Annotated in this window: 105 protein-coding genes, 3 tRNA genes, 1 other RNA gene and 1 other annotated feature (1 of these 110 only partly in view); of the genes, 50 read left to right on the top strand and 59 right to left on the bottom strand. The window is 56.6% G+C overall.

The annotated features are described in order from the left end of the window. Window positions 1-252: the 3' portion of an outer membrane lipoprotein SlyB gene (slyB, locus tag N5J69_RS00545; protein ID WP_279767343.1), read on the top strand. Its footprint begins 216 nt before the window's first position; 252 of the gene's 468 nt are visible here — the last part of the coding sequence; the start codon falls outside the window, past its left edge; it ends in the stop codon at window positions 250-252. 40 nt (window positions 253-292) lie between these two features. Here slyB and slyA read toward each other — a convergent pair whose 3' ends face one another. Continuing rightward, entirely contained in the window at window positions 293-730 is a 438-nt protein-coding gene (slyA, locus tag N5J69_RS00540) for a transcriptional regulator SlyA (protein WP_279767340.1), read from the bottom strand. 150 nt (window positions 731-880) lie between these two features. Here slyA and N5J69_RS00535 point away from each other — a divergent pair, with 150 nt between their 5' ends. The 3 genes from N5J69_RS00535 to N5J69_RS00525 are packed head-to-tail and all read left to right on the top strand — an operon-like array spanning window position 881 to window position 3977. Continuing rightward, window positions 881-1117, top strand: coding sequence for a DUF1656 domain-containing protein (locus N5J69_RS00535; protein WP_279767338.1), 237 nt, complete (start codon window positions 881-883; stop codon window positions 1115-1117). 5 nt (window positions 1118-1122) lie between these two features. Beyond that, entirely contained in the window at window positions 1123-1980 is an 858-nt protein-coding gene (locus N5J69_RS00530; protein WP_279767337.1) for an HlyD family secretion protein, read from the top strand. Beyond that, window positions 1977-3977 carry an FUSC family protein gene (locus N5J69_RS00525; RefSeq protein ID WP_279767334.1) on the top strand — a complete coding sequence of 667 codons (2001 nt, stop codon included), beginning with the start codon at window positions 1977-1979 and terminating at the stop codon, window positions 3975-3977. The genes N5J69_RS00530 and N5J69_RS00525 overlap by 4 nt, the downstream gene beginning before the upstream one ends. On the opposite strand, the gene N5J69_RS00520 is transcribed toward N5J69_RS00525, so the two are convergent. The 4 genes from N5J69_RS00520 to N5J69_RS00505 all read right to left on the bottom strand — a co-directional run bounded on the left by N5J69_RS00520 (window position 3978) and on the right by N5J69_RS00505 (window position 6383). Next, on the bottom strand, window positions 3978-4445 hold the full coding sequence (locus N5J69_RS00520; RefSeq protein WP_279767332.1) for a hypothetical protein: 468 nt from the start codon (window positions 4443-4445) through the stop codon (window positions 3978-3980). Between the two features lie 130 nt (window positions 4446-4575). Further along, the gene (sodC, locus tag N5J69_RS00515; RefSeq protein WP_279767330.1) at window positions 4576-5094 is read right to left on the bottom strand and encodes a superoxide dismutase [Cu-Zn] SodC; all 519 of its coding nucleotides are present in this window, start codon (window positions 5092-5094) and stop codon (window positions 4576-4578) included. A gap of 84 nt (window positions 5095-5178) precedes the next feature. Beyond that, the gene (locus tag N5J69_RS00510; RefSeq protein WP_279767328.1) at window positions 5179-6075 is read right to left on the bottom strand and encodes an aldo/keto reductase family oxidoreductase; all 897 of its coding nucleotides are present in this window, start codon (window positions 6073-6075) and stop codon (window positions 5179-5181) included. 68 nt (window positions 6076-6143) lie between these two features. Next, the gene (locus tag N5J69_RS00505; protein ID WP_279767326.1) at window positions 6144-6383 is read right to left on the bottom strand and encodes a DUF1289 domain-containing protein; all 240 of its coding nucleotides are present in this window, start codon (window positions 6381-6383) and stop codon (window positions 6144-6146) included. 174 nt (window positions 6384-6557) lie between these two features. On the opposite strand from N5J69_RS00505, the gene N5J69_RS00500 reads away from it, so the two are divergent. The 4 genes from N5J69_RS00500 to rnt all read left to right on the top strand — a co-directional run bounded on the left by N5J69_RS00500 (window position 6558) and on the right by rnt (window position 9614). Beyond that, window positions 6558-7154, top strand: a complete 597-nt coding sequence (locus N5J69_RS00500; RefSeq protein ID WP_279767325.1) for a TetR/AcrR family transcriptional regulator — start codon at window positions 6558-6560, stop codon at window positions 7152-7154. A gap of 50 nt (window positions 7155-7204) precedes the next feature. Continuing rightward, window positions 7205-8302 (top strand): alkene reductase, encoded by a 1098-nt coding sequence (locus N5J69_RS00495; RefSeq protein WP_279767323.1) that lies wholly within the window; start codon window positions 7205-7207, stop codon window positions 8300-8302. A gap of 115 nt (window positions 8303-8417) precedes the next feature. Continuing rightward, window positions 8418-8825, top strand: coding sequence for a lactoylglutathione lyase (gene gloA / locus N5J69_RS00490; RefSeq protein WP_010245580.1), 408 nt, complete (start codon window positions 8418-8420; stop codon window positions 8823-8825). A gap of 120 nt (window positions 8826-8945) precedes the next feature. Then, complete coding sequence (rnt, locus tag N5J69_RS00485) at window positions 8946-9614, top strand: ribonuclease T (protein ID WP_279767322.1); 669 nt, start codon at window positions 8946-8948, stop codon at window positions 9612-9614. Between the two features lie 43 nt (window positions 9615-9657). On the opposite strand, the gene N5J69_RS00480 is transcribed toward rnt, so the two are convergent. After that, window positions 9658-9993, bottom strand: a complete 336-nt coding sequence (locus N5J69_RS00480) for a Grx4 family monothiol glutaredoxin (protein WP_179291196.1) — start codon at window positions 9991-9993, stop codon at window positions 9658-9660. A gap of 364 nt (window positions 9994-10357) precedes the next feature. Here N5J69_RS00480 and N5J69_RS00475 point away from each other — a divergent pair, with 364 nt between their 5' ends. Further along, window positions 10358-11149: a C40 family peptidase gene (locus N5J69_RS00475; RefSeq protein WP_279768081.1), complete on the top strand. Its 792-nt coding sequence runs from the start codon at window positions 10358-10360 to the stop codon at window positions 11147-11149. Between the two features lie 47 nt (window positions 11150-11196). Here the strand turns inward: N5J69_RS00475 and N5J69_RS00470 are convergent, their stop codons facing one another. Continuing rightward, window positions 11197-11286, bottom strand: a complete 90-nt coding sequence (locus N5J69_RS00470) for a YnhF family membrane protein (protein ID WP_095707274.1) — start codon at window positions 11284-11286, stop codon at window positions 11197-11199. 281 nt (window positions 11287-11567) lie between these two features. Here N5J69_RS00470 and purR point away from each other — a divergent pair, with 281 nt between their 5' ends. Continuing rightward, the gene (gene purR, locus N5J69_RS00465) at window positions 11568-12593 is read left to right on the top strand and encodes an HTH-type transcriptional repressor PurR (RefSeq protein ID WP_279767321.1); all 1026 of its coding nucleotides are present in this window, start codon (window positions 11568-11570) and stop codon (window positions 12591-12593) included. Here purR and punR read toward each other — a convergent pair. Next, window positions 12590-13495: a DNA-binding transcriptional activator PunR gene (gene punR, locus N5J69_RS00460; RefSeq protein ID WP_279767320.1), complete on the bottom strand. Its 906-nt coding sequence runs from the start codon at window positions 13493-13495 to the stop codon at window positions 12590-12592. The genes purR and punR overlap by 4 nt on opposite strands. Window positions 13496-13602: 107 nt before the next feature. Here punR and punC point away from each other — a divergent pair, with 107 nt between their 5' ends. Together punC and cfa are read left to right on the top strand one after the other, a co-directional pair. Then, window positions 13603-14805: a purine nucleoside transporter PunC gene (gene punC / locus N5J69_RS00455; RefSeq protein ID WP_279767316.1), complete on the top strand. Its 1203-nt coding sequence runs from the start codon at window positions 13603-13605 to the stop codon at window positions 14803-14805. A gap of 308 nt (window positions 14806-15113) precedes the next feature. Continuing rightward, window positions 15114-16262, top strand: coding sequence for a cyclopropane fatty acyl phospholipid synthase (gene cfa, locus N5J69_RS00450; RefSeq protein ID WP_279767314.1), 1149 nt, complete (start codon window positions 15114-15116; stop codon window positions 16260-16262). 309 nt (window positions 16263-16571) lie between these two features. On the opposite strand, the gene N5J69_RS00445 is transcribed toward cfa, so the two are convergent. Beyond that, the gene (locus N5J69_RS00445; protein WP_279767312.1) at window positions 16572-17231 is read right to left on the bottom strand and encodes a riboflavin synthase subunit alpha; all 660 of its coding nucleotides are present in this window, start codon (window positions 17229-17231) and stop codon (window positions 16572-16574) included. Window positions 17232-17433: 202 nt separating this feature from the next. Between N5J69_RS00445 and N5J69_RS00440 the strand changes: the two genes are divergently transcribed. The 6 genes from N5J69_RS00440 (at window position 17434) to N5J69_RS00415 (ending at window position 21502) form a co-directional block, all read left to right on the top strand. Further along, entirely contained in the window at window positions 17434-18807 is a 1374-nt protein-coding gene (locus N5J69_RS00440; protein WP_279767310.1) for an MATE family efflux transporter, read from the top strand. A 152-nt stretch (window positions 18808-18959) separates the two neighbouring features. Beyond that, window positions 18960-19036: transfer RNA gene (locus tag N5J69_RS00435), tRNA-Val, on the top strand. A 3-nt stretch (window positions 19037-19039) separates the two neighbouring features. Next, window positions 19040-19116: transfer RNA gene (locus tag N5J69_RS00430), tRNA-Val, on the top strand. An 11-nt stretch (window positions 19117-19127) separates the two neighbouring features. Further along, a tRNA-Val gene (locus tag N5J69_RS00425) sits at window positions 19128-19204 on the top strand. Window positions 19205-19548: 344 nt separating this feature from the next. Further along, complete coding sequence (pykF, locus tag N5J69_RS00420) at window positions 19549-20961, top strand: pyruvate kinase PykF (RefSeq protein WP_279767308.1); 1413 nt, start codon at window positions 19549-19551, stop codon at window positions 20959-20961. Between the two features lie 304 nt (window positions 20962-21265). Next, window positions 21266-21502, top strand: coding sequence for a major outer membrane lipoprotein (locus tag N5J69_RS00415; protein ID WP_003853216.1), 237 nt, complete (start codon window positions 21266-21268; stop codon window positions 21500-21502). Between the two features lie 80 nt (window positions 21503-21582). On the opposite strand, the gene N5J69_RS00410 is transcribed toward N5J69_RS00415, so the two are convergent. The 7 genes from N5J69_RS00410 to sufA are packed head-to-tail and all read right to left on the bottom strand — an operon-like array spanning window position 21583 to window position 28245. Next, window positions 21583-22608 carry a L,D-transpeptidase family protein gene (locus N5J69_RS00410; RefSeq protein WP_279767306.1) on the bottom strand — a complete coding sequence of 342 codons (1026 nt, stop codon included), beginning with the start codon at window positions 22606-22608 and terminating at the stop codon, window positions 21583-21585. A gap of 56 nt (window positions 22609-22664) precedes the next feature. Next, window positions 22665-23081, bottom strand: coding sequence for a cysteine desulfuration protein SufE (sufE, locus tag N5J69_RS00405; RefSeq protein WP_279767304.1), 417 nt, complete (start codon window positions 23079-23081; stop codon window positions 22665-22667). A gap of 21 nt (window positions 23082-23102) precedes the next feature. Further along, a complete protein-coding gene (sufS, locus tag N5J69_RS00400; RefSeq protein WP_279768079.1) occupies window positions 23103-24326 on the bottom strand; it encodes a cysteine desulfurase SufS in 1224 nt (407 codons plus the stop codon). Further along, window positions 24326-25606: a Fe-S cluster assembly protein SufD gene (gene sufD, locus N5J69_RS00395; RefSeq protein ID WP_279767302.1), complete on the bottom strand. Its 1281-nt coding sequence runs from the start codon at window positions 25604-25606 to the stop codon at window positions 24326-24328. Before sufD ends, sufS begins: the two co-directional genes overlap by 1 nt. After that, complete coding sequence (sufC, locus tag N5J69_RS00390; protein WP_013357697.1) at window positions 25581-26327, bottom strand: Fe-S cluster assembly ATPase SufC; 747 nt, start codon at window positions 26325-26327, stop codon at window positions 25581-25583. The genes sufD and sufC overlap by 26 nt, the downstream gene beginning before the upstream one ends. Window positions 26328-26369: 42 nt before the next feature. Further along, on the bottom strand, window positions 26370-27863 hold the full coding sequence (gene sufB / locus N5J69_RS00385) for a Fe-S cluster assembly protein SufB (RefSeq protein WP_279767301.1): 1494 nt from the start codon (window positions 27861-27863) through the stop codon (window positions 26370-26372). A gap of 7 nt (window positions 27864-27870) precedes the next feature. Next, the gene (gene sufA / locus N5J69_RS00380; RefSeq protein WP_003853229.1) at window positions 27871-28245 is read right to left on the bottom strand and encodes a Fe-S cluster assembly scaffold SufA; all 375 of its coding nucleotides are present in this window, start codon (window positions 28243-28245) and stop codon (window positions 27871-27873) included. A gap of 388 nt (window positions 28246-28633) precedes the next feature. On the opposite strand from sufA, the gene N5J69_RS00375 reads away from it, so the two are divergent. Next, on the top strand, window positions 28634-29038 hold the full coding sequence (locus N5J69_RS00375; RefSeq protein ID WP_279768078.1) for a hypothetical protein: 405 nt from the start codon (window positions 28634-28636) through the stop codon (window positions 29036-29038). Between the two features lie 33 nt (window positions 29039-29071). Here N5J69_RS00375 and N5J69_RS00370 read toward each other — a convergent pair whose 3' ends face one another. Then, window positions 29072-32125 carry an FAD-binding and (Fe-S)-binding domain-containing protein gene (locus N5J69_RS00370; RefSeq protein ID WP_279767300.1) on the bottom strand — a complete coding sequence of 1018 codons (3054 nt, stop codon included), beginning with the start codon at window positions 32123-32125 and terminating at the stop codon, window positions 29072-29074. A 208-nt stretch (window positions 32126-32333) separates the two neighbouring features. On the opposite strand from N5J69_RS00370, the gene ydiK reads away from it, so the two are divergent. After that, entirely contained in the window at window positions 32334-33449 is a 1116-nt protein-coding gene (gene ydiK / locus N5J69_RS00365) for an AI-2E family transporter YdiK (protein WP_279768076.1), read from the top strand. 290 nt (window positions 33450-33739) lie between these two features. Further along, window positions 33740-33847: antisense sRNA RprA (gene rprA / locus N5J69_RS00360), an RNA gene on the top strand. A gap of 69 nt (window positions 33848-33916) precedes the next feature. Here the strand turns inward: rprA and ppsA are convergent. Further along, a complete protein-coding gene (gene ppsA / locus N5J69_RS00355) occupies window positions 33917-36298 on the bottom strand; it encodes a phosphoenolpyruvate synthase (RefSeq protein ID WP_279767299.1) in 2382 nt (793 codons plus the stop codon). Window positions 36299-36736: 438 nt separating this feature from the next. Here ppsA and N5J69_RS00350 point away from each other — a divergent pair, with 438 nt between their 5' ends. Both N5J69_RS00350 and N5J69_RS00345 read left to right on the top strand, forming a co-directional pair. After that, complete coding sequence (locus N5J69_RS00350; RefSeq protein ID WP_013357691.1) at window positions 36737-37564, top strand: pyruvate, water dikinase regulatory protein; 828 nt, start codon at window positions 36737-36739, stop codon at window positions 37562-37564. A 151-nt stretch (window positions 37565-37715) separates the two neighbouring features. Beyond that, entirely contained in the window at window positions 37716-38762 is a 1047-nt protein-coding gene (locus tag N5J69_RS00345) for a 3-deoxy-7-phosphoheptulonate synthase (protein WP_279767297.1), read from the top strand. Window positions 38763-38769: 7 nt separating this feature from the next. Here the strand turns inward: N5J69_RS00345 and N5J69_RS00340 are convergent, their stop codons facing one another. The 15 genes from N5J69_RS00340 to N5J69_RS00270 all read right to left on the bottom strand — a co-directional run bounded on the left by N5J69_RS00340 (window position 38770) and on the right by N5J69_RS00270 (window position 52577). Further along, window positions 38770-40221 (bottom strand): protein adenylyltransferase SelO, encoded by a 1452-nt coding sequence (locus N5J69_RS00340; RefSeq protein WP_279767295.1) that lies wholly within the window; start codon window positions 40219-40221, stop codon window positions 38770-38772. Window positions 40222-40300: 79 nt separating this feature from the next. Continuing rightward, window positions 40301-41047: an EAL domain-containing protein gene (locus tag N5J69_RS00335; protein ID WP_279767294.1), complete on the bottom strand. Its 747-nt coding sequence runs from the start codon at window positions 41045-41047 to the stop codon at window positions 40301-40303. 294 nt (window positions 41048-41341) lie between these two features. Beyond that, window positions 41342-41800 carry an NlpC/P60 family protein gene (locus tag N5J69_RS00330; protein ID WP_013357687.1) on the bottom strand — a complete coding sequence of 153 codons (459 nt, stop codon included), beginning with the start codon at window positions 41798-41800 and terminating at the stop codon, window positions 41342-41344. Window positions 41801-41868: 68 nt separating this feature from the next. Beyond that, entirely contained in the window at window positions 41869-42618 is a 750-nt protein-coding gene (btuD, locus tag N5J69_RS00325) for a vitamin B12 ABC transporter ATP-binding protein BtuD (RefSeq protein WP_279767291.1), read from the bottom strand. Next, complete coding sequence (locus N5J69_RS00320; RefSeq protein ID WP_279767289.1) at window positions 42619-43164, bottom strand: glutathione peroxidase; 546 nt, start codon at window positions 43162-43164, stop codon at window positions 42619-42621. A gap of 53 nt (window positions 43165-43217) precedes the next feature. Further along, window positions 43218-44201 (bottom strand): vitamin B12 ABC transporter permease BtuC, encoded by a 984-nt coding sequence (gene btuC / locus N5J69_RS00315; RefSeq protein WP_279767287.1) that lies wholly within the window; start codon window positions 44199-44201, stop codon window positions 43218-43220. 179 nt (window positions 44202-44380) lie between these two features. Further along, the gene (gene ihfA / locus N5J69_RS00310; RefSeq protein WP_279767285.1) at window positions 44381-44683 is read right to left on the bottom strand and encodes an integration host factor subunit alpha; all 303 of its coding nucleotides are present in this window, start codon (window positions 44681-44683) and stop codon (window positions 44381-44383) included. 4 nt (window positions 44684-44687) lie between these two features. Beyond that, the gene (gene pheT / locus N5J69_RS00305) at window positions 44688-47075 is read right to left on the bottom strand and encodes a phenylalanine--tRNA ligase subunit beta (RefSeq protein WP_279767284.1); all 2388 of its coding nucleotides are present in this window, start codon (window positions 47073-47075) and stop codon (window positions 44688-44690) included. Window positions 47076-47089: 14 nt separating this feature from the next. Beyond that, the gene (pheS, locus tag N5J69_RS00300) at window positions 47090-48073 is read right to left on the bottom strand and encodes a phenylalanine--tRNA ligase subunit alpha (protein ID WP_279767283.1); all 984 of its coding nucleotides are present in this window, start codon (window positions 48071-48073) and stop codon (window positions 47090-47092) included. A 71-nt stretch (window positions 48074-48144) separates the two neighbouring features. Next, window positions 48145-48270 (bottom strand) — a sequence feature (Phe leader region). Then, on the bottom strand, window positions 48221-48265 hold the full coding sequence (gene pheM / locus N5J69_RS00295) for a pheST operon leader peptide PheM (protein ID WP_106120997.1): 45 nt from the start codon (window positions 48263-48265) through the stop codon (window positions 48221-48223). Its footprint overlaps the feature before it by 45 nt. 118 nt (window positions 48271-48388) lie before the next feature. Continuing rightward, window positions 48389-48745 (bottom strand): 50S ribosomal protein L20, encoded by a 357-nt coding sequence (rplT, locus tag N5J69_RS00290; RefSeq protein ID WP_006118956.1) that lies wholly within the window; start codon window positions 48743-48745, stop codon window positions 48389-48391. A gap of 44 nt (window positions 48746-48789) precedes the next feature. Next, window positions 48790-48987 (bottom strand): 50S ribosomal protein L35, encoded by a 198-nt coding sequence (rpmI, locus tag N5J69_RS00285; protein ID WP_006118955.1) that lies wholly within the window; start codon window positions 48985-48987, stop codon window positions 48790-48792. A gap of 99 nt (window positions 48988-49086) precedes the next feature. After that, window positions 49087-49638 (bottom strand): translation initiation factor IF-3, encoded by a 552-nt coding sequence (gene infC, locus N5J69_RS00280; RefSeq protein WP_150038015.1) that lies wholly within the window; start codon window positions 49636-49638, stop codon window positions 49087-49089. Window positions 49639-49641: 3 nt separating this feature from the next. Beyond that, window positions 49642-51570, bottom strand: a complete 1929-nt coding sequence (gene thrS, locus N5J69_RS00275; protein ID WP_279767281.1) for a threonine--tRNA ligase — start codon at window positions 51568-51570, stop codon at window positions 49642-49644. 245 nt (window positions 51571-51815) lie between these two features. Next, entirely contained in the window at window positions 51816-52577 is a 762-nt protein-coding gene (locus N5J69_RS00270) for a DUF481 domain-containing protein (protein WP_279767279.1), read from the bottom strand. A 350-nt stretch (window positions 52578-52927) separates the two neighbouring features. Between N5J69_RS00270 and ghoS the strand changes: the two genes are divergently transcribed. Both ghoS and N5J69_RS00260 read left to right on the top strand, forming a co-directional pair. Then, window positions 52928-53248: a type V toxin-antitoxin system endoribonuclease antitoxin GhoS gene (gene ghoS / locus N5J69_RS00265; protein ID WP_279767278.1), complete on the top strand. Its 321-nt coding sequence runs from the start codon at window positions 52928-52930 to the stop codon at window positions 53246-53248. A gap of 78 nt (window positions 53249-53326) precedes the next feature. After that, window positions 53327-54220, top strand: coding sequence for a fructosamine kinase family protein (locus tag N5J69_RS00260; protein WP_279767277.1), 894 nt, complete (start codon window positions 53327-53329; stop codon window positions 54218-54220). Window positions 54221-54232: 12 nt separating this feature from the next. On the opposite strand, the gene N5J69_RS00255 is transcribed toward N5J69_RS00260, so the two are convergent. Beyond that, window positions 54233-54769, bottom strand: a complete 537-nt coding sequence (locus N5J69_RS00255; protein ID WP_279767276.1) for a YniB family protein — start codon at window positions 54767-54769, stop codon at window positions 54233-54235. A 149-nt stretch (window positions 54770-54918) separates the two neighbouring features. On the opposite strand from N5J69_RS00255, the gene hxpB reads away from it, so the two are divergent. The 6 genes from hxpB (at window position 54919) to N5J69_RS00225 (ending at window position 60231) form a co-directional block, all read left to right on the top strand. Beyond that, the gene (gene hxpB / locus N5J69_RS00250; RefSeq protein WP_279767275.1) at window positions 54919-55587 is read left to right on the top strand and encodes a hexitol phosphatase HxpB; all 669 of its coding nucleotides are present in this window, start codon (window positions 54919-54921) and stop codon (window positions 55585-55587) included. Between the two features lie 174 nt (window positions 55588-55761). Next, the gene (gene kduI / locus N5J69_RS00245) at window positions 55762-56598 is read left to right on the top strand and encodes a 5-dehydro-4-deoxy-D-glucuronate isomerase (RefSeq protein WP_279767274.1); all 837 of its coding nucleotides are present in this window, start codon (window positions 55762-55764) and stop codon (window positions 56596-56598) included. 17 nt (window positions 56599-56615) lie between these two features. Further along, window positions 56616-57377, top strand: coding sequence for a 2-dehydro-3-deoxy-D-gluconate 5-dehydrogenase KduD (gene kduD / locus N5J69_RS00240; RefSeq protein WP_279767273.1), 762 nt, complete (start codon window positions 56616-56618; stop codon window positions 57375-57377). A gap of 139 nt (window positions 57378-57516) precedes the next feature. Beyond that, on the top strand, window positions 57517-58107 hold the full coding sequence (locus tag N5J69_RS00235; RefSeq protein WP_279767272.1) for a metal-dependent hydrolase: 591 nt from the start codon (window positions 57517-57519) through the stop codon (window positions 58105-58107). Window positions 58108-58258: 151 nt separating this feature from the next. Beyond that, the gene (locus N5J69_RS00230; protein ID WP_279767271.1) at window positions 58259-59650 is read left to right on the top strand and encodes an L-cystine transporter; all 1392 of its coding nucleotides are present in this window, start codon (window positions 58259-58261) and stop codon (window positions 59648-59650) included. Between the two features lie 188 nt (window positions 59651-59838). Further along, window positions 59839-60231 (top strand): DUF6515 family protein, encoded by a 393-nt coding sequence (locus tag N5J69_RS00225; RefSeq protein WP_279767270.1) that lies wholly within the window; start codon window positions 59839-59841, stop codon window positions 60229-60231. Window positions 60232-60297: 66 nt separating this feature from the next. Here N5J69_RS00225 and osmE read toward each other — a convergent pair whose 3' ends face one another. Next, on the bottom strand, window positions 60298-60633 hold the full coding sequence (gene osmE, locus N5J69_RS00220) for an osmotically-inducible lipoprotein OsmE (RefSeq protein ID WP_010245718.1): 336 nt from the start codon (window positions 60631-60633) through the stop codon (window positions 60298-60300). A gap of 303 nt (window positions 60634-60936) precedes the next feature. Here osmE and N5J69_RS00215 point away from each other — a divergent pair, with 303 nt between their 5' ends. The 4 genes from N5J69_RS00215 (at window position 60937) to cho (ending at window position 64961) form a co-directional block, all read left to right on the top strand. Continuing rightward, window positions 60937-62139 (top strand): multidrug effflux MFS transporter, encoded by a 1203-nt coding sequence (locus N5J69_RS00215; protein ID WP_279767269.1) that lies wholly within the window; start codon window positions 60937-60939, stop codon window positions 62137-62139. 118 nt (window positions 62140-62257) lie between these two features. Beyond that, complete coding sequence (gene nadE / locus N5J69_RS00210) at window positions 62258-63082, top strand: ammonia-dependent NAD(+) synthetase (protein ID WP_279767268.1); 825 nt, start codon at window positions 62258-62260, stop codon at window positions 63080-63082. 60 nt (window positions 63083-63142) lie between these two features. Then, window positions 63143-64033 (top strand): aromatic amino acid DMT transporter YddG, encoded by an 891-nt coding sequence (gene yddG, locus N5J69_RS00205; protein ID WP_279767267.1) that lies wholly within the window; start codon window positions 63143-63145, stop codon window positions 64031-64033. A gap of 67 nt (window positions 64034-64100) precedes the next feature. Next, window positions 64101-64961, top strand: a complete 861-nt coding sequence (cho, locus tag N5J69_RS00200) for an excinuclease Cho (RefSeq protein WP_279767266.1) — start codon at window positions 64101-64103, stop codon at window positions 64959-64961. 72 nt (window positions 64962-65033) lie between these two features. On the opposite strand, the gene spy is transcribed toward cho, so the two are convergent. The 6 genes from spy to N5J69_RS00170 form a co-directional block, all read right to left on the bottom strand. Next, on the bottom strand, window positions 65034-65528 hold the full coding sequence (gene spy / locus N5J69_RS00195) for an ATP-independent periplasmic protein-refolding chaperone Spy (protein WP_279767265.1): 495 nt from the start codon (window positions 65526-65528) through the stop codon (window positions 65034-65036). A gap of 308 nt (window positions 65529-65836) precedes the next feature. Beyond that, window positions 65837-66832, bottom strand: coding sequence for a succinylglutamate desuccinylase (astE, locus tag N5J69_RS00190; protein WP_279767264.1), 996 nt, complete (start codon window positions 66830-66832; stop codon window positions 65837-65839). Between the two features lie 50 nt (window positions 66833-66882). After that, entirely contained in the window at window positions 66883-68211 is a 1329-nt protein-coding gene (gene astB, locus N5J69_RS00185; protein ID WP_279767263.1) for an N-succinylarginine dihydrolase, read from the bottom strand. Next, complete coding sequence (astD, locus tag N5J69_RS00180) at window positions 68208-69677, bottom strand: succinylglutamate-semialdehyde dehydrogenase (protein ID WP_279767262.1); 1470 nt, start codon at window positions 69675-69677, stop codon at window positions 68208-68210. The genes astB and astD overlap by 4 nt, the downstream gene beginning before the upstream one ends. Then, window positions 69674-70705, bottom strand: coding sequence for an arginine N-succinyltransferase (gene astA, locus N5J69_RS00175; RefSeq protein WP_279767261.1), 1032 nt, complete (start codon window positions 70703-70705; stop codon window positions 69674-69676). The genes astD and astA overlap by 4 nt, the downstream gene beginning before the upstream one ends. Continuing rightward, window positions 70702-71922 carry an aspartate aminotransferase family protein gene (locus N5J69_RS00170; RefSeq protein ID WP_279767259.1) on the bottom strand — a complete coding sequence of 407 codons (1221 nt, stop codon included), beginning with the start codon at window positions 71920-71922 and terminating at the stop codon, window positions 70702-70704. The genes astA and N5J69_RS00170 overlap by 4 nt, the downstream gene beginning before the upstream one ends. A gap of 927 nt (window positions 71923-72849) precedes the next feature. On the opposite strand from N5J69_RS00170, the gene N5J69_RS00165 reads away from it, so the two are divergent. Next, entirely contained in the window at window positions 72850-73923 is a 1074-nt protein-coding gene (locus tag N5J69_RS00165; protein ID WP_279767258.1) for a porin, read from the top strand. A gap of 76 nt (window positions 73924-73999) precedes the next feature. Here the strand turns inward: N5J69_RS00165 and N5J69_RS00160 are convergent, their stop codons facing one another. Continuing rightward, window positions 74000-75556 carry a bifunctional diguanylate cyclase/phosphodiesterase gene (locus N5J69_RS00160; RefSeq protein WP_279767257.1) on the bottom strand — a complete coding sequence of 519 codons (1557 nt, stop codon included), beginning with the start codon at window positions 75554-75556 and terminating at the stop codon, window positions 74000-74002. A 605-nt stretch (window positions 75557-76161) separates the two neighbouring features. Here N5J69_RS00160 and N5J69_RS00155 point away from each other — a divergent pair. The 4 genes from N5J69_RS00155 to N5J69_RS00140 all read left to right on the top strand — a co-directional run bounded on the left by N5J69_RS00155 (window position 76162) and on the right by N5J69_RS00140 (window position 79130). Further along, window positions 76162-77706, top strand: a complete 1545-nt coding sequence (locus N5J69_RS00155) for a methyl-accepting chemotaxis protein (RefSeq protein WP_279767256.1) — start codon at window positions 76162-76164, stop codon at window positions 77704-77706. Next, on the top strand, window positions 77703-78014 hold the full coding sequence (locus N5J69_RS00150; RefSeq protein ID WP_279767255.1) for a hypothetical protein: 312 nt from the start codon (window positions 77703-77705) through the stop codon (window positions 78012-78014). Before N5J69_RS00155 ends, N5J69_RS00150 begins: the two co-directional genes overlap by 4 nt. Window positions 78015-78341: 327 nt before the next feature. After that, a complete protein-coding gene (locus N5J69_RS00145) occupies window positions 78342-78836 on the top strand; it encodes a MarR family transcriptional regulator (RefSeq protein ID WP_279767253.1) in 495 nt (164 codons plus the stop codon). Window positions 78837-78929: 93 nt separating this feature from the next. After that, complete coding sequence (locus tag N5J69_RS00140) at window positions 78930-79130, top strand: hypothetical protein (protein WP_279767251.1); 201 nt, start codon at window positions 78930-78932, stop codon at window positions 79128-79130. A gap of 163 nt (window positions 79131-79293) precedes the next feature. Here N5J69_RS00140 and N5J69_RS00135 read toward each other — a convergent pair whose 3' ends face one another. The 8 genes from N5J69_RS00135 to N5J69_RS00100 all read right to left on the bottom strand — a co-directional run bounded on the left by N5J69_RS00135 (window position 79294) and on the right by N5J69_RS00100 (window position 88515). Then, window positions 79294-80616 (bottom strand): PAS domain-containing methyl-accepting chemotaxis protein, encoded by a 1323-nt coding sequence (locus N5J69_RS00135; protein ID WP_279767250.1) that lies wholly within the window; start codon window positions 80614-80616, stop codon window positions 79294-79296. A 201-nt stretch (window positions 80617-80817) separates the two neighbouring features. Then, complete coding sequence (locus N5J69_RS00130) at window positions 80818-82251, bottom strand: YchO/YchP family invasin (RefSeq protein ID WP_279767248.1); 1434 nt, start codon at window positions 82249-82251, stop codon at window positions 80818-80820. A 175-nt stretch (window positions 82252-82426) separates the two neighbouring features. Beyond that, window positions 82427-83224: a glucose 1-dehydrogenase gene (locus tag N5J69_RS00125; protein WP_279767246.1), complete on the bottom strand. Its 798-nt coding sequence runs from the start codon at window positions 83222-83224 to the stop codon at window positions 82427-82429. 11 nt (window positions 83225-83235) lie between these two features. Further along, window positions 83236-84303 (bottom strand): ABC transporter permease, encoded by a 1068-nt coding sequence (locus N5J69_RS00120; RefSeq protein ID WP_279767244.1) that lies wholly within the window; start codon window positions 84301-84303, stop codon window positions 83236-83238. A gap of 223 nt (window positions 84304-84526) precedes the next feature. Next, window positions 84527-86059: a sugar ABC transporter ATP-binding protein gene (locus N5J69_RS00115; RefSeq protein ID WP_279767242.1), complete on the bottom strand. Its 1533-nt coding sequence runs from the start codon at window positions 86057-86059 to the stop codon at window positions 84527-84529. A 10-nt stretch (window positions 86060-86069) separates the two neighbouring features. Next, window positions 86070-86681, bottom strand: a complete 612-nt coding sequence (locus tag N5J69_RS00110; RefSeq protein ID WP_279767241.1) for a DUF2291 domain-containing protein — start codon at window positions 86679-86681, stop codon at window positions 86070-86072. A 45-nt stretch (window positions 86682-86726) separates the two neighbouring features. After that, window positions 86727-87662, bottom strand: coding sequence for a D-ribose ABC transporter substrate-binding protein (locus tag N5J69_RS00105; protein WP_279767240.1), 936 nt, complete (start codon window positions 87660-87662; stop codon window positions 86727-86729). A 55-nt stretch (window positions 87663-87717) separates the two neighbouring features. Beyond that, on the bottom strand, window positions 87718-88515 hold the full coding sequence (locus N5J69_RS00100; protein WP_279767238.1) for a GolD/DthD family dehydrogenase: 798 nt from the start codon (window positions 88513-88515) through the stop codon (window positions 87718-87720). 352 nt (window positions 88516-88867) lie between these two features. Between N5J69_RS00100 and N5J69_RS00095 the strand changes: the two genes are divergently transcribed. Continuing rightward, on the top strand, window positions 88868-89680 hold the full coding sequence (locus N5J69_RS00095; protein ID WP_279767236.1) for a DeoR/GlpR family DNA-binding transcription regulator: 813 nt from the start codon (window positions 88868-88870) through the stop codon (window positions 89678-89680). A 547-nt stretch (window positions 89681-90227) separates the two neighbouring features. Here the strand turns inward: N5J69_RS00095 and cobA are convergent. The 7 genes from cobA to N5J69_RS00060 all read right to left on the bottom strand — a co-directional run bounded on the left by cobA (window position 90228) and on the right by N5J69_RS00060 (window position 102180). After that, window positions 90228-91079: a uroporphyrinogen-III C-methyltransferase gene (cobA, locus tag N5J69_RS00090; RefSeq protein WP_279767234.1), complete on the bottom strand. Its 852-nt coding sequence runs from the start codon at window positions 91077-91079 to the stop codon at window positions 90228-90230. Next, window positions 91079-93697: a nitrate reductase gene (locus N5J69_RS00085; protein ID WP_279767233.1), complete on the bottom strand. Its 2619-nt coding sequence runs from the start codon at window positions 93695-93697 to the stop codon at window positions 91079-91081. The genes cobA and N5J69_RS00085 overlap by 1 nt, the downstream gene beginning before the upstream one ends. Beyond that, window positions 93694-97758, bottom strand: coding sequence for a nitrite reductase large subunit NirB (gene nirB / locus N5J69_RS00080; protein WP_279767232.1), 4065 nt, complete (start codon window positions 97756-97758; stop codon window positions 93694-93696). The genes N5J69_RS00085 and nirB overlap by 4 nt, the downstream gene beginning before the upstream one ends. A gap of 10 nt (window positions 97759-97768) precedes the next feature. Continuing rightward, window positions 97769-98557: an ABC transporter ATP-binding protein gene (locus N5J69_RS00075; RefSeq protein ID WP_013357640.1), complete on the bottom strand. Its 789-nt coding sequence runs from the start codon at window positions 98555-98557 to the stop codon at window positions 97769-97771. Window positions 98558-98568: 11 nt separating this feature from the next. Beyond that, entirely contained in the window at window positions 98569-99441 is an 873-nt protein-coding gene (ntrB, locus tag N5J69_RS00070) for a nitrate ABC transporter permease (protein WP_279767230.1), read from the bottom strand. An 11-nt stretch (window positions 99442-99452) separates the two neighbouring features. Beyond that, on the bottom strand, window positions 99453-100703 hold the full coding sequence (locus N5J69_RS00065) for a CmpA/NrtA family ABC transporter substrate-binding protein (protein WP_279767228.1): 1251 nt from the start codon (window positions 100701-100703) through the stop codon (window positions 99453-99455). Window positions 100704-100965: 262 nt separating this feature from the next. After that, window positions 100966-102180 carry a nitrate regulatory protein gene (locus tag N5J69_RS00060; protein WP_279767226.1) on the bottom strand — a complete coding sequence of 405 codons (1215 nt, stop codon included), beginning with the start codon at window positions 102178-102180 and terminating at the stop codon, window positions 100966-100968. A 487-nt stretch (window positions 102181-102667) separates the two neighbouring features. Here N5J69_RS00060 and N5J69_RS00055 point away from each other — a divergent pair, with 487 nt between their 5' ends. The 8 genes from N5J69_RS00055 (at window position 102668) to N5J69_RS00020 (ending at window position 111674) form a co-directional block, all read left to right on the top strand. Then, on the top strand, window positions 102668-103159 hold the full coding sequence (locus tag N5J69_RS00055) for an SH3 domain-containing protein (RefSeq protein ID WP_279767224.1): 492 nt from the start codon (window positions 102668-102670) through the stop codon (window positions 103157-103159). A gap of 85 nt (window positions 103160-103244) precedes the next feature. Next, the gene (gene icmH / locus N5J69_RS00050) at window positions 103245-104462 is read left to right on the top strand and encodes a type IVB secretion system protein IcmH/DotU (RefSeq protein WP_279767223.1); all 1218 of its coding nucleotides are present in this window, start codon (window positions 103245-103247) and stop codon (window positions 104460-104462) included. Then, window positions 104462-106576, top strand: coding sequence for a type VI secretion system membrane subunit TssM (gene tssM, locus N5J69_RS00045; protein ID WP_279767222.1), 2115 nt, complete (start codon window positions 104462-104464; stop codon window positions 106574-106576). The genes icmH and tssM overlap by 1 nt, the downstream gene beginning before the upstream one ends. Before the next feature lie 13 nt (window positions 106577-106589). Further along, a complete protein-coding gene (gene tagF, locus N5J69_RS00040; RefSeq protein WP_279767221.1) occupies window positions 106590-107288 on the top strand; it encodes a type VI secretion system-associated protein TagF in 699 nt (232 codons plus the stop codon). Between the two features lie 36 nt (window positions 107289-107324). After that, window positions 107325-108461, top strand: coding sequence for a type VI secretion system-associated FHA domain protein TagH (gene tagH / locus N5J69_RS00035; protein ID WP_279767219.1), 1137 nt, complete (start codon window positions 107325-107327; stop codon window positions 108459-108461). Further along, a complete protein-coding gene (locus N5J69_RS00030) occupies window positions 108458-109234 on the top strand; it encodes a PP2C family serine/threonine-protein phosphatase (protein ID WP_279767218.1) in 777 nt (258 codons plus the stop codon). Before tagH ends, N5J69_RS00030 begins: the two co-directional genes overlap by 4 nt. Before the next feature lie 14 nt (window positions 109235-109248). Next, the gene (locus tag N5J69_RS00025; protein ID WP_279767216.1) at window positions 109249-110202 is read left to right on the top strand and encodes a hypothetical protein; all 954 of its coding nucleotides are present in this window, start codon (window positions 109249-109251) and stop codon (window positions 110200-110202) included. 44 nt (window positions 110203-110246) lie between these two features. Next, window positions 110247-111674: a serine/threonine-protein kinase gene (locus N5J69_RS00020; RefSeq protein ID WP_279767213.1), complete on the top strand. Its 1428-nt coding sequence runs from the start codon at window positions 110247-110249 to the stop codon at window positions 111672-111674. Window positions 111675-111768: 94 nt separating this feature from the next. On the opposite strand, the gene N5J69_RS00015 is transcribed toward N5J69_RS00020, so the two are convergent. Together N5J69_RS00015 and chaB are read right to left on the bottom strand one after the other, a co-directional pair. Beyond that, window positions 111769-112443 (bottom strand): gamma-glutamylcyclotransferase, encoded by a 675-nt coding sequence (locus N5J69_RS00015; protein ID WP_167493432.1) that lies wholly within the window; start codon window positions 112441-112443, stop codon window positions 111769-111771. Window positions 112444-112669: 226 nt separating this feature from the next. Further along, on the bottom strand, window positions 112670-112900 hold the full coding sequence (chaB, locus tag N5J69_RS00010; RefSeq protein WP_279767212.1) for a putative cation transport regulator ChaB: 231 nt from the start codon (window positions 112898-112900) through the stop codon (window positions 112670-112672). 373 nt (window positions 112901-113273) lie between these two features. On the opposite strand from chaB, the gene chaA reads away from it, so the two are divergent. Continuing rightward, the gene (gene chaA, locus N5J69_RS00005; RefSeq protein WP_279767210.1) at window positions 113274-114365 is read left to right on the top strand and encodes a sodium-potassium/proton antiporter ChaA; all 1092 of its coding nucleotides are present in this window, start codon (window positions 113274-113276) and stop codon (window positions 114363-114365) included. The last annotated feature ends 16 nt before the right edge of the window (window positions 114366-114381 follow it).

Raw genomic sequence — 114381 nt, 5'->3', positions numbered from 1 at the left:
TTCCTGGGTAACACCATCGGTGGCGGCACCGGACGTAGCCTGGCGACAGCCGGTGGTGCGGTTCTGGGTGGCGTAGCCGGTCAGGGTGTTCAGGGCGCAATCAATAAAACCGATGGCGTTGAGCTGGAAATCCGTAAGGATGATGGCAACACCATCATGGTGGTTCAGAAACAGGCCGCCTCGCGTTACTCCGTGGGTCAGCGTGTTGTGATGGCGTCCAACGGCAGCCAGGTAACGGTTTCACCTCGCTAATAGCGCTAAACAAAAAACCGACGCCTGGGCGTCGGTTTTTTTATTTCTCTTTGTGCTGAAGGTCGAGAATGTTTTTCTCCAGCCGGGCGATGAGGGTCACCATCTGACTGATCTCTTCCCGACTGATGCCGGACAGAATGTCATCCCGCGTCTCATCGATCACACTTTCAACCTGTTCAATAATCGGCTCCGCCTGCTGCGTCAGCTTAATGCGTTTGGCGCGTCGATCGTTGGCACAGGTCGAGCGGGTAATTAACCCTTTCTCTTCCAGCTGGTCCAGCGTGCGCACCAGCGAGGGCTGTTCAATACCAATCGCCTTGGCTAACTGAATCTGTGACTGTTCGGGCGGCAGTTGATGAATATTGTGCAACGTCACCCAGTGAGTCTGAGTCAGCTCAAGCGGCTTCAGCCGCTGATCAATCAACGCGCGCCAGATGCGCACCAGGCGAGATAAATCCGTTCCGAGGGGCGTATCCATTTCATCTCCTTATAATTAGCTTGCTAGCTATCAAGCCAGATTTTACACTATTCTGCGAGTTTACAGGACAAATTACAAATCCCGGACCAGGCTACAATCACGCGGCAGCGCGTTCAGTCTGCCGTTTGGGTTAACGAAGGATGTTATCACGTGCTCACTCCTGCTTTATCCGGTGCGAAACCGCTGACCGATCTGGTCGTGGGCGCCTCGCTGTTTTTCCCGCCGATCTTTAAAGCGGTGATGCTCGGCTTCTTTTTCTGGCTGCTGATTCACCCGCTGGTGCGCGGCTGGATCTACTCCGGCGACGTCTGGCATCCCACCCTGTTTGACCTCTCCCTGTTTGTGCTGTGCGTTACCGCCGCACTCTGGCTCATCGGTCACGGATAATCGATATGAAATTTAACGCGGTAAAATACTTCTCAACGCTGATTGTGTTTGCGCTGGCGCTGCTGGCCGGTGGCTGGCTGTGGAACTATTACATGCAGTCGCCCTGGACCCGTGACGGGAAATTACGGGCAGAGCTGGTGGATATCACGCCTCAGGTGTCAGGCCGGATTACGCAACTGAAGGTCAAAGACAATCAGTTCGTGCAGCAGGGCCAGCTGCTGTTAACGCTGGATCCCGTGCCGTGGCAGATCGCGCTCGACAATGCCACCGCCCAGCTCAGCAAAGCGCAGGCGGATCTGGCGAAAGCGCAGCATGAATACAACCGGCGCAGCAACCTGCCGCGTAACATCATCTCTGCGGAGGATCTTGATGCGGCACGCTTAAGCGCTGAGGCTGCCGCCGCCAGTGCTAAAGCCGCGCAGGCGGAGCTGGAACGCGCACGCTGGAATCTCCAGCAGACGACGCTGACCGCACCCGCAGATGGCTGGATCACGAATCTGACGCTCCGTCCCGGCAACTACGCCACGGCAGGAACGCCCCTGTTTGCACTGGTCGACAGCCACTCTTACTACGTCATGGGGTATTTCGAAGAGACCAAGCTGCGCCATATTCACGCAGGCGCGACGGCACAGGTAGTGCTCTACAGCAATGGCATGCAGCTGCAGGGCCATGTGGATAGCATTGGCCGCGCCATCTATGACCAGAGCATTGAGACCGACAGCGGCCTGGTGCCCGATATCAAACCCAACGTACCCTGGGTGCGGCTGGCGCAGCGGGTGCCGGTGCGCATTCGTCTCGACCCGCTCCCGGCCGATGCCAGTCTGGTGGCCGGTACCAGCTGCACCATCACCATCCAGCCATGAATGTTCAGTGGCTGGCCTGGGATCAACTGCCCTGGATTAAGGCGAACGCCGGTCAGTGGCGCTATGCGTTGCGCAACGCTATCGCGATGTGTCTGGCGCTGAGCATCGCCTATGGTCTGGATCTCGATGAGCCTTACTGGGCGATGACCTCCGCGGCGGTGATCAGCTTTCCCACCGTCGGCGGCGCAATCAGTAAAAGTCTGGGGCGCATTGTCGGCAGCCTGCTCGGGGCCAGCGCCGCGCTGCTAATTGCCGGACATACGCTGAATGAGCCCTGGCTGTTCACCTTTGCGATTGCCGGGTGGCTGGCGCTCTGCACCGGCATTGCGAACCACTATCAGAATAACGTTGCCTATGCGTTTTCGCTGGCGGGCTACACGGCCGCCATCATCGCCTTCAGCAGCGTCAATATCACCGATATTACCTCGCTGTGGACCATCGCTCAGGCTCGCGTCTGCGAGGTCATCTCCGGCATTCTCTGTGCGGGGTTGATGATGATGGTGCTGCCGAGCACTTCCGATGGTGAGACGCTGATTACCTCGCTGAAACAGATGCATAGCCGACTGCTCGAACATGCGGTGTTACTGCTTCAGCCCTCTGCCAGCGATACGATTCGTACCGCGCATGAAAATGTCATCAGCCAGATCCTGACCATGAATCTGCTGCGTATCCAGGCATTCTGGAGCCACTACCGCTTTCGCCGACAGAACAACGTCCTGAACTATGTGCTGCACCAGCAGCTGCGACTTACCAGCGTGCTTTCCAGCCTGCGTCGCATGCTGCTGAACTGGCCTGACGCGCCGGAGACGCTGTTTGAGGCGCTGCAGCAACTGCTGGCGGAGCTGGCGAAACCGGCGTGTGATAAATATCGTCTGGCGCAAATCCTGCGCAGCGTGACACCCGCCGCGAATGGCGACTACCGGCAGCGCGCCTTTTGTCACCGGCTGCGCTACTTCTGCTGGATGTACCTTAACGTACTGCGCTGGATCCGCCTGCTGGATCGCGCCGATGCCGATACCCGCTTTCAGCCGCCGCCGGTTCCGGCGCTGGCGCGCGACAGCGACAGTGCTGAAGCGGGCTGGAGCGCGCTGCGTACCTTCTGCGTTATCGTGCTGGGCTGCGCCTTCTGGATCAACACGCAATGGTCTTCAGGGGCTTCGGCGCTCACGTTAACCGCCATTGCCTGTGTGCTTTATGCCTCTGCGCCCTCACCCGGAGGCAGCGTCACCCTGCTGCTGAAAACGTTGCTGTGGCTGTTTGCGTTTAGCTTTGTGATGAAGTTTGGCCTGATGGTGCAGATCGATCAGCTGTGGCCGTTTTTACTGTTTCTGTTTCCGCTGCTGGTCACGCTGCAACTCTTCAAGCTGCAGCAGAAACAGCGTGCCGGGATGTGGGGACAGTTCATCGTCTTTATGGGCTCGTTTATTGCGGTGACGAATCCGCCCGCCTGGGATTATCAGGATTTTTTCAACGATAACATCGCCAAAGTCTACGGGGTGCTGCTCGCCTGGCTGGCGTTCCAGATTTTACGGCCCAGCTCCGATGCGCGACGCAGCCGACGGCATATCCGGGCGCTACGGCTGGCGTTTCTGGATCAGCTGCGGCAACGGCCCCGGCTCAGCGAGAGCCGCTTTGAATCGCAGATTTACCATCGCATCAGTCAGCTCAGTCACAGCCGGGATGAGCAGGCACGCGTCTGGCTCCTGCGCTGGGGCGTGGTGCTGCTCAACTGCTCGCATATCGTCTGGCAGTTGCGTGAATGGCGCGCTGATTCGGCAGCGCTGATGACATTCCGAGATAACAGCCTGCAAAATCTTCAGCAGATTATCAGTAGCCGCGGTGTACGGCACAGTTCGCTGGATCAGATGCTGACGGAACTGGAAGCGACCATTGCCGCATTACTGGCGCGGGAAAACAACGAGGCCAGCGAACTGGCGGGGATTATCTGGCGATTACGCTGTTCGCTGGCACAACTGAAACAGGCCGTGCCTGAATGATTACTGGCAATATTGCTGCTGCTGGCGGTTAAAATCATCCTGCAACTGTTGCAGCGTTTTATGGCCTTCAAAGCGGGTTTTGTCCATTTCGGTCATCGGTTCAATCACCAGCGCTTTCTCATCGGGTGAGAACATAAAGCGACGCGTCAGTTCGGTGCCGGTAAAACTCTGACCGTGAATGCCACCGCATACCATGGTCATGGTGCGGCGATAGACAGTGGTGTCCGTGAAATTGGTTTCAGTCGCGCTGCGAAAGACCTGATCGCACCCCTGCGCTTCCAGCCTGCGCACCATGTTGCGGCTGAGCCATTCACGGCCTTTGGCGATCTTTTCACAGGTAATACGCATTTTGCTGGTATCAATGGTACGCTGAAGCTCCCGTCCCGTTTCAGTAACCAGTTGCGTATCATTGGGTTTATCGCATCCCACCAGCAGCAGACACAGCAGTAATGCGCCCTTGAATTTCATTTTCCTGCTCCTTTCCCCATCACGCTTTCTTACCTGAATCAATATCATAGGGGGGAAATGACGGGGATGGTATAACAATTCATAAACAGGCAGGATAAAAACGGGCGGCCATCGCCTGCCGCCCGGATATTCAGATGACGCCGCAGGCAAAACGCGCCCCGCCGCCGCCCAGCGGTTCAGGATGATCGGCATGATTGTCCCCGCCAGCATGGACCATCAGCGCTTTGCCTTTGATCTCCTGTAACGATTTCAGACGCGGTGCCAGCACGGGATAAGTTGCGTTGCCTTTCTCATCAACATAGACCGCGGGAAGGTCACCCTGGTGCCCCTCAGCGTACGGTCCCAGATGCTTGCCGGTGTTAGCGGGATCAAGGTGACCTCCAGCCGCTCCAGCGGCGACCACTTTGCCCCCGGACTCGCCCGGCTCACAGCTGCCTTTGGCATGAACATGGAAACCGTGAATGCCCGGCTTCAGTCCCTGCAGATCCGGTGTAAACTGCAGACCATACTGTGTTTCGTCAATCCTGACGGTACCCAGAGATTTTCCTATCCCCTCAGCGGTAACCTGATGGATCGTAACCTGCTCGCTGGCAGCCTGTGCTGCGCCGCAGGCGATCAGCGCGAATAGCGCAACTGCTTTCATTTTCATGGTGACTCCATTTATCTCCCAGGGGTTGAGATAAGTCTGGTCGCTGTTGCGCTTTTTTGCCGAAGATTGACGCAGTTTTACGCTTCAGGGAACATCAAAGCCCAGCGCCGCTTTACGGATACGGAACCACTGTTGACGCGAAAGGGATAGGTTCAGCGCCCCGGCGGCTTCGCTGACCCGCGCTGCTTTACCGGAACCAATAATCGGCAGCGGACGTGACGGCAGCATCAGTATCCAGGCATAGACGACCTGTTCCACACTGGTAGCACCGGTCTCCTGCCGCACCTGCTCAAGTTCATTACGCAGTGGCTGGAAGTGAGGATCGTTAAACAGACGCCCGCCGCCGAGACAGGACCAGGCCATTGGACGAATGCGCAGTTGCTGACACTGATCCAGCGAGCCATCCAGCAGCACGCTTTGCTGCACCGGTGAGATTTCCAGCTGATTGGTCACCAGTGAAAACGGCAGGCGGGATTGCAGCAGTGAAAACTGTGAGGGCGTGAAGTTGGAGACGCCAAAATGCAGCACTTTGCCGCTTTGATGGAGTGCCATAAAGGCCTCTGCCACCTCGTCAGCCGCCATCAGCGGATCGGGACGATGAATCAGCAGCAGGTCGAGACGATCGGTGTGGAAATGGCGCAGCGAATTTTCAGCACTCTGCAGGATATGCGTTTTGTCGGTAATGTAGTGGCCAATCTGATGCTCAGGCCGGGCGCGGGTGGCGATGCCGCACTTGGTCACAATCTGTAGCTGGTCGCGCAGTCCGGGAACAAGCTTCAGCGCCTCACCAAAGGCCGCCTCGCACTGGTAGTCACCATAAATGTCCGCATGATCGACGGTTGTAATGCCGAGCCCCAGATGGTGCTCGATAAACGCAACGCGCTCCTGCGGTGACATCCCCCACTCCATCAGACGCCAGTACCCCATAACCAGCGGTGAAAAATCGGGGCCCTGTAAAGCGATGGCCTGCGGTTCTGACATGATGTTCTCCCTGTTGCGCATTGGCTGAAATTAGCGTGTCAGAGAGTATAACGGAAAGCGCGAAGTCGTCAGAATAACTCCGGCTGTTGTGGTTCGTGCGGCTCCTCGCCTTTCTGCTGCCGGTGCAGGCGCTGACGGCGCTGCTGACAAAGACGGATGACCTCACGCTTTTGCGCATCGCTGAAGCGCAGCCAGTTGAACCGCTCATCGCGGCTGCGTAAACATCCCAGGCAGTAGCCACGCGCATCAGTCTGGCAGATGCCGCGACAGGGGCTGGGAACCGGGAAAAACTCAAGCTGCTCGGCCACCACGACTCCGGATTCACAGAATAAACAGTCCAGTAAAAAGCGTAGCCTGGATGCGCAGGAAATAAGCGCAGACCGGTCAGAATTCGCCTTTTCTTTCACTGGCGGGTGAACACTCTGTGCCAAATGCACAGGACGGCGTTGCATTAGACCAACTGGTCTACTACTCTCTTTGCCATGAATAAAACGCTACAACGCAATGAAACCCGCGAACACCTGCTCCAGACAGGTGAGCAACTCTGTCTGCAACGCGGCTTTACCGGAATGGGTCTCAGTGAACTGCTGACACAGGCGGCGGTGCCGAAAGGCTCCTTCTACTACTATTTCCGTTCTAAAGAGGCGTTTGGTGTGGCGTTACTGGAACGCTACTTTGCGCGTTACCTGCAGGATGTGGAGCGACAGTTAAACCAGACCTGCGGCACACCGCGTGAGCGTCTGCTTAACCATTTTCGATCTGCCACAGAGCTGTTCGTGCAGCAGGGGCATATCGTGGGTTGTCTGGGGGTGAAGGTTTCTGCTGAGGTCTGCGATCTTTCAGAGCCGATGCGTGATGCGCTGCAGCAGGGTGCCGCAAAGATTACTGCACTCTACGCCCGGACGCTGGTTGCCGCTGAGCAACAGGAGTCGCTGAGCCTGCCGCAGCCACCTGCGCAGATGGCGGAGTTGCTGTCGCTGCTGTGGCTCGGTGCCAGCCTGCAGAGCAAAATTTCCCGCGAGGCGCAGCCACTGCGTCTGGCACTGAGTACCATCGAACAGTGGCTTGAACGTCACTGATTTTTAAAAAACGTGTTTGTAGACGACTGGTCTACTAATCAGGAGCTATTATGGCGAGTACCCAGCTGTTTCGTCCGCTGAAAGTCGGCGCAATTACCGTCCCAAACCGCGTATTTATGGCACCGCTGACCCGTCTGCGCAGCATTGAGCCGGGCGACATCCCTACCCCGATGATGGCCGAATATTACCGCCAGCGCGCCAGCGCCGGTTTAATCATCACCGAAGCCACCCAGATCTCTTTCCAGGCAAAAGGCTATGCCGGTGCGCCAGGCCTGCATACTCAACCGCAGATTGCCGCGTGGAAAGCGATTAACGAAGGTGTACATCAGGCGGGCGGTCATACCGCAGTCCAGTTATGGCATACCGGTCGTATCTCACATAACAGCGTGCAGCCGGAAGGCAAAGCACCGGTTGCGCCGTCAGCCATTCCTGCAGGGACCCGTACTTCACTGCGTGCCGAAGATGGCAGCGTTTACCGCGAAGATACCTCTGTTCCGCGTGAACTGACGGTGCCAGAAATTCAGCAGATCGTGGCCGATTTTGGTCAGGCTGCGGCAAACGCACGTGAAGCGGACTTCGATCTGCTTGAGCTGCACTCGGCGCACGCCTACCTGATTCACCAGTTCCTGGCTCCGGGTTCAAACCAGCGTACCGATGAATATGGCGGCAGCATCGAAAAACGCGGTCGCTTTGCGCTGGAAGTGGTGGATGCGGTGATCGCCAACTGGTCAGCCGATCGCATTGGTATCCGCGTCTCGCCTATCGGCAGTTTCCAGAATCTGGACAACGGCCCGGACGAAGAAGAAGCGGCGCTGTGGTACATCGGCGAGCTGGCAAAACGCAACATCGCCTATCTGCATCTTTCCGAGCCAGACTGGGCCGGTGGTAAGCCTTACACTGACGCCTTCCGTCAGAAAGTACGCGATCTCTTCCCGGGTGCCATCATTGGTGCCGGTGCGTACACCGTTGAGAAAGCCGATGACCTGATTTCCCGCGGTCTGATTGATGCGGTTGCGTTTGGTCGCGATTACATTGCTAACCCGGATCTGGTTGAGCGTCTGCAGCAGGATGCCCCACTGAATCCACAGCGTCCGGAAAGCTTCTACGGCGGCGGCGCGGAAGGTTATATCGACTACCCGACGCTGTAACCGGTTTGGGCTGCCGTCCGGGACGATGACGGCAGCCATTATTCAATGGCGATTTTCATCGCTATACTTAGCGCCTGGGTCATCCGGCGATGGCGTTTTTTTAAAAGAGGATGTTATGCGTTTATTACATACCATGCTGCGCGTTGGCGATCTGCAACGTTCAATCGATTTCTACACCCGTGTGCTCGGCATGCGTGTGCTGCGTCAGAGCGAAAACACCGAATACAAATATACCCTGGCGTTTGTGGGTTACACCGACGAGAGCGAAGGTGCGGTGATTGAGCTGACCTATAACTGGGGCGTTGATAAGTATGACCTCGGTGATGCCTATGGTCATATCGCGCTTGGCGTCGATGACGCAGCCGCGGCCTGCGAACGTATCCGCAAAGATGGCGGCAACGTAACGCGTGAAGCTGGCCCGGTTAAAGGCGGCTCCACCATTATTGCCTTTGTTGAAGATCCCGATGGCTACAAAATTGAGCTGATCGAAAACAAAGATGCCGGTAACGGCCTGGGCAACTAAACCTGCCTCTCAGCCTGCCCGTTCGGGCAGGCTGAATCCCCTTCCCTGCGCTTCATCTGCTGCATCCGGCCCTGTTTTTTGCCATAATGCGCGCTGCCCTTTTTCTGCAACGAGATCCTGATGTCTGAATCGAATTCCCCTAATGCGCTCAATCAACGTTTCCGTGGCTTCTATCCGGTGGTGATCGACGTTGAAACCGCTGGTTTCAACGCGCAAACCGATGCGTTACTGGAGATCGCCGCTATCACGCTGAAAATGGATGAAGAGGGATGGATTCAGATTGACCAGACGCTGCATTTCAACGTCGAACCGTTTGTCGGGTCGCTGCTGCATCCGGAAGCGCTGGCCTTTACCGGTATCGATCCCGGTAATCCACTCCGTGGCGCGGTAAGTGAATATGAGGCGCTGCATGCCATTTTTAAAATGGTGCGTAAGGGCATTAAAGACAGCGGCTGCAATCGTGCCATTATGGTGGCGCACAATGCCACGTTTGATCTGAACTTTATGTCTGCGGCAGCAGAACGCGCCAGTCTGAAGCGCAATCCGTTTCACCCGTTTGCCACGTTTGATACCGCGGCCCTGAGCGGACTGGTGCTGGGTCAGACTGTGCTGGCGAAAGCCTGTATTGCGGCGGGAATGACGTTTGACAGCACCCAGGCGCACTCGGCGCTCTACGATACTCAGCAGACGGCGACGCTATTCTGCGAGCTGGTGAACCGCTGGAAACGGTTAGGTGGCTGGCCTCTGCCCTTCGCGGAAGGTGACACAGAAACCCGCGCATCCGTTTAACCGATGCTGCAATGAAAAAGGCCGACATGATGTCGGCCTTATTTTATTCTGCTTCTTTGAATTTTTCCGCAGTCTCTTTGATCAGCGACTGCAGCTCACCACGCTGCAACATCTCAACGATGATGTCGCATCCACCGACCAGTTCACCATCGACCCACAGCTGTGGGAAGGTTGGCCAGTTAGCGTATTTCGGCAGCTCAGCACGAATGTCCGGGTTCTGCAGAATATCCACGTAAGCAAAACGCTCACCGCAGGCTGACAGCGCCTGCACCGCCTGTGCAGAGAAACCGCAGCTTGGCAGTTTCGGGGAACCTTTCATGTACAGCAGGATCGGGTTTTCTGCGATCTGGCGCTGAATTTTTTCTACAGTACTCATAATTGCCTTCCTTAATTCGTTACTTCGTGTTTGTTTATTGTAGCGACTTCGCAGCGTGACTGAAAATGAGATTTTGCCCGCTGCCCGATTAAATGACCATCATTGTTAAGTCACATTCGCAGGACGTTAAACGTCAGGTATGAACAGCGGGTAACAGTTTAATAATTCGTAATAATTCCGCTGCTATAACATGCTGAAAATGCTCATTTTCAATGCAATGGCATGGGTTGCAAAGATTAATATTAAAAGGCATTACAGTTTTTAAGCGAACTGGACTAGAATGACCTGGGCACTGATCCTGGATCAGATTAATCTCAACTTTGTCGCGGTGCGTAGTGGCCCTGACAACTTAACAACTCAATGGACTATGCGTTTAATCATTACGCTTTTTATGCTGGCCTTTGCGCAACTGTTTTTCAATATCGCCGCTGCGTCGCCTCACGCGCCGGTGAACGTCAGTACGCATAAAGCAGAGAAAAAGAGTGCGCGTGACGATGAGCGTCGCAAGCGTCGCCCGGTAAAAACGGCGGCCAAAAAAACACGTCTTAGCCCGGTTCAAAAACTAAAAGCAAAAAAACAGAAAAAAGTCGAACTCACCGCGAAACAGACGCCTGCTAAGAAGACCTCACTCAAGACCGCCCGCAACAGCAAAGAGAAGAAACGCTATGGCCATCAGCGCCTGCTGAAAACGGCTGAGGTCGCCGCCAGCGAGCCTGGCACGATTAAAATGAGCAAGTCCCACCGTCAGCGCTATCAGAAAGCGCGTGAGACCGCGATGACCAAGCTGATGGGTCAGTTGGGTAAACCCTATCAGTGGGGCGGCACTTCCCCGCATACCGGTTTCGATTGCAGCGGTCTGGTCTGGTATGCCTATAAAGATCTGGTGAAATTTAAGATCCCGCGCACTGCTAACGAGATGTATCACCTGCGTGACGCCGCGCCAATCAAACGCGAGTCGCTGGAGAAAGGCGATCTGGTCTTCTTCCGCATCAATGGCCGCGGCACAGCGGACCACGTTGGCGTTTACCTGGGCGATGGCAAATTTATTCAGTCGCCACGTACCGGCAAAGATATCCAGATCAGTGCATTAGGCGAGGACTACTGGCAGCGCCATTATATTGGTGCCCGTCGGGTAATGACGCCGAAAACCATACGCTGAGCCGCAGAACAGCCAGAAGAGAGCCGGGATATTCCCGGCTTTTTTTATTAGTGCAGAATGGCAGTAAAACTAAACGCCACAATCATCAGCAGACAGCCGACAGTGGTCATCAAAGCCAGTTTAAGATCGGTACTCATTGCTTGCTCCTTAGTCACACAATTAGTAGGGATACTGCATTTTCCCACAGGGGCGGGTAAAAATCTCGTTTTATCCGTTCAGCCTTGTTAGAATCCCGCCTTTGTTGCGCAACGCGCGCAACCCTGATTCCGTTTGCGCATCTTTTCAGGCGTTTTTTCTCCGCCAGCAGCCCGTTTACCGGCCAGAAAAGCCGCATTTTTGCGGAAAAAACCCTGAGCAGACGCAAACGTTTAACACTACGCTTATCATAGAGTTAGGTAAGCACTGGAGTCCGATTTTCATGGCAACAATTAAAGATGTGGCGAAACGCGCAGGCGTCTCAACGACCACCGTTTCGCACGTCATCAATAAAACCCGCTTTGTCGCTGAAGAGACACGCGATGCGGTCTGGCAGGCTATCAAGGAGCTACACTACTCGCCGAGTGCTGTGGCGCGCAGCCTGAAAGTAAACCACACCAGGACGCTGGGCCTGCTTGCGACCTCCAGCGAAGCACCCTATTTCGCTGAAATTATTGAGGCGGTTGAAAATCACTGTTTCGATAAAGGCTATACGCTGATTCTGGGTAACGCGCATAACGATCTGCAAAAACAGCGCGCCTATCTCAGCATGATGGCGCAGAAGCGCGTAGATGGCCTGCTGGTGATGTGCTCTGAATATCCGGACGATCTGCTGCAGATGCTGGAAGAGAACCGAAACATCCCGATGGTGGTGATGGACTGGGGCGAGTCACGCGCCGACTTTACCGACACAGTGCTGGATAATGCCTTCCAGGGCGGTTATCTGGCGGGACGCTATCTGATTGAACGCGGACACCGCGATATTGGTGCCATTCCGGGCCAGATGGAGCGCAACACCGGCGGCGGACGCCATGCCGGATTCCTGAAGGCACTGGAAGAAGCGGGTATCCAGCCGCGCAGCGAGTGGATCGTGCAGGGTGACTTTGAGCCGGAGTCGGGCTATCAGGCGATGCAGCAGATTCTGTCGCAGAAGCAGCGCCCGACGGCCGTGTTCTGCGGCGGCGACATCATGGCGATGGGCGCTATTTGCGCCGCCGACGAGATGGGTCTGCGCGTGCCTCAGGATATTTCGGTGATCGGCTATGACAATGTGCGCAACGCCCGCTATTTCGCCCCTGCCCTGACCACGGTGCATCAGCCTAAAGCCCAGCTGGGTGAGAAAGCGCTGGATATGCTGCTCGACCGCATCACCAGCAAGCGCGAAGTATCACAAACGATTGAAGTACATCCCACGCTGATTGAGCGCCGTTCAGTGGCGGATGGTCCGTTCCGCGACTACCGCCGCTAATCCTCGCTTAACCACTCCTGATTAAGCGTTTGCGCATCACCCAGATAGCTGAGCAACCAGCCTGTCGCCGGTGATGCGCGATCTTCGGCCCAGCTGACGCAACAGGGGCTGTCCGGAAATGCCACCGGCAGCGTCAGTTCAACCAGTTCGCCGCTGTCGAGCCGTGGCCTGGCCAGATGGCCCGGCACCATCGCTACGCACAATCCCGCCTGCACGCACTCCAGCCCGGTTTGCCACTCCGGCACCACCAGCCTGCGCTGGTTATCCAGCGTCCATGTCATACGACGTGGCAGTGCGCGTGACGTATCTTCCAGCACCAGTGATGGCCAGCTGCGTAACGTGTCGTCATCAATCTGGCTTGCCTGTGTCAGTGGATGATCGGGTGCGACCACGCAGCGCCAGTTCAATGTGCCCATATCCCGGAAAGCAAAGCGTCCGCCCACCGGTATCGCCTGCGTGGCACCTATCGCCACGTCCACCCGGCCATCGGCCAGCGCATCCCAGACGCCGTTAAAAACTTCATAGCTGATGATCAACTCCATATCGGGGAAGTGGCGATAGAAATCTTTAACCAGCTGTCGGGTGCGCTGAGGCTTTGCAATACAGTCAACGGCAATGCTGAGCTGCCCGCGCCAGCCGTTCGCCAGCTGCTGACACTGTCGCCGCGTGGCAAGCATTTTTTTGATGACGCTACGCCCTTCCCGGACAAAATGTTCGCCCGCCGGGGTCAGCACCACGTCGCGATGCTGACGCTGAAACAATGGCACTGCCAGCCAGTTCTCCAGCTGGCGCACCGTATAGCTGATGGCAGAAGGCACCCGATGTAACTCCTGCGCGGCCGCGCTGAAGCTGCCCCCACGGGCGACCGCGTCAACCACTTCTAATGCATATTCTGACCACATAATCTGCCTTCAAAAATTTTAACAGCACCAGGCAAATATTACCGTTTCACAGCAGCAAACGCACCTTTTACACTCTGCCGCGTTTATCCTGCCAAAATGAGAATGAGATGTTGTCGAACAAAGGATTTATGCCCTATCTTGCCCTGCTGAGCATGCTTGGCTTTTTAGCCACGGATATGTACCTGCCCGCCTTTGGTGCGATGCAGCAAACCTTTAATACCTCGCCCGGCCTGATCAGCGCCAGTATGAGTCTCTTTCTGGGAGGCTTTGCCGTGGGTCAGCTTTTTTGGGGACCGCTTTCCGATCGCATCGGCCGTAAACCCGTGTTGCTGGCCGGGCTGGCTATGTTTGGTATCGGCTGTGCGGGCATGCTGTGGGTAAATAATATCGGTCTGATGCTGGCGCTGCGCTTTGTTCAGGCAATTGGCGTGTGTGCTGCGGCCGTGAGCTGGCAGGCGCTGGTGGTGGATCGCTATCCTGCCGCACGTGCCAATAAAGTTTTTGCCACGATTATGCCACTGGTTGCGCTCTCCCCGGCGCTGGCCCCGTTACTGGGTGCCTGGCTCATCGGCCACTTCCACTGGCGTTCGATTTTCCTGGTGCTGACCCTGATTGCGGTGGCGCTGATCCTGGTCACTCTGCGTCTGCCTACCGTGCGTAAAGTGGCGCAACAAAAAGGCGCACAGCCGGGTTTCTTCACGCTGCTTAAATCCCGCGTCTACAGCGGCAACGTGCTGATCTACTCCGCCTGTTCCGCCAGCTTCTTTTCCTGGCTGACCGGATCGCCGTTTATTCTGGCGGATCTGGGGCTCTCTCCCGCCGATATCGGCCTGAGCTATGTGCCACAAACCCTCGCCTTTTTAACGGGCGGATTCGGCTGTCGTGCGTTGCTCAACCGCTTTAACGGTGCTCAACTGCTTCCCTGGCTGCTGGGTCTCTACAGCCTGAGCATTCTGGCGCTGTTTGCGGTTGCACTGACAGGCAGCAGCACGCTGGTCAGTCTGATGGTGCCATTCTGTGGTATGGCGCTGGCTAACGGTGCGATTTATCCGATTGTGGTTGCCAGTGCGCTGATGCCCTTCCCGGACGCTACCGGTAAAGCGGCCGCATTGCAGAACACGCTGCAGCTGGGACTCTGCTTCGCCGCGAGCCTGGCGGTGTCAGCCGGATTGACTCAGGCACTCTTTACCACCACGCTGATGATGACGCTGACAATTGTGCTGGCGCTGGTCGGCTATGCCATGCAGCGTGCCGCAAACGCACAAACTGTTGTTGCCTCTGCTCAACCTGCCTGCCAGGATAATCAATGACACCCTGACTTTTTCGTTAGCATCCTAACAATAAGTCATTGAATATTGACCTGGGTGAGCATATACTCATCCGGGTCAACAAATCTGCAATAAATCAACAATATAATAACGAAACAATCTGATTGGCACCCTGTTGCCGGGACGGTTTTTGTGCGCGTTATTCTTACCTGACCGTTCTTCAGCAGGCTGTTCCAGTCCTCTGTATCTCACAAATAATCGGTGTGCGGAGTCATCCGTGACGTTTCTCAATGCCTGACAAATTGGCTACTCTTTGTTCAGGTTCTGATTGGACAGGTGGTGGAAAAGCTATGAGTTCATCTTATGCAGAAGCAGTGAGTCCTGAAGAGAACCATTGGTATCGCATCGTTCATGAACTGCTGGAAAAGGCGGATATCGAAATCAATGGTTCACGTCCCTGGGATATTCATGTTACTCATCCCGGTTTTTTTAAGCGTGTGCTGCAGGAGGGTTCGCTTGGGCTGGGTGAGAGCTACATGGATGGATGGTGGGAGTGTGACAGGCTGGATATATTCTTCCACCAGGTACTTAAACATAAACTCGACCAGCAGCTTCCTCATCATTTCAAAGATACGCTGCGCATTGCTGCCGCCCGCTTAACCAATCTGCAATCAAAAAAACGGGCCTGGATTGTCGGTAAAGAGCATTACGACCTGGGTAACGATCTTTTTTCACTGATGCTTGATCCCTACATGCAATATTCCTGTGGTTACTGGAAAGAGGCCACAACACTGGCGACGGCGCAGGAAGCCAAGCTGGATATGATCTGCCGTAAATTAGCGCTGGAACCCGGAATGTCGCTGCTGGATATCGGCTGTGGCTGGGGCGGGCTCGCGGAATTTGCCGCACGTCATTACGGTGTCAGGGTGCATGGCGTCACGATTTCTGCCGAACAGCAGAAGCTGGCACAGCAACGTTGTAACGGATTAGACGTCACGATTCTGTTACAGGATTATCGCGATCTGAATGAGCAGTTTGATCGCATTGTTTCGGTGGGGATGTTTGAACATGTGGGGCCGAAAAATTACGCCACCTATTTTGATGTGGTCGATCGTAATTTAAAGCCTGACGGTATTTTTCTGCTCCACACTATCGGCGCAATCAGGACCGATATGAGTGTCGATCCCTGGATTGATAAATATATCTTCCCGAATGGCTGCCTGCCTTCAGTGCGACATGTAGCCGATGCCAGCGAGCCCCATTTCATTCTGGAAGACTGGCATAACTTCGGGGCCGATTACGACAAAACACTGATGGCCTGGCATGACCGTTTTGTGCAGGCCTGGCCGGATCTGGCCGATAAATATGGAGAACGCTTTAAGCGGATGTTCTCTTATTATCTGAATGCCTGTGCCGGTGCTTTCCGGGCGCGTGATATTCAGCTGTGGCAGATTGTGTTCAGTCGCGGCGTGGAGGGGGGATTGCGGGTGGCGCGGTAGGCGGTAGTTGTCCTGCAGACGCCAAATTTGAGTCTGACAGCAACGAATAAGCGCGAGCAGGAACGGGGTCAGATGAGCAAAGCGTCTCGCGCCTGTGACAAAAACGCCGGGCGCGTTTTTGAACAGCGCAACGCGTTGGCCCGGCAACGGGCGCACCTCAGGGATGAGGTGCGTAATCGCGCGGGACGTGCGTGCTATGGATAACGGCTTTGCGTCTTTCCGATCTGGCGTTGTTCGCTGTGCCGTCCCGGTAACAGCAAAACAATTCAGACCCTGTCACAACGCGTAAAGGCGCTTACACGCCTCTTATCAACTCCCGGAGGCGGGCTGGCCGGTCAGCATACTCATCGCAGCCGCAGCATCGCGCTGAGCCAGAACCCGCTCGACGGTTTCCACTATCGCCTGCGTATGAGGGTCGATCTCAATATTGACCCGGTCACCAAACGACTTCGCCCCCAGCGTGGTGCGTTCCAGCGTTTCCGGGATCAGATAGACACAGAATTTACTCTTCGTCACATCGCCTACCGTCAGGCTGATGCCGTCGATGCCGACAAAACCCTTATGCAAAATATATTTCATCTGCATGGGGTCCTGGATTTTAAACCAGACTTCACGATTATGTTCTGACTGGATAATCCTGCAGATCTCAGCGGTGGTCATAATATGACCCGACATCAGATGACCGCCTATTTCATCGCTGAATTTCGCTGCCCGCTCAATATTGACCACGTCGCCCTGACGCAAATCACCAAGATTAGTGACGCGCAGTGTCTCTTTAATTAAATCAAAACTGACGCAGTCACCTTCGATGGCCGTCACTGTCAGGCAGCACCCGTTATGGGCGACAGATGCGCCCAGCGCCAGACCCGGTAAGAGTTCTGCTGGCAGCCGGACAGTATGGGTACGAAACAGTTCTTTCTCTTCAATGGACACGATTTCTGCGGTGCCCTGCACAATACCGGTAAACATAGTCTTTGCCTCTGCGAAGTTTCCGCTAGTTTATCACAGCTCAGGTCGGCTGTTGGATTTCACCCCGCGTCACCTGTTTAATGGGGTTCAAAACGCATTGTGTGACAAAGATTGGCGAATTCTTTTACCCCGGTTACACTAGTCCGCGCAATTCTCCGGGGTTTTCTTCCCTTTTAATTCATTCAATAAGTCAGGTGTTAACGTGCAGAAGTATTCAACAGAAGCGCGTCAATTGCTGGCCCTTGCGATTCCGGTCATCCTTGCTCAGGTGGCTCAAACCGCAATGGGATTTGTGGATACCATTATGGCCGGCGCAGTCAGCGCCACGGATATGGCCGCCGTTGCTGTCGGCACTTCTGTCTGGCTTCCGGCCATCCTGTTTGGTCATGGTCTTCTGCTTGCATTGACGCCCACCGTTGCGCAACTCAACGGCTCAGGCCGCCGCGAACGCATCGGCGAACAGATCCGCCAGGGCTACTGGCTGGCCTTTATCGTCTCACTGCTGGTGATGGTGCTGCTGTGGCACGCCGGTTATCTTATCCGGGCGATGCATGACATCGATCCCGCGCTGGCGCTCAAAGCCGAGGGCTATCTGCATGCGCTGCTGTTCGGTGCGCCGGGCTATCTCTTCTTTCAGGTGCTGCGTAATCAGTGCGAGGGGCTTTCGAAAACCAAACCCGGCATGGTACTGGGCTTTCTGGGCCTGATGTTCAACATCCCGCTGAACTATATCTTTATCTATGGTCATTTCGGCATGCCCGCGCTGGGCGGTGTCGGTTGCGGCGTGGCGACGGCCTCAGTCTACTGGGTGATGTTTATCTGCCTGCGCTTCTGGGTACGCCGGATGGGCAGCATGCGCGATATCCGTATGGAGAGCCGCTGGTCGCCGCCTTCGCGCCCGATTCTGAGCCGCCTCATGACGCTGGGGCTACCGGTAGCACTGGCACTCTTCTTTGAGGTCACGCTGTTCGCCGTTGTGGCTCTGCTGGTTTCGCCACTCGGCATCGTGAACGTAGCCGGTCACCAGATCGCGCTGAATTTCAGTTCACTGATGTTCGTGATACCGCTGTCACTGGGGGTCGCCACCACCATCCGCGTCGGTTATCGTCTCGGTCAGGGCTCTGCCGAGCAGGCAAAAGTCGCGGCCTGGACTGCTCAGGGTGTCGGCATCAGTATGGCAGCGCTGACCGCGATTTTTACCGTGATGTTTCGTCATCAGATTGCCCTGCTCTATAACGACAATCCCGACGTGGTCACGCTGGCGGCGCAACTGATGCTGCTGGCAGCAATTTATCAGTTCTCGGATTCGATACAGGTGATTGGCAGTGGGATCCTGCGCGGGTACAAAGACACACGGTCAATTTTCTTTATCACTTTTATCGCCTACTGGCTGCTGGGACTGCCCGCCGGGTATCTGCTGGCGCTGACCGACTGGCTGGTGCCACGCATGGGTCCAGCGGGTTTCTGGTGCGGCTTTATTATCGGTCTGACCTCTGCGGCCGTCATGATGATCTGGCGCATCAGACGCTTACAGCGATTACCGGCGGAAATTATTCTGGCGCGTGCGGCGCGATAGCCGTAAAAGCGGGCTGATCAAGGCCCGTTATGACGAAAAAAACGACGGTTAGCACAGTTGCTGCTCAGTCACGGCGAAAAAACTATTTTCCCCTTGCCAGGCTTCTGCGCTGCCGTTAATATTCGTCCCCGCTGTCGCCCTGACAGCATGTTGCGCTCTTAGCTCAGTTGGTTAGAGCACCACCTTGACATGGTGGGGGTCGATGGTTCGAGTCCATTAGAGCGCACCAAGTGCGTCCGTAGCTCAGTTGGTTAGAGCACCACCTTGACATGGTGGGGGTCGGTGGTTCGAGTCCACTCGGACGCACCAATATTCAGTATGCGCTCTTAGCTCAGTTGGTTAGAGCACCACCTTGACATGGTGGGGGTCGATGGTTCGAGTCCATTAGAGCGCACCACTTTCAGAATTTCTTCAGCTTGCGCAACTCTCCCTTTTATTGATCTGCATCGCTTTCCCCTCTGCTTTTTGATTGGTTTTCGCATACTTAGCGTCTATACTGTCCCGCGTTGCTTTCTTGAAAGGTTTCAGCGATCACGTGCTTACTGCGATAACTCAAATGATTTGCGCAACAACAGCGTGGTGGTTACCAACCGTAACCGCACAACTTCCCTGCACGCCTGGCCTTCGTCACCTATTCTTACTCAGTACTGCCCATTTCAGTCTCAATCAGAATTCTCATTTCGATGCGCTGCCATCGGATTTCGCCCTTATTCATCCATCACAACTTACAGAAAATCCGTCATGAAAAAGACTAAAATCGTTTGTACCATCGGCCCGAAAACCGAATCCGAAGAGATGCTGACCCAACTGCTTGAAGCGGGCATGAATGTTATGCGTCTCAACTTCTCTCACGGCGACTATGCGGAGCATGGTCAACGCATTACCAATATGCGTGCCGTCATGCAAAAAACCGGTCGTCAGGCTGCTATCCTGCTGGATACCAAAGGCCCTGAAATCCGCACCATGAAGCTGGAAGGCGGCAACGATGCGGCACTGAAAGCAGGTCAGACCTTCACCTTCACCACAGATCAGAGTGTGATCGGCAACAGCGATCGCGTAGCGGTAACCTACCCGGGTTTAACGGCGGATCTGAAAATTGGTAACACCGTGCTGGTCGATGATGGCCTGATTGGTATGGAAGTGACCGAAGTCACCGAAAATACCGTGGTGTGTAAAGTCCTGAACAATGGCGATCTGGGTGAGAACAAAGGCGTTAACCTGCCGGGCGTCTCTATCCAGCTGCCTGCACTGGCTGAAAAAGATAAGCGCGACCTGATTTTTGGTTGTGAGCAGGGTGTAGACTTTGTCGCCGCCTCTTTCATCCGCAAACGTTCAGACGTGCTGGAAATCCGTGAGCACCTGAAACAGCACGGCGGTGAGCATATTCAGATCATCTCCAAAATCGAAAACCAGGAAGGCCTGAATAACTTCGACGAAATCCTCGAAGCCTCAGATGGCATCATGGTTGCGCGTGGTGACCTGGGTGTTGAGATCCCGGTTGAAGAAGTTATCTTCGCGCAGAAGATGATGATCAAAAAATGTAATAAAGCACGCAAAGTCGTCATCACCGCGACGCAGATGCTGGATTCGATGATCAAGAACCCGCGCCCTACCCGTGCAGAAGCCGGTGACGTGGCAAACGCCATCCTCGACGGTACCGATGCAGTCATGCTGTCAGGTGAGAGCGCTAAAGGTCGTTATCCGCTGGAATCGGTCACCATCATGGCGACCATCTGTGAGCGTACCGACCGCGTCATGAAATCACGTATCGACAGCCAGAACGATACCCGCAAGCTGCGTATCACTGAAGCGGTCTGCCGTGGTGCGGTAGAGACCGCTGAGAAGCTGGAAGCGCCGCTGATCGTGGTCGCGACCGAAGGCGGTAAGTCTGCGAAAGCCGTGCGTAAATATTTCCCGAACGCCACGATTCTGGCACTGACCACCAATCAGACCACTGCACGTCAGCTGATCCTGAGCAAAGGGATTGAAACACGTCTGGTGACTGAGATCGCCTCAACGGATGATTTCTATCGTCTGGGTAAAGAAGCGGCGCTGGAAAGTGGTTACGGCCAGAAAGGTGATGTTGTGGTGCTGGTATCCGGTGCATTAGTACCAAGCGGAACTACCAACACCGCCTCTGTACACGTACTGTAAAACGTTCGTCTGCCATTATTTTAAAAGCGCCTTAATGAGGCGCTTTTTTTATTTCCACTTAAACCAAATCCCGGAAAATTCCAATAGAAAATAACTATTCAAATAATCTTAATATTAAGGTTAACCCGATTAAATCTCTCTGTTTTCGCTAAATTTTTTTATCATATTCTGGGATTCGCTGCTTCTTTGAGCGAACGATCAAGTTTAAGCATCTTCTTATCAAAAATTTATTCTCAACTTAAAAAGCTTTGTGTAATACTTGTAACGCTACATGGAGATTAACTCAATCTAGAGGGTATAAATAATGAATCGTACTAAACTGGTACTGGGCGCGGTAGTTCTGGCTTCAACTATGCTGGCTGGTTGCTCAAGCAACGCTAAAATCGACCAGCTGTCTTCAGACGTTCAGACTCTGAACGCTAAAGTTGACCAGCTGAGCAACGACGTGAACGCAGTGCGTTCAGACGTTCAGGCTGCTAAAGATGACGCAGCTCGCGCTAACCAGCGTCTGGACAACCAGGCTCACTCTTACCGTAAGTAAGAGTTCTGGTTTAAAAATGGCGCCTTCAAGGCGCCATTTTTTTTGCTCTGAATTCAGTGCCCTTTCAGGCACTCACCAGGTCAGGGTTGCGCAGTTTTCCCTTCGGCAGACATAACCGGGCTATCCCCCTCCGCAGACGCGCTCTCCAGCCCCTCAGGCGGCACGGTATCACTCTGCACTGGCTCGCCATTACTGACCAGCACAGGCATACCTGAGCGGCGTGTTAAGCTGGCTTTAATCAACGCACTGTCACTCTTCTTACTTTTCATGAACGTCTTCAGATCACCCCCAATCGCTATCGGCATGGTCTGCGGATCGTCTTTGTCATTGCGCGATAGCGGCTGATGCACTTCTACGTAGCGTTTTCCATCCGGCTCCACAGCATACTTCACCGGCTGATTGATAATCTGAACCCGCGTGCCTTTCGGCACTGAATTAAACAGCGCTTCGATATCTTCGGAACGCAGGCGAATGCAGCCTGAGCTGACGCGCATGCCGATGCCGAATTTCGCATTGGTGCCGTGGATCAGATACTGGCCGGTGCCACGCGCCAGGCGCATGGCAAACTGCCCCATCGGGTTATCCGGCCCGGCAGGAACCACGCCGGGCAGCGTGATGCCCTCTTTGGCGTAGCGCTTGCGGATATTCGGCGTGGGGGTCCAGGTCGGGTTCGGGATTTTCTGGCTGATCTGCGTCACCATGACCGGCGTTGCCGCGCCCAGCTGACCAATGCCGATGGGATAGACGATAACCTTATCTTCCCCTTTGGGATAGTAGTAGAGACGCAGTTCGGCCAGATTCACCACAATGCCTTCACGCGGCGTATCAGGCAGGATCATCTGCAACGGCACTGTCAGCGACGTACCCGCTTTGGGCAGCCAGGGGTCGGTGCCGGGATTCGCCTCCAGCATACCCAGCAGCCCGACCTTGTAGCGGGCCGCAATGGCTTCCAGTGGTTGTTTATCATCAGGAACCTGCGTCAGAACGTTTTCGCCAATCAGGCGACTGTCAGGCGGTGGCAGCGGATATTCGGTGGCGAATGCGGGTGCAGAGAGCCCAAAACAGGTCAGCAGCAATGCACCGGCTAAATGTAAAGCAGGTTTCATGCAATTTTCTCGTCAGATAAAAAAACAGACGCCGGATGGCGTCTGTCGAGTGTAACTTAGCTGAGGTTCTGAGCGGTATGGCGAATAGACCGAATCATCGCCTCCAGCCCCTGCGACCGGGTGGGCGTCAGGTGCTGCACCAGGGCCAGTTCGCCAAACCAGTGGCGCACATCCAGCGCCAGAATGTCGGCGGGTGGCAGGTTCTGATAGAGACTAAATACAATAGCAATCAGACCTTTAACGATAGCGGCATCGCTGTCACCTTCAAACGCGATGGAACCATCGGCCTGTGGGGTCATTCTGATCCACACCTGACTCTGGCAACCCGAAATCACGTTTTCCGGCTGGTGTAAGGTTTCAGACGATTCCGGAAGTTTCGTGCCCAGCTCAATGATGTAGAGGTACTTCTCTTCCCAGTTGGCGCAACGATTGAAGTTGCGAACCAGTTTCTCTTTTTCAGGCAAATTCGCCATCAGTGACTCCGTTAAAACTGTTCAGCCGCCCAGCAGACGATGAATGCGCGTCAGACCGGCAGCCAGACGATCCACTTCCTCTTCACTGTTATAAAACGTGAAGGAGGCACGGCACATCGCTGGCACATTGTAATGCTGCATCAGCGGCATCGCACAGTGATGTCCGGTACGGATGGCAATACCGTATTGATCCAGGAAGCTGCCAACATCAAAGGCATGATGTTTGCCCAGGTTGAAGGCGATAACACCCGCACGTGACTGTGGACCGTAGATCTGAATATCCGGTACGGTGCCCAGCTTATCGAGCGCGTAGTTCATCAGTGCCGTCTCGCGCTGATGAATGGTATCCAGTCCCAGCGCCTGCACATAGGCCATCGCCGCACCAAAGCCGATAATGCCGCCGGTATTCGGCGTACCCGCTTCAAAACGCCACGGCGCGCTGTTCCAGGTCGTACCGGCAGGCAGCATGACGCGGTCAATCATCGAACCGCCGCCTTCCCACGGTGGCATCTCATCCAGCAGCACTTTGCGGCCATAGAGAATACCAACGCCATTCGGGCCATAAAGCTTATGGCTTGAGAAGACGTAGAAGTCGCAGCCGATATCCTGCACATCGACCCTGTCATGCATGACGGCCTGCGCCCCATCCACCAGCGTAATCACGCCAGCGGCTTTTGCCTGAGCAACGATGGCTTTAACCGGGTTAACGGTGCCGAGCACGTTTGAAACGTGCGTCACGGCCAGCAGCCGCGTGCGGCTGTCGATGAGCCCCGCCAGTTGCTCCAGCGCCAGTTCACCGTTGTCATTCAGGGGCAGGACCCGCACTTCTGCGCCGGTACGCTGCGCCAGCATCTGCCACGGCACGATATTGGCGTGATGTTCCATCTCCGTGATGATCAGGTTGTCGCCAGCCTGGAGGTTACTGCTGCCCCAGGTGTTAGCCACCAGATTGATGCCTTCGGTGGTGCCTTTGACGAAGACGATCTCTTCCTGGGACTGCGCATTGATAAAACGGGCAGCCTGATCGCGCACGTTCTCCATGTCGCTGGTCGCCTGCTGGCTTAACGTATGGATACCACGATGCACGGCTGCATAGCCGTGCTGATAGAAATGACTCTCGGCATTGATGACCGAGAGTGGACGCTGTGCGCTGGCCGCACTGTCAAGATAGGCCAGCGGATGACCGTTGACCTCACGCTTCAGGATAGGAAAATCAGCCCTGATGCGTTCGAGATCGAAGTTCATCATACGTCGCCTCCGGGAAAGCGTTGTGCAATGCGCTGCAGCACGGCCTGACGCATCACTTCATTTTCAAGTGTTTCAGTGAGTTCGGCTGCAAATGCATGGATAATCATGGTCTGCGCGGCATCCTGCTCAATACCGCGCGAACGCAGATAGAACATCTGCTCGTCGTCGATACGACCGATGGTGGCACCGTGGCTGCACTTAACATCATCCGCATAGATTTCCAGCTGCGGTTTGGTGTCAACCTCAGAGAGCTTGCCCAGCAACAGGTTGTTGTTGGTCATCTGCCCGTCGGTCTTCAGCGCATGCTGTGCCACTTTGATGTGACCGTTAAACACCGCCCGGCCTTTATCGCGCACGATGGTTTTATGCATCTGGCGGCTGACACAATGGCCTTTGTTGTGCTCCAGGTAAGTACGGGTATCCGCCACGTCCTGTTTCACCGGCAGCACCAGGCTGTTGATCGCCAGCGTGGTGTTTTCGCCGTTCAGCTGAGTACTGGTGTTGTGACGCGACAGCCCGGCACCCAGTAGGAAGCTGGTGCTGCTGACCTGGCCGTCGTTACCAATCACCAGATCGTTGTGCGCAAAGTGATAGCTGGCGCTGCTTTCAAAGGCCAGCTTAGTGTAAGTCAGCTTTGCATTGTCGCCTACCGCAAAGGTAAAGCGCGTGCCGGTGAAATGGGCGCGCTCATCCAGCGAAACGTAATGCTCGATGACTTCGGCTTCGGCACTTTCTTCCAGCTGCAGGTGATGGCGATAGTGAACCGTGTTCATGCCAGTCTGCTGACCACTGGTGATATGCAGCAGGTAGATCGGACGCGCAGCGGCTTTACCGCGAGCCAGACGCAGGGTCGTCACCTCTTCTGCCAGACTTTCTGTCAGATGCAGGAAGACTTCAGGCTGAACCGCAGCGGGCAGCGGACGGCGCTCGGCGGCCACGCTGTGCTGGATCTCAAACAGCTCCGGATCGCGGCTGCTGAAGGCGGGCTGGAACTGACCGTCGACATAAACCAGACGGATTGCATCCAGCGGCAGCGCCAGTGCATCAACCTGTTCAGCGCTCAGGGTCTGAGGCGCGTCAGGCAGCACAAACTGCTGGGACAGCAGCGTGTCCAGCGGCGTGTACTTCCAGTTTTCATGTTTGCGGGTTGGCAGGCCAACGCGCATCAGTTGCTGCCAGTGCTGCTGTGCCTGCAGAGAACGCACGTCGCCACGCGATTCAAACAGGTGATGCCACTGTTGCAGCGCAGAATCACTCTTCGTCGGTAAGCCAGCCATAACCTTGCTCCTCCAGCTGTTTCACCAGCGAGAAGTCGCCAGATTTCACAATTTTGCCCTGATACAGAACATGAACGAAGTCTGGCTTGATGTAATCCAGAATACGCTGGTAGTGGGTCACGATGATAAAGGCACGTTTCTCGTCGCGCAGGCTGTTAACGCCGTTAGCAACGATTTTCAGCGCATCGATATCCAGACCAGAGTCGGTCTCATCCAGGATGCAGAGTTCCGGCTCCAGCGCCGCCATCTGCAGAATGTCGTTACGCTTCTTCTCGCCACCGGAGAAGCCCACGTTGACGGAACGGGTCAGCAGATCTTCCGGCATCTTCAGCAGATGAATTTTCTCTTCGATGAAGTCCTGGAAATCAAAGCGATCCAGCTCGTCCTGCTGACGATATTTGCGAACAGCGTTAACCGAAGTTTGCAGGAAGAACTGGTTACTGACGCCCGGAATTTCTACCGGATACTGGAAGGCCATAAAGATGCCTTCACCGGCACGCTCTTCAGGCGCCAGCTCAAGCAGGTCTTTACCTTTGAAGCTGACCGAACCGCCGGTGACTTCATAATCTTCACGGCCTGCCAGCGTCGCTGACAGGGTGCTTTTACCTGAACCGTTCGGCCCCATGATGGCATGCACTTCGCCCGGTTTAATTTCGAGATTCAGGCCACGCAGAATGGCTTTATCTTCAACACTGACCTGCAAATCTTTAATGCTTAACATACTTATTCCTTCACATTGCTTCCGGCAACGCGTGTGACGGCATCAGCCCACACTGTGCTCAAGGCTGATGGCTAACAATTTCTGGGCTTCCACGGCAAATTCCAGTGGCAGCTCCGAGAAGACGTCTTTACAGAAGCCGTTTACGATCATCGAGATAGCGTCTTCTTCACTGATACCGCGTTGCAGACAGTAGAACATCTGGTCTTCGCCGATACGTGAGGTCGTGGCTTCATGCTCAAGCTGGGCGGTATTGTTGCGGGTTTCCACATACGGGAAGGTATGTGCGCCGCAATCGGGGCCGATCAGCATCGAGTCACACTGCGTAAAGTTACGGGCATTGGTGGCGGTTGGCATGATCTTCACCAGTCCGCGATAGGTGTTCTGACTTTTACCGGCCGAGATCCCTTTGGAGATAATGGTCGATTTGGTGTTTTTACCAATGTGGATCATCTTGGTGCCGGTGTCGGCCTGCTGACGACCGCTGGTCAGTGCCACCGAGTAGAACTCACCCACTGAATAGTCACCGCGCAGAATGCAGCTTGGGTATTTCCAGGTGATTGCTGAGCCGGTTTCAGACTGTGTCCAGGACATCTTGCTGTGGTCGCCTTCACACAGTGCGCGCTTGGTCACGAAGTTGAGGATACCGCCCTCGCCTTCACCGCCCGGGAACCAGTTCTGAACGGTCGAATATTTCACTTCAGCATTTTTGTGGATGATCACTTCCACCACGGCGGCATGCAGCTGATAGCTGTCACGCACAGGTGCTGAACAACCTTCGATATAACTGACGTAGCTGTCTTCATCCGCAATCAGGATGGTGCGCTCAAACTGACCGGTTTTCGCCGCGTTAATGCGGAAGTAGGTGGACAGCTCCATCGGGCAGCGTACCCCTTTCGGGATATAAACGAAGGTACCATCCGAGGCGACCGCCGAGTTCAGCGCGGCAAAGAAGTTATCGTTAGCCGGGACAACCGTGCCGAGATACTGCTTCACCAGCTCCGGGTGTTCCTGAATGGCTTCGCCAAATGAACAGAAGATAATGCCCTGCTCCGCCAGCTTGCCACGATAGGTGGTCGCGACCGAAACGGAGTCAAAAATGGCGTCAACCGCCACTTCGCGTCCTTCACGAACCGGCACACCCAGCTGATTAAAGGCGTTCTCCACTTCCTGCGTCAGATAGTCACTGGCTGGCGCGCTGCCTGAAGCCTGAGTCACACCCGGCTCTGAAGCACAGGTGTCATCGCAATTGCCGCAGGAAGGCGCGGAGTAGTAGCTGTAATCCTGATAGTCGAGTTTTTCGTAGTGCGCTTTCAGCCAGTGTGGCTCTTCCATTTCAAGCCAGGCACGAAACGCTTTAAGACGAAACTCCAGCATCCACTCTGGTTCGTTACGCTTAGCCGAGATCGCCCGCACGACATCTTCATTGATGCCGTTGGCAAATTCTTCGGTCTGCAGTTGGGTAAAGAAGCCCTCTTTGTAGTTGAGCTTGCCTTCCCAGATTTGTACATCGTCAGATGCTTCGCTGTGTCGTGACATATTTCACTTACTCGACGCCAAAGCTCTCACCGCACCCGCAGGCGTGCTGAGCTTTAGGGTTATTGAATTTAAAAATCTGATTCAGGCCTTCACGAACGTAATCCAGTTCAGTGCCATCAACGAATGGCATCGCCTGTAGTGGCACAAACAGCGTTGCGCCGTGGAATGAGAACTGCAAATCGTCTTCGACGGGTTCTTTGACCAGATCCATGACGTAACCGAAACCGGCGCAGCCGGATTGTTTTACGCCCAGACGCAGCCCCTTGACTTCAGGGTCCTGAGCCGCCAGATTGAGAATTTGTTGCGCTGCGGTTTCAGTCAGCGTCAGCCCTTTCCAGACAAAATCGTCGGGTGAGAAAGAGTCTGTATTAACGGATGCCATGTTGATACCTCTTGAGTCCGGACCTTTTCAGGCTATCCCCCTATGGTAGTGATCTGACCAATCACTTCAACCTCTTGTTTTGCAGGGATAATCATCTTGTGCTGTTTTATTCGCTTAATTAGTAAGCATAGCTGGTTCAGTTCATCCTGTATGAAGAGAAGCAGCCTCAATAAGCCAGTGATAACCTATTAATAAATCACTCTTTTTGAAATAACCATTTTTGATAAAAATGCTTATTGATAGGTTACGCCTTTCTGTGATGTAAACGGATTGTTATTTCCGATTATACCGACAGGCAGGATAAATCGATAAATTTTTCTGCCCTGCAATTGCAATCCCGGCATGGATGATTATGATAATTATTATCATTAACATTCAAGGCAACGCCATCATGCTTTCCGTCTCCGCCTGGCTGCAGCATAAAATTGACGAATACCAGTTTTCGGTCCGTGATATCACCGTCGACTTTTATATGGCGCAGGCTAAGCTCGACCGTGCCGACTGCACGATTCATCAGCTACGCCAGTTTAACGATGCCTGTCAGGATATGGCAGAAGTCTGCCAGTTGAACGGTGACGATCAGAGTTACCTTCATGCGATGGGTAAACTGCATCACCGGCTGGTGCAGGAGATGGGAAACAACGATCGCGATCGGCTGTTTCGACTTCAGGCCTATCAACTGGCGCGATTGTCCCTGACCCGCCTCTGCCATCAATTAGCCCTGGTCGGCGAGTGGAACAAAGCCACCGTGCTGCAGAGTGATTTTGTGCGTCACGCAGGCTGGATATTCTAATCCAGCCACGACGTGACGTCGCGCACAATTTTTTTACATGAGTGTTAACAATGCCTGAAGCGGATGGCGCATTCCGTTGCCTTCTACGCGCTTGACCTGGCTGCGGCACGAATAGCCGGTGGCCAGACAGCGCTGGCGGGGCAATCGCTGAAGCTGCGGATGCCAGGAGAGCGCGTAAATCCCCAGCGAGTTTTCAAGATTCTTACTTTCGTGGCCGTAGGTGCCCGCCATGCCGCAGCAGCCCACATTAATATTCTCCAGCTTTGCGCCAAAACGGGCGAAAATCCCCTGCCACTGATTCGGCGCAGAAGGCAGCGCGGTCACTTCGGTGCAGTGCGCAAACAGATACCAGGATTCCCCGCCGGTGGCCTGCTCCTCACGTTCAGCCAGGGCTCGCGCTAACCATTCATGCACCAGCAATACGGTAAAGTCGCCGCGTGATTCACCCAGCGTCTGACGATATTCATCACGATAGCAAAGCACGGTAGCCGGATCGACGCCGACCATGGGCAGCTCCAGTTTTGCGACCCGATTGAGGAAATCCGCAGTGCGGGCTGCCGTACGTGCGAAACGTTGCAGGAAGCCTTTCACGTGCTGCGCCTTACCGTTGGGCGAGAACGGCAGCAGCACCGGACGGTAACCCAGCTTCTCAATCAGCCTGACAAAATCATTAACCAGCTGTGCCTCATAGAAGCTGGTAAAAGGATCCTGCACCACCAGCACACAGTTTGCGCGTTCAGCCGCTGACAGCCCTTCAAGCTGCTCCAGCGTCATGTTCATGGCGGGATGACCACTGAGCTGCTGTTTCAGGTTGGGGGACGAAAGCAGCGGCAGATCGACCATGCCGATATGCGTTTTGCTTAACTCTTTTACCCACGGCTGGCGCAGGAAGAAGTTAAACACCTTAGGTGCCTTCGCCATCAGAGGCGCATAGCCCTCAACCGCTGCCACCAGGTGATCGCTGACCGGACGCAGATAACGGGTGTGATAAAGCTGTAAGAAGCGCGAGCGGAAAGCGGGAACGTCAATTTTGATCGGACACTGAGTCGAGCAGGCTTTACAGGCCAGGCAGCCTGACATTGCCTCTTTCACCTCGTGCGAAAAGTCATACTCCCCTTTGCTGGCGTGCCAGCTGTTGCGGGTTCGGGCGATAAGCCCGCGCAGGGACAGGCCGTTTTCCGGCAGCTGCTTTTCGAGTACCAGCGGATCGACGCCCTGCCCGGCCAGCAGCCGCAGCCACTCCCGCGTCAGCGTTGCCCGCCCTTTGGGCGAGTGAATGCGGTTACGGGTGATCTTCATTGAGGGGCACATCGGGCTGCGGACATCAAAGTTGAAACATAAGCCGTTGCCGTTACACTCCATCGCGCCACGCCACTCATCCCGGACCGTTAACGGAATCTGCCTGTCGTAAGTGCCGCGCTTCACCGCATCGACCTGCATCATGTCATCGTTGCTGTTAAAGGGCGTACAGATCTTGCCCGGATTCAGGCGATTGAGCGGATCAAAGGCCGCTTTAATGCGGCGCAACTCGTTAAATAACGTCTCGCCAAAGAATGCCGGACTGTACTGGGCGCGGAACCCTTTGCCATGTTCACCCCACAGCAGGCCACCGTAGCGCGCGGTCAGCGCCACCACTTCGTCGGAGATCTGTTTCATCATCATCTCCTGCTGCGGATCGCACATGTCCAGCGCCGGACGCACGTGCAGTACGCCAGCATCGACGTGACCAAACATCCCATAGCTCAGACCGTGGCTGTCGAGCAGTGCGCGAAACTCGACAATGTAGTCCGCCAGTTTTTCCGGCGGAACGGCGGTATCTTCCACAAACGGGATCGGTTTAGCCCGGCCTTTCGCATTACCCAGCAGACCCACCGCTTTTTTACGCATGTTATAGATGCGCTCAATGCCCGCCAGGTCGTTACAGAACTGATAGCCAATCACGCCCCCCTGCTGCTGCACCATCAGCGCATCAAGCCGGGCACACAGTTTTTCGATCTGCTGATCGATGAGTGCGGCGTTGTCTCCGGCGAATTCAACAATATTCAGACCCAGCATCTCTTTGTCGGGGACATCCGCGATCAATTCGCGTACCGAGTGCCAGACGATATCCTCCCGCGCCAGGTTCAGTACCTTAGAATCGACGGTCTCTACCGACAACGCCTGCGCCTCTACCATAAAGGGGGCATTGCGCAGTGCCGAGTCAAAGGAGTCATATTTGATGTTTACCAGCCGCCGCACTTTAGGCAGCGGCGTGATATCGAGACGCGCCTCGGTGATAAAGGCCAGCGTTCCCTCGGCACCACACAGCAGGCGCGTCAGGTCGAAAGTTTGCATATCGTCGCTGAAAACATGGCGCAGGTCATATCCGGTCAGGAACCGATTCAGCTTTGGAAACTTTTCCAGAATAAGCGCCCGATGCTCGCGGCAGCGCGTCAGCACCTGCTGGTAAATGCGGCCTTCGGGTGTTGTCGTCTGCGCCAGGGTTTCAGCCAGCGCGGTGGCCATCGGCCGCGTATCAAGAATTTCGCCGCCCAGCAGCACGGCGCGCAGGCCCAGGACATGATCCGACGTTTTGCCGTAGACCAGGGAGCCCTGGCCAGATGCATCGGTATTGATCATGCCGCCCATGGTGGCGCGGTTACTGGTGGACAATTCAGGCGAAAAGAAGAAGCCGAAAGGCTTCAGCCAGGCATTCAGCTGATCTTTAATCACGCCCGCTTCGACCCGCACCCAGCCCTCGTCGGTATTGATCTCCAGGATGCGGTTCATGTAGCGCGACATATCCACCACAATTCCCTGATTCAGCGACTGACCGTTGGTGCCGGTGCCGCCGCCGCGTGGGGTAAACACCAGGCTGGCAAAGCGTGCTTCTCCGGCCACGCGGGCCAGCAGCGCAACATCTGCCGTCGAACGCGGAAAGAGCGCTGCGTCAGGGAGCAGTTGATAGATGCTGTTATCGGTGGAAAGCGAGAGACGGTCGGCATAGCTGGTCGCCATGTCACCGGTAAAACCCTGCTCTTTCAGCGACTCAAGGAATGTCAGCACCAGCTGAACGAGGCCCGGTGCCTGCGAAATCTGTGGGATCATGATTGTCTGACCGAAGGTGTTGTAAACGTTTGCGTTTATACGTGAGCGATTTCTCGTTTTATCATATTTTTTCTGCGTCTGCCCTTTTTTCAGAAAAGACAAAAACCTTTCCCCGCGACGCTGTTTAATCCCGGACAAATAGATCATGATAAAAACGGGTATCAGAAGGCCCGAAAATGAAGGATTAAGACGAGGTTATGAGTCAATGATGAAAAGCCAGTACCGGGATATGGATTTACCGCAAATACTCTTCACCCTGATGTTCATTCTGCTGCTGATTGTCGCCTGTTTATGGGTGGTGCAGCCGTTTATTCTGGGCTTTGCCTGGGCCAGCATGGTCGTGATTGCCACCTGGCCACTGATGCTGAAATTCCAGCGGCTGTTATGGGGACGCCGTTCGCTGGCCGTGATCGTGATGACACTGCTGCTGTTACTGCTGTTTATCATCCCCATCGCCCTGCTGGTCAGCAGCCTCATTGATAACAGCGCCCCGGTCATTGCCTGGGTTACGCAGGGGCATACGATGCCGCAGCTGCTGTGGCTCAGGGATGTGCCGATGGTCGGCAAAAAGCTTTATGTCAGTTATGACACGCTGGTGGCGAGTGGCGGTGCCGGTATCATGGCCAAGATACAGCCCTACATTGGCCGTACTACCGGCTTTTTTGTTGCGCAGGCCGGTCATTTCGGCCGCTTTATGATCCATCTTGGCGTGATGTTACTGTTCAGTGTGCTGCTTTACTGGCGCGGCGAACAGGCCGCTCAGGGCATCCGTCACTTTGCCTTTCGCATGGCAGGACGACGCGGTGATGCCGCAGTGCTGCTGGCGGCACAGTCCATTCGTGCCGTGGCACTTGGCGTAGTGGTGACTGCGCTGGTGCAGGGCGTGCTGGGCGGTATCGGTCTGGCGATCTCCGGCATCCCCTATGCCACGCTGTTAACGGTGCTGATGATTCTCTGCTGTCTGGTTCAGCTCGGCCCGCTGCTGGTGCTGGTTCCCGCCATCATTTATCTCTACTGGAGCGGCGATACCACCTGGGGAACCGTGCTGCTGGTCTGGAGTTGTGTGGTCGGCACGATGGATAACGTCCTGCGGCCGATGTTAATCAGGATGGGGGCCGATTTGCCGATGATCCTTATCCTCTCTGGTGTCATCGGTGGACTGTTTGCCTTCGGCATGATTGGTCTGTTTATCGGACCGGTGGTTCTGGCGGTATCCTACCGTCTGGTTTCCGTCTGGGTTCACGAAGCACCCGCACCGGACAATGACCCGCAGGCCGTGGCAGAGGCGCTGGCCGATCACGATGGCACCCCGCCAGCCGTCTGATCCACAGCCATAGCCGCGTGGCACACTTTTCTTTGAGCATTGATTAGTGCGGTTAATGATGATTAACCGCACCCCTTCTCTGGCATCCGTTAAATTTTGTTTTCCATTAGCGATTTTTAAGAAAAAAGCCATCTTTGGCCTTTATTTGACCTTTCTGGCCCAAAAAAGATTACTTTCTGCACTGTTTCTTAAGCCAAATGGCGGAGTAAAGGTGACAAAAGATTATCGGCTTTAAACTAATAAGAGGATTCTTAAAGACGCCAGCCAGCGGTATGAATAACATGTTTCCTATGTTCGAAATCAAGCTATTGATTTTCAGACAACCTTATTCCCCTGAGTAGAGTAAAGAATTGCTGTGTGTAGTCTTTGCCCATCCCCTGTGATGGGCTTTTTTTTGCCTGAATCTGACCCGCTATAAACAGAAAAAGGCCCGCAATGCGGGCCCTGAACGATTGCTGTAAGCGGTGTCAGGCGTGTTGATTCAACTGCGCCAGACTCACCCACGTCTCTACCACGGTGTCCGGGTTCAGCGACAGGCTGTCGATGCCCTCTTCCATCAGCCATGCGGCGAAATCCTGATGGTCGGACGGCCCCTGACCGCAGATACCGACATATTTCCCCTGCTGTTTTGCGGCCCTGATCGCCATAGAGAGCAGCGCTTTCACGGCTTCGTTACGCTCGTCAAACAGCGCGGATACGACGCCCGAATCGCGGTCCAGCCCCAGCGTCAGCTGTGTCATGTCGTTGGATCCGATAGAGAAGCCATCAAAGTACTGCAGGAACTGCTCTGCCAGCAGCGCATTCGATGGAATTTCGCACATCATGATGATCTTCAGCCCGTTCTCGCCGCGTTTCAGCCCCTGACGTGCCAGCTCTTCCACCACAGCCTGCGCCTGGTCAACCGTGCGCACAAACGGAACCATGATCTCAACGTTGGTGAGGCCCATGTCGTTGCGAACCCGCTTCACTGCTTCGCACTCCAGCGCGAAGCAGTCCCGGAAATTGTCAGCCACATAGCGACCTGCACCCCGGAATCCCAGCATCGGGTTTTCTTCTTCCGGCTCGTAGCGTTCACCGCCCACGAGATTGGCATATTCATTGGTCTTGAAGTCAGAAAGTCGGACAATTACGCGTTTCGGTGCAAATGCTGCGCCAAGCGTGGCAATTCCTTCCGTCAGGCGGGCGATGTAAAACTCCACCGGATTATCAAATCCTTTCATCATTTTACGGATCTGCTGTTGCAGTTCCGGCGTCTGCTGATCAAATTCCAGCAGCGCCTTAGGGTGGACGCCAATCATACGGTTAATGATAAATTCCAGCCGTGCCAGACCAACACCTTCGTTAGGCAGACAGGCGAAATCAAAAGCACGATCGGGGTTGCCCACGTTCATCATGATTTTCAGCGGCAGTTCAGGCAGCGAATCGACCTGCGAACTGGTGACGTCGAAATCGAGCAGCTGATCGTAGACGTAGCCGGTGTCACCTTCAGCACAGGAGACCGTTACCTTGTGACCCTCTTTCAGCCGATCGGTGGCGTCGCCACAGCCAACGACCGCCGGGATTCCCAGTTCACGCGCAATGATTGCCGCATGGCAGGTGCGCCCGCCGCGATTGGTCACAATCGCGGACGCCTTTTTCATGATCGGCTCCCAGTCCGGGTCCGTCATATCCGTGACCAGCACATCGCCTTTTTCAATGCGGTTCATTTCGCTGATATCGTGGATCACCTTCACCACGCCTGCACCGATACGATGACCGATGGCACGCCCTTCAACGACAACATTGCCCTGTCCCTGAAGCGTGTAACGCTCCATCACCTGGCCATTTGAGCGTACGGTTTCAGGCCGTGCCTGAACAATAAACAGCTTGCCGGTGTGCCCATCTTTGGCCCACTCAATATCCATCGGGCGCTGATAGTGCTGTTCAATCAGCACCGCCTGCTTCGCCAGCGCCTGCACTTCCTCATCGTTCAGGCAGAAACGGTCGCGCTCGGCCTCAGGAACATCTTCAATTGTGACCTGTTCGCCATGTGCCTGAGAGTCGGCATACACCATACGGACCTTTTTCGAGCCCATGTTACGACGCACGATCGCTGGCCGATCGGCCGCCAGGGTTGGCTTGTGAACATAGAATTCATCCGGGTTAACCGCGCCCTGCACCACCATTTCACCCAGCCCCAGTGCGGCAGTGATAAAGACCACCTGATCAAAGCCGGACTCGGTATCAATGGTAAACATCACCCCTGAAGCAGCCAGGTCCGAACGCACCATGCGCTGTATTCCCGCAGAGAGCGCCACGCCACGGTGGTCGTAGCCCTGATGCACGCGGTAAGAGATAGCACGGTCATTAAACAGTGAAGCAAAGACATGCTTGACCGCCACCATGACGGCGTCGATGCCCTGCACATTCAGGAAGGTTTCCTGCTGGCCGGCAAAGGAGGCGTCGGGCATATCTTCGGCGGTTGCTGAAGAACGGACGGCGAACGACGCGGCATCATCATCGGCAGACAGTTCCTGATAGGCGTTCAGAATGGCGGACTCCAGCTCAGGCAGAAACGGCGTTTCCACCACCCACTGACGAATCTGCTTACCCGCTTTTGCCAGCGCATCAACATCATCGATATCCGTCTCATCCAGCAGCGCATAAATTCGCTGGTTCAGCCCGCTTTGATCGAGGAACAGGTTAAAGGCAGCGGATGTGGTCGCAAATCCATTGGGAACGGAAACGCCCAGCGATGACAGATTCGTTATCATTTCACCCAGAGAGGCATTTTTGCCTCCCACCCGATCAACATCATGCATGCCAAGCTGGTTATACCAGAGCACCAGTGGCTGTTCTTGAGTGGACATCGTGCTTATCCTTTATCAATGATCAATGAATGGACACAAAGCGTGAGCGGTTTTCAGCCTGGCATATCACCTGCTCAATAACGATCTGTTGAATCGTTAAAGCAGAATTTCAGCTGAAGTTTCAGAATTGTGAGCGGATTATTTTGCTGTTGCGCAAAGTCGCCATTTTCTGTTAATGCATTGATAATCAAGGAAATGTTAGATTTATCCCCCAGTAACGCGTCTGTTTTGTTGCGCAACAGGTGTCGGACGACGGGCAGGTTAAACGCGGTTCAGATAAGCGTTCCGGTGAATCGAACGCCCTTCGCATTTTTGTTATCGTGATGAAACAGCAGACAAATAATCCGGACAGACATTCCAGAAATTAAAATCAGAGATGATTTATTGAATCGCATAGCTCATGCTGATGACTCACTCTTGTCTGAGGCAGATTTCGTTATGACAACTGACAGAAGCGTTTTTTACATCTCCGATGGCACAGCCATCACGGCTGAAGTGCTGGGCCACGCGGTGCTGTCGCAGTTTCCGGTCAATATCACCAGCCTGACGCTGCCGTTTGTTGAAAATGTCCAGCGGGCGCTGGCGGTGAAAGCCCAGATCAACGCGCTCTATCAGCAGAGTGGCGTCCGGCCGCTGGTGTTCTTTTCCATTGTCACACCGGAGGTGCGCGACATTATCGTGCAGAGCGAGGGCTTTTGTCAGGATATCGTGCAGGCGCTGGTGGCTCCCCTTCAGCAGGAGCTGGGCTTGTCCCCCGCACCGGTAGCACACCGCACCCACGGACTGGACGCCAGTAATCTGGGTAAATATGACGCACGTATTGCGGCAATCGATTACGCCCTGGCACATGATGACGGCATCTCGCTGCGCGGGCTGGAGGATGCCCAGGTGATCCTGTTAGGCGTCTCGCGCTGTGGCAAAACGCCCACCAGCCTCTATCTGGCGATGCAGTTTGGTATTCGTGCCGCCAACTACCCTTTTATTGCCGACGATATGGATAACCTTAAACTGCCTCCCGCGCTGCGCGCCCATCAGAATAAACTGTTCGGGCTGACCATCGATCCGGAACGGCTGGCAGCAATACGGCAGGAACGGGCGGAAAATACCCGTTACGCCTCGATGCGACAGTGCCGGCTGGAAGTCGGCGAAGTGGAAGCGCTGTTTCGCACCCATCAGATCCGCTATCTCAACAGCACCAACTACTCGGTCGAAGAGATTGCCACCAAAATTCTCGACATCATGGGCCTGACGCGCCGCATGTACTGAAACGGATTCGGGTCGACGATGTAAAGCGCCGCTGCCGTGGGTTTTGATTTCATTATCAAATCACGGGTTGAATTCGCAGACTAATGGTTTATTGTGACCACCATCACTTCCCGGTATTTCACCGCTGCGAAGAACCGTTTTCGAGAAACTCATGAACAAAACCGACGAACTGCGTACCGCACGCATTGGTAGTCTGATTACCCCCGCCAGCCTGGCGGCTGAGCATCCTGTCTCCGCGGCGATTGCCGACAACGTCACCGCTGCCCGTAAACGTATTGCCCGTATATTGACCGGTGAAGATCCCCGCCTGCTGGTGGTGATCGGCCCCTGCTCGCTGCACGACCCGAAAGCGGCACTGGAGTATGCTGCGCGTCTGAATGCGTTACGCAGCCGCTATGAAGATCGGCTTGAGATTGTCATGCGTGCCTACTTCGAAAAGCCACGCACCGTCGTGGGATGGAAAGGCTTAATTTCCGATCCGGACCTGGACGGCAGCTACGATGTGAACCGGGGCATCGGTATTGCCCGCCAGCTGCTGATTGATATCAACGCGCTCGGCCTGCCCACCGCCACGGAATTTCTGGATATGGTGATCGGCCAGTTTATTGCCGATCTGATCAGCTGGGGGGCGATTGGCGCACGCACCACCGAAAGCCAGATCCACCGTGAAATGGCCTCGGCTCTTTCCTGCCCGGTCGGCTTTAAAAACGGCACCGATGGAAACGTGCAGATAGCGGTGGATGCGATTCGCGCCGCACGCGCCAGCCACATGTTCCTGTCACCGGATAAACTGGGCCAGATGACGATCTATCAGACCAGTGGCAACCCGCACGGTCATGTGATCCTGCGTGGCGGTAAACAGCCTAACTATCATGCCAGTGATGTCGCCTCTGCAGCGGAGAGTCTGGCGGCATTTAATCTGCCACAGCAGCTGGTCATCGACTTCAGTCACGGCAACTGCCTGAAACAGCATCGCCGTCAGATGGAGGTAGCGGCAGATGTGGCGGAGCAGATTACATCAGGTTCGCGGGCCGTTGCCGGTGTGATGATTGAGAGCTTCCTGGAAGAAGGCAATCAGAAGGTGGTGAGCGGCGAACCGCTGGTCTATGGCCAGTCGATTACCGATCCCTGCCTTGGCTGGCAGGAAAGCGAACAGGTGCTCGCCCTGCTGGCAGAGGCGGTTTCTCACCGCCTCTGAATCTGAATCAGCTGGAGCAGCTGACCTCTAAGGTTTTGCCCCAGTCTGGCGGCCGCTGACGATACTCAGCGGCTGTCTCATCGCTGAAGGGCTGCTGTAACGCCTGATGCAGGCGAGCCAGTGCGCCCTGCTCTCCCCGCTCCGCCTCTTCTATCGCCTGTTGTGCCAGATAGTTACGCAAAATTACCGCCGGGTTAGCCGCCTTCATGACTGCCTGACGTTCCGCGTCACTCACCTGTTCGTCCAGCAGACGACGGCGGTAGCGCTGATACCAGCCATCAAACGCCTCACGGTCGATAAACTCGTCGCGCAGCGGTGAGCGGCTTTCAGCCTGCCGGGTCTCGCTCAGCAGACGGAACGTCAGGGTGTAATCACTGTGCTCCTGCGTCATCAGCGCCAGCAGATCGGTCAGGATCTGATTGTCGCTGCTCTGTTGTGTCAGCAGGCCGAGCTTCGCCCGCATCCTCTCACCCCAGACCTGCATCAGTTCAGGTTCGTAGGTGCTCAGCGCCGTCCGCAGTTGTTCCGTGGTCAGCAGCCCTGACAGCGCATGGGCCAGCCGGTTAAGGTTCCACATGCCAATCATCGGCTGATTTTCAAAGCTGTAGCGCCCCTGATAGTCGCTGTGATTGCAGATAAAGTCAGGCTGATAATCATCCAGAAAACCGTAAGGGCCGTAGTCGATGGTCAGACCGAGGATTGACATGTTGTCGGTGTTCATCACGCCATGCGCAAAGCCAACGCTCTGCCACAGCGCAATCAGGCGTGCGGTGCGGCGTACAACGTCAGTAAACCACTGCTGATAGCGGTCTGCTTCCCCTTCCAGTTGCGGCCAGTGATGGCGAATGGCGTAATCGGCCAGCTGCTGCACTTTCTCCTGCTGCTGGCTGTAAAAGAAATGCTCAAAATGACCGAAACGCAGATGGCTTGGTGAAATGCGCATCAGCATCGCGCCACGCTCTGTGGTTTCGCGGTAGACCGGCTCATCGCCTATCGACAGGGTGAGTGCCCGCGTAGTGGGAATGCCCAGGTGGTGCAGCGCTTCTGAAGCGAGAAACTCCCGCACGCTGGAGCGGATCACGGCACGGCCATCGCCCATCCGTGAATAAGGTGTCAGCCCTGCGCCCTTGAGGTGCCAGTCAAGCTTGCTGCCATCATCCAGACGCTGTTCACCCAGCAGGATACCGCGCCCGTCACCCAGCTGACCCGCCCAGACACCAAACTGATGGCCACTGTAAACCTGCGCCAGCGGCTGCATTCCAGGCAGCAGTGCAGCACCGTGCCAGACGTCATGACCCTGACCTTCAAACAGCGCACTATCCAGGCCCATTGAGGTTGCAAGCGGTGCATTGTGATACAGCAGGCGTCCGCCTGCCAGCGGCGTGGGGTTAAGCGCGGTGTAGCACCCGGAAAGCTCACGGAACCAGGTGTTGTCAAACGATACCTTGCCTGAGGACATTGTTTCTCCCATGCGATGCTCAGCGATACGTAGGTTAGTCCTCTAGTGTAACGCTGATAGCCGGGATTAACAGGTTCTGTCAGCCGGGATGCTGAGAGGATGGCATACGATCGTCGGCGCAAAGCAGCGAGCGCAGCGCGTCAGACTTGACCACCGGGAAGAGTGCGCCCTGAAAATCGGCACCGTTCAGCTGGCTGACTTTATCCAGCAAGCGTTCGTCATCGATGCCGCAAATAATGAGCCGGTCACAGTGGGCGCGAAAATTATCGATAATGCTCTGTATGAATGGCACAAACGAAGCACGCTTTGCCAGGGAGTGATTAAATTCTTTGTCGAGACAGATGCAGCTGAATAAATTATCGTAAACCGCATTGGACGGTGTTTTGCCCGCGCCAAAATGTGAGAGCGCTAAATTAAATTCAGCATGCAGGCTCGCCAGCAGCGGATTATTTTTGCCCAGCTTCAGTTGCGGAAACGTTTCAGTGATATTCAACAGAATGAAGGGCAGCTGTTTTATTTTGCGCATCACTAATTCACTGGCAAGTAGCGTCCGGGCCATGCCTTCATCAATGCGGATAAATGCTGACACTGAATGCGCTTCAAATAATCCGCGATTCTGCTCCAGTAAGCTAATCTGACTTTGCAGCAGGCGCAGCTGCTGCGACTCATCGAGCTGGGGCAGCAGCAGATCCTGCGGCAGCGTGATAGGGGCACTTTCATGCACTAACTGCGTTACCAGCTCGACAGCGGTCAACCGCCCGTCAACATCACAGACAGGATAAAACCAGATTTCCGACTGATAGTCGGCCGAGAGATGAATTTTCATTTTAATGCCAGAATATGCGGCGATGATCATATCGTATAGTAATGATCAGCCGCAGGCAATAGTGCCAAATCATTGAAGAGACGACCTTCTTTAGCCTTCCACTGGCGTTTGGCAACAGGCGATCACGCTTAAGCCAAATAGCGATGATAAAACACCGGTTATTAGTGGAATAAAACCAGCGCTTATTCGTTAATTAAAAAACGCACCTGATAACGTTCATTTAAAATAATACTTTTACGCTTTGTTTTAACTCTATTTAAAATTGGACTTAAGTCTGATTTAGCGAGCCTGAGATTAAATACGGCGTGCCTGCCAGAACACTTTTCGCCAGTAGACATTGTCGAGGGAAGAGCGGATGACACCCTGGCTGGTGGAGGCATGAATAAAGGCATTATCGGTATCATAAATGCCGACATGTAAGCCATTCTCACCGCGACCGGTTTTGAAAAAAACCAGATCGCCTGGCAGCAGCTCATCTTTGCTGATCCGGGTACCAATATCGCTTTGTGCTGAGGTGGTGCGCGGCAGTTGCAGCGCAAATTTATCGCGGAAGGTCAGATAGACAAAGCCGGAGCAGTCCACGCCGTTACGACTCATGCCGCCATAGCGGTAAGGCGTACCGCGCCAGTGACCGAGCTGATCGTTCAGCTCCGCAATCACGGTGATGGAATCGGAGAGACGGCCATTAATCGGCGGGGCGTGATGACTGCATCCCGTCAGCAGCAGAACTAATATCAGCAAACCCAGGCGCATCGCCAAATGTCCTTATCAGAAGTTGCAACCGGCATAATGTAGCGGTAAAGCCCGCCGGGTAGCAAGTGTCAGGGCAGAACGGTCAGCAGCGTGCGTCCTTCGAGCTCAAGCTGCCGGAAAGCAATCTGGTAGAGCGGCGTCAGGCGTTGCGGCGTCAGAACCGCTGAAGGTTCACCCTGCGCTATCACCTCTCCACCATCCATCAGCCAGACCCTGTCTGCCTGCTGCAGGCTGTGATTGAGATCGTGACTGCTGGCGATAACGCTGATACCCGATGCGCACAGCGCCGCAATCAGATCGTCCACCGCTTTTTGCTGGCCGATATCCAGCGCCGTCAGCGGCTCATCAAGAATGAGCAGACGCCCGTGGGGATTGATGTGAGGATCAATCTGGGCACAGACTGCTGCCAGCCTGACGCGCTGCCATTCCCCGCCGGAAAGCCGGGTCAATGAACGCGATAACTTATCCTGCAGCTGAAGCACCTGCAGCAGCATGCTGAGACGCGCATCGGCCTGCGGCCCCGATGGTTTCAGATGCAGACGTAAGTAGTGCCAGACCGGCATCTGGCTTAGCGGTGCCTGCTGCTGAGGCAGCCAGCCGCGCACCCGTGCAAGCATTGCCCCCTTCCAGTGACACAGCGGCTGTTCGTCCAGCAATACCGTACCGGAGGCGGATTGCAATCCCGCAATGACGCTGAGTAACGTGCTTTTACCGGCACCATTCGGACCCGCAATGTGCAGCAGCTGACCCGCGGCAAGCTCGCCGGTCAGTGGCAGCAGCCGTCCGGGGACGGCTGCATGTTGCAGGCGCAGCAGCATCTATTTTGCCAGCGCCTGTTTAATGGTTTCCAGAATGATGGGGTCTTCCGGCGTCATGTCAGGCGCAAAGCGCTGGATCACGCTGCCGTCACGGCCAATCAGGAACTTCTCGAAGTTCCACAGGATGTCGCCCTGCTCTTTCGGTGCGCGTCCTTTACTCTCCATACGCGCGTAAAAGCCGCTGCCTTCCGGGCGCACCGCGTCAGGCCGGGCCGCAATCAGCCGGGCATAGAGCGGGTGACGCCCTGCGCCATTGACCTCGGTTTTGGCAAACATCGGGAACGTTACGCCATAGGTGGTGCTGCAGAAGGTTTTGATCTCCTCACTGCTGCCCGGCTCCTGCTCCAGAAACTGGTTGCAGGGAAAACCGAGTACGCTGAAGCCCTGATCCTGCCAGGCTTTCTGCAGGTTCTCCAGCTCTTCATATTGCGGCGTCAGGCCACATTTCGAGGCAACGTTGACCACCAGCAGGACGTTGCCCTGCCACTGTGAGAGCGTGGTTTTTTCCCCATCGAGCGTAACCAGTTCAGTCTGATAAATGTTCATGCTTTTTCCTGTTGTGGATGCTGTTGTGGATGCAGCAGAGTAGCCAGCCTGAGCTAGCGCGAAGATTTCACCAGTAGAATAATAAACAGCGGTGCGCCCAGTGTCGCTGTCACGACCCCTATCGGCAACTCCGCTGATGTCAGTGCCAGACGCGCCACGATATCGGCTGCCAGTAGCACAGCCGCGCCCGCCAGCGCCGACGCGGGCAACAGGTAGCGGTGATCGCTGATGCCGCTCAGGCGCAGCAGATGCGGGATCACCAGCCCGACAAAGCCAATAGCACCGGCCATAGCGACGCTGATACCCACCAGCCAGCCCATGGCCAGTACCAGCAGGTTACGCCAGTAGAAGAGTGACAGCCCGAGCTGACGGGCGGAGGTCTCGCCCAGCGCCAGCAGATTGAGAATCTGGCCGGTCGCCCCCAGCGCCAGCATCACCGGCAGCAGCGCCAGCATCATCCAGCCATAGCGCCAGTCAATTCCACTGAATCCGCCCATCATCCAGTACATCAGCTGACGCAGATCGAGGCTGGAACTGAAGTAGACCGCCCAGGTCATGATGGCACTACAGATAATCCCCAGCGCCACGCCGGTCAGCAACAGCCGGGTAACCGATAGCTGACGATGGGCAAAATGCAGCAGGATGAGCGTAATAATCAGCGCACCGGCCATGGCGGCGAGTCCGAGGCTCCACAGCGAGCCACTGCCCAGCAGCACGCCGAGCACCAGGCCGATACCGGCACCGTTCGAGACGCCGAGCAGACCCGGTTCCGCCAGCGGATTGGTAAACAGCGCCTGCATCACGACACCGCAAACCGCCAGTGACGCCCCCACCAGTACCACCGCGAGACTGCGGGGCAGCCGCAACTGCCAGACAAAAAGTCGGCCGCTGTCGCTGAACCACGCGGAGGGCGTAATCCAGCTGTCTCCGGCACAGAGGCTGAGACAGAGCAGTGCAGAGAGCATCAGGGCGAGCACAATCAGCCATTTCTGGCCGCGTTTATCGGCGTGGCGCGCGAACGTGTCGAGCAGGGACATAAGCGGGATTAGCTGAGAAAACAGTGATTTGATTGTAGAGAGATTACTGAAAAAAGAAAGGCTGATGAGACGGCCTGTGATGGGCTGGCGTGGACATTAACGGGCGAGGAAGGCGGGCGTTCTGCCTGCTGAAACCATGAAAAAAGGCCGCTTTCGCGGCCTTTTTGAAACGCTGAAATTCAGTCAGACTCTTTGGGTGTAGCGTTCTCTACGCGGCTTTTCAGCTTCTGTCCTGGACGGAACGTTACTACGCGACGCGCAGTAATCGGAATATCTTCACCCGTTTTCGGGTTTCTGCCAGGACGCTGGTTCTTGTCGCGCAGGTCAAAATTACCAAACCCAGACAGTTTTACCTGTTCTCCATTTTCCAAAGCGCGACGTACCTCTTCGAAAAACAGCTCTACTAACTCTTTGGCATCGCGTTTGCTCAGCCCGAGTTTCTCAAACAGGTACTCTGACATCTCAGCTTTTGTAAGCGCCATAGGTTCAATCCCTCAAGGTTGCCTGGAATCGCTCTTTTAATGCCGCAACGCATTTGCCAACGGTCGCGGCAATCTCCTCTTCTTCGAGTGTCCGGCTGGTATCCTGCAAAATCAGGCTGATTGCGAGGCTCTTGTAGCCCTCAGAAACGCCCTTACCGCGGTACACGTCAAACAAGTTTACGCCAACTACCTGATTTACGCCAACTTTCTTACACTCCGCGATGATATCTGCTGCAGGGACGTTTTCAGCCACGACAACGGCAATGTCACGGCGGTTCGCCGGGAAGCGAGAAATCTCGCGCGCGTCAGGCAGGACGCGGTCTGCGACCTTATTCCAAAGCAGTTCAAAGACTAAGGTGCGGCCATTGAGATCAAGCTTACGTTCCAGCTCAGGATGTACAACGCCGATAAATCCGATATGTTCATCACGCAAATAAATCGCCGCGCTCTGTCCCGGATGCAACGCCGGATTAGCTTCAGCCCGGAAACTAATCTCATCCAGTTTGCCGGTTAAATCGAGCAGCGACTCTAAATCGCCTTTCAAATCATAGAAGTCAACTGTGTGACGCGCCAGATCCCAGTGCTCTTCAACGCGGTTACCGCTGATCACGCCAGCCAGCATAAGATCCTGACGGATGCCCAAATCGGCCTGAGTATCTGGCACAAAGCGCAAGCCGCTCTCAAACAGACGCACACGGCTCTGCTGGCGGTTCTGGTTGTAGACGACAGCACTGAGCAGACCGGTCCAGAGTGACAGACGCATGGTGGACATATCACTGGAGATAGGGCTTGGCAGCAGCAGCGCCTCTTCACCCGGATGCAGCAGCTGCTGGATTTTTGGATCGACGAAGCTGTAGGTAATGGCTTCCTGATACCCTTTATCGACCAGCAGATTTTTAGCCCGTTTCAGCGACAGGCTGGCTTCGCGGTGCTGGGTCATAACCAGACCGGCCTGCACCGGCACATCCGGAATGTTGTTGTAGCCATAGATACGGGCCACTTCTTCAACCAGATCTTCTTCAATGGCCATATCGAAGCGCCAGCCCGGCGCGACGGCCTGCCACTGCCCTTCACCCACGGTCACGTCACAGCCAAGGCGCGTCAGAATGTCAGTGACCTGCTCATCCGCAATCACATGACCAATCAGACGATCCAGCTTTTCACGACGCAGCGTAATCGTGACCGGTACAGGCAAGGCGGCCTGATGGGTCTGATCGATGATCGGGCCCGCTTCACCGCCGCAGATAGACAGCAGAAGCTGAGTAGCACGCTCCATCGCGGTGTGCTGCAGTGCCGGGTCAACGCCACGCTCGTAACGATGTGACGCATCGGTATGCAGACCGTGGCGACGGGCGCGGCCGGTGATAGAGAGCGGATCGAAATAAGCGCACTCAAACAGGATGTTTCGGGTTTCGCCGTTTACGCCTGAATGTTCGCCACCAAAAATACCGGCCATCGCCAGCGCTTTCTGATGGTCGGCAATGACCAGGGTGTCACTCTGCAGGGTCGCTTCCGTGCCATCCAGCAGCGTCAGCGTTTCGCCCTCTTTCGCCATGCGCACCACGATGCCTCCGTCGATGCGGTCGAGGTCGAAGGCGTGCATCGGCTGACCCAGCTCCAGCAGGACGTAGTTCGTGATATCCACAACCGGATCGATAGAGCGAATGCCACAGCGACGCAGTTTCTCTTTCATCCACAGTGGCGTGGCAGCCGCGACGTTGATGCCTTTCACCACGCGGCCCAGATAGCGCGGGCAGGCTTCTGTCGCGTCAACCTGAATCGGGAACGTATCGTTAAGCGTCGCCGCGACCGGCTGCATCTCCGGCACGTTCAGCGACATGCCGTTAAGCACGGCGACGTCGCGGGCGATACCGATCAGGCCCAGACAGTCGGCGCGGTTTGGCGTCACGCTGATCTCAATGGTGTTGTCATCCAGCTGCAGGTATTCACGGATGTCGGTGCCAATGGGCGCGTCGGCAGGCAGTTCAATGATGCCGTTGTGATCGTCGGAAATGCCCAGCTCGGAGAACGAGCAGAGCATCCCTTCTGACGGCTCGCCACGCAGTTTGGCCGCTTTGATTTTGAAATCACCAGGCAGGACCGCGCCTACGGTGGCAACGGCGACTTTCAGTCCCTGACGACAGTTCGGCGCACCACAAACGATATCCAGCAGGCGATCGCCACCGACGTTGATTTTGGTCACCCGCAGCTTGTCTGCATTCGGGTGCTGACCGCACTCCACCACTTCGCCAACCACGACACCGTGGAACGCACCGGCGACGGCATCAACACCGTCCACTTCCAGACCGGCCATGGTGATTTGTTCTGACAGCGCAGTGCTGTCCAGGGCTGGATTTACCCATTCGCGTAACCAGAGTTCACTGAATTTCATTGGATATCCTGCCCTTACTTAAATTGTTTGAGGAAACGTAAATCATTTTCGAAGAAAGCACGCAGATCGGTCACGCCGTAGCGCAACATGGTCAGACGCTCCATGCCCATACCAAAGGCGAAACCGGAATAAACTTCCGGATCAATGCCGACATTGCGCAGCACGTTAGGGTGGACCATGCCGCAGCCCAGTACTTCCAGCCATTTACCGTTTTTACCCATAACGTCCACTTCTGCCGATGGCTCAGTGAACGGGAAGTAGGATGGACGGAAACGAATCTGCAAATCTTCTTCGAAGAAGTTGTTCAGGAAATCGTGCAGCGTGCCTTTCAGGTTGGTGAAGCTGATGTTTTTATCAACAATCAGACCTTCCATCTGATGGAACATTGGCGTGTGTGTCTGATCGTAATCGTTACGGTAGACGCGGCCCGGCGCAATAATGCGGATTGGCGGCTGCTGAGCCTGCATGGTACGAATCTGCACACCCGAGGTCTGGGTACGCAGCAGACGTGTGGCGTCGAACCAGAAGGTATCGTGATCGGCACGCGCCGGGTGATGCGCAGGAATATTCAGCGCATCAAAGTTATGATAATCATCTTCAATTTCTGGCCCGGTCACGACGCCAAAGCCCAACTCACCAAAGAAGGTCTCAATACGATCCATGGTGCGGGTGACCGGATGCAGACCGCCATTCTCAATACGGCGACCCGGTAGAGAGACATCAATGGTCTCTTCAGCCAGACGGGCATTCAGTACTGCTGCTTCCAGCGCATCTTTGCGCGCATTCAGGTGCTCGGTAACCTGCTGCTTCGCGTCGTTAATCACGGCACCCGCTGCAGGGCGCTCTTCTGCTGGCAGCTCGCGTAATGTGGTCATCTGCAGTGTCAGATGTCCTTTCTTACCCAGGTATTCGACGCGCACCGCGTCAAGGGCGGCGATATCCGTCGCCCCGTCGATAGCCGCCGTGGCGCTGGCCACCAGTTCTGCGAGTTGGGACATAGTTTCCTCTTTTTCCAGTCAGGCTGGTCAGTTCTCGTTGGGACCTGCCGGTCCAATATGCTAGCGCCAGAAACAAAAAAGCCTCCACGAGGGAGGCTTTCAGCGCGATTTTTCGTTTCTTCTCTTATGCGCAAAAGCCCCCGAATGTCAGGCGCTAAAGTAAAAAAAGAAACGGAAAATAGCAGCATTCATGCTTGCGGTTACCTTGTCATGCTATACATGGGGGTCTATTGAAATGCTCAGCGACGAAAATGTCAATCTTTTGCGTAGGTTACAGGCGATAAAAAAGGGAGCAAGCTCCCTTTTCTATCTGACTTACGCCAGGGCTGATTTCGCTTTTTCGACCAGTGCAGTGAATGCCACTTTGTCGAATACTGCGATGTCGGCCAGGATCTTACGGTCAATCTCAATGGCTGCTTTTTTCAGACCATTGATGAAACGGCTGTAAGACATGCCGTTCTGACGTGCCGCTGCGTTGATACGCGCGATCCACAGCTGACGGAACTGACGCTTACGTTGACGACGGTCACGGTAAGCATACTGACCAGCTTTGATAACAGCCTGGAAAGCAACACGGTAAACACGTGAACGTGCACCGTAATAGCCTTTAGCTTGTTTTAAGATTTTTTTGTGACGTGCGCGAGCAACTACACCACGTTTTACACGAGCCATTTAGCTCTCCTGTTTAATATTCTGAATGAATGAAAAAAATTTACTTATGCGTACGGCAGGCAGGCAACAACCAGGCCCAGATCGCCTTTTGACACCATGCCTTTAGGGCGCAGGTGACGTTTACGCTTAGTAGATTTCTTAGTCAGAATATGACGCAGGTTTGCGTGTTTACGCTTGAAGCCGCCAGAAGCGGTCTTCTTGAAGCGCTTAGCCGCGCCACGTACAGTTTTAATCTTTGGCATTTTAAAAATATCCACTTCGCATTGTTAATAACATGACCCAGACAGGCGAACAAATAACCGCACAGCGCGAACGCTGCGCGGCAGATGCTACTTGAAAGCCTACTGTTTCTTCTTAGGAGCGAGCACCATGATCATCTGGCGGCCTTCGATCTTCGAAGGGAAGGATTCGACAATGGCCAAATCCAGATCTTCACACAGGTCTTTACGGACGCGGTTAAGCACTTCCATACCGATCTGCTGGTGCGCCATCTCACGACCGCGGAAACGGAGCGTGATTTTGGCTTTATCGCCATCTTCCAGAAAGCGAATCAGGTTGCGTAGTTTGACCTGATAGTCGCCATCATCGGTTCCAGGACGGAATTTAATTTCCTTAACCTGAATAACTTTTTGCTTCTTCTTCTGTTCCTTAGAAGATTTGCTTTTTTCATAGAGGAACTTGCCGTAATCCATAATACGGCAGACCGGCGGTTCGGCATTCGGGCTGATTTCGACTAAGTCGCCGCCCGCTTCCTCGGCTTTTTCCAGAGCTTCGCGTAATGAGACAATGCCAATCGGCTCGCCATCCATGCCCGTTAAGCGCACTTCAGTTGCGCGGATTTCACTGTTAATTTTGTTCGGACGCGTCGGTAGTACTCGTTTTCCGCCTTTAATACTTTATTCCTCCAATTGGTGAAGATTTCGGCTGCGAACCTCTTGTTGCAATTTCTCAACAAACAGATCGACATCCATCGACCCCAGGTCTTTACCACGGCGGGTGCGAACGGCAACTTTGCCAGATTCCACCTCTTTATCACCGCAGACCAACATATAAGGGACGCGACGTAATGTGTGCTCGCGGATTTTAAAGCCTATCTTCTCATTTCTCAAGTCTGCCTTCACACGAATGCCAGCATTCTGCAGCTTACGCGTCAAAGACTCAACATATTCCGCTTGTCCATCGGTAATATTCATTACCACAACTTGCAGCGGTGCCAGCCAGGTCGGGAAGAAACCGGCGAATTCTTCGGTAAGAATACCGATGAAGCGCTCCATTGATCCCAGAATTGCACGGTGAATCATCACTGGCGTCTGACGATCGTTGTTTTCACCCACGTAGGTTGCTTCAAGGCGTTTTGGCAGAGAGAAGTCTAGCTGAACGGTTCCGCACTGCCAGGCGCGATCAAGACAATCGTACAACGTGAACTCAATTTTAGGACCGTAGAACGCGCCCTCGCCCGGCTGGAACTCAAACTCAATATTGTTTTCGTTCAGCGCGGCGGCCAGATCTTCCTCAGCACGATCCCACATGTCATCTGTACCAATGCGCTTCTCAGGACGGGTGGATAACTTCACCACAATCTTTTCAAAGCCAAAGGTGCTGTACATGTCGTAAACCATGCGGATACAGCTGTTAACTTCGTCACGCACCTGCTCTTCAGTACAGAAGACGTGTGCATCATCCTGAGTAAAGCCACGAACGCGCATCAGACCGTGCAGTGCGCCTGATGGCTCATTACGGTGACAGCTGCCGAACTCGGCCATACGCAGTGGCAGGTCACGGTAGGATTTCAGACCCTGATTGAAGATCTGAACATGTCCAGGGCAGTTCATCGGTTTGATGCAGTATTCACGGTTCTCAGAGGAGGTAGTGAACATCGCTTCTTTGTAGTTTTCCCAGTGCCCGGTTTTTTCCCACAGGACACGGTCCATCATGAACGGACCTTTAACTTCCTGGTACTGGTACTCTTTTAACTTGCTGCGGACAAACACTTCCAGCTCGCGGAAGATGGTCCAGCCGTCATTATGCCAGAAGACCATACCCGGTGCTTCTTCCTGCATGTGGTAGAGATCCAGCTGCTTACCAATCTTACGATGGTCACGCTTCGCCGCCTCTTCCAGACGCTGCAGATAGGCCGCCAGCTGCTTTTTGTCTGCCCATGCGGTGCCATAAATACGCTGCAGCATTTTGTTGTTGCTGTCGCCGCGCCAGTAGGCACCGGAGATTTTCTGCAGTTTAAAATGATGGCAGAACCGCATGTTCGGCACGTGCGGACCACGGCACATGTCGACATATTCTTCGTGATGATACAGGCCAGGCTTATCGTCATGGCTGATGTTTTCATCAAGAATGGTGGTTTTGTAAATTTCGCCGCGCGCCGCAAAGACGTCGCGAGCTTCCTGCCAGCTGACTTTTTTCTTCACCACATCGTAGTTGGTCTCAGCCAGCTGATGCATGCGTTTTTCCAGCAGGTCGATATCTTCCTGGGTCAGGGTACGATCGATATCGACATCATAATAGAAGCCGTTATCAATGACCGGGCCAATCGCCATTCTGGTATCCGGCCACAGCTGCTTAATGGCGTGCCCTAACAGGTGCGCACAGGAGTGACGGATGATTTCCAGACCGGCTTCATCTTTAGCTGTGATAATCGCCACGGCGGCGTCTTCGGTGATGGGATCAACCGCATCAACCAGTTCACCGTTAACACGGCCAGCGATACAGGCTTTCGCCAGACCCGGACCGATGTCCAGCGCAATATCCATCACACTGACAGGGCGGTCAAACACGCGCTGGCTGCCATCAGGAAGCGTAATTACAGGCATTTCTAATCCTTATTTGCAGTGGTAGGCCACACGAAAGCCTACATGCAACGTCATGTAAAATGGGTGACCTGGCGTAACATCAGACCCACATTGTCGGAATGCCGCCAGGATTGCCGTGCGGGGCAGATGATAGCAGTTTTCCTGGTGGAGAAAAACCATCCCCTTTTCGCTAAGCCATGGAGAGATCAAAAAAAAGCGGCCTGACTGATGTCAGGCCGCCGGGCAGACCACAGGTTAAAATGCGCTTACATCGCGTAAGAGAGCATGACCGAGGTTTTGGTATCGGTACGATCCGGCGCAGAGGCAGGCGGATTGTTATTCCAGGTGACGTTGTAAGCCAGTTTCAGCGCGAAGTGGCTGTTAATTGCCACCTGCAGACCGGTTTCGGAGTTCACGGTGGTATCTTCACCGAAGCTGCTCAGCACAGAAACACCCTGAACAAATTTGGTGGTGTCAGTGAGCTGCCACTGATAGCTGACCGCGCCATAGCCCAGCGCTTTGGTTTCGTGGCCGCCATCGTGGAAATCGTCATAGCGCACACCCGGACCGAATTCCGCACGCAGTGAATGCACCGGCCCGTTCAGAATCTGACGACCGTAACCGGCAGTCAGGACGTCACGCGAATCGTAACCATTGAAACGATCGCTTAACCAGCTCGCCTGACCAAACAGGTAGTCATAGTTGCTGACGTTGTAACGTGAACGACCGCCGATGTTGTAAGTCTCAGAAGAGCGTTCATCGTTTGAGGAGGTGTTCGCTGCGTTACCCCACAAGCTGTATGCCATAGATGACTGATACCAGGTCATGTTGGTCTGCGCAGTCAGTGATGAACTGGTGGTGTTACCGGTTTGCGCCAGGTATCCCGCAGCAGCAGAACCTTCAAAGGGCTTTTTCGCCGTGGAAGGGTCATCCATTGAGGTGAATACGGCGTTATCGGCCAGTGCCTGGTGGCAAAATGCTCCGGCGGAGAGCAGAAGAACAGCAGACAGCTTGTTATAGGCTTTCATTAAATGTGATCCGTGCGACAGTTTAAAAAACAGAGAGTCTGAAGCGTTTTGCCCGGCGTTCAACGCAATTTACGGTAAGTTTTGTAAAAAATTATTAACTTACACAAAATGCCTGGAATCACCCTGACAACCCATGTTAATTGGGACTCATCTTATTAACGTCGCGCATTATAGTGCTGCCCGACTGAAAAGCCAGCCGTTACGACAGAAGATTTTTACATCACGGGCAAGGCCCCTGACACTGATTTACGCTATGCGTCACGACAGACATCCAGCATCTCCTTCATAATTCGCCTGAATTTTCACCATGGTCTACGCTCAGTTCAGTTTCTCTTTCCCGGAGGTGCCCAATGAGCAACACTGACTTAACCCGCTATATCGTGACCTTTCATTATCAGGAGTCGGGATTAAGTGACATCCTGGAGCTAACCAGCGCAATGACCGCCGCAGGTTTTACCACCACGCTGGCGGATGAAAACGGCCATCCCCATGAACTGGGCACGAACAGTTATGGCATTGTCAGCACGCTGGACGCTGACGATCTGCGACAGCAGGTTACCGCAGCCGGTGAAAATGCACTGGGTCAGAAGCCTGATGTGACGGTCATGACCTTCGAAGAATATCTGCGGGACACCGCCAGTCATCGCCCCGCCACCCCAGCGCCAGAATAAAAGGTGCAATCACGCTGGATTTGGTGAATATTCAGGCATCAGCATCGGACTTACGCAGCGAATAACGAGGATAGCCCTATGTGGTCAGCCATTAGTCGTCTGTTAAGCGAGCAGTTAGGTAACGCCGAAATCACGCAACGTCACGCCCTTGCGGGTGGCGATATCCATCCCACCTGGCATATTCGCTACGGTGATCACGATGTCTTTGTCAAAAGCAACAGCCGCGAGATGCTGTCGCTTTTTACATGGGAAGCCGATCAGCTGGCCTTGCTGGCGCGCACCGGCACGGTTCGTGTGCCAAAAGTGTATGGTGTGGGTCACCATCGTGAGGAGAGCTTTCTGTTACTGGAGTACATCAGGCCACAGCCGCTTGATGAGCAGAGTGCATATCAGCTGGGTCAGCAACTGGCGCACCTGCACCAGTGGAGCGAACAGACGCAGTTTGGCCTTGATTTTGACAACAACATTACCACCACGCCCCAGCCTAACAGCTGGCTGCGACGCTGGTCGGTCTTTTTTGCCGAGCAGCGCATCGGCTGGCAGCTGCAGCTGGCGGCGGAAAAGGGGATTCAGTACGGGGATACTGAGCTGATTATCGCCTCCGTACAGCGGGTGCTTGCGTCACATCATCCGCAGCCGTCACTGCTGCATGGCGATCTCTGGCCCGCTAACTGCGCCAGCAGTGGCGGGGGGCCCTGGCTGTTCGATCCCGCCTGCTACTGGGGCGACCGCGAGTGCGACTTAGCCATGCTGAGCTGGTACCCTGACCTGCCGCGCCAGATCTACGACGGCTACCAGGCTGTGTGGCCATTACCGGACGGTTTTTCGCAGCGTCTGCCGGTCTACCAGCTCTACTATCTGCTGAACCGGGCTAACGTTTTTGGCGGGCACTGGCCCGGCGATGCACAGTTTGCCATTGGTCAGTTGCTGGATGAGGATGCGCTCGGTGCCCGTCAGGCCAGACCGGCCTGACGGCGTTCACGGTCAGAGAAAGCCGAGCAGCGACAAGACAAAATACCCGGCTATCGCAATCACGACCGGCAGGATGTAGAGCGGAAAGATTTGCAGAAAGATGGTGTGGCGAGGTACGCGCACCTTCTCTTCCAGTTGCTGACGGCTGCGTCCTTCACTGCCCTTTGCCTGCTCCAGAATCATCTGATCCTCAATGCCCTCTTTGACGTGACGCGCCTGGCGTCCCATCCGTGCGCCTGACGACTCCAGCGCCAGCCCGACAAAAATCAGGATATAGATTAGCCAGAACCCCAGGTTCATCTGACCATTAAATTCCGGTACGGGTGAGTTATGCCAGAAAACGTTCAGGAACGGCGTGTTAAAACGCAGCATATCGACGATGACATGAACGAAATCAAGCATAACCGCGTCGATGCCCGGCTGCTTTTCACTGTGCTTAAACATAAAGCTCAGCACAGAAATAATGGTCGACAGCAGCGCAACCAGAAAGAGCACCCAGCCTGCCACTCGCTTAAGGATGGCGATGCGGCCAGCCTGTTGATAGGTCATAATATCTCCTGAACCCGAAATCCGATTTGCCGTAAGTCTACCTGCCAATGAAGAAATTTCCCAAATAAAGCGTGGCCAGCCGCGTGAAACGTGCGTCAGCGGCGAATGATGTTATGGTAAAGCCGACTTTAATTATAAGGAGACCGCTGATGACCTGGCACCGCCCTGTCCTTGCTGCCCTGTTTGATATGGATGGCTTACTGATCGACTCAGAACCACTGTGGGATCAGGCTGAGCTGGATATCTTTTCAACGCTGGATGTTGACCTGTCACGTCGCAGTGAAATGCCCGACACGCTGGGTTTACGCATCGATCAGACGGTGCGGATGTGGTACGAAACGATGCCGTGGCAGGGTCCCTCGCAGCAGGTGGTCACGGAGCGGATCATTGCGCGCGCCATGACGCTGGTGGATCAGACGCGTCCCCTGTTGCCTGGCGTGGAAACCGCGCTGCAACTCTGCCGGGAGCAGGGGCTGAAAATCGGCCTGGCCTCCGCCTCGCCGCTGATGATGCTGGAACAGGTGCTGGAGATCTTCAACCTGCGCCACTATTTTGATGTGCTGGCTTCAGCAGAAGCACTGCCCTACAGCAAACCCCATCCACAGGTCTACCTTAACGCCGCCAATGGCCTGGCGATCGATCCCCTTAACTGCGTCACGCTGGAAGACTCGTTTAATGGCATGATCGCAACCAAAGCCGCCCGTATGCGGTCGATTGTGGTACCCGCCCCTGAACATCGTGACGACCCGCGCTGGGCGCTGGCGGATGTCCGGCTGGACGATCTGACACAGCTTAACCTGCAGCATCTGCAGGGATGATAAACAGCCCGCGCACAGCGGGCTTTTTTTTGCCCGTGACATCTGCCAGTTGATCTACCCCTCAAAAAATAAAACAACGTTTCATTTTTATTGAATTCCCATCCCGCTCTGCCTAAGATGCCCGAAGCGTCCCCATTCGGGGCATGAATAACCTGACCTGCAGAGAGGCCTGAGATGGACGTTCGTCAAAGCATTCATAGCGATCACACTAAACAACTCGACACTGACGCGCTGCGCCGCGAGTTTCTGATTGAAACGATATTTTCCGCTGACAATTACACCCTGACCTACAGCCACATCGACCGCATTATTATTGGCGGCGTCATGCCGGTTAATAAGCCCGTCACCATCGGCGATGAGATGGGAAAACAGCTGGGTGTCAGTTACTTTCTTGAACGCCGCGAGCTGGGCATGATCAATATTGGCGGTCCGGGCCTGGTAGAGGTCGACGGTAAAGCGTGGGAAATAGGTCATGAAGAAGCGCTGTACATTGGCAAAGGCGCACGCAATCTGCTGTTCCGCAGCCTGAATCCGGCCCAGCCCGCCAAATTCTATTACAACAGCGCACCGGCACACAGCACCTTCCCGGATAAGAAGATCACGCTGCAGGAAGCAGCAACCACCACCCTGGGCGATGCCGCTACCGCCAATCGTCGCACCATCAACAAATTCATCGTGCCGGATGTCCTGCCCACCTGCCAGCTCACCATGGGCTTAACCAGACTGGAGGAAGGCAGCCTGTGGAACACCATGCCCTGCCACACCCATGAACGGCGCATGGAAGTCTATTTCTACTTCGACATGAGCGAAGAAAGCGCGGTTTTCCACATGATGGGAGAACCCCAGCAAACCCGCCATCTGCTGGTACATAACGAGCAGGCGGTCATCTCACCCAGCTGGTCAATTCATGCCGGTGTCGGCACCCAGCGTTACACCTTTATCTGGGGCATGGTGGGTGAGAATCAGGTCTTTGATGACATGGACCACGTCAAAATCAGCGAACTGCGTTAAGCAGAGGAGAAGCATAAATGGTACTGAACACGTTTGATTTAAAAGGCAAAGTGGCAATGGTGACCGGGTGTAATACCGGCCTGGGTCAGGGTATGGCTCTGGGACTGGCTCAGGCTGGCTGCGACATTGTCGGCGTCAACCGTTTCGAGCCTGATGAGACGCAACGTAAAGTTGAAGCACTTGGCCGCCGTTTCTGGTCGGTGTCGGCTGATCTGATGCGTTCTGATGTTGCCTCGCAGGTTGTTGAGCAGGCTGTCGCAGCCGCGGGCAGAATTGATATCCTTGTCAACAACGCCGGGATCATCCGTCGCGAAGATGCACTGAACTTCAGCGAGCAGGACTGGGATGATGTGATGAACATCAACAGTAAAACGGTCTTTTTCCTGTCACAACAGGTGACGCGGCAGTTTATTGCTCAGGGTAACGGCGGCAAGATTATTAACATCGCGTCTATGCTGTCGTTCCAGGGCGGCATTCGCGTGCCTTCTTATACCGCGTCAAAAAGCGCAGTGATGGGTTTAACCCGTCTGATGGCGAACGAGTGGGCGAAGCACGGCGTGAATGTGAACGCGATTGCACCAGGCTACATGGCTACCGATAACACCGAACAGTTGCGCAAAGATCAGGCCCGAAGCGAAGAGATTCTGGGCCGTATTCCGGCAGGACGCTGGGGTGTGCCTGATGACATGATGGGCCCGGTGGTCTTCCTGGCCTCTTCCGCGTCCGACTACGTTAATGGCTATACCCTGGCGGTAGATGGCGGCTGGCTGGCACGTTAATCTTCCTGGCGGACAGTGATTAATCACTGTCCGCCCTGTTAAAAAATTCACGCTTCGTTACAGCGTCACATGTTCTCATTTACTGGATAAATCCCTATACTGGATGCATTGACAGTTTTCTTTGCAACCAGGTTCTCTCATGACGGGCGAAGGCCACATCATTTTTGCCATTGCCAGCGCTATTTTTGCCAAACGTGCTGAACTGACACCCGTGCTGGCGCAGGCCGACTGGTGGCATCTTGTTCCCTCAGCCCTGCTGACCTGTCTCTTGCCCGATATCGATCATCCCAAATCTCTGCTGGGACAGCGACTGAGCTGGCTTTCTCATCCGATTGCGCGCGCATTTGGTCATCGGGGCTTTACCCACAGTTTACTGGCGGTGGCCGCGGGTTTGTGGCTTTTTCAGATTAACCTGCCGCAGTCATCGCCGATACCGCCAGATGTACTGCAGGGTCTGACGCTGGGCTATCTCAGCCATATTCTGGCCGATATGCTGACGCCAGCCGGTGTACCGCTGCTGTGGCCCTGCCGCTGGCGCTTCCGTCTGCCGATTCTCCGCAGCCAGAAAGGCAATCAGCTTGAGCGGGCATTGTGTCTGGGACTGGTGGGCTATGCGCTGTGTTTCCCGGCAGGCATGCCATCTTTTGGTGCAAACGGCTGGCCGGCTCAGCTGTTTGATACGCTACAAAATGGCGTCGGACGGTTGATTTCCAGCCATACTGCGCAATAACTCAGCGAAAAACGCCATTAAGTTATAAACCATGCCATTTGGATATAAGGCCCCCTCTCTGCCTGCTGTTACCATTCCTGCTGTCTTAATTCGTGATTAACATTATGCGGCTTTCCCTGCTGGGAAGGCCGCATTACTCTGGAGTTTCAGTATGGACCTTCCTCTTACGCTCAATATCGCCGCCTTTGTCGTGCTGCTGGTATTGCTCTCCCGCTTCAGCCGCCGGAACTGGAGCCTGTCGAAAAAAGTCCTGACCGGTCTGGTGATAGGCGTGCTGTTCGGCCTGGTGTTGCAGTTGATCTACGGCGAAAACAGCGCAGTCGTAAAAACGTCTATCAGCTGGTTTAACATCGTCGGTAATGGCTATGTCCAGTTGCTGCAGATGGTGGTCATGCCGCTGGTGTTCGTATCCATTCTGAGTGCTGTTGCCCGCCTGCATAATGCCTCGTCGCTGGGGAAGATCAGCGTACTGACTATTGGCGTGCTGCTGTTTACCACCGCCATTTCGGCGCTGGTCGGCGTCTTTGTGACCGGCCTGTTTGGCCTGAGCGCAGAAGGTCTGGTGCAGGGCGTGCAGGAGACCGCGCGTCTGAGTGCCATCCAGAGCAATTATGTCGGCAAGGTCTCTGACCTGAGCGTGCCACAACTGGTGCTCTCCTTTATCCCGAAAAACCCGTTTGCCGATCTGACCGGAGCCAATCCAACGTCGATTATCAGCGTCGTCATTTTTGCCGCTTTCCTGGGTGTGGCTGCCCTGCAGTTGCTGAAAGATGATCAAGAGAAAGGGCAGCGCGTGCTGGTGGCGATTGACACGCTGCAGTCGTGGGTCATGAAGCTGGTTCGTCTGGTGATGAAGCTGACCCCCTATGGGGTGCTGGCGCTGATGACCAAAGTGGTTGCCGGTTCAAATCTGCAGGACATCATCAAGCTGGGCAGCTTTGTGGTCGCCTCTTACCTCGGTCTGGCCATCATGTTTGGTGTTCACGCCCTGCTGCTGTCGGTCAATGGGATCAACCCGCTGCGCTTCTTCCGTAAAGTGTGGCCGGTTATCACCTTCGCCTTTACCAGTCGCTCCAGCGCGGCCAGCATTCCACTGAGTGTTGAGACCCAGACCCGTCGTCTGGGTGTGCCTGAATCCGTTGCCAGCTTCGCTGCTTCCTTTGGTGCCACTATCGGCCAGAACGGCTGTGCTGGTCTCTATCCGACCATGCTGGCAGTAATGGTTGCGCCAACGGTCGGCATCAACCCGTTTGACCCGCTGTGGATTGCGACGCTGGTCGGCATTGTCACGCTAAGCTCGGCAGGCGTTGCCGGTGTTGGCGGTGGTGCAACCTTTGCCGCGCTGATTGTTCTGCCTGCTATGGGTCTGCCGGTGACGCTGGTGGCGCTGCTGATCTCGATTGAACCGCTCATTGACATGGGGCGTACGGCACTGAACGTCAACGGTTCCATGACCGCCGGTACCCTGACCAGCCGCTGGTTAGGTCTGACCGATAAGCGCGTGCTGGAAAGTGACGACAACGCCGAGCTGGCGCATCGTTAATCTGCTGTAAACCTGGCGCGCCCGCGCCAGGTTATTCCCGCCCTTCTTCTCCATAATCCCCCTTGTTGATGGCGATGCCGTTAAGAAAGCGTTAAGCATGGTAAACAGGCGAAAAATCGCCGCTTTAGTGCTTGTCTTTACCCGGTAAAAAGCGAATTCTGCATCCGGTCTTATGAGGAGGACATCCGATGAAAAAAATTATTGCCTCGCTTCTGACGCTGGCGCTGTTGACGCCCGCGCTGGCCTTCGCCCACCCTGGCGACTGGGGCCCGCAGGGTGGATGGGGTCGGCATGGCGGCCCCGGACCACACTGGGGCGGACCCGGCCCGGTGCGTTTTTTACCTGAAGCCGCGACTGCAGTGCTGATTGGCGGACTGACCTACTACCTGCTGAACGGCAATTATTATCAGCGTCACGGGGAAGAGTATGTGGTGGTCGAGCCGCCAGCAGAGTCGCGGGTCAGCGGTGAAATGCGGGTACTCGATTTCAACGGCAAGCGTTTCTATGTGCAGGACGGCCACTACTACCAGCGGCAGATAGACGGTGACTATGTCGAGGTGCCGCGCCCGGCAGGATTGTAGTCAGCGCCACAACGAAAAACGGCCCGTCATGATGACGGGCCGTTTACTATTCAGAGGTGCGATGACTTACTGCTGAACCTGCGGATCGGTGTCATATTCTGCACAGCTCTGGAAGCCGTAGTTCATCACACGGCCAGTGTCGTTATAGCTCACGAAGTAAGTCTGTGCTTTACCGTCGCGCTGACCCAGCACATAAGTCTGGCAGGTGCCGCGCGCGTGAACCATGGTGATTTCAGTAGACGGCGTTCCGGCAATCTGACGAACCTGATCGCGGGTCATGCCTTTTTTAACATCCTTAACCACTGGCTTAGTCACGTAGCTTTCAGCACGATCGTAAGTCGTACAACCAGACAGTGCAGCCAGCGTCAGCGCCGCAGCGATACATCCCATCACTTTATTCATCTTGTTGTTCCTCGTTTATTATCCATGTGGAAACAAGCCTGGAACATAAATGCTGATTTATCAAGTTTATGACGAACAATTCATGGCACGATAAACGTCAGGATTTCGTAAAGAAGGCTGTTTTGCTGTCAACGCAGACGTATACTTCCCCGCAAAACAGGCCCCCGCTGGCGACCCGTTTTCAGACTCATCGGCCATCATCTGCGAGGGCGTTGATCAGTGTGATAGCGGCGTTAAGGGTCCCTGTCTTTCACAGCCTTACCCACTTTCTGTTCACCCCTTTGCTGACGACTCCGAGGATAAATGACCCCTGTACACTCCAACCGCCTGGTTTACGCCATTACGCTGGGCCTGCTGGCCGCACTGGGCCCGCTCTGCATCGACCTCTATCTGCCCGCACTGCCGCAAATGGCGCAGGATCTGCATACCGAAACCGCAACCGCGCAGCTGAGCCTGACCGCAGGTCTGTTAGGTCTGGGCTTTGGTCAGCTGCTTTTTGGCCCCATGAGCGATAAGTTCGGCCGCCTGCGCCCGCTAACGCTGTCGCTGGTGCTGCTGTTTATCGCTTCGATGGGCTGTGCGCTGGCGCAGGATATTCACCAGCTGCTGCTGGCACGACTGTTTGAAGGGTTAGCAGGTGCAGGCGGCGCAGTGCTGTCACGGGCGATTGCACGGGATATGTACAGCGGTCACGAGCTGACGCGATTTTTCGCGCTGCTGATGCTGGTCAACGGTCTGGCCCCGATTGGCGCACCGGTTCTGGGGGGTGTGCTGATGACGGTATTAAACTGGCGCGGCATTTTCATGGTGCTGGGCGGCATTGCCCTTCTGCTCATCCTGCTGGCACGCTGGAAGCTGCATGAAACCCTGCCCGAAGCGCGTCGCAGTAAAGGCTCGATCTTCTCCGCTTACGCGGCACTCGGTCAGGTCATCACCCATCGCCCCTTCATGGGTTTCTGCCTGACTCAGGGCTTTATGATGTCCGGCATGTTCGCTTACATTGGTGCCTCGCCGTTCGTGCTGCAACAGCTCTATGGTCTTTCCCCTCAGGCCTTCAGCTTCTGCTTTGCGGCAAACGGCATAGGTCTGGTTATTGCTTCGCAGACCAGCGCCCGCCTCTGTCCGTTGTGGGGCGAGTATCGGGTGCTGAAAGGCGGGCTGACGCTGGCTTTTGTCGCCTCCAGCCTGCTTCTGCTGGCCGCGCTGCTCCATGCGCCTTTGCCGCTGCTGCTGGTGGCATTGTTCTTTACCATCGCCAGTAATGGCGTGATCGCCACCACCGCCTCGTCGCTGGCAATGCAGAGTCAGGGTCACCGCGCGGGCAGCGCCTCTGCGGTGATTGGCGTCACGATGTTCACGCTGGGTGCGATTACCGTACCGATCACCGGCATCGGCGGCACGTCGGTACTGAGCATGTGCGCCACCATTTTTGGCTGCTTTATGATGGCCATTCTGATGTTCAGCGTGCTGGCGAAAAAACCGGAGCCACAGGTAAAAACTCACTGATTTCGAAACGTTTAGCCGCAATCAGTTGCCGCTTAAGCTTGTTGTTTTGGCTCAGGCACGTTAGCTTTATTAAAACGTTCGCATCGAGCCGACAGGCCACTGACCTGAGGAGAAGTTCATGTCACTGCAGCAGGACATTATTGAAGCACTGGGTGTGAAACCCGCTATCGACGCCGACCAGGAAGTGCGCGTCAGCATCGATTTTCTTAAAGCCTACCTGAAACGCCACAGCGGGCTGAAAACGCTGGTGCTGGGGATCAGCGGCGGTCAGGATTCGACCCTGGCGGGCGCACTGGCGCAGCGGGCGATAACGGAGCTGCGTCAGGAGAGCGGTGATGACGACTACACCTTTATTGCCGTTCGTCTGCCCTATGGCGTCCAGGCCGATGAGCAGGATTGTCAGGATGCGCTGGCCTTCATCAAACCTGACCGTTCGCTGGTGGTCAATATCAAAGAGTCGGTGCTGGCCAGTGAGCGTGCGCTGAAAGAGGCCGGTATTACGCTGTCTGATTTCGTGCGCGGCAATGAAAAAGCACGCGAGCGAATGAAAGCGCAATACAGCATCGCGGGCATGACCAAAGGGGTGGTGGTGGGCACCGATCACGCGGCGGAAGCGGTCACCGGTTTCTTCACCAAGTATGGCGATGGCGGCACGGATATCAACCCGCTGTTCCGCCTGAACAAGCGCCAGGGCAAACAGCTGCTGAAACACCTTGGCTGCCCGGAACATCTCTATCTGAAGAAACCGACCGCCGATCTGGAAGATGATCGTCCAGGCCTGCAGGATGAAGTTGCGCTGGGCGTCACCTACGAGATGATCGATGATTATCTGGAAGGCAAAAGCATCGATCCTGACAGTGCCCGAATCATCGAAGGCTGGTATCTGAAAACCGAGCATAAACGTCGCCCGCCCATCACGGTATTCGACGACTTCTGGAAGTAATACCGCGCCTCCTTTGCACCGGCAGAGGAGGCACCTTTCACTCACTTTGTTGATTGCTGCATGCCTGCCACCGTTTCGCGCGCGACTCTTATCGGCCTTGTCGCTATTCTGCTCTGGAGCACTACCGTTGGCCTGCTACGCAGCGTCAGTGAAGCCTTTGGTGCCACCGGCGGCGCGGCGCTCATCTACTCCACCACCGCAATCCTGCTCTGCCTGACCCGTGGTTTTCCCCGACCCGGCGCGCTGCCTGCACGCTATCTGTGGCTGGGTGGCACCCTGTTTGTGGGGTATGAAATCTGCCTGGCGCTGGCTATCGGAATGGCCAGCGATCGCAGCCAGTCGCTGGAGCTGGGCATGATTAATTATCTCTGGCCCTGCCTGACCATCGTGCTGGCGATCCCGTTTAATCAGCAGCGTTTCCGTCTCTGGCTATGGCCCGGACTGCTGCTGTCGCTGCTGGGGATCGTCTGGGTGATGAAAGGCCACGGCAGCGGGTCGTCCCTGCGGGTGTGGCAGAATATGCAGAGCAACCCTGTCGCCTATGCCCTCGCCTTTATCGCCGCCCTGACCTGGGCGCTTTACAACAACCTTACCCGCCGCTATGCCCGGGGGGCGAACGGCGTCACGCTGTTTTTTATTCTGACCGCACTGGCGCTGTGGCTGAAATATACCTTCAGCGATCGCCCTGAACCGATGGCGTTCGCAGTGGTGCCGCTGCTGGAAGTGCTGTTTGTCGGCCTCTCCACCGCCATTGCTTATTCTGCCTGGAATTACGGCATTCAGCAGGGCAATCTGACGCTGCTGGCCACTGCCTCGTACTTTACGCCGGTGCTGTCGGCCCTGCTGGGATCGCTGTGGTTCGGCCTGACCCCGCCGCTGGCCTTCTGGCAGGGCGTGGCAATGATCACCCTGGGCTCACTGATCTGCTGGCTGGCAACACGACGCCTTTAACCAGACGACTGGCGATCATTTCACCTGCCTGTTATGCTGTATGGACAACCAGTAAATGGAGTCCATCTTGGTCAGACGTGCTGCCATCCTTCGCCCGGAACCCGACGCGAATGCGATTTATCAATATCCCGAACACCTGCGTGAATGGCTGGAAGGCCTGCCGAATCACCCTGGCGTCTATACCTTCCACGGTGAAAGTGAGTCGCTGCCGCTCTATATCGGTAAAAGTGTGAATCTGCGTTCACGGGTCATGTCCCATTTCCGCACCCCTGATGAGGCGAAAATGCTGCGCCAGTCGCGGCGTGTGAGCTGGATCCCTACCGCAGGCGATCTCGGCGCGCTGTTGCTGGAAGCGCAGATGATTAAAACGCAGCAACCGCTGTTTAATAAGCGATTGCGCAAAAACCGGCAGCTCTGTTCGCTGCAGATTACCGACAGCAAACCGCAGGTGGTTTACGCAAAAGATCTTGATTTCAGTCAGTCTCCCAACCTGTTTGGGCTTTATCGCAGTCGCTTTGCTGCACTTGAACGGCTCAAGCAGCTTGCAGATGAGTATCAGCTCTGTCACGGCCTGCTGGGGCTGGAAGCGCTGAGTGTGGGACGAGGCTGCTTCCGCTCGGCACTGCGACGCTGTGCCGGTGCCTGCTGCGGCAAAGAGCCGGTCAGCGATCACCAGGATCGTCTGCTGGAAGCGCTGGAAAATGTCCGTGTCTTCTGCTGGCCGTGGCAGGGTGCCGTAGGTCTGGTGGAAGAAGGCAAAGAGATGACGCAGATCCACGTCATTGACCACTGGTTCTATCTCGGGTCGGTGAACAGCATGGACGAAGCCCGAAAACTGCAGCGGCCCAAAGGCGGGTTTGACCACGACGGCTACAAAATCCTCTGCCGTCCGATTCTGTCGGGTGCCTACCCTATTCTTCCGCTATAAAAAAACCGCCGATGCTGCCCACTCACATCAGTGGACAGCGTCGGCGGTCTCAGACCGTTGGCTTAACTACGGTTATTCAGCCGGTTCTGCTGGCGGGGCCATTTTGTCATCGTGCGGGCCTTTCTCAGTCAGACGCTTTTCAAAGTTTGCGTTGTACTGCTTCTTCTGCTCTGGCGTCAGCACGTTATAAAGCTTGTTCTGGGTTTCCAGCATCTTCAGCGCATGCTCTTTCGCATTAGCGGACATTTTTTCTGCCTGCGCTTCTGCTTTGCTCTGGTCAAAGCTGTCAGATGCAATGATGCTGTGGGCTGCGCGGCGCTCATCCAGCGATGGACGCTGCATATCTTTGCGGCTCTCTTTCATGATGTCACGCATCTGGGTTTTCTGCGCGTCGGTCAGATTCAGACCTTTAAACATCATCTCCGGGCCATGGCGCATTGGCGGTTTATGCATCGCTTTTTCGCTGCCTGCTGGCGGTGGGGTCAGGTTATCTGCAGCTGCATGGACGGCGCTGGCTGCACCAAACGCCAGCGAAGAAGCCAGTAAAAGGGAAGTCAGTTTGCGCATAATCGAGTCCTTATATTTCATGATAATGACGACAGCACTCTGTCGCGTCTTCGGAACCAAGCATACGACGCTGAACGTCAACTACTCAGAACCTGAGTAAAGCCGTGAAAGCATAAAAGATAAAAATCGGGCAATCATGAAGAGAATGAGAAGAAAAGCGTGAGGAATTGAAAAAGTTTATGAATTAACAGCGAATTTCGCAGAAATGATGGAGGAGTGTAATGGTTATGACAGGAAAGCGGAAGGCGCTCTCCCGTTTTTCCTGTCGATTTTTTAGCACCGATGCAATGCCCCGGTAAATTCAGGTATCAGAGCGGCAGTGCCCGGGTCTGTTCGCCCTCTTCTATCAGCATCAATCCGGCACGCAACCCGGCAGCAACGCTGGGATTCGGGAAGAGCACATATTCCTGCGCCTGCTGCACGTAATAGCGGGTGTCGCCATCCTCCGCCAGCAACGCCCCCTGTGGAAACACGGTAAAGTTCAGCGTTTCCGGCGACATATGCAGCGTGAAGTGCTCACTCAGTCGGGTGATCTGCTGCACGACGCGATAGTGACGCGGCTTAACCGCAGCGACCGGCATTGCTTCACCATAGAGTAAAGACGCCAGCGCCTGTTGTGCCGCCCTGAACTGACTCAGATCGTTCTCACCAAACGGCAGCGCTTTGCCGAGCTCCAGGGTACAGCTGGCCGCACCAAAGTGCTCACAGCTGAAATGGGTAAAGGTGCCGCCCGGCGCACGATGAAACACCAGTGCTTCCAGACCGGCTGCGGCCAGCCAGTCAAGAAACGCTGGCGGCCAGGGGCGTTCGTTGTGCGGCATCACGCCGAACTGAGTATGATAAGAGCCGCGAATCGCCGTGTGCATGTCAAGATGCCATCGAGTTTCATCGCATGCCCCCAGCTGCCAGAATGTCTCCAGCGTCTGCTCAAGCCGCAGCACGCGGCGGGCTTCATCGCTGTCATCAATCTGCTGCCAGCGTCCGCCAAACAGCCGGTTGATGTCATAGCGCACATAGCGCTTGCCAGCCCGAAGCGCTGAGGGATTACCCAGAATCACCAGCATGCGCTGCTGCAGCGGTTTTTCGCCGCGCAGCAAGGGAGTAATCAGCTGGTTTACGATTTCAACCGGGGCGGTTTCATTACCGTGGATCCCGGCAGAAAGCACCAGCGCCTGTTTCACCGGCACCGTTGGCTCCATCAGCAGTATGCCGTGATACAACCACTGCCAGCGGAGATGCGCGGTTTCACCCTGACGCGTACGCGGCACCTCGCCGGAGAGCGTTTGCTGCAAAAAGTCCTGCATCGTTCCTCCTTTTCGCCCTGAACAGGGGGCAGCCTGAGCTGCCCCCACCTTCACTGCTGAAATGCATATACATTTCCTAAGTCTAGCAGCTTCGTCAGTTCATCCAGCGCGTCGCGTCCCTCACGCAGCAACTGCGGGTCAGTCAGGTCGGCCTGGGTCAGGCGATCGCGGTAATGACGATCGACCCAGTTATTCAGCGTGGTGAAGAGCCTGTCATTCATCAGCACTGCCGGATTAACTGCCTGTAGCTCCTGTGGCGTCAGCACCACCCGCAAACGCAGACAGGCCGGGCCGCCCCCGTTGTACATGCTTTCACGCAGATCGAACACCTTCAGGGCTTTCAGCGGCGAGTCCCCTTCAACCTGTTCGCACAGGTAGCGCCAGACCTCAGGATGCTGGCGGGACTCTTCCGGCAGCACCAGCATCATGGTGCCGTCGGGACGGCTCAACAGCTGGCTGTTAAACAGATAGGTGTCCACCGCATCCTTCACCGAAACCCGGTTGTCCGGCACTTCGAGTGCCACAAAACCCGGCACGCGCGCCCGTAGCTGCGCCAGGAGTTCAGGCTGATCGACAAAGGCGTGCTGGTGACAGAGCAGCATCTGCTGGTTGCTGACCGCAATCACATCGTTATGAAATACGCCCTGATCGATCACCGCAGGATTCTGCTGTGCGAACAGCACGCTTTCGGGTGAAAGCTGATGCAAACGGGCGACGGCCTCACTGGCCTCGCGGGTCTGCCGCGCCGGATAACGCTGCGGGGCTTTTCCCTCATGGCTGCTGTCGCGGCCATAGACAAACAGCTGTACGCCGCGCTCGCCATAGGCACCGCCAAGCCGGTTATGGTTAGCCGCCCCTTCATCACCAAACATGGCCACCTGCGGCAAGGCATCATGCACCGCAAAATGACGATCGTCGCGGAAAACCGAACGCAGCAGCCAGGCCGTTTCCGGCGCTTCCATCGCCCGGTGAAATTTGTTGTTAAGGTTTGCCACCGTCAGATGAACCCGGCCATCCAGGCTGTCCGCAGAGGGCGAGACCGTGGCAGCATTTGCCACCCACATTGCCGACGCGGAACTGCACGCGGAGAGTAATCCCGGCGCGGTTTTCCCGGCTGCGGCCAGCACCTGCTCATCGCTGCCGCTGAATCCAAGCTGACGCAGCGCCGCAATATTGGGGCGCTCGTGTGGCGGGATCACCCCCTGCACATAGCCCATATCGGCCAGCGCTTTCATCTTCAGCAATCCCTGTTTTGCCGCCAGTCGGGGATTGGAGGGCTGCAGCTGGTTGCGGGTTGAGGCTTCGTTACCGAACGACAGCCCGGCATAGTGGTGCGTTAATCCCACCAGTCCATCAAAGTTTGCTTCCGTTGCCTTCATCGTGTCGCCTCCGGTGCGGAGAAATCGAGGCCCGGCGACAGCGTGGCAGGCAGCGTCAGATCCGGCGTCTCCAGCGAGGCCATCGGCCAGGCGCAGTAATCCGCCGCATACCAGGCGCTGGCACGGTGGTTGCCCGACGCACCCACACCGCCAAACGGCGCGGTACTGGCTGCACCGGTCAGCGGTTTGTTCCAGTTGACGATACCGGCACGTGCTTCCAGCAGCAGCTGATCAAACTGCTGGCGCGAAGGCGAGATCAAGCCGCAAGACAGGCCGTAGCGGGTCTGGTTCGCTAGCGCAATCGCCTCATCAAAGGTGTCATAGCGGACGACGCCCAGCAGCGGGCCAAAAACCTCTTCATCCGGGATGCCCTCTGTACCGGTTAAATCGATAATACCGGGCGTCAGAATGGCGCTGTGGCGATCCGGCCAGCGCATCGCCAGCAGTACCTTACCGCCCGCCTCAACCCGGCGTTGCCACTCACCCATAATCTTCTCTGCCGCGCCGGTGGAGATCACGCTCCCCATAAACGGTTGCGGTTCAGCATTCCAGGCAGCTGGTTCGAGCCGCCCCGCCACCTCAACCAGCCGCTGCAGAAACGCATCACCCGCCTCGCCGCGTCTGACCAGCAGACGACGGGCGCAGGTGCAGCGCTGACCAGCGGTGATAAAGGCTGACTGCAACGTGATGTTGACGGCCGCATCCAGGTCAGCCGGATCCTCTGCAATCAGGGCGTTATTGCCGCCCATTTCCAGCGCCAGCATTTTTTCAGGCTGACCGGCAAACTGACGATGCAACTGATAGCCGGTATGGGCGCTGCCGGTGAACAGCAGGCCATCGATCTGGCTACAGGTTGCCAGCGCCTGGCCGGTTTCACGTCCACCCTGTAACAGCCCCAGCACGCCATCAGGCAGGCCCGCAGCGACCCAGAGCTCAACAGTTTTTTCAGCAGTCAGCGGCGTCAGCTCGCTGGGTTTGAATACGACGCAGTTGCCCGCCAGCAGCGCCGGAACGATATGCCCGTTTGGCAGATGGCCGGGGAAGTTATAGGGACCAAACACCGCCAGCACGCCGTGCGGACGGTGGCGCAGTGAGCTTTCGCCCTCATGCTGCTCACCGGTGCGGCTATGGTAGGCTTTCACCGAAAAGCTGATTTTATTGATCATCGCGCCCACTTCGGTCAGCGCTTCCCAGCGCGGCTTGCCGGTCTCACGGGCGATGGTTTCTGCTAATTCTGTTTTGTGTGCCTCAAGCCCGGCCGCGAATTTTTCAATGATCGCCTGCCGTTCCGCCAGCGGGCGTCTGGCCCAGGCGGGAAAGGCAGTGCGCGCCGCCTCACAGGCCGCCGTAACCTGCGCGGCAGAGGCCGCGTGCCCCTGCCACAGGGTCTCGCCGCTGACCGGATCTGCTTTCGTCAGGATCTCAGCGTCACCGCTCAGCCAGTGTCCATTTATCAGGTGCGTCATGCTGTTTTCTCCTCTTTGCAGAGCGTCACCACGCGCAGGCTGTCGCCCGGCTGGCAGTGGAGCGCCCGCATCTGTTCATCCGTGAGCTGCACGCTGTCGCTGTCGGCATGTGCCGGGATCAGCGCTACACGGAACTGGCGGTAATGGTTGTTGGCAACCAGGCAGAGCGGCGCATCAGCCGGGTTTTCACCCCGCTCAGCGCTGCGCAGACGGCTTTTACGCACGGCACGGATGTGGTCGATATCGCACTCCAGCGTCGGGCCGCCATCAAAGATGTCGACGTAGTTAAGGTAGCGGAAGCCCTCCGCCTCCAGCACGGCACGGGCCGGTGCGGTTTGCGGATGCACCTGCCCAATAACGGCCTGCGCCTGTGGCGTCAGGTAGTCGATATAGAGCGGATGCTTCGGCATCAACTCCGCGATAAACGATTTCTGGCCGGTACCGCTCAGGAAATCGGCTTTGCTGAACGCCATAGAGAAAAAGCGGCTGCCGACGCTTTCCCAGAACGGCGAATGGCCCTGCTCATCGCTGACGCCACGCATTTCAGCTACCACCCGGTTGGTGAAACGCTCACGGAAACTGGCCATAAACAGGAAGCGGGACTTCGAGAGCAGATAGCCGTTTTTACCGTCACGGTAATCGGGATCGAGAAACAGCGTGCAGAGTTCACTGCTGCCGGTGTGATCGTTACTCAGGGAGAGCGTTGGCAGCGCGGCATAGACATTCAGCTCTTTCGAGGCGTGCACCTGCGTGCCGACGCGAAAGTTGTACCAGGGATCCTGCAGGCCGACCGCCACTTCAATAGCACAGATGCCCACGGCACGATTATCTTCACTGTCGGCCAGTACAAAGACATAGCCCTGCTCAGCGCGCGGCAGTGAATCCTCCCAGGTCTGCAGCGATCGATCAATACGCGCCTGTAAGGTGGCGCTATCGACGGGCAGCGAGGTCAGCCCGCCGCCGGTTTTACCGGCCAGCGCCATCAGCTGGCTTAAATCATCGCGTTCAACCGGACGGATTACCATCATGATGCGGACCCTCGTACCAGGCGCTCACACACCTCAGCAAAACGCGCCATACCCAGCTTCACTTCCTGCTCACTGATGTTCAGCGCCGGGGCAAAGCGCACCACGTTAGCACCGGCAATCAGCACCATGACGCCCATTTCAGCGGCAGCCAGGTTGATTTCTTTGGCTTTACCGGCAAAATCGTCGCTGAGCACCGCGCCAATCAGCAGACCCAGACCGCGCACCTCTTTAAACAGATGCAGGCGCTGGTTGATTTCATCCAGGGCCGCGACAATCCACTGGTGACGCTGCGTAACACCCGCCATCAGTTCAGGCTGATTGATCAGTTCCATGACTTTACCGGCAACCGCACCCGCCAGAGGATTACCGCCATAGGTGGTGCCATGCGTACCGACACCCATCACCTGCGCCAGATCGTCGCGGGTCAGCATCGCACCAATCGGGAAGCCGCCGCCCAGCGCTTTGGCGCTGGTGAGCACGTCCGGCGTGACGCCATAATGCATATAGGCGTACAGCGAGCCGGTGCGGCCAACGCCGCTCTGCACTTCATCAAAAATCAGCAGGGTATGATGTTTATCACACAGTTCACGCAAGCCGCGCAGGAACGCCGGGTCGGCAGGCAGCACGCCGCCCTCACCCTGAATCGGTTCAACAATGACCGCGCAGGTATGGTCATTGATCAGCTCTGCCGCAGCCGCCAGATCGTTAAATGGCGCATGCTGGATCTCTGGCGGCAGCGGTGCAAAATCTTTGGAGTAGGCAGGCTGGCCGCCCGCTGACACGGTAAACAGCGTGCGGCCGTGAAACGCATTCTTAAAGGCCACGATGCCACTCTTGTGCGGCCCGACACGGTCATGTGCCACTTTGCGCGCCAGTTTCAGCGCCGCTTCGTTCGCCTCCGCCCCGGAGTTACAGAAAAACACCCGGTCAGCAAAGGTGGCGTCGATCAACTGCTTCGCCAGCCGCAGGATCGGTTCGTTGGTGTAACCATTACCGGTGTGCCATAAACGTGCGGCCTGCTCCTGCAACGCCTGCTGTAACGCCGGATGCGCGTGCCCTAACGCATTGACGGCAATGCCACCGGCAAAGTCGATGTAATCTTTGCCGTTTTGATCCCAGACGGTAGAGCCTTCTGCGCGGACCGGTATAAAGGTTGCAGGCGCATAAACCGGCATCATCCATTGATCGAAATCGTGACGTGAAACGTGCAGTGCCATAACCCACTCTCCTGCTTTACTTTACCGGCCAGGTAAAGCTTATGTTTTAAAATTGTTAAAGGATGTTGTAGTGCAGCCCTACTGTAGAGTGCAGTTAACGTGCCAGCCAGAGAATTAATGCATAAAATGGTCTTCACAACGCAATATCAATGAGTTAGACGCTGACAATATTCACTTAATTTGCATATATAGTGAATAATTGTCTGATAGCAGCGCCACGGCCGGGTTTTAAACAGCAGAATTATGCATTCGCGGGATGAAATATCGCTTTTGTGATCGCTGATAAATTATCTCTCCAGAAATGCCCATTCTCTGCCCTGTTTTAGCGCAGTCTGCTTCTCAATGGTGCGGCTGACGCTGCCGGGTTTCGCCTGAGAATGAAGCGCTCACTGGCTAAACTTAACAACCTGTTTTCATTTATCACGACGGGCAGATAAAGAAGCCCACCGAATAGTGTTTACTTTATAAACAAGATGATTAGGGTTTAATCAGCGGAAAGGCAGATTATTTCTGATGTGATTATTGGTGCGGCAAGCTTATTTCTGTAATGATGAACAGATATTAATAAGCAGACTAATGGTTAGAGTAAAATCCTTGTGGAATTATCTTTATAAAGAAAACCCCTCTAATTATCCCAGACATGAAGCTGATTTTTTTATGTACTGTTAAATGACAGGAAACATTATAAAAATAGGTTCAGGTTACTGATTTTATTAAAAATACCACTCTCCCGCTTAAGTACGCCATCAGAAGAAAATCTTATTACCTTGTCATTTTATCTTCTGTTAACCGCTGTTATTCATTAGCTGAATATAGACATCACATTTTGTTACTTTTATTGCACTTTGTAATTTTAACTTTTTGTGTCATTTTCATTTCGCCCCGCACCAGGGGAATAATAATTAATGAATACAGGGTAATAATTAAATGATGAAGCGCACTTTACTGGCGGCTGTTATGCCGTTACTGATCGGTCTCTCCTCCGCACAGGCCGCAGAAGTTTATAACAAGGATGGCAATAAGCTGGATCTGGTCGGCAAGATTAACGTGTCTCACCTTTTTTCTGACGACGACAACAACAACGGTGATACCTCTTCTTATGCCCGTTTTGGTTTCAAGGGTGAAACGAAGATTACCGATCAGCTCACCGGCTATGGCTTCTGGCAGTATCAGTACAGCCTCCACAACTCCGAAGGCAGCGATGCGCAGAGCAGTAACCGTACCCGTCTGGGCTATGCTGGCCTGAAATTTGGCAAGGCCGGTGCGCTGGATTACGGACGCAACTATGGTCTGGTCTATGACGCGCTGAGTTACACCGATATGCTGCCGTTCTTTGGTGGCGATTCCGGTTACACCGACGCCTTCCTCTCCGGCCGCTCAACCGGCGTGCTGACCTGGCGTAACACTGATTTCTTTGGTCTGGTAGACGGTTTAAACCTTGCTGCACAGTATCAGGGTAAAAACGATCGCAGCAGTAACATCGACGGCGTGCGTCGCTCTAATGGCGATGGTTTTGCCCTCTCTGCCTCGTATGACTTCGATTTCGGCCTGAGCTTTGCTGGCGCATTTGCCAGCCTGGATCGCACCACGGCACAGAATGCAGCCGCACGCGGTGAAGGCGAAAAAGCGCAGCACTGGGCAACGTCCGTCAAATATGATGCGAACCAGGTTTATCTGGCAGCGATGTATGGTGAAACGCTCAACGCCACGCCGATCAGCGGCGGCTTCGCCAACAAAGCACAGAACTTTGAAGCTGTGGCGCAGTATCAGTTCCTGAATGGCTTCCGTCCATCCGTGGGTTACGTCTCATCGAAGGGCAAAGAGATTGAAAACATCGGCGATGCCGACATTGTTAAGTACACCGCCGTGGGTGCCACCTACTACTTCAACAAGAACATGTCGGTGTACGGTGAATACCGCATCAACCTGCTGAAAGACAACAATCCGCTCGGTCTGGCAACCGACGACATCACCGCGCTGGGTCTGATTTACCAGTTCTGATGTTACAGCAGGCCCGGCGCGTCCTGCCGGGCCTGTTACTGACTCAGCCCAGGGGGAATCCGCTCCTGCCCTGAGCTCAGCCCAGCGCCCTGACTAAGTTAACAGCCACTGCTTCATCCTGCATCAGCGCCTCTGCGTTAGCCGATGCCAGCAGCGTGGTTGCCTGCCCGGCAGGCACCGGACGACTGAAGAGATAGCCCTGACCGTAATCACAGCCGCGTTTTCTGAGCCACCTCAGCGTGGCGACATCCTCAATTCCCTCTGCCGTGATCACCACATTCAGTCCCTGACAGAGCACCAGCAGCGTTTCCACGACTTTCCGCTGCTCTGATCCGGTCACGATACCGGCGATAAACGTCTGATCAATTTTGATTTTAGTAATTCCCAGCCCCAGCAATACGGAGAGGTTGGAATAGCCGGTACCGAAATCGTCCAGCGCCACGCCGATACCCGCCTCTTTCAGCAGTCGGATCGCTTCGCGGGCATCATCGGAGATGGCCATAACATTCTGTTCCGTGATCTCCAGTTCCAGCATCACCGGTCCGGCATTCTGCATAATGCGGGACAAACAGCCGGTCAGCGACGGTCTCAGCAGCTGCTCCGGGGTTATATTCAGCGACAGGCAGAGCCCGGCAGGCCATGCCCGTGTGGCATTGACCGCATCCTGCAGCAGCGCCACGGTCATGCTGTCCATCAGCCCCAGCCGCTCCACGACCGGCAGAAACTCTGCGGGTGAAACCGTCTGACCCGACGCGGTGATCCAGCGTGCCAGTATTTCAAAACCGGTAATATTCCCGGTACGCAGCGACACCAGCGGCTGAAGAAAGGGAACGATGGCATGACCGCTGACGGCGGCGACCACCTCCTGCTCCAGCCTTTCCCGCTGGCGAAACCGCAGCTCCATGTCTGGCGAGAATCGCGCCAGACGGGAAATCTTATCCTGCTTGGCTTCATAAAGTGCCAGGTCCGCCGCCCGCACCACGTCGGCCTGCCCCGTGCAGGCTGAACTGGCAATGCCTGCAGACAGGCTCAGAAAGGTATGCGGGCCGGTGCGGATGGCTGCCGCATACTGACAGAGTCGTTCCGCATCGGCCAGCGCCTGCTCAGCCTGGGACGACGGCGTAACGATAGCAAACTCATCGCCGCCAATGCGAAACACCTTACTCTGTGTGCCCGCCGAGGTGGTGAGGAGCCCGGACAGCGCTATCAGCGTGGCGTCACCCTGACGATGCCCGTTCATGTCATTGATGCTTTTGAAATCAGTGATGTCGAGCAGCGTCAGGGTGTAAGGGGCATCCCCGGCATTCAGCGCAGCAAGATGTGCGTTGAATGATCGGCGATTCATGACCCCGGTCAGCGCATCAGTCCCGGCCAGCCTGAGTGCATTTTTCTCCGCAGCCAGGATTTTGCGGATTAAATTCACGATAAGCAGCGCCGGAATAATCATCGCTATGCTGGCAAACGAGGTGGACGTCAGGATAAACCGTACCCGCTCACTGGTTTCAAAACCAGAGTCGTAGCCCAGGCCCAGCAGGCTGGAAATCCGCGCCTCAAGCCCGAATTCCCACAGCGTGGCAAGTAAAATGATGGTCGCAATATTCAGCACTGCGAGCCAGAAGAGTTTCAGGCGCATGCGTTAGTTCCCGGTGATGAAGAGTGTCAGAGTGTTGTTGTAATTATCAGTAAAAAAACCGGGGTGTATGTCTCATAGCCTGTCTGCTTAACTGCCGATGATTATCACCCCTCCGCTATTTCTGCTCATAGAAATCACGTGTTCCCAGCCGCCTCGCGTCAGCAAAACAGACGATCTGCTCTGACCGACGCGTGCCGGTGCGTCATCGATATCGATGAGTGTTCTATCGGCAGCGGCGGCCAGATTAACAGGCCCGTGCGGTTAAATTTGTGCATTACGCCGGTTGCAACAGGTTCGGCACCCGCGCTGCTGAGACCACGTTCAGCACATCAGGGCGCATCACGGGAGGTCAGTTAAGGTCTTAGTTATCAGGCCATTAACTCACACGAACTTAAGAGAGCTGTTGTGGAAATTTGCGTGGCCGAAGTGAGGAGCATGACGCTGTTTTATTTTTGACTGGCGCTGAAATCGCACCGATCCGATTCCGGCAGGACCGCCTTCCGTTGTACAAAATTAAATAGCACTCAATTTAGTTAAGTTCAACCCTACAGAACCCTCCCCGGCTGCCGATACCGTATTACCTAACGAACTCTTCCGGACGACAGATGAAAATTTCAACGCGCCTTAGCGCAGGTTTTGGCCTGCTGATTTTGCTGTTTATTATTTGTGCTGGCACCGCGATTCAGGCGCTGAACAGCGCCCGTAACAGTATGGACGAGGTGGTCAATGTCCGGCTGAAAAAGTACCAGACGGTGCTGGACATGCGTGGCGGCGTGCGGGATATGGCTATAGCGGTACGCAACCTTGCCCTGATGACCGACCCTGTCGCTATGCAGCCAGAATGGCAACGCCTGCAAAAACAGCGGGCGCTTTACATCAGCAATCGTGAAGCGTTGTCGCGCATGATGCAGACCGACACCGGGCAGGATGGACGGGAGGCGATGAGCAGAATTGAATCTTCCGAAGCGGCCGCGCTGTCCACACTCATGAATGCCGGAAAACTCGGGCTGGAAAACCGTCAGCAGGAGGTCACCGACTATCTGTTAACCGTGGCGCGCCCTGCGCAGCAGAGTCTGCTCAAAGCCATCAACGATCTGACCGAGCTTGAAATGCGAAACAGCCGGGACACGGTGGTGGACAAGGGGAACGCTATCGCCCGCACCACCTGGATACTGATCATCCTGGCACTCATCTCGGTGCTGGCTGCGGTCGTCACCTGCGTGTTTATTGTGCGTATGCTGATGCGACAGCTGGGCGGCGAACCGGTTCAGGCCCAGGCGCTGGCTGCCGCCATTGCCGCTGGCGATCTCACCTCGCCGGTTACGCTGCGCCGGGGCGACAGCACCAGCCTGCTTGCTTCGTTAAGTGATATGCAGACCAATCTGCGCGGGCTGGTGACGCAAATTAAGGATGCTTCCGCTGCGGTGGCGCTGGCAGCCGATGAGATTTCCCAGGGCAACAGTGAGCTGTCATCCCGTACCGAGCAGCAGGCGGCAGCGCTGCAGGAAACCGCAGCCAGCATGGAGCAGCTCACTGCCACAGTAAAAAGCAATGCGGCGGGGGCGCAGCAGACGGCAGATTCCGCACGCGAGGCCGCCACGCTGGCCAATGCGGGTGAAGCGGATGTTCAGCGCCTGTCAGAAACAATGCATGACATTTCGCTGAGTGCCGTGCGGGTGCGAGACATTACGTCGGTGATTGAAGGCATCGCTTTCCAGACCAATATTCTGGCGCTTAACGCCGCCGTCGAAGCAGCACGTGCCGGTGAAGACGGTCGCGGATTTGCCGTGGTCGCGGGTGAAGTCCGCTCGCTGGCCCAGCGCAGCGCGACGGCGGCGCGTGACATCAAGCAGCTGATTGAGCAGGCGGTAACGCAGGTCGGAGAAGGTGTCACCGTGGCGGCGGGAACGGGTGAACGCATCCTGAAAATTGTCAGCCGCGTGGGTGAGCTGGCCGATGCCATGGACAACCTTTCGCTCTCCTCCGGTGAACAGATGCAGGGTATCTCACAGGTCAGCATTGCAGTAAGTCAGATGGACGGCGTCACGCAGAATAACGCTGCGCTGGTGGAAGAGTCCTCGACGGCCTCACAGTCCCTGCTGGCGCAGGCACGCGACCTGCGTGGCATGGTCGGGACCTTCACCGTATGAACCTGTCCGGCGGAAACGGTTCTGCCGGGACGACTGATCTGATCAGCCGTATCGGTGGACTCAAACAGGATGTGGACATTCTGCTGCAGCAGCTGAGTGAAGGGGAGTATCTGAGTGTGGATACCTTCGCCAATAACTGGATTCATCTGACCCAGCTTTACAGCCGGATTCAGGAGCACATGAGTAACCGCGCCCTGATGGATAAACTGGTACACAGTGACCTGTTGCTGGCCGCTGACCTGCTGGCGGTAGGAAGAATGATTGCGGTCATGGATAATTTTCTGCGCTGCGCGGTCATTACCCGATAACACGATCTTTGCGCAGATAGCGTTTAGCCCTGAGCTAAACGCTGAAAATTTGCGGCAAATCGTCGCTGTGTTGCCTCTGGCGCACGTTGTGCGCCAGAGGCTGCAACCGGTTATGTTGACTTCAATTTAATTTGACTCAATACTGAACCCCCTTTCACCCGGTGGCGCAGCCAAAGGCTTTTTCACGTGCCGTGATAGCGCTTAACGGTTGGGTGTCTGACCCCCTACAGAGAAGCTGCCGCCGTCAGCCTCTCCCCAGGACACCATTAGCAAGGCGTCAAGGCTGGCAAGCCGCCGGTGGTCTGGCTCTCCTGCCCCGGACTCAGAATGAGTAAAGATATGAATGATGAAATTGCGGGGAGCACTGAGACGCCTCCGGCCAGTGCAGCACCTGAAACCATCGACCAGTTTCTCTGCTTTGCGCTCTATTCCGCCTCCCTCGCCATGACGAAACTCTATCAGTCGCGGCTGAAACCGCTGGGGCTGACCTATCCGCAATATCTGGTACTGCTGGTATTGTGGGAAAAAGATTGTCTGACCGTCTCGGAGATTGGCGCACGTGTCCGTCTGGACTCCGGCACGCTCAGTCAGCTTCTGAAGCGGCTGGAAAGTGCAGGCCTGATCTGTCGCCAGCGTGACACCGGAAAGGATGAGCGCCGGGTGGTGGTCTCCCTGACAGAACAGGGCCACCAGCTTAAAGTTACTGCGGCTGGCGTTCCGGCAGATATGATTTCAGTGATGGATACCGCCTGCAGTGAGCTCGGCGAACTGACGACCCAGGTGGCTACCCTGCGGGAAAAACTGCTTAAGGCCCTGCCATGATGCTGGCTTTCGATAAACGTGCGGGCGGGCTGAATTACCGGCGCGTTACCCGTTCAGATGCTTTACAGCAGAATTGTTGCACTGGAGTTTCTTTTGGGCACCGATAAACCGGCAGATATGGATGATGTCCATGCCGTGGTAGGACATGCCGTATCCAGCCTGCTAAAGTCAGGTAAGACGGCTGGGATACAGGAAATTATCGCTTTCCTGAAACAACAGGAAGCGCAGTCAGTAAACGGACAGAGAGAAGTTTACGCCAGAGCCGTTCGTGTGGTGTCGAAACTGGTTAACTGATTTTGGGCCACCGGGCTGAACGGTGCGGTTTAGATCCCCGCAACAACCGTCGCCCCTCTACTGTCATGTACCCTGTTTGTACAAACGCCGCACGTGGCCTGGTTAATATTTTTCTTCCGGGCCAGCCTTCACCGGCCCTGATGATGCGGCCGGTTCAGGGAGGTTATTCCCCATGTGCCGCCCGGGCAACGTCTCTGACGGCGCTTTCCACCCGCTCTGAATCTTTCTGAATGCTGGCAATCACCGCCCCCGCTTCACGCATCAGCAGCACGCCCTCGCCGGTGTTCGCCAGCGAGGTTTCAATGCCCCGCAGGACGTCTCTGGCCAGTTGATTATTCCCCGCCACCACCCGTTCAATCTCTTCAGTCGCGCTACTGACGCTGGCCGCCAGGCTGCGGACCTCGGCCGCCACCACGGCAAAGCTCCGGCCCGAGGTGCCTGCCCGCGCCGCTTCAATGGCGGCATTCAGTGCAATCAGCCGGGTCTGCATCGCAAAGCGTCGGATGGTTTCAACCATGCCATCAATGCTGTCCGACTGGCTGTTAAGCCGCGTAACATCTGCCGAAACGACGCTCATCTCTTCAGCAATCTGGCTGATCATCCGGATGCTGTTGTCGATCACATCCGCGCCCGCCTGGGCGCTTCCCCGTGTCTGAACCGCCATGTTCCAGGCATTTAACGCCGCGTCATATTCCTGTTGATTACGCAGCACCTGCTCTGTCACGTCGGTGGCGAATTTAACAATTTTAGTGAGCTGGCCGTCACTGTTGAAGACCGGGTTGTAAGTTGCCCTGAGCCAGAGAGGTTCGCCACGCCGGTTGAGGCGGGGAAACTGGCCCGAAAAGAACTCGCCCTGATTCAGCCTGACCCAGAACTGCCGGTACTCCTCGCTCTGAGAGAGCTCATCCGAACAGAAAAGCCGGTGATGCTGCCCTATGACCTCAGCAGCCTCATACCCGGTCGCCCTGAGAAAGTTATCATTTGCTTCCAGCACGTGCCCGTCAGGGCTAAAGGCGATCATCGCCATAGATCGGCTGATCGCATTGATGATCGACGCCTGCTCCAGTGATGACTGCATTCTTTCTGAAATATCAGCGGCTATTTTAACGATTTTGAACACCCGTCCGCGCCGGTCCTTCACCGGAATATAGCTCGCCTCCAGCCAGACTGGCCGCATGCCGCTGGCCAGCCGCAGATATTTGTCACTGAAACTTTCGCCTGCCGCCAGACGCTGCCAGAAGCGTCGATACTCCGGCGAGTTCACCAGCGCTGGCGGGCAGAACATTCTGTGATGCTGACCAATGATTTCATCCGCCCGGTAGCCCATTGCCGACAGAAACAGCGGGCTGGCTTTCTGAATAATGCCCTCTGGCGTGAATTCAATAACGGGCATGGCGTGCCCCAGCGACTGGAATGACGCGGCAGCGTGTACGCCACGCTGACGAAGAAAAGAAGGGACGAGATATTTCAGTAAATTCAGGCGCATGAGCAAGACCGTTAAACGTTGGAATTGCTTCTGTTATCGGCATTTTGTCGACCGCCATTATGCATCGCTGCGATAGTTGCGGCTGATGATTGCAACATGATGTTACTATCGACACACATGGGTGACTGCCGCCCGTCATCAACACGATTCTGTGAGGAAGCCGGGCGGACCTACTGCCTACAACGCGGGCAGATTTACCCGCTAGAGCGCCGTATCAGTGGGTGCCATCAAATCGTAACGATCGTTCTGCACAGGCGCATCCATGGCCATCGGCGGCTCAATTTTCAGCGTGATCCAGTTAGAGGTGACGCGCTGTTGCCTGCTGTCCTCCAGCGTTACCGACAGCCGATATTCGTTGCTGGCGTCTGGCGACGGATCCCACTGCGGTAAGATCACACTCCAGCCCTGAGGATCGGCGTTATTAGCCGGTGGCGTCAGGCTCAGCGCCTGCGTGTCACCCTGCCAGCTCACGGCTTTGATCGCATTGCTGGCGCGTATCTGCAGCTTCAGCGGCAGGCTCTCACCGCTGCGCAACTGCCAGGGCGGGGTTGCCAGGAACACCGACAGGGTTTTGCGCTGGCGGAATGAGAGCACCGGCGTATCGCTGCGGGTCACGGTATCGTAGCGGCTGCCGCGCAGGGAGCGTGCTTCCGCAACGTTACCGGCATCAAGCTGACGGCTCAGCGCCACACCAAAACGGTAATTGAGTTTTAGCCCCAGCTGATCCTGGCTTTCACCGGCACTGCTGGTTTTGTGGGTGGCGGATAACGTCACCAGGGGTACTGGCGTATAAGAGAGACCAAATGACATGGCAGAGGGATTGTGATACCGGTTGCCGCTGTTAAACAGGTCGACATTGTCACCCAGATAGTGCTGATAGCTCAGTGAAACGCCCAGCTGACGATAAAAAGGCAGATAGCTCTGACTGGTGATGTCATAGCCGCGCGCCATGCGCTGCTGTTGTGAATGGCCAAGGTTTTTCCAGCCGGAAAGCGGCTCATAGTAGTTGGCCGAGAAACGCATCGAATCGCTCCAGGCTTCAGTGCCCACCGAGGCACGCTGCAGGCCGCTGCTGAAGACGCGATCGACAAAGCCGTTGTAGCCCAGCAGCCAGTCACCGGCGTCCCAGCGCTGTCCCAGTCCCGCATTGCCGACCAGGCCATCATCCGTTTCATGCAGGCCAAGCTGGCTGAAGGTGAGCAGGCTGTTCTCGTCGGCCAGTGCGCTGAAGAGATCGCCACCCGTGCCGGTGAAGTTTCCGTCCATGTCGACGTTCAGATCGAGCTGCGCAGTGCCGTAGGGGGAAAGCAGTGACTGCCCTTCGCTCTCGACCCGATCGGCCACTTCATCGCGCAGATGATTGAACGCCCAGACGCCCGCCTGCTGACCAAATGTCACATTGCTGTCGCTGTTATTACTCGCTTCACCGATGCTTTTCGCCACGGCCGCCAGCTTTTTACTCCACGCTTCATCCTGATCGCTGACGCTGCCGAGCGTCGGCAGTGACGCCGTGTAGCGCGCAGGATTGTCGAATGGCGTCTCTGACACGGCCGTTTCAGTCTGGAACGCGCGGGCGCTCTGCATGGCAGTCAGCGACAGCGCAATCAAAGAGAGAACCCCTGTAGTCCTTATCATGTCACCCGGCACATTGATTAATTTGTCGCTGCGATTAAAGTCAAATTCATTGACCGTTACCTTAACATATTGTGACGGCGATGCAGGACAACAGCGGCAAATTGTGCATATACCAGAAAAGTCTGGCACAAAAAAAGGCCTGCTACACAGCAGGCCCGGACGATCGCGGGCGTTATCAGGAGAAGATTAAACCGCCGTCCACATTAATGGTCTGTCCGGTGATATAGCGCGCATCGTCTGACGCCAGAAACGCCACCAGCCCGGCGACATCCTGCGGCTGACCGGCACGTTTCAGCGGAATGTTTTTCACCCACTCCGCCATCAGCTCGCCTTTGCCGTACGTTTTCGCCTCGCTACTGAGGATTTCGCCCCAGACGCGATCGTTGTAATCCCACATCTCACTCTCAATGATGCCGGGACAGAAGGCGTTGACCGTAATGTTCCACGGAGCCAGCTCCAGTGCCAGACTCTGGGTAATACCAATCACCCCCATTTTGCTGGCGGCATAGTGCGGCGTGTAGATAAAGCCCTGCCGCCCCTGCCCCGATGAGGTGTTAATCAGGCTGCCGCTGCCCTGCTGCACCATATACTTCGCGGCTTCCCGACAGCACAGCCAGACGGCGGTGGTGTTCACGGCCAGAATCCGCTCAAAGTCGCTTTTCGGCATGGTGTCGAAGCGGTCGATGGTGATCACGCCTGCATTCTGAATCGAGACGTCAATCTGACCAAAGCGTTCAAAGGCCTGCTGATAGAGCTTTTGTACTGCGGCTTCATCCGTCACGTCGACCTGCAGCGCCAGAATCTCACTGCCGTACTGCTGCTGAAGCTGGTCGGCGGTGGCAAAGACCCGGTCAGCATTTGACACCATCACCAGCCTGGCCCCGTCGCGGGCGAAACGCGCCGCGATGCCGGCACCGATACCGCGACAGGCACCGGTAATCACCACTGTTTTTCCACGTTGTTCGCGGCTCATAATCGCTCCTGTTAACTGTGACGAACATCAGTGAGAGGGACGGTCTGCTGCTTTTTTTCATGGCGACGCAGCAGCACCACTTTGCTTTGCAGACGTTGCTGGAACTGGTCGATGACCACCGCCGTGACAATCACCAGACCCTTAATCACCATCTGCCAGAAATCGCTGACGCCCATCATCACCATGCCATCGGCCAGGAAGACGATAACGAACGCGCCAATGATCGAGCCGGACACCCGCCCACGCCCGCCCGCCAGCGCCGTGCCGCCCAGCACGGTGGCCCCAATGGCGTCCATCTCAAACATGTTGCCGGTCATGGGATGCGCGGTCTGCAACTGCGACGCCACCACCAGACCGACCAGACCCGCACACAGGCCGGAAAAGGCATAAACAAAGATTTTCACTTTGATGATCGGCACACCTGCCAGCCGTGCGGCGGACTCATTGCCGCCAATGGCGTAAATGTAACGCCCCAGCGGGGTTTTGCGCGTCAGGTAGAGACCGAGCAGTAAGAAGCCGAGCATCAGCCAGATCGGCAGATAAACGCCGAGCACCGTGCCGGAACCCAGCAGGGCAAACCCGGTGTTGCCCAGCGCGGGCATCCCGACCAGATTGGCGTAGGTGCCGCCATCGTTGAACAGTAATGCCGCACCGCGCGCTACATACATCATGCCAAGGGTGCAGATAAAAGGAGCCACGCCCAGCCGGGTGATCACCGTGCCGTTAATCAGCCCCACCAGCACGCCAAAGATCGCTACCACCAGAATCACTTCCGGCACGTTGAGAAACAGCGTATTGCCGCCCCACAACGGGATGCCACTGGTCAGCAGTGCGCCCGCCACCATGCCGCAGATCCCGGCGACCGCGCCCACCGAGAGATCGATACCGCCGGTGAGGATCACCAGCGTCATGCCAATCGCCAGCAGCCCGGTGATCGCCACGTGCTGCGTCATGATCAGCAGGTTCGAGGGGGTAAGAAAGTTCGGCACCATCACGCTGAAAAAGCCGACCACAATCAGCAGTGCAATAAAGGTGCGTGCTTTAAGCAGGTACATATAGAGCAGATATTTTTGGTTCATGACATTCTCCGGCCAGCGTAGCGCCTGGCCCAACAGGCGTTATTGTTGCAGGCAGTCTGGACACGGACAGCGCGAAACAACCGAACGTACACGCAGTACGTGAGGATGACTCGCTGTGCTCGCCCCTTCAGGGCCGCCCTGACGGGCGTTCAGGTTGCTAAAGCCGCCTGTGTGAACACTGCCCCGGTTCAGACTGACAAATAAAATGGCCTGGGATAGGCTCTTAATCCTGCGGGGTTGAAGCCGCGATCAGTTGCTCCCGCGTCACCGCTGCACGCGGCAGATCGGCCGTTATCCGGCCATCGGCCATCACTAAAATGCGGTCCGCCAGGGCCATCACCTCATCCAGTTCGGATGACGAGAACATCACTGCCAGCCCCTGCTGTGCCAGACTGCCAATCAGGTGATAGACATCGGTTTTGGCACCCACATCGATGCCGCGCGTCGGCTCATCCAGCAGCACCACCTGCGGCCCGGTCATCAGCGCTTTGCCCAGCACCACCTTCTGCTGATTACCGCCACTGAGCGCCGTAACCGGCAGGTCAGCATCGCTGACTTTGATCGCCAGATGGCCGATCATCTCATTGACCCGCTGCTGCTCCCGGCCCGGATTCAGCAGCCCGAGCGCCCGTCGAAAACCGCGCAGGCTGAAGTCAGAGAGCGTCATGTTGGCCGTAATCGACATCAGTTCAATCACCCCTTCGCCTTTGCGATCTTCGGGAACCAGCGCGATGCCACTTTTCAGCCGCTGCTGGAAGCTGCGCTTCGCCAGATCCCTGCCCGCCAGCCGGACCCGGCCCGACTGACAGGGCATCAGCCCAATCAGTCCCTTGAACAGCTCCGTGCGCCCGGCCCCCAGCAGGCCATAAATGCCGATCACCTCACCTTTGCGCAGGGTGAAACTGACATCATTAAGCTTGTAGCCGCCGTTCTGATGCAGCGCGGTCAGCCCTTCGACCTCCAGCACTGTTTCCCCTTGTGGCGCAGGCTGATAGTCGAACTGTTTCTTCTTGTCGCCCACCATCTGAGCAATAATCCACGGCACGCTGGCGTCGCGCACCTCGCGCTCGCTGATGAAACGGCCATCACGAAAAATGGTGATGTGATCGCCGATTTCCATCAGCTCTTCCAGCCGGTGAGAAATGTAGATGATGGTGACACCGCGCCGCTTAAGCTGGTCGATAACGCTGAAAAGCACTTTCACTTCCGACTGGCTCAGGGCACTGGTCGGTTCATCCATGATCAACACCCGGGTGTCTTTCGACAGCGCACGGGCAATCTCCACAAGCTGCTGATGACCGATACCCAGCTCGCCGAGCGGCGCATAGGGGTCGACATCCAGCTGAAGCCGCTCCAGCAGCGACTTCGCCAGCGCATACTGATACTTTTCATTGATGACGCCGCGCTGGAAAAACTCGTTGGCGATAAAAATGTTGTCCATCACGTTCATGTTGGGAAACAGATTCAGCTCCTGAAAAATAATGCTGATCCCCTGTTTCTCCGCCTGATGCGTTGAGTTCAGCGACACCGCCCTGCCATCCAGCAGAATCTCGCCCGACGACGGCGTTTCCACCCCGGCCAGCATCTTCATCATGGTGGACTTACCGGCACCGTTCTCCCCGATCAGGACATTGACTTTGTTGCGATAAACCCGATAGCTGACCTGATCGAGCGCGGTCACGCCGGGATAAAGACGCGACACGTTACGCGTTTCGATGATCACGTCGCCGGACGGTTGACCTTGAGAATTTTGCATCAGCCGCTCCTTATTGCCGGGTGATGGCAGCCGGAGTAATATCCGGCAGCTGTTGCGGAATGTCCCAGCTGCTGAACACGCCCGTCACCATGACTTTATCCCCCACCTTCGGCGCAAACTGCTGCATCAGCGTGGAGGCGTGCTGATTGATGGCTTTGCCATAATCACCAAACAGCACCTGGTCATTGAAGTCCTGATAGCTCGCCCCCCGGTAGACATCCCGCAGCGCGGTGCCGCGAATGATCGGCCCGACCTGAATAGTGACACTGTCACCTGATTCATCCTTCACCGTCATCTTTCCGCTGCGTGAAGTGGTATTCACGGCGGTGACATCGCCGCGAACAGAGACGCTGAAGACACAGGGGTTCTCAGCCTGACTGCGGTAGCCGTAGGTCTGACAGGCGCTGTCAAAATCTTTGGCAGACTGCAACGACGTCATCAGCGTCGCCAGGGGTTTCGCTTCGGCCTGAACCTGCGGCACCAGCTTCTGCTGCCAGAGCTGGTCGATGTTTGCCATTTTGGGGTTAGGGGGATTCTTCAGATCAGCCAGTTCCTGCTGCGACACAATGCGGCAGCCGCTTAACAGCATGACAACCAGCGTCAGCCAGACTCTTCGGGACATCTTCTTCTCCCTGGCGCCCGCTTTCGCAGGCGCGGCAGCGGTTAATTACGACTTGTAGTTAAAGTCCTGGACGCCTTTGGCGTTTTCCGGGGTAATCAGAATGCCGCGGAACATCACACGCTGTTTCTCCGGTTTCACGCCCTTCTGAATGAAATTATCGAGATCGGTCACCCCTTCGGCGGCAATCGCCTGCGCCTGCAGCATCACCGTGGCTTTCAGCGTGCCTGCTTTCACCGCATCACGTTCGTCGTTGCTGCCATCAATCCCCACCACAATCACATCGTTGCGACCGGCCGCCTTAAGTGCCGCAATGGCACCCAGCGCCACCGGGCCGTTACCGCAGATCACCCCTTTCACATCCGGGTGCGCCTGCAGGATGCTGTCCATAATGCGCTTGCCGTCGATCAGCGTCCCTTTGGCATCCTGACGCGCTACGCTCTGCATGTCGGGATACTGATCCAGCACCTGATGGAACGATTTAGAACGGGTGACGCAGTTGTTGTCTGCCAGGTTACAGGCCAGCTCAGCGTATTTGCCCTTTTCACCCATCTTCTCGACAAAGACGTTGGCCACATCTGAACCGGCCTGGAAGTTGTTGTGGGTGATCTGCGCCAGTGCCACGTCATCCACCGGAATTTCGCGGTTGATCAGCACCACCGGAATCCCGGCATCTTTGGCTTTTTTAATCGCCGCCACGCTGGCGGTAGAGTCGGCGTTATCCAGCACGATACCCTGCACTTTCTTACCGATAGCAGCGTCAATCAATTCGCTCTGCTTCTTCACATCTTCGCCGTGCGACAGCACCGTGGTTTTGTACCCCAGCTCCTGCGCTTTAAGGTTGGCGCCTTTCGCTTCCGAGGCGTAGTAGGGATTATCGAGTGAGTTAACCAGAATCATAATGGTGCCTTTTTCGGCGGCAAAAGCCGCCTGCGAAGCCAGACAGGCAGCCACGGCAGTACACAGCAGGGTACGGTTTTTCATGATGTTCTCTCTTATCGTTATGGCAGGGTATGAAGTCCCGGGTGTTGACTTAGCTTTACCAGATGGTGAAGCCACCATCGATCATCAAATCCGCGCCGGTGATCATGTCGCTGCCGTTGCTGGCGAAGAACAGCACGGCGGCGGCAATCTCGTCGGTATAGGCAAAGCGACCGAGCGGAATCAGCTTTTTCATCTGCTCGCCTTTCTCGCCGCGCCAGGCTTTCTCACCCATCGGGGTCAGCACCACGGTGGGCGACAGGGTATTCACGTTGATGCGATGCGGGGCAAACTCTTTGGCCATCACTTTGGTCATGCCCAGCAGGCCCGCTTTGGCTGAGGTATAGGCGACATGGTTATCGATAGCGATGGAGGCCGCCTGAGAGGCGATATTAATAATTTTGCCGCCCGCACCGGCACGGATCATCAGCCGTGCCGCCGCCTGTGAGCAGAGAAACGGTCCGGTGAGATTCACCGCAATCTGCTTTTGCCACTCGGCAAAATCGGTCTCGATCACCGGCTGCAGCATCACGTAGCCTGCGCAGTTCACCAGGATGTCAATCCGGCCATAGTGGGACACTACCGCGTCAAACGCCGCGTCCACCGAGGCGGGATCGGTGACGTCACAGCAGACAAACTGCACCCGGTCAGCCGCGAAATCCGCCTGCAGGCTGGCAACTTTCTCCGCTTCAAACGGCGGGTAGAGCAGCGCCAGACGCGCGCCCTTCTCCAGCAGCATGCCATTGGTGGCCATCGCAATGCCGCCCAGTCCGCCCGTCACCACCGCCACTTTACCGGCCAGATTCAGTGCGGTATCCACGCCGTAGCGCAGGTTTACGTCATATTCACCACTCATCCCACTCTTCCCCTCAGATTTTCGCTGATGCCCATGATTCAATCATTTTCGAACAAAAATATAAGCTATCGAAAAGAAATGATATGTGGAGCAGATCAAATTTCGACCATCTCCCGTTCAAAGCCGTTTATCTGATTGAAAAGACGTGATCTGGCTTCCAGTCCCGAAATAAAGGTTGCTGACTCCAGCCGTGAAACGCGGTGAGATTCAATAGCCTGCATATCAATCACTTTCGTTCGAAAACGATCGACCCGTCAGGCTATCTCGCATTCATAAAAATGGCGCGTTAAACTCAGCCACAGAGACCTTGTTCGCCCGAACCATCAGGTTACTGGAAAAGGGAGCATTTCGATTGAAAAGCAAAAGTGAGCAGTTCGCTGACATGCAGCAACGCCGCGAGAAAATTCTGGAGATGATCCGTGAGGATGGAACGGTCACGGTCAAAGCGCTGACCGAGACCTTTGGACTGACCGAGGCCACATTGCGCAGTGACCTGCGTATGCTGCAAAAACAGGGCTTTGTGCAGCGCTACCACGGTGGCGCGACGCTGATGACGGGTAAGCAGAATACCGGGGCAATGCTGCTGGAGCGGCAGACCCATCTGGAAGAGAAAGAGGCGATTGGCCGCCTGGCGGCGCAGCATATCGAAAATGGCGACACGGTGATTTTCGATTCCGGCACCACCACGACTGCGATTACCGAGGCCATCAGCCACATCCGTCGTCTGTCCGTGGTGACCACCGCGGTGAATATCGCCCTGAAACTGGGCGGCGAGCCGGGGATCAACATCCTGCTGACCGGCGGCACCTTTAAGTTTCCGACGCTCTCCACCTCTGGCGAGAAAGCGGCCAGCTTTTTCGAAAACGTGCTGGCCGAAAAACTTTTCCTGGCCACCGCCTGCATCTCACCGCGTCTGGGCCTGAGTTTCCCCAGCGAAACCGACATCAAGGTGAAAATGGCGATGATCAAATCTGCCAGCACGGTTTATGTGGTGGCGGACTCCAGTAAAATCGACAAAGTTTCGATGTTCGCGCTGCCCTGTGACTGGAGCAACATCCACTACCTGATCACCGACAGCGGCATCAGCACCGCGCAGGTTAAGGCGTTTGAAGCCTTAGGCGTGAAAGTGCTGGTGGCTCCGCTGGCGCTGAAGCGGGCGATGTAATCCTCATCGCTCCCGCTTTTCTCTGTGCAGGGAGCCAGGCCCGTGCAGCACATCTGGTGAAACATGCCGATACGGCACAACCCCGCCCCTCACCCTCCGAACGCCGCACCAATGCTAAACGTGCAGGTAAGGCCTGCCTGAAGAGCAACGTGTGCGAGCCAGGGATGGCGAGCCCAGTCCGCAGGGATGCGGGGGTCCTTTGCGGTCAGGCAGGCCTTTCCTGCGCGATGCACCAAACCGCTCCTGCCTTCTCACCCACCCCGCACTTACCCAGCCCCGCGTCCTCTGAACGCCGCACCGCTGCCAAACGTGCAGGTAAGGCCTGCCTGAAGAGCAAAGTGTGCGAGCCAGGGATGGCGAGCCCAATCCGCAGGGATGCGGGATCCCTTTGCGGTCAGGCAGGCCTTTCCTGCACGACGCACCGTCTTACAGACGCACCCAGCCATCAGTTGATCAGCTCACCCTATTCACCTAAGCAGGCCTTTCCTGCGCGACGCACCGTCTCACAGACGCACCGGCCATCAGCTGATCAGCTCACCCTATTCACCTAAGCAGGCCTTTCCTGCACGACGCAACGGTTTCCGAGATCCGCACCGGTCTCCCCACCCCGCCCCTGCAAATCCGCCCGATAAAACCGCACAACCTCACCCACTATCAGCAACGACGGAGACACAGGCTTGTCCTGCGCCACCGTCTCCGCCAGCCCACCCAGCGTGGTAATCAGCACCCGCTGATCCGGCCGGGTGCCATTCTCAATAATCGCCACCGGCGTATCTGCATCACGTCCCTGCGCCTGCAACTGCGCACTGATCGACGCACTCCAGCTCAGCCCCATATAAAACACCAGCGTCTGATTCACCGACGCCAGCGCTGCGGCATCCAGCTGCGGTTCGCCGCTCCGGCCATGCCCGGTAATCAACCGCAACGACTGCGCGCAATCCCGATGCGTCAACGGAATCCCGCTGGCCGCCGCACAGCCTGCGGCGGCCGTAATCCCCGGCACCACCTCACAGCGGACCCCGGCCTCCTGCAGGCTCACCATCTCTTCGCCACCGCGACCAAAAATAAACGGATCGCCCCCCTTCAGCCGAATCACATCACGCCCGCTGCGCGCCAGATCCACCAGCAACTGATTAATCTGCGCCTGCTTCAGTCCGTGCTGCCCTGGCTGCTTACCCACATCAATACACAACGCGCTCTCCGGCACCTCCGCCATCACCGCCTCACTCACCAGCCGGTCATACACCACCACCTCAGCGCCCTGCAGCAACCGCAACGCCTTCACCGTCAGCAACGCCACATCACCCGGCCCGGCACCCACCAGCCACACCGCACCCTGCTGCTTTGCCACACCGGCCGGGGTCAGTAACTTATCCAGAGAATCAATTGCTCGCGTCATCATTCCTCCACTACCACGTCGGACAGCAACAACTGCTTCAGCTCCGGAATACAGGAGCCGCACTGCGTGCCGCACTTCAGCTTCTCGCCCAATGCCTGAGTGCTGCGACACCCCTGCGCGATTGCCTGCAAAATCGTCTGCTCACCCACCGCCATACAGCTACAGATAATCCGGCCCGCCGCGCTGTGCTGCATCGCCCGACCCGCCAGCAGGCTGTGTCGCCCGGCAGCATCCTGCGGCGCATCAACAAAGGCCGCCGCGACAAACGCGCTATCCAGCAACGGCAACGCGCTACCGGCATAAAACGCCAGTTGCAACTCACCGTCATGCCAGGCCAGCACCCGATAATCACAGCCGCTGCCGCTGGCAACCTGCAAATCACAACCTGACACCTCCCCCTGTTCCGCCAGCCAATCCTGCGGCGAGCCCTCGCCTGCAACCGCATAGCGCTGCACTGCCGGATAGGGCGCACGCGACCAGTAGCGCAAACCTGCGGGCTGCGTAATCCTGCGCTGCCACAGCCAGCCCTGCCAGCTCACCGTCAGCGGCAAAATCCGCACCGGCGTCTGCTTCAGCGCTGGCTGCCCTGAAAACGGACAGGCCCGGGCGGCGACCAGCATATCAACGTGACTTTGCTGACTGAACTGCCGGTTCCAGTGCATCGGCACAAACAGCTCACCGCGCCGCATCCCGTTATCCGCGCGCACGCGCGCACTAATCCACCCCTGCACCGACTGCACCCGCGCCAGACCGCCTGCCGTCACGCCATAGCGTGCGGCGTCAGCGGGATGCAGCGCCACAAACGGCTCATCACAGTGCTGCATCAGACGCGGCACCAGCCCGGTCCGCGTCATGGTATGCCACTGATCGCGCACCCGACCGCTATTCATCAACAGCGGATAAGCCGCATCCTGCGGTGCAAAATCGGGTATTGCCGGGACAAGCAGCCGGGCTTTTCCATCCGGATGGAAAAAGCGGCGATCGCCAAACAACCGCGCACAGCCCTGCGGATGATCGGCATTCACGGGCCACTGCACCGGACGCAGCGCATCCCATTCGGCCTGGCTCAACTGTGCCAGCCCGCTGATATCAAACGCCCGCTTGCCGCCGTTCTCAAACCCCGACAGTGCAGCATGTTCGCGAAAAATCGCCGACGGATGCTGCCAGGCAAACCCCTCAGTGAAACCTAACCGCTGCGCTACCTGCGCCAGCAGCCACCAGTCAGGGCGGGCATCGCCCGGTGCGCTGACAAAAGCGCGCTGACGCGAAATACGCCGCTCTGAATTGGTCACGGTCCCGTTCTTCTCACCCCACCCCTGGGCGGGCAGCAGAATATCGGCAAAGGCGCTGGTATCGGTCTGCGCCATCACATCTGAAACAATCACCAGCGGGCAGGCCGCCAGCGCCTGTGCCACCCGGTTGCCCTCCGGCATCGACACCGCCGGATTGGTGCCCATAATCCAGACCGCCTTCACCTCACCGTCCGCAATCGCCCTGAACAGATCCAGCGCGGTCAGTCCCGGCTCACGGGCCATCGCCGGACTGCGCCAGAAACGCTGCAGCCGATCGCAATCCTCGTCCGTAAAACTCATGTGCGCCGCCAGCTGATTCGCCAGACCGCCCACCTCACGCCCGCCCATCGCATTCGGCTGTCCGGTCAGCGAAAAAGGCCCGCAGCCTGCACGGCCTATTTTGCCCGTCAGCAGATGCAGATTAAGAATCGCCTGGTTATTGTCGCTGCCAGTGGCAGACTGATTAATCCCCATGCACCACAGCGTCAGCACCCGATCGTACTGGCTGAACAGCTGGAAAAAGTGCGTCACCTGCTGCTCGGTTAAATCACAGGCCTGCGCAACCCGCGTGACATCCCACTGCGCGGCGGCGGCCAGTGTTTCACTCACGCCATTCAGGTGCGGCAGCATACTGGCATCCATGCCATCGTGCCGGACCAGCCAGTTCAGCAGACCGGAAAACAGGGCCGCATCGCTGCCGGGCCGCAGAGGCAGATGAAGATCGGCCTGGTCACAGCTCGCGGTACGGCGCGGGTCGAGGACAACAATCTGCATCGCCGGTCTCTGCAGCTTCGCCTGCATCAACCGCTGCCAGACCACCGGATGCGCCCAGGCGGCATTGGATCCCACCAGCAGCACCAGATCGGCCTGCTCCAGATCCTCATAACAGCAGGGCACCGCGTCCGCCCCCAGCGCCCGCCGGTAGCCGACCACCGCCGACGCCATGCAGAGCCGGGAATTGGTATCGATGTTGGCGGCACCGATATAGCCCTTCATCAGCTTATTGGCGACGTAGTAATCCTCCGTCAGCAGCTGGCCGGAGCCGTAAAATGCCACCGCCTTCGGACCATACTGATCGATCACCGCACGTAATCCCGCCGCCGCCGCATCCAGCGCCGCATCAAGGCTGACGCGCTGCCCGTTAACCTCGGCTGCCAGCAGACGACCTTGCGGTGTCAGCGTCTCCCCCAGCGCCGCGCCTTTAACGCACAACCGGCCAGCGTTGGCGGGATGGTACGGATCGCCCTTCACCGTTGTCTGATGATTGTCCTGCGGCGTGACGCAGACGCCACAACCCACGCCGCAATAGGGACAGGTGCTGTTCATGATGCCTGCGCCAGCGGATTTTGCGGACGGTTTGCCAGCCAGATCTGCCCCGCTTCCAGCTTCACCGGCCAGCAACGCAGCTGGTGCTGTGGATTATCCAGACTCTGCCCGTCACGCAGCCGCACCCGCTGCTTGTAAAGCGGTGAGATCACCACCGGCTCGCCGCCGACATCCCCCAGAATCCCGCGTGACAGCACGCTGGCATCGCAGCCAGGCTCGCGATCCTCCAGCGCATAAAGCGCGTCGCCAAAGCGGAACAGCGCAACACGCTCGCTGCCGAGTCGCGCCCCGATTCCCGCCTCTGGCGGAATCGCTTCCAGCGAGCAGACCGCGCTCCACGGCTCGGCGGGCAGCTGTAACAGCGGACGAGCCGCCACGGGTTCAGGCTGACGCTGACCGCGCACCCGGCTGTAGTGCAGCGTCTCATCAGGCTGGTCGCTGTTGACCGTTGGCGTAAACAGCGCCAGACGCGACGGGTCGGCCAGCGTGGTCTGCCATTCGCACTGCCAGGCATCCACTACCCGCTGCATCTCCTGCTCCAGCGTTGCACCCAGCCCGAGGCTGTCCTCAATCACCACCTGCCGCAGGTAGTCCAGACCGCCCTCCAGATTGTCCATCCAGACGCTGGTGCGCTGCAGACGATCGGCGGTGCGGATGTAAAACATCAGCAGGCGATCGACATAGCGCACCAGCGTGGCGTCGTCGAGGTCGCTGGCGAAGAGATCGGCGTGGCGTGGTTTCATACCGCCATTGCCGCAGACATAGAGGTTCCAGCCCTTTTCGGTGGCGATCACCCCGATATCTTTGCTCTGCGCTTCCGCACACTCGCGGGTACAGCCAGAGACCGCCATCTTGATCTTATGCGGCGCACGCAGCCCCTTGTAACGGTTCTCCAGTGCTATGGCGAAGGCGGTTGAATCCTGCACGCCGTAGCGGCACCACGTCGATCCGACGCAGGACTTCACGGTACGCAGCGACTTGCCGTAGGCGTGACCGGTTTCAAAACCGGCTTCGAGCAGCGTCTGCCAGATAGCCGGTAGCTGATCAAGCCGCGCACCAAACAGGTCGATACGCTGGCCGCCGGTAATTTTGGTGTAGAGATCGTAACGCGCTGCCACTTCCCCGATGGCGATCAGCCCCTTTGGCGTGATTTCTCCCCCCGGCACGCGTGGCACCACGGAATAGGTGCCATCTTTCTGGATGTTGGCAAAGTAGCGATCGTTGGTGTCCTGCAGCGGCAGATGCGCCGGTTTGAGCAGATAATCATTCCAGCAGGAGGCAAGCAGCGACGCCACCAGCGGCTTACAGATCTCGCAGCCCTGTCCCTGGCCGTGCGACGCCAGCAGCGCATCAAAGGTTCTGAACTCCCCGGCCCGCACCAGATGATAGAGCTCCTGCCGCGAATAGCTGAAATGGTCGCAGACATCTTTTTTCACCTCGACGCCAAGGTTTTCCAGCTCATACTCCATCACCTGCTTCACCAGCGCCGCACAGCCGCCGCAGCCGGTGGCCGCTTTGGTGCAGTGCTTAATGCTGCTCATCTCACCGCATCCGGCCTGTACCGCCGCACAGATGTCGCCTTTGCTGACGTTGTGACAGGAGCAGACCTGGGCGCTGTCGGGCAACGCCGCGACGCCGGGCGCTTTCGGCACACCGGCCAGTGCAGGCAGGATCAGGCTTTCGGGTGCCGCTGGCAGCGGTAAATCGTTCAGCATCATCTGCAGCAGCGTAGCGTAATCGCTGCTGTCGCCGACCAGCACGCCGCCCAGCAGCCGGGTGCCGTCAGCAGTGACCACGATTTTCTTGTAGATGCCTTTGGGGCCGTCAGTCCAGTGATAGTGCTGGCTGTCTGGCGTGCGGCCATGAGCATCACCGAACGACGCCACCTCCACACCCAGTAGCTTCAGTTTTGTGCTCATGTCGGCACCGCTGAAGGCGGCGGGTTCTGCCGCCAGATGTCCGGCGAGCACCCGCGCCATCTGGTAACCTGGCGCGACCAGACCAAAAATCTGACCGTGCCAGAGGGCGCATTCGCCAAGAGCAAATACGTTCTCATCGCTGGTCTGGCAGCTGTCGTTAATCTCAATGCCACCGCGTGGTCCAAGCGTCAGGCCCGCCTCACGCGCCAGCTCATCCCGCGGCCGGATACCGGCGGAGAACAGCACCAGATCGCCGGGTAAACTGCTGCCGTCGGCAAAGCGCAGCACCACACTGCCGTCGGGCTGACGTTCGATCAGCTCGGTCTGTTTTGAGGTGTGAACGGTAACACCCAGTGCCTCAATCTTCTGGCGCAGCATCAATGCCCCGCCCTCATCAAGCTGCACCGCCATCAGGCGCGGCGCAAACTCCACCACGTGCGTTTCCAGCCCGAGCTGCTTCAGTGCATTGGCGGCTTCCAGACCCAGCAGCCCGCCGCCGATCACAATGCCACGCAGGCTTTGGCGGGCGCAGGCGGCAATCGCATCAAGGTCGTCCAGCGTGCGATAAACAAAGCAGCGTTCACCGTCGTGGCCCGGCACCGGCGGGACAAAGGCGCGTGAGCCGGTCGCCAGCACCAGCTTATCCCACGCCAGCTCATTGCCCGCGCTGTCGCGCAGGCTGCGCTGCTGGCGATCGAGGTTCACGACCGTGCAGCCGCTGCGCAGTTCAATGCCGTGCAGGGTAAAGAAGTCCGCGCTGACCAGCGAAAGATCGGCCGCCGTTTTGCCGTTGAAATAGTCCGACAGATGCACCCGATCGTAAGCCTGCTGGCGCTCCTCGCCGTACACCACAATGTGATAGTGCTGATGCAGGTCACGGGCAACCAGCTGCTCAAGAAAGTGGTGACTGACCATGCCGTGACCTATCACGGCTAAAACCGGTTTACTCATCTCAGGACTCTCTGCAGCCTGCGGCTGCGGTTCAGGTTGATCGTTGTCGAACAGGGTAGCGAGCGTGACAGGTTCGGCGCGCTGCAGACGCGCCAGCCACGCCGCGCCCTGCCGGGTGTCGCCAGAGAGCAGCACGCCACAGAGGCGGCCCTGACGAAGAAAAAGACGGCGATAGTGGCCGGAGAGTGGATCAAAACTGCTGATGGACGGCGCTTCGCGGATCTCCCCCGCGCTGAACAGCGAAATGCCGCTGACTTTAAGCCGTGTTGCCAGCGGCTCACTGACAAAATCGCCCTGTGGCGATCCCGCCAGCTGCGCCGCCAGAACCTGCGCCTGCGCCAGGCAGGGTGCGACCAGACCAAAGGTTTCGCCCGCGATTTCGCAGCATTCACCCACGGCGTAAACATCGGGAATGGCGGTGCGCAACTGACCATCCACCAGAATGCCGCGCTGACACGCCAGGCCCGCCGCCCGGGCCAGCGTGGCTTCCGGCTCAACGCCAATGGCGATCAACACCTGCGTGGCGGCGCAGTGATGCCCGCGGGTCAGCGTTACGCCTGCCCGGTCAATCGCCGTCAGGCCGCTGTTCAGCACGCAGTTAATGCCGCGCTGTTCTAATGCCGTCAGCAGCAGTTCGCCCGCTTTGGCATCCAGCTGGCGATCCAGCAGCCAGGGTTTGTGATGCACCAGCGTCACCGTCCGTCCCCTGGCGCGGAGTGCCGCCGCCGCTTCAATGCCGAGAAAGCCGCCGCCCAGTACCACCACCGGTCCCTGACCCGCCAGCAGCTGATTGACGTCGGCGATGCTGCGAAAGCCCAGTACGTGAGGGGCATCAATGCCCGGTATCGCAGGCAGACGGGGCTGTGAACCGGTGGCAAACACCAGCCTGTCCCAGCCAAGCTGGCGCTGATCGGTCTGCACCGTGCGGGCCGCCAGATCGACCTGCTGCACGGTTTCACCGGTCAGCAGCGTGACACCCTGCCGCTGATACCAGTCACGATCGTGGATCAGGGTGTCACTAAAGGCCGTTTCACCCGCCAGCACCGGCGACAGCAGCACGCGGTTGTAGTTGCCGTGCGGCTCCCGGCCAATGACCGTGATGGCGTAACGCAGCGGCGCACGTTGCAGCAGGCTCTCCACCATCTGCATCCCCGCCATGCCATTGCCTATCACCAGCAACCGTTGCCTCATGGTCTGCTCCTTACGCCGCGGTAGTCTGTTTTTCATAAAGAAAATGCAGCACCTTCTGCCGCAGCTGGTGGTAGCGCGGCTCATCTGCCAGCGCCACCCGCGAGCGCGGGCGCGGCAGGTCGACAGTGAGGATCTCGCCGACCTGTGCCGCCGGGCCGTTGGTCATCATCAGCACCCGATCGGAGAGCAGCACCGCTTCATCCACGTCGTGGGTGATCAGGACGATGGTGGTGTTCAGCTCCTGCTGAATGCGCATTACGCTGTCCTGCAGATGGGCGCGGGTTAAGGCGTCCAGCGCGCCAAAAGGCTCGTCCAGCAGCAGCACACGCGGCTTCATCGCCAGCGCCCTGGCAATGCCAACGCGTTGCTTCATGCCGCCGGAGATTTCGCCGGGTCGCTTGTGCATGGCGTGGCTCATCTGCACCCGGTTAAGGTTGTGCTCGATCCAGTCGCGCATCTCCGCTTTGCTGAAGCGCCCTTTAAACACCTGCTGCACCGCCAGCTCAACGTTCTGAAACGCCGTCAGCCAGGGCAGCAGCGAATGGTTCTGAAAGACCACGGCGCGCTCCGGGCCAGGGCCGGTGATTTCGCGGTTATCACACAGCAGCACGCCGCTGCTGGGACGGGTTAATCCGGCAATCAGGTTCAGCAGCGTTGATTTGCCGCAGCCGGAATGGCCTATCAGGCTCAGGGTTTCCCCTTCATGGATATCAAAGCTGACGTTGTCCAGCGCCAGAAACTCGCCGCTGGCGGTGTTGAAACGCTGGCTGACCTGCTGAACGCGAATAATGTGTTGCATGGTGTTCTCCCCTATTTTTCCCAGCTGAAACGACGTACCAGCAGCATCAGCGCCTGTTCCAGCAGCAGCCCGACGACGCCGATAATCAGAATGGCGATCAGAATGTTTGCCACGTTGAGGTTGTTCCACTCGTTCCAGATCCAGAAACCGATGCCCAAACCGCCTGTCAGCATTTCGGCAGCGACGATAACCAGCCAGGCGATGCCGATCGAGAGGCGTACCCCGGTAAGCACCGCTGGCAGCACGGCGGGCAGCAGGATCCGGCGCATCACCGTCCATTCAGAAAGCTGTAACACCCGCGCCACGTTGAGGTAATCCTGCGGAATGCGCTGCACCCCTTCGGCGGTATTGATGATCATCGGCCAGATTGAACAGATGAAAATGGTCCAGCTGGCAGCAGGTTCAGCGCGCTGAAACAGCAGCAGTCCAATCGGCAGCCAGGCCAGCGGACTCACCGGCCGCAGCAGGGCGATAATCGGATTGAACATCCGCGCCGTAAACGTGAAGCGCCCCAGCAGAAAACCTGCCGGAATGCCGACCAGCGCAGCAAGGCCGAAGCCGATAGCCACGCGCTGCAGCGAGGCCAGTACGTTCCAGCCGATGCCCTGATCGTTGGGGCCATTGCTGTAAAACGGGTCAGCGAACAGCACCTGTGCCGCCTGCCAGGTGGCGTATGGCGAGGGAAAAGAGGGTTCTGACAGGGCCGCGATCTGCCACACCAGCACCAGCAGCAGCAGGCCGCCCGCTGCGGGAATGCAGCGCTGCAACAGCGGCCGCAGACGCGCCGGACGAACGGCGGCTTTCGGGGTGACCTGTAACGGAATAACGGTGGCACTGTTGTGAGTCTGCACCGGCTGAGCCAGCGCACGCGCGTCAGTTTTCATAACAACCTCTCTTAACGTTTAATGGCGAAACTGGCGGCGTAGGCAGCAGGATTGCTGCCATCCCAGACTTTGCCGTCAATCAGGGTGCTGCTGCGCATCTCACTGGCGGGCAGTGCAATCTGTCCGACGGCGCTGGCGGCCTGTTTGTAAATGTCGATGCGGTTGATCTGGCGGGCCACGGCAAGGTAGTCAGGATCGCTGGCGAGCAGGCCCCAGCGTTTCATCTGCGTCAGGAACCACATCCCGTCCGAGAGCCACGGAAAACTGACGTTGCCGTTGTCGAAGAAGCGCATCGGATGGGCGTCCTGCCACGTCTGACCCAGGCCGTTCTGGTACTGGCCGAGCATGCGCCCCTGTAACGTCTCCACTCTGGTGTTGATCCAGGCCCGTCCGGCTAACACCTGCGCGGTTTCACGGCGGTTATCGTCTGAGGCATCGATCCAGCGTGCTGCCTCCAGCACGGCAGCGGTCAGCGCACGGGCGGTATTGGGATTCTCTTTCACCCACTGTGCGCGGGTGCCGAGCACTTTTTCCGGATGCTCCGGCCAGATCTGCTGGCTGGTGGCCGCGGTAAAGCCAATGTTGTCGCTGATGGCACGCTGGTTCCACGGCTCACCGACGCAGAAGCCGCTCATGTTGCCGATCTTCATGTTCATCACCATCTGCGGCGGTGGCACAACCACGGTGCGCACATCGTCAAACGGATGAATACCGGCATTGGCGAGCCAGTAGTAGAGCCACATGGCGTGCGTACTGGTGGGAAAGGTATGCGCGAAGGTCAGGCTGCCTTTGGGGCCGCTATCAACGGCTTTTTTCAGGCTGGCCGCATCGGTGATGCCGCCTGCTTTGAGCTGGTTCGACAGGGTGATCGCCTGGCCGTTGTGGTTGAGCGTCATCAGGTTCGCCATGTCGTGCTGCGGCCCCGCTACGCCAAGCTGCAGTGCGTAGATCATGCCGTAGAGCACATGGGCCGCGTCCAGCTCGCCGGAGGTCAGTTTGTCGCGCACCGCCGCCCAGCTCGCCTCTTTGCTGACCGCAAGCGTCAGGCCATACTTTTTGTCGAAACCTTTCACCGACGCCATAACCACTGGCGCACAGTCGGTGAGCGGAATGAAACCGACCCGCACCTGCGCTTTTTCTGGCGCGTCGGATCCTGCTGCCCAGACTGCATTTCGTAAACCCGGAACGATCCAGGCTGCACCCAGCGCCGCCCCGGAGATCAGCGCCTGACGTCGTGTCAGTGAAAATGGCGTTTTGCTCATCATGTTGCCCCTGAACAGAAATAAAAAAAGGCGTCCTCCGACAAGCCGAAGCCTGCGGATGGACGCCTTTATCCAAAGCACTGATCCCACCGCCATTGGCAGGAGCAATGCGTACTCTCTGTAAGGTTAAAGCAAAGGGTGTGCCAGATTGCTGAAGCACCGATAACCCCGGCCTGCGGGGATGCAGTGCTGGAAAATTAACCGTTTTTGCACATTTCTGACGCAGATCACGCACAAAGGTTGTGCAGATACCTCATCCGGGTTAGTTACCCAGGGTCTTCGCTACTGCCAGCACCGCCTGCGCAATCTCCAGTACCCGCTTGTTCTGATTCATTGCACTTTTGCGCAGCGCCTGCCAGGCGGCCTCTTCGGTAAAACCCTGCTGCTGCATCAGCCAGTGTTTGGCCTGATCGATCACCCGTCGTTCATCAAGTGACGCACGCATCGACGCCAGTTCATCCGCCTGCTGCTGCAGGCGCTGCGACTGCTCACCAATCAGCGACAGTACCGAGCGGCCGAGCTGCGGGGCCAGGCCATCGCTGTTGAGTGCAGCGGCACCGGGCAGCCAGTCAGCCCCGGAGACGTAAAGTGAAAAGGTGCTGTCGCCCTGCGCCACCGTAAACGCCGCCTGTTGCTGCGCCTGATTAATCGCCTCACGACAGCGCTGCATCAGCGTGGCCGTCAGCGCATCCTCCAGGGTTTTCATCTGGTCCAGACGCCCGGAAAGCAGGGAAAACCACGCCAGCGCGAAGGTCTCATCATACTGGCCACCGGTGCAGGCGATACGCCGCAGCCGTTCAATATCCCGGCAGGCCTGGGCCAGCGGCTGCCAGCGTTCACAGGCGGCGCTGTCGGCAAACTCGCGGAAAATGGTAAAGCTCTGCTCCTGAGCTGCAATCAGCGCCACCATCTGGCTGCGCTGTTCAGGCGTGAACTGCCGCGCCGCAAAGCCAGCGGAGCCGATAGCCCGCTCCTGTCCGGCCAGCTCTTTGCCCTGCATAAAACTGAACAGCGCGATCAGCGCCCGGGAGATATCGGGATGGCTGGCGGTGTCCGCTGCCTCAAAAACCAGATTAAGTAGGGTGCGGATTATCTGATTAAAGGCGGCCATCACCGCAGCCTGATCCCGCTCACGCTGGCTGATTTGCAGACGCAGCGCGGGCAGTCCATCCAGCGCCTGCAGGGCCGCGGCAATCAGGTTGCAGAAGCGGCTGTAGCCGGGCTGTGCAAGGGCGTGCGGCAGCGCCTGATAAAAGTGCTGCAGACCGGCGCTGACCTCCTGCTGACGGGCGTGACGCTCGGCGCTGAACAGCGCGCCGTCTGAGCAGATCCAGAGGTTGTTTGCGCCGCGTTCCCGCTGCAGCCGATGAACCAGCTCACTGACGGCAGCCATCAGCTCGCCGGTCTCAAGCAGCCTTTGCAGGCTGGCAATATCGCTGTCACGCGATGCCTGCAGCCAGGTCAGGGCATCACTCATTGCTCACCTCTTCACCGTTAAAAGGTTTCTGAAGCAAAAGGCGTGCCGCTTTCCGGAAAAAAGGAGGGCGTATCAGGCGCGTAAATTCTGATTTTGATAAGATTCTTTCGCTGAAGGGATAAATTTTATCGGTAACTAACGATTAGAAAGTCTTAATAGTTTCCAATCGGATCCATTGCATGTCAGAATGCACTGCAATGTTCTCATGCAGTTTGTCCCTGCGATAATTCAGTTCGCTTTAACTATCACATTGTCTGGCGCTTTTCTTATACCGCGGCCCGCCCCCAAAGCGCGTGCTATCACGCATCGCCAGTGGGTGCAATGGTTTGAATTCTCAAAAGTCTTAGGTAGACTAAACGCGTAACTATCCTGATGTAATCTGAACTTTTTTTGAAAAACAGACTTTCGGCACGATGCGGCGCGAAAAACAGCGTCTCCTGCATCGGGCCCGGCAATATGCAGATACTTTGATGAGATCACGAGGAACATGGTGAAAAAGAGTCTTGCGTTAACGCTGCTGGCGGTACTTACCCTGGCAGGCTGTAAGGCCCCGCCGCCGCCCGTCACTGACGATACGCTGGTCACCAGCGAAATTAACGGCGTCAAACTGGTCCATCGACACGCTGTCGCGGCACCGACTGAATTTGAGCCGGTCAATCAGACCTGGCGGGCGCTCTATGGTGCCTCGGTCATGACCTCGCCGGATTACGGCGGCAAAGTGGTTCGCTATCTCGAAACGGGTAAACCGTTTGAAGTATTAGGTAATGTGGAACACAACTGGCTGGCGATTGCTGACCAGGCTGATGGCCCGTTAATTGGCTATGTGCCGTTAAAAGCGGGCGTAGAGAGCAGTCGTTACGATGCCACGGTGCAGAGCGATCGTCCCCGTCCGCGCAAAGCGAAACAGGTCTGCGTTGCCGTCGGCGGCGCGAGTAAAGCCTGTCGGACTAACGATACCGCGACCTGGATCTTAGACTGAATATGAAATCCGGCGCATATTGCCCGCAGCACCGTCCTGTGCTGCGGGTACAGGGATTTGCCATTGGCTGGAAGATCACGAATTAATGACTGTGGAATCCCCTGCGCGTGAGGCAACCCCCTCAGGCAATGAGAATCTATTACTTCAGGCTGCTGCGCCACTGCTGAACGCGGTGGTGCAAATTCGTCAGGCAGCTACTCATGACGACCCTGCGGGTCTGCGCCAGTCTCTGATCGATGAAATCCGCCAGTTTGAACAACGCTGTAAACAGGCAGGGCTGCCGTTTGAGATGATTATCGGCGCACGTTACTGCATCTGCAGCGCGCTGGACGAAGCTGCGGCGCAAACCCCCTGGGGCACCCGTGGCGTCTGGTCAGGCAACGGCATGCTGGTGACCTTTCACAATGAAAGCTGGGGCGGCGAAAAATTCTTTCAGCTGCTGTCACGCATTTCTCAAAGTCCTCAGCAACACCTCTGGCTGCTGGAAGTGGTGCAATATTGCCTGTTGCTGGGCTATGAAGGCCGCTATCGCGGCAGTGAAAATGGCCGCGCCCAGTGCGACGGCATTCGCAAACGCCTGAAAAGCCTGATTGACGAGACGCGCGCCCAGCGCCAGACGCCGCAACCGCCGCTGGTCGAGGTCCATCCGCTGGTCAGTACCCTTGCCCGTCCGATGGTGCCGCTCTGGGCCTGCGCCATGCTGGTCGCGCTGATTGGCTGCCTGATTTACAGCGGCCTGAACTGGCGTCTCGGCAATGCTGCCGAACCGCTGCTGCGCACCATCTACCAGACGCCGCTGCCGCAGATTACTGCGGGCCGCCGTCCCTCTTCCCCGCAGGCGCTGCTCGATCTGCGTCAGCGCCTGAATGATGTCATCGCTGCCGGACAGCTCGAAGTCAGCGACGGTGCCTTTGGCAGCAAAGTGATTATCCCGGCCGACAAACTGTTTGCTGAGCAGGGTACGGTGATCAATCCGGTGGGCCGTGCGCTGCTGGCCCGCGTGTCAACCGCGATGAAAGATGTGAAAGGCACCATTCTGGTGTCCGTGTTTACCGATGATCATCCGGTGGATAACAGCCGCTTTGCCTCCAGCTATGAATTCTCATTTGCCCGCGCCCGTGCCATCACCCAGCTGTTGCAGTCACAGCTGGAGGAAGGTCATACGGTGCGTTCTGAAGGCCGGGGCGACAGCGACCCGCTGCTGCCCAACGACAGCAGCGAAAACCGGACCCGCAACCGCCGCGTTGAAATCACCCTGTTTGCCGCGCCTGAAACGCTCAGTAATCATCAAGGAGCACAATAATGCGCGCGTCCCTTCGCCTGCTGTTAACGCATCGCCTGCTGTGGAGTTTTATTGGCGTCACGGCGCTCAGCTGTCTGGTCTGGATGCTGGGTCCGTTCTGGTCATGGGGCGAGTCGCGTCCCCTGGAACCGGTGCTGCCTCGCCAGCTCACCGTGAGCGCTCTCTATTTTCTCTGGATCCTGTTTCAGCTGATCCCGTCGCTTTATCGTGCCTGGTTTAACAGCCGCTTACTGACTCAGCTTCAGCAGGCGGAAACTGACGATCCGGCGGAACGTCAGATGACTGAAGAGCGGCTTAATCAGCGCTTCAGCGAAGCGGTGTTGCAGCTGAAACGCACCCAGTTTGGCCGGCGTCACAGCGGGAGCCTGCTGTCGCGCTTTAATGCCCATTACCTCTACCAGTTGCCCTGGTATCTGGTGATGGGTGCGCCCGGTGCCGGTAAAACGACCGCGCTGTTTAATGCGGGCCTCGATTTTCCGCTGACCGATACGCTGGGCAAACAGGCGATTCGTGGCGTCGGCGGCACCCGCAACTGCGACTGGTGGTTTACCGACAGCGCGGTGCTGATTGATACCGCCGGACGTTACGCGCTGCAGGAGAGCCAGCGCGTGCGCGATGCCGCAGAGTGGCACAGTTTTATCAATCTGCTGAAACGCTATCGCACCCGCCAGCCGATTAACGGCGTGATCATGACCATCAGCGTTGCCGATCTGCTGAGTGATTCTGCCGAAGCCCGTTTCGCCCAGGCCAGTGCGCTGCGTGAGCGCATGGCGGAACTGCATCAGCAGACCGGCATTCACTTCCCGGTCTATGTGATGGTGACCAAAACCGATCTGCTGAAAGGCTTTATGAGCTATTTTGGCAACATAGACAAAGCGCGGCGTGATGCTATCTGGGGCTTTACGTTTAACCGGGAGCTGAGCAAGCCGCACAAAGATGACTGGCATCGTCATTTTGGCCAGCAGTTTCAGCGGCTGGAAGCGCAGCTACAGCAGCAGCTGGCGGAGCAGATGACGCAGGAGCGTGACCTGAATGAGCGCGCTGAATGCTTCCTCTTTCCGCAGGAGTTTGCCTCGCTGCGTCCGTTGCTGAATGAATATCTGGATATTGTTTTTTCCGATCATCAGGATGCCGTTGCCTGGAGCCCACGCGGCCTTTTCTTCACCAGCGGCACGCAGGAAGGCCTGCCGTTTGATCGGGTGATGGGTGAACTGAGCCGTAAACTCCAGTTACGTCAGGCGGGCGAGCACTCCATTGCCGCCTGGGACAGCGTTAACCGCAACAGTCCGATTCCCGGCAACAAAGGCCAGAGCTTCTTTATTCGTGATCTGCTGAGCAATCTGATCTTTAAAGAGAGCGGCCTGGCGGGCAGCAACCGTCGCTGGGAGTATCGCAACCAGCTGTTCCACTGGATTGGCTACGGCGTACTGGCAGGCGCGTTGCTGATTGCCGCCAGCCTCTGGAGCATCAGCTACTACCAGAATCAGCACTATCTTCAGCAGGTGGCTGCACGTGTTCCGGCCATTCGTGAGCAGAGTCAGCAGGTGATTCATCAGCCTGCTGATAATATTTTTGATCTGCTACCCTTTCTGAATAACCTGGTGAAGCTGCCGCTGTCGGAACGTTTTTCTCTCGATAATCCACCGCTTACTATGCGTGCTGGCTTGTATCGCGGCAGTCAGGTCAGCGATGCCGCCTGGGTGCTTTATCAAAATGCGCTTAAGTCTTTGCTGCTGCCGCGTGTGGCACAGCAGATCACCAACATCCTGCGCAACGATCCGGGTGATGATAACGCCTACAGCCGCAATGCGCTGCGCGCCTATCAGATGCTCTATCAACCGCGCAATTACGATGGTGAATTTTTACGGGCCTGGCTGCTGCAGAACTTACAGCGCTCGCTGCCCGATACGGTAAGCGCCCGCGATCTGCAGCAACTTGACTGGCACCTGAGCCAGTTGCTGGATCAGCAAATTCAGTCATCGCCTTATGCGCGTGATAATGCACTGATGATGCGCAAGCTGGCGGACAATCTGAAAATGGCGGGCCAGGCGGGCAGCGTGCTGGCGGCAGCACCGCTGCACCCGGCCCCGCGAGAAAACTCGCAGAGCGAGTAATGGTGAGGTGAACATGGCTGCTTACACGGCCCCCGGCTGGTATGGCAAGCTGCCGTCGACCGGTGACTTTCTGCACCGTCGTCTGAGCGAGCAACAGATCAGCCCGTGGAATCACTGGTTCCAGCAGGGATTAATGCACTGGCATCAGCAGGCCTGGTCCTGGAGCGCGAACTTTCTCCACGCGCCGGTCTGGAACTTTGTCCTGCCGGTGACCGCGACCCGGCCACACATCCAGATGGGCTGTCTGCTGCCCTCCTGTGACCGCGTCGGGCGCGCCTGGCCGCTGCTGGCACTGCACAGCTTTCCGCTGGCGCAGTGGCATCCGGCTCAGCTGACCATCTCCGGTGACTGGTTTCAGGATCTGGGCGCGACCCTGTTACGGGCCGTTCAGACGCCGCTGAACGGCGAGCAGTTAGAACAGCAGATACAGGCGTTGCCGCCGCTACTGGTGCCCGCCAGGAAGCCCTCTGAAATCATGGATGTGATCGGTTTTCAGGATCTGCCCTGCACGCTGAGCTGGCGTGAAGTGGCCGAACGTTTCGACCCTCAGCAGCACATGAGCTACTGGTGGAGTAATCGCAGTGATGGTTTTGCCCATGCGACCCACAAGCACAGCGGCAACCTCACGGCGCAACTGTTTTCGTTACTGTTTAACCCGGCGGCAGGTTCTCAGCCGGGACGTAATGGCCTCTATCCTCCGATGTTCGAGTGAGGCCGGATGCGTTTGCCGTTCAATCTGGGATAACTCATGCAATTTACCATTGTGCAATGCACTACGGATGTTCCGGTCAGAAGCGTCGCGTTTCAGCCGCCTGGCGGCACCATTGGCCGCAGTCAGGACAACGATCTGGTGCTGCCAGATGAGACACGGGCTATTTCGCGTCTGCAGGCGCTGGTTCACCTGTCCCATGACGGGGAATGCCGTCTGACCAACCAGGGCAGCGTAACGCCGGTCGAGCATAACGGCATCACGCTGGGTCGCGGCATGCAGGTGCTGCTGAAGCATGGCGACGCCCTGCGCATCGGTGATTATGCGCTGGAAGTGCGCGATCCTGCCTGCCAGAGCGCGCAGAGCGATCCGCTGGCGCTGTTTGCGGGTGACAGCGCCCAGCCTGCGAATCCTCTGGGCATTCATGAACATCATGACGTTGAGGACCGGCTGCTGGTCAATGATGTGCCGCCGTCACGCCACGAGCGTCACAATGATGCACGGCTGGCGATCGATCCGCAGGCCAGCGAGCCGCGTCGGGCGCTGGCGGCACAGCCGGTGGATCAGGATCGGCTTATCGCCGCCCTGCTGGACGGCATGGGCCTCAGTAACGGCCACGCCACGCCGGTTGACGAAGAGCAGATGCGCATTACCGGCCGGATGCTGAGCCTCTTTTCCCAGGGCACGGTGGCGCTGCTATCTTCACGTTCTATTCTCAAACGTGGCGTGAAAGCGGACATGACCATGATTCTGAATGAGGCCAACAACCCGTTCAAGATTCTGCCCTCCGGCAAAACCGTGCTGATGCAGATGTACCAGAGCCAGATGCCCGGCTTTATGCCGCCGGAACAGGCCGTGCGTGATGCGCTGGTCGATCTGCAGGCCCACCAGCTGGGCATGATCGCCGGCATTCGCGCCATTATCGCGGCGATGCTGCAATCCTTTAATCCGCAGCGGCTGGAAGAGCAGGCGCGCGCCGATGGCCTGGTGTCAAAACTGCCGTTTTCCACCGTGAAAAAAGCGGCGCTGTGGGACTACTTCACCCGTAATTACCAGCGCACTGCCGGTGAAATCGAAGATGATTTCCATACGCTGTTTGGTGAAGCTTTCCTTCATGCCTATGACATGGAGGTGAATCAGTATAAGGATTCTCAGACGCGGGTGGATGACGCATGAAAATCGTTTTTGCCAGCCGCTGTCAGCAGGGGCTGCGCGATGAGAATCAGGATCGCACGGGTGCTGAACTGGATGAGCGCAAAGCCTGTTTTGTGGTCTGCGATGGCGTGGCCGGTCTGCCCGGCGGCGAAATGGCGGCGCAACTGGTGCGCGACACCCTGCTGAGCCAGATACAGGCGCAGACCGACTTTACGCCGGAAAGTACCCGCCAGGCGGTCGAGCAGTGCCGCATAGCGCTGCAGGAAGCACAGGGTAAAAATCCGAAATTTTCACGCATGAGCACCACGCTGGCAGCCCTGTTTATTGACCGCCAGAAACAGCGTGCATGGTGGGCGCACGCGGGTGACAGCCGGGTTTACCACTTCCGGCGGGGTGTGCTTCACGAGGTGACCCGTGACCACAGTCTGGCCCAGCAGATGAAAGAAGCGGGCTATGAAAATACCGGCATTAACAGTAATTTACTTTATAATGCGCTCGGCGCTGAGCCGCCTCGCTTAGTCAGCTTTTCGCAGGAAATTGCGCTGGAGGATGGTGACGCTTTTCTGGTCTGCACCGATGGCTTCTGGCTGAACCTGACCAGTGTTGAAATGGAACAGGCTCTGCGCATGGTCAATGCCTGCGAAGAGTGGCTGGCTCTGATGGAACAGGCGGTGAGCCGCAACGTTAAGAAAGATAATCTCAGCGCACTGGCGGTCTGGATTGGTGAGCCGGAGGAGGCAACCTTGCTCTATTCACTGGCTGATTCGGCGCGCTTTCTGCCGCCTCGTTTTTGATTCCAAGGATCCTTATGAAACTGTGGTTGCCCGGCATCATCACTCTGCTGAGTGCCTTTAACGCCCAGGCTGAAAATTATCGTGTGGTCTATTCCCCCAGCCTGGCGCTGGAGGTCTACATCGATAATGTGGTGAGTAAAGCGCCTGACGACTGGTGTAAAGAGACGCTGCCGCTGCGCATCGTCTCTGGCAAAAGTAAGGATTCGTCCGTGCTGACCACCTTTTTACCGCGCGTAGGCACCCTGCTCGCGAATCAGTGCGGCTTACTGGACGAACTGCCGTGGCAGATGACCAGTAAAGAGGGGGGCGTGCTGGCCAGCGGCAGCGCCAGCAAGTTGCAGAACTGGCGACCCATTGTGATGGCAGATGCTACAGCCAGCGCCAGTGACAGCAATGCTGCCCCGCTCGACCTGTCACGGCCCGCGAACAGTACGCCGTTGCAACATTTCGATCTTCCGAGCGGCTGCCATTTTCGCACCGCCTGGGATGAGAACGCGCAGACCCTGTTTATACCCGATGTCAGCAAGCAGCAGTGCTCGCCGGATGGCTGGGCAGAAGGCAAAAGTGAACTGACGCTGGCGACACCGGATCACCCTACGCCGGTGGCGGTCACCTTTTATCAGGGTTACCCCATCGCTAATCTGGCTATTCCGGACAGTAAGCTGGAGGTTATCGCCGCAAATAATCAGCGCATGATAGTGACACGCCCGGATACGCCGGATAGCTGGCTGGTACTGCCTTTTGATGCCCGGCAACATGTCTGGCGCTTCAATGGAGCGTTGTTAATAAAGATGGATAAGAATGCTGCGCAGCAGGATGCTGACGCTGTGAAATCGCGAGTCGATACATTGCGCAGCCAGTGGGCGCCCTCTTTCATGCCACAGCAAAAAGTGAATGTGTTACTCATTGACACCCTGCACGCGGATCTGGTCGATCCTGCCATTGGTGCCTGGCGTAACATCAATTAATTACCGCGCAGCCTGACGAGCAGGCCGTGTACAGAGAGTTCACTATGTCGGCAAATGATAATCCGAAAACCGTTCCGAATGCCCTGCCTGACGGATACCGTTTTAATGAATTTGAGATCAAGGAAGTGATCGGAGGCGGCGGCTTCGGCATCGTCTATCGTGCGTGGGATCACCAGCTTGAACGTACTATTGCCATTAAAGAGTATATGCCGGTGTCGCTGGCAGTCCGTGCCGCCGATTTAACGCTGGAGCTGCGCGGTGAGCGTTTCCAGAAGCTATTTAATGCCGGGCTGACCAGCTTTATTCAGGAAGCACGACTGCTGGCCCGCTTTAATCATCCCGGACTGCTGCACGTGCTGCGCTTCTGGGAGCAGAACGGCACCGCCTACATGGGCACCCTTTACTACAGCGGGATGACGCTGAAAGAGTGGCAGCTGACCAGCCCGGCATCGATCTCTGAAGCCTGGATCCGCCGCCTGCTGCCGCCGCTGCTGGGGGCCATCAGCACCATCCATCAGGCCGGTTATCTGCATCGTGATATCTCACTCGACAATATCCAGATTCAGGAGAATCAGCTGCCGGTACTGCTGGACTTCGGGTCGGCGCGTAAAGAGATAGGCAACCTCTCTGACGAAACTGAAATCATGCTTAAACCTGGCTTTGCGCCGATTGAGCAGTACAGCGAAGAAGGTGAAGTCGAACAGGGGCCCTGGACCGATATTTACGCGCTGGGCGCGGTGCTGCATAGCCTGATTACCGGCAATCCACCGCCAGTCAGTGTGGTGCGCTGCATTGAAGATAATTATCAGCCGCTGGTGGAGCGCCAGCCTGAAGGCTACTCGCTGCCGTTGCTGCATGCCATTGACTGTGCGCTGGCCATGAAACCCGGCGATCGTCCACAAACGATTGATGCGTTTGCGGCGCTGATTGATCTGCCGGTCAGTGATGTGGAGGCCGTGGTAAACAGCTTCCCGGTGCCGGGCGAACCGCCTGCTCTGCCCGTGGAGGAGCCGGTTGAGGCGGCTCCGCCAGTGGTGATGGCGATGAATCATGCTGCAGCGTCAGCGGAGCCCGTCACGCCGCGCACGGTGCGGCGGCTGTCGCCAGGCTTGCTGGGGCTGGCTGCCGTCGCCCTTGTGGCGGTTGTCGTCGCCGTCTGGCTGGCTAATCGCCACAGTGCGACACCGGAGGGGGTTAACGCTCCCGCAGCCGTGACCCAGGCCCCCGCATCGATCCCGCCCGCCGCTGCGGTACCCGCCGCGCTGGCGACGGTTTATCTTAAGCTGGAGGTCGGTGAAAGCGTGGTGCTTAATGGGCAGCCGGTTGAGCTCAAACCTGGCAGCAGCGGATTTGCCGCGCTGAATCTGGCGGCGGGACACTATAAAATCGACGTTAAAAATGGCAGTGAGATGCACACGCAATCCCTGACTATCGATAAGCCCGGCACCTGGCTGATCAATCCCGGCAACTAGCTAACCGGATTAACAGGCAGGCCACGGAGATCCGCGGCACAGACAATAAAGGGCGCGTCATGAGGACGCGCCCTTTTGTTATCTGTAGCAGGATTCAGGCCTGCCTGAGGCAGGATTGCTGCAGCGTCCGCACCTGATGCGCCAGCCGACTCAGACTCTCTTCTTCCATGCCGCGCCGGGTCAGCTCTTCTTCCAGCGCAAACAGATACTGCGCATTCGATCCCAGCGGCCCGCTCGCGGCGGCGATGAGCGGCGCAATCGCCTCCGGGCAGGAGTCCGATTCATAAAGCGGATGGCGCGGGTCCATAATAAAGGTCAGTGCCGTTACGCTGCGGCCATCCTCCAGCTGTAGCTCACACCAGGTAGGAAGATAGCAACCGGTGATCATCTCACGCTTCCACAGCAGGGCCAGCTCTTCATGCAAACGCGCTTCCGGCAGACGAAACGCCAGTCCGGTCGTGCGGCCACCCTGCTTCAGCGCCAGCATGCGGCCAGGATGCGTGGCAGTGCCTCGTCCGGCAATCAACCGCAGGCAGAAAGCGCGATGCCAGCCCTCCAGCGAACCAGAGGCCACTTCATCCGCCTCAAAAATCGGGTTCCACATCAGCGAGCCGTAACCAAAGATCCATACCGGGCTGTGATCGGGACGGCAGGCCAGCGTGGCTGCCAGCGAGGCCGCGCGCTGCTCGCAACTCCAGAGCAGCGTCTCATCGATATCCCCGAACGATGTTTTACAATCCGCTTTTAATAGAAATTCCCGGGTAAGCAATGCGACCTCCTCAACTTCAACAGCGTCCTGCAGAATGGCTCCTGTAACACGACCGCCAAAATGGCGCTGCGTTTCGTTCATTAAAATGACAGTAATCTATTTACGCGCGGGGTTTCAAGCGTGATTCCGGTCGCAGGTTAAAAAAAACCAGATAAACCTGATAGCACAGACGAAAAAAAGAGCCAGATAATCCTGGCCCTTTGGTGAGAACAGGCTAGCCGCCGAATTAACGCTTAGGATGCCACTTATCGTCATCGCCTTTTTCATACTCTTTCTTCACGGCTGACCAGGCGACTTTATGCGCGACCTCTTCCCGTGAGTCATCGCCGCGTCGATCTTCAGCCTCTTTATACTGATCCCATGCACTGTTAAAGGCCTGCTGATAGATGTCCTGCGCGTGCGCGGGAAGCACATGTTTTACATTGTCAGGTAAGTCGGCTCGGTTAGAGTAAGGCATAACAACTCCTGCTTTTATGGATTCATACTAAGCCTGGCGCAGGACAGGAAAAACACAAACAGCAACTTATCACCGCTTCATCACAAAAAGCAGAATCTGACCCTGCAAATCGCAATGATTTGCAGAATATTCGGCAGATTAATCCCGGCCAGGCAAAAAAACGGAGATTGTTGTTGCCTGATTAATATTGCAATATCTGAGATAACCTCAGGTTAACTCCCCTTCGGCCCGGTATTGTGTTTAAGTAAAGAGCAGTAAATTTTTCCCGCCCGGACCGGTGAAAAGATAAACTGCGCCCTGCCTTAAAACTGATTATATTTCTAACTGCAGCATCCGCTGCGTCCGGACAATCATTAACCAGAGAGGATGGTGAATGCCTTCACATGAAAAAACACGTCACAAGGAATTCTCGCTGATATTTCCCATTATCACGCTGGGTATACTCTATTTTTTTGGTGCAAATACCGCATTTCCGGTCGTGGTCGGTATCAACTTACTGGCACTGGTTGCCATTCTGAGCAGCGCATTCAGCGTTGTGCGTCACGCAGACGTTCTGGCCCACCGGCTGGGTGAGCCTTATGGCTCGCTGATCCTGAGTCTGTCGGTGGTGATTCTGGAAGTGAGCCTGATCTCGGCGCTGATGGCGACCGGAGATGCCGCACCCGGCCTGATGCGCGATACGCTCTATTCGATAGTGATGATTGTGACCGGCGGGCTGGTTGGTTTTGCCCTGCTGCTGGGCGGGAATAAGTTTGCGACGCAGTACGTTAATCTGGCAGGCGTAAAGCAATACCTTATCGCTATCTTCCCGCTGGCGATTCTGGTGCTGGTGTTTCCCAATGCGCTGCCGGGCGGTAATTTCTCTGTCACCCAGGCCCTGCTCATTGCTGCGATTTCAGCGGCGATGTACGGCGTTTTCCTGCTGATCCAGACGAAGACTCACCAGAATCTGTTTGTCTATGAGCATGAAGACGACAGCGATGATGGTGACCCGCATCACGGTAAACCCTCAGCCCACAGCAGCGTCTGGCACACCTTCTGGCTGATTGTGCATCTGATTGCGGTTATCGCCGTGACCAAGATGAACGCTAACACGCTGGAAAGCCTGCTGACGGAGATGAATGCTCCGGCACAGTTCACCGGTTTCCTGGTGGCTCTGCTGATCCTCTCACCTGAAGGCCTGGGCGCGATTAAGGCCGTGCTGATGAATCAGGTGCAGCGTGCCATGAACCTGTTCTTTGGTTCCGTGCTGGCGACCATCTCCTTAACGGTTCCGGCGGTGACCATTATCGCCACGCTGACCGGACAGGAGCTGATATTCGGGCTGGAGCCGCCGCAGATGGTGATTATGATGGCGTCGCTGATCCTCTGTCAGATCTCCTTCTCGACCGGTCGTACTAATGTCCTGAACGGGGCTGCGCACCTGGCGCTGTTCATCGGTTATCTGATGACCATCATGCTGTAACTGCACCGGCGTTCAG

It is taken from the genome of Pantoea sp. GD03673, assembly GCF_029844725.1.
GTDB lineage: Bacteria > Pseudomonadota > Gammaproteobacteria > Enterobacterales > Enterobacteriaceae > Pantoea.
The sequence above is the reverse complement of the archived record's forward strand: the minus strand, read 5'-3'. Positions and strand labels throughout refer to the sequence as shown.

Excerpts from the sequence above, each read along its gene's own strand:
- nadE (WP_279767268.1), top strand. The coding sequence starts at position 62,258 with ATGTCACTGCAGCAGGACATTATTGAAGCACTGGGTGTGAAACCCGCT.
- N5J69_RS00470 (WP_095707274.1), bottom strand. The coding sequence starts at position 11,286 with ATGAGTACCGATCTTAAACTGGCTTTGATGACCACTGTCGGCTGTCTG.
- astE (WP_279767264.1), bottom strand. The coding sequence starts at position 66,832 with ATGCAGGACTTTTTGCAGCAAACGCTCTCCGGCGAGGTGCCGCGTACG.
- tagF (WP_279767221.1), top strand. The coding sequence starts at position 106,590 with ATGGCTGCTTACACGGCCCCCGGCTGGTATGGCAAGCTGCCGTCGACC.
- sufE (WP_279767304.1), bottom strand. The coding sequence starts at position 23,081 with ATGGCGAATTTGCCTGAAAAAGAGAAACTGGTTCGCAACTTCAATCGT.
- thrS (WP_279767281.1), bottom strand. The coding sequence starts at position 51,570 with ATGCCTGTAATTACGCTTCCTGATGGCAGCCAGCGCGTGTTTGACCGC.
- N5J69_RS00030 (WP_279767218.1), top strand. The coding sequence starts at position 108,458 with ATGAAAATCGTTTTTGCCAGCCGCTGTCAGCAGGGGCTGCGCGATGAG.
- N5J69_RS00115 (WP_279767242.1), bottom strand. The coding sequence starts at position 86,059 with ATGCAAAATTCTCAAGGTCAACCGTCCGGCGACGTGATCATCGAAACG.
- N5J69_RS00125 (WP_279767246.1), bottom strand. The coding sequence starts at position 83,224 with ATGAGCCGCGAACAACGTGGAAAAACAGTGGTGATTACCGGTGCCTGT.
- astA (WP_279767261.1), bottom strand. The coding sequence starts at position 70,705 with ATGATGGTAATCCGTCCGGTTGAACGCGATGATTTAAGCCAGCTGATG.
- ppsA (WP_279767299.1), bottom strand. The coding sequence starts at position 36,298 with ATGTCCACTCAAGAACAGCCACTGGTGCTCTGGTATAACCAGCTTGGC.
- sufA (WP_003853229.1), bottom strand. The coding sequence starts at position 28,245 with ATGGCATCCGTTAATACAGACTCTTTCTCACCCGACGATTTTGTCTGG.
- N5J69_RS00520 (WP_279767332.1), bottom strand. The coding sequence starts at position 4,445 with ATGAAATTCAAGGGCGCATTACTGCTGTGTCTGCTGCTGGTGGGATGC.
- ghoS (WP_279767278.1), top strand. The coding sequence starts at position 52,928 with ATGAGCAACACTGACTTAACCCGCTATATCGTGACCTTTCATTATCAG.
- N5J69_RS00335 (WP_279767294.1), bottom strand. The coding sequence starts at position 41,047 with ATGAAAATTCATCTCTCGGCCGACTATCAGTCGGAAATCTGGTTTTAT.
- ntrB (WP_279767230.1), bottom strand. The coding sequence starts at position 99,441 with ATGAAAACTGACGCGCGTGCGCTGGCTCAGCCGGTGCAGACTCACAAC.
- rnt (WP_279767322.1), top strand. The coding sequence starts at position 8,946 with ATGTCTGAATCGAATTCCCCTAATGCGCTCAATCAACGTTTCCGTGGC.
- nirB (WP_279767232.1), bottom strand. The coding sequence starts at position 97,758 with ATGAGGCAACGGTTGCTGGTGATAGGCAATGGCATGGCGGGGATGCAG.
- sufC (WP_013357697.1), bottom strand. The coding sequence starts at position 26,327 with ATGTTAAGCATTAAAGATTTGCAGGTCAGTGTTGAAGATAAAGCCATT.
- pheS (WP_279767283.1), bottom strand. The coding sequence starts at position 48,073 with ATGTCCCAACTCGCAGAACTGGTGGCCAGCGCCACGGCGGCTATCGAC.
- btuC (WP_279767287.1), bottom strand. The coding sequence starts at position 44,201 with ATGTCCCTGCTCGACACGTTCGCGCGCCACGCCGATAAACGCGGCCAG.
- cfa (WP_279767314.1), top strand. The coding sequence starts at position 15,114 with ATGAGTTCATCTTATGCAGAAGCAGTGAGTCCTGAAGAGAACCATTGG.
- N5J69_RS00475 (WP_279768081.1), top strand. The coding sequence starts at position 10,358 with ATGCGTTTAATCATTACGCTTTTTATGCTGGCCTTTGCGCAACTGTTT.
- astB (WP_279767263.1), bottom strand. The coding sequence starts at position 68,211 with ATGAAGGCAACGGAAGCAAACTTTGATGGACTGGTGGGATTAACGCAC.
- ydiK (WP_279768076.1), top strand. The coding sequence starts at position 32,334 with ATGAAAAGCCAGTACCGGGATATGGATTTACCGCAAATACTCTTCACC.
- N5J69_RS00060 (WP_279767226.1), bottom strand. The coding sequence starts at position 102,180 with ATGAGTGATGCCCTGACCTGGCTGCAGGCATCGCGTGACAGCGATATT.
- N5J69_RS00415 (WP_003853216.1), top strand. The coding sequence starts at position 21,266 with ATGAATCGTACTAAACTGGTACTGGGCGCGGTAGTTCTGGCTTCAACT.
- N5J69_RS00225 (WP_279767270.1), top strand. The coding sequence starts at position 59,839 with ATGAAAAAAATTATTGCCTCGCTTCTGACGCTGGCGCTGTTGACGCCC.
- rplT (WP_006118956.1), bottom strand. The coding sequence starts at position 48,745 with ATGGCTCGTGTAAAACGTGGTGTAGTTGCTCGCGCACGTCACAAAAAA.
- N5J69_RS00020 (WP_279767213.1), top strand. The coding sequence starts at position 110,247 with ATGTCGGCAAATGATAATCCGAAAACCGTTCCGAATGCCCTGCCTGAC.
- sufD (WP_279767302.1), bottom strand. The coding sequence starts at position 25,606 with ATGGCTGGCTTACCGACGAAGAGTGATTCTGCGCTGCAACAGTGGCAT.
- N5J69_RS00370 (WP_279767300.1), bottom strand. The coding sequence starts at position 32,125 with ATGATCCCACAGATTTCGCAGGCACCGGGCCTCGTTCAGCTGGTGCTG.
- N5J69_RS00340 (WP_279767295.1), bottom strand. The coding sequence starts at position 40,221 with ATGTCCTCAGGCAAGGTATCGTTTGACAACACCTGGTTCCGTGAGCTT.
- sufB (WP_279767301.1), bottom strand. The coding sequence starts at position 27,863 with ATGTCACGACACAGCGAAGCATCTGACGATGTACAAATCTGGGAAGGC.
- N5J69_RS00100 (WP_279767238.1), bottom strand. The coding sequence starts at position 88,515 with ATGAGTGGTGAATATGACGTAAACCTGCGCTACGGCGTGGATACCGCA.
- sufS (WP_279768079.1), bottom strand. The coding sequence starts at position 24,326 with ATGAACTTCGATCTCGAACGCATCAGGGCTGATTTTCCTATCCTGAAG.
- spy (WP_279767265.1), bottom strand. The coding sequence starts at position 65,528 with ATGCGCAAACTGACTTCCCTTTTACTGGCTTCTTCGCTGGCGTTTGGT.
- chaB (WP_279767212.1), bottom strand. The coding sequence starts at position 112,900 with ATGCCTTACTCTAACCGAGCCGACTTACCTGACAATGTAAAACATGTG.
- N5J69_RS00410 (WP_279767306.1), bottom strand. The coding sequence starts at position 22,608 with ATGAAACCTGCTTTACATTTAGCCGGTGCATTGCTGCTGACCTGTTTT.
- N5J69_RS00085 (WP_279767233.1), bottom strand. The coding sequence starts at position 93,697 with ATGAACAGCACCTGTCCCTATTGCGGCGTGGGTTGTGGCGTCTGCGTC.
- N5J69_RS00230 (WP_279767271.1), top strand. The coding sequence starts at position 58,259 with ATGGACCTTCCTCTTACGCTCAATATCGCCGCCTTTGTCGTGCTGCTG.
- sodC (WP_279767330.1), bottom strand. The coding sequence starts at position 5,094 with ATGAAAATGAAAGCAGTTGCGCTATTCGCGCTGATCGCCTGCGGCGCA.
- hxpB (WP_279767275.1), top strand. The coding sequence starts at position 54,919 with ATGACCTGGCACCGCCCTGTCCTTGCTGCCCTGTTTGATATGGATGGC.
- N5J69_RS00150 (WP_279767255.1), top strand. The coding sequence starts at position 77,703 with ATGAACCTGTCCGGCGGAAACGGTTCTGCCGGGACGACTGATCTGATC.
- N5J69_RS00525 (WP_279767334.1), top strand. The coding sequence starts at position 1,977 with ATGAATGTTCAGTGGCTGGCCTGGGATCAACTGCCCTGGATTAAGGCG.
- ihfA (WP_279767285.1), bottom strand. The coding sequence starts at position 44,683 with ATGGCGCTTACAAAAGCTGAGATGTCAGAGTACCTGTTTGAGAAACTC.
- N5J69_RS00495 (WP_279767323.1), top strand. The coding sequence starts at position 7,205 with ATGGCGAGTACCCAGCTGTTTCGTCCGCTGAAAGTCGGCGCAATTACC.
- N5J69_RS00235 (WP_279767272.1), top strand. The coding sequence starts at position 57,517 with ATGACGGGCGAAGGCCACATCATTTTTGCCATTGCCAGCGCTATTTTT.
- N5J69_RS00160 (WP_279767257.1), bottom strand. The coding sequence starts at position 75,556 with ATGCGCCTGAAACTCTTCTGGCTCGCAGTGCTGAATATTGCGACCATC.
- N5J69_RS00105 (WP_279767240.1), bottom strand. The coding sequence starts at position 87,662 with ATGAAAAACCGTACCCTGCTGTGTACTGCCGTGGCTGCCTGTCTGGCT.
- N5J69_RS00110 (WP_279767241.1), bottom strand. The coding sequence starts at position 86,681 with ATGTCCCGAAGAGTCTGGCTGACGCTGGTTGTCATGCTGTTAAGCGGC.
- N5J69_RS00215 (WP_279767269.1), top strand. The coding sequence starts at position 60,937 with ATGACCCCTGTACACTCCAACCGCCTGGTTTACGCCATTACGCTGGGC.
- gloA (WP_010245580.1), top strand. The coding sequence starts at position 8,418 with ATGCGTTTATTACATACCATGCTGCGCGTTGGCGATCTGCAACGTTCA.
- N5J69_RS00530 (WP_279767337.1), top strand. The coding sequence starts at position 1,123 with ATGAAATTTAACGCGGTAAAATACTTCTCAACGCTGATTGTGTTTGCG.
- N5J69_RS00065 (WP_279767228.1), bottom strand. The coding sequence starts at position 100,703 with ATGAGCAAAACGCCATTTTCACTGACACGACGTCAGGCGCTGATCTCC.
- N5J69_RS00135 (WP_279767250.1), bottom strand. The coding sequence starts at position 80,616 with ATGCGCCTGAATTTACTGAAATATCTCGTCCCTTCTTTTCTTCGTCAG.
- rpmI (WP_006118955.1), bottom strand. The coding sequence starts at position 48,987 with ATGCCAAAGATTAAAACTGTACGTGGCGCGGCTAAGCGCTTCAAGAAG.
- punR (WP_279767320.1), bottom strand. The coding sequence starts at position 13,495 with ATGTGGTCAGAATATGCATTAGAAGTGGTTGACGCGGTCGCCCGTGGG.
- pheT (WP_279767284.1), bottom strand. The coding sequence starts at position 47,075 with ATGAAATTCAGTGAACTCTGGTTACGCGAATGGGTAAATCCAGCCCTG.
- tssM (WP_279767222.1), top strand. The coding sequence starts at position 104,462 with ATGCGCGCGTCCCTTCGCCTGCTGTTAACGCATCGCCTGCTGTGGAGT.
- N5J69_RS00145 (WP_279767253.1), top strand. The coding sequence starts at position 78,342 with ATGAGTAAAGATATGAATGATGAAATTGCGGGGAGCACTGAGACGCCT.
- N5J69_RS00320 (WP_279767289.1), bottom strand. The coding sequence starts at position 43,164 with ATGAACATTTATCAGACTGAACTGGTTACGCTCGATGGGGAAAAAACC.
- icmH (WP_279767223.1), top strand. The coding sequence starts at position 103,245 with ATGACTGTGGAATCCCCTGCGCGTGAGGCAACCCCCTCAGGCAATGAG.
- punC (WP_279767316.1), top strand. The coding sequence starts at position 13,603 with ATGTTGTCGAACAAAGGATTTATGCCCTATCTTGCCCTGCTGAGCATG.
- slyA (WP_279767340.1), bottom strand. The coding sequence starts at position 730 with ATGGATACGCCCCTCGGAACGGATTTATCTCGCCTGGTGCGCATCTGG.
- N5J69_RS00055 (WP_279767224.1), top strand. The coding sequence starts at position 102,668 with ATGGTGAAAAAGAGTCTTGCGTTAACGCTGCTGGCGGTACTTACCCTG.
- N5J69_RS00260 (WP_279767277.1), top strand. The coding sequence starts at position 53,327 with ATGTGGTCAGCCATTAGTCGTCTGTTAAGCGAGCAGTTAGGTAACGCC.
- purR (WP_279767321.1), top strand. The coding sequence starts at position 11,568 with ATGGCAACAATTAAAGATGTGGCGAAACGCGCAGGCGTCTCAACGACC.
- N5J69_RS00255 (WP_279767276.1), bottom strand. The coding sequence starts at position 54,769 with ATGACCTATCAACAGGCTGGCCGCATCGCCATCCTTAAGCGAGTGGCA.
- N5J69_RS00120 (WP_279767244.1), bottom strand. The coding sequence starts at position 84,303 with ATGAACCAAAAATATCTGCTCTATATGTACCTGCTTAAAGCACGCACC.
- pykF (WP_279767308.1), top strand. The coding sequence starts at position 19,549 with ATGAAAAAGACTAAAATCGTTTGTACCATCGGCCCGAAAACCGAATCC.
- btuD (WP_279767291.1), bottom strand. The coding sequence starts at position 42,618 with ATGCTGCTGCGCCTGCAACATGCAGCCGTCCCCGGACGGCTGCTGCCA.
- N5J69_RS00165 (WP_279767258.1), top strand. The coding sequence starts at position 72,850 with ATGATGAAGCGCACTTTACTGGCGGCTGTTATGCCGTTACTGATCGGT.
- N5J69_RS00170 (WP_279767259.1), bottom strand. The coding sequence starts at position 71,922 with ATGGCACTGCACGTTTCACGTCACGATTTCGATCAATGGATGATGCCG.
- N5J69_RS00130 (WP_279767248.1), bottom strand. The coding sequence starts at position 82,251 with ATGATAAGGACTACAGGGGTTCTCTCTTTGATTGCGCTGTCGCTGACT.
- N5J69_RS00350 (WP_013357691.1), top strand. The coding sequence starts at position 36,737 with ATGACAACTGACAGAAGCGTTTTTTACATCTCCGATGGCACAGCCATC.
- N5J69_RS00075 (WP_013357640.1), bottom strand. The coding sequence starts at position 98,557 with ATGCAACACATTATTCGCGTTCAGCAGGTCAGCCAGCGTTTCAACACC.
- kduD (WP_279767273.1), top strand. The coding sequence starts at position 56,616 with ATGGTACTGAACACGTTTGATTTAAAAGGCAAAGTGGCAATGGTGACC.
- kduI (WP_279767274.1), top strand. The coding sequence starts at position 55,762 with ATGGACGTTCGTCAAAGCATTCATAGCGATCACACTAAACAACTCGAC.
- tagH (WP_279767219.1), top strand. The coding sequence starts at position 107,325 with ATGCAATTTACCATTGTGCAATGCACTACGGATGTTCCGGTCAGAAGC.
- N5J69_RS00345 (WP_279767297.1), top strand. The coding sequence starts at position 37,716 with ATGAACAAAACCGACGAACTGCGTACCGCACGCATTGGTAGTCTGATT.
- N5J69_RS00155 (WP_279767256.1), top strand. The coding sequence starts at position 76,162 with ATGAAAATTTCAACGCGCCTTAGCGCAGGTTTTGGCCTGCTGATTTTG.
- astD (WP_279767262.1), bottom strand. The coding sequence starts at position 69,677 with ATGACGCACCTGATAAATGGACACTGGCTGAGCGGTGACGCTGAGATC.
- N5J69_RS00270 (WP_279767279.1), bottom strand. The coding sequence starts at position 52,577 with ATGAAAGCCTATAACAAGCTGTCTGCTGTTCTTCTGCTCTCCGCCGGA.
- N5J69_RS00025 (WP_279767216.1), top strand. The coding sequence starts at position 109,249 with ATGAAACTGTGGTTGCCCGGCATCATCACTCTGCTGAGTGCCTTTAAC.
- cobA (WP_279767234.1), bottom strand. The coding sequence starts at position 91,079 with ATGACGCGAGCAATTGATTCTCTGGATAAGTTACTGACCCCGGCCGGT.
- chaA (WP_279767210.1), top strand. The coding sequence starts at position 113,274 with ATGCCTTCACATGAAAAAACACGTCACAAGGAATTCTCGCTGATATTT.
- yddG (WP_279767267.1), top strand. The coding sequence starts at position 63,143 with ATGCCTGCCACCGTTTCGCGCGCGACTCTTATCGGCCTTGTCGCTATT.
- N5J69_RS00510 (WP_279767328.1), bottom strand. The coding sequence starts at position 6,075 with ATGTCAGAACCGCAGGCCATCGCTTTACAGGGCCCCGATTTTTCACCG.
- N5J69_RS00500 (WP_279767325.1), top strand. The coding sequence starts at position 6,558 with ATGAATAAAACGCTACAACGCAATGAAACCCGCGAACACCTGCTCCAG.
- osmE (WP_010245718.1), bottom strand. The coding sequence starts at position 60,633 with ATGAATAAAGTGATGGGATGTATCGCTGCGGCGCTGACGCTGGCTGCA.
- N5J69_RS00330 (WP_013357687.1), bottom strand. The coding sequence starts at position 41,800 with ATGCGCCTGGGTTTGCTGATATTAGTTCTGCTGCTGACGGGATGCAGT.
- N5J69_RS00445 (WP_279767312.1), bottom strand. The coding sequence starts at position 17,231 with ATGTTTACCGGTATTGTGCAGGGCACCGCAGAAATCGTGTCCATTGAA.